Raw genomic sequence first — 115,343 nt, forward strand, 5'->3', positions numbered from 1 at the left:
AGGCGTTTTACCGAACTGTTTTTTGAATTCGCGGCTGAAATACTTACGGTCGTTATACCCCACCATATAGGCCACCTGGTAGACGGTATGCTGACGGGTACGGATCAACGCCGCCGCTTTTTTGAGGCGGAGCGACTTCACAAAATCGTTCACCGACATGTTCGTCACGGCTTTTAGTTTCTTATATAACACCGGTTGGCTCATGGCCACTTTGCGGGCCAGCATCTCCACGCCGAAGGCAGGATCGTCCATATGCTCTTCCACCAAGGCGATCACTTTCTCCAGGAAAGCGTTGTCCACGCTGTTGGGCAGCGGGTCCGGGACAGCGGTCTCTGCCTGCAGCTGCCGGCTGTAACGTTCCCGCATCTTTTCACGGGAAGCGATGAGGTTGCGTACGTTCAGCGCCAGCACCCGCGTGCTGAAAGGTTTGGTGAGATAGAGGTCGGCGCCGGTTTCGAGGCCGCTCACGTGGTCGGCTTGTGAACTTTTGGCGGTGAGCAGCACCACCGGGATATGACTGGTACGTTCATCTGTTTTAAGCGCGGTACAGAATTGCAGTCCGTCCATCTCGGGCATCATGACGTCGCTGATCACCATGTCCGGGATCTGGGAGGTGGCGATAGTCAGACCGGCAGCCCCGTTCTCACTTTCCAGCACCTGGTACTGCTGCTGGAACGTCTGGCGGATAAGGGCGCGCAGCTCGGGATTGTCTTCCACGATGAGGATGGTAAAAGGCTGCGGGTTATCGGAGGCCGCCGCTTCAGTGTCTTCGGCCGGCATCAGCATCTTCAACGGTGCGGCCGGCATGGCCGGCTCTCCGCCTACAATGTGCTGCGTGCCTTCGAAATGCCGGGCGCCCGGCGGCAGGGTGACGGTGAAGCAGGTACGGCCTTCCCGCTCCGCGGCAGCAGGTTCACTTTCCACTGTGAGCGTGCCTTTGTGCTGCTCCACAATGTTTCTGGACAGCGCCAGGCCGATGCCGTAACCGGTATTCTGCAGACCGTGGTCCTGTACCTGGAAGAAATTGGTGAACAGCTTGTCCAGGTATTCGGGGGCGATACCGCGACCGTTGTCGGTAACGGTAATGACAATGTTTTGCCTTACCTGCGATACATGCAGTTGTATATTGCCGCCGTCGGGCGTGAATTTGAAAGCGTTGGTCAGCAGGTTGAAGAACACCTTCTCCAGCTGCTCCCGGTCGAAGTATACCTGCGCATGTTCCATGTCATGCCGGAAAGCCATGCTGATTTGACGGTCCAGCGACAGCTCCCGGAAACTGTTGTAGATCTGGTCGAGGAAAGGGATCAGGTCCTGCTCCTGTACATGCAGCTTCAGGTGATTGGTTTCCGCCTTGCGGAAGTCCATCAGCTCATTCACCAGCTTCAGCAGCCGGTCGGCGTTATTGCGTAACTGCGCCAGCGTAGCCTGTAACGGGTCGTCTTTTTTCAGCGTGTCTATCATTTTCTCCACCGGCACGAGCAACAGGGTCAGGTGCGTCCGGATTTCGTGGGACACATGCGTGAAGAAATTCAGTTTCACCTGGTGCAGCTCTTCTTCCTTGTGCAGCAGCGCCCAGAGGAAAACGAAGCGGGTAACGAAAAAAATCAGCAGGCCGATACACAGGGCATAGATGGTAAACGCCCACCACGTCAGCCAGAACGGCGGGAGGATGGTGATCTCCATTTTAGCAGGCTCACTCCAGATACCATCGTTGTTGGCGCCCTTCACCCAAAAAGTATAATGACCGGAAGACAGGTTCGTATAGGTCACGGCCGGGTTGACGGTTTCTATCCAGTTGCCGTCGCCGCCCTCCAGCCGGTAAGCATAGCGGTTTTTGTTGCTCTTCACATAATTGAGCAGCGCAAATTCCAGCGTAAATACATCCTGGTTGTGGTGAAAACGCAGCGCTTTCGTGTAACTGATATCTTCTTTCAGCAACTGATCTTTTGGGCCGATGCCCACCGGGTTGTTGAACAAACGAAGCCCTGTAAAACGGATCGGCGCGGGATAGGTATTGGTGATGATTTTTTCCGGGAAGAAGCTGGTGATGCCGTTGTATCCGCCGAAAAGGAATTCCCCGCGGCTGTCCCGCAGAAAAGAATTGTAGTTGAACACGTTGCCGGCAATGCCATCGCTGACTGTGTAAGTCTGGAACCGGTGGCGGGCGGGGTCCAGCCGCGTCAGCCCGTTATGGGTGCTGATCCACAAAAAGTGCTGGTCATCTTCCAACAGCCCCAGTACGTTGTCATTCGGCAGACCGTCTTTTTCCGTGTATCGCCGTTCCCGTTGCAGGGCCGCATTGTATTTAACAAGGCCGCCGAAATACATGCTGACCCAGATATTATGCCGGGCATCTTCCTGTATGGAATTGATATACCCTTGTTGCAATACCCGTACAGAATCGCCTTCCAGCACATAGAGGCCGCTGATGGTTCCTATAAGGATACGCCGGCGGCTATCTTCCAGGATACAACGGATGGACTGCCGTTTGGCAATGCCCATCAATACGGTATCTGCCTGCTGTTCCAGTTCCACCCCCCTGCGGTGGAGCAGGTATAGCTGTACGTTGGTGCCTACCCAGAAGCGGCCCTTGCTGTCTTCCAGCATGGATGTTACTTCCCCTGAAAAGGTAGCAGGGTCTTTGGGATTATAGAAGTAACGCCGGAAGCCGCCGTTCTGCAACAGGTTCAGGCCCCCGCCGTGGGTGCCGGTCCAGATGTGGTGATCTTTATCTTCATAGACTATTTTCACCAGGTTGGAACCGAGGCTTGCGGGATTATTGACATCATGCTTATAATAGGTGAACCGGCCGGTACTGCGGTCATAATAATTAAGGCCGCCGCCTTCGGTGCCGATCCAGTAGTTGTGGCGGGCATCTTCATGGATGCTGCTGATCACATTATTGCTGATACCGTCCAGCGGGGGATGCTGCTGCCAGGCTTTAAACGAGCTGCCGTCGGGCCGCACCATGTTCACGCCGCCGAAGTAGGTACCGATCCAGCAGGTGCCATTGTTGTCTTCATAAATACTATGGATGGAATTCTGGCTAAGGCTGTTGTTGTTGTGGGTTTCCTGTTGGTAGTGGCGTCCGCTCAGTGTAGCGGGATCGATGATACTGAGGCCTTCCTGTGTGCCGATCCACATGTTGCCGGCTTTGTCCGGAACGATCCTGCGGACGATATTATTAATAATGGCCGGCTGGGCCAGCAGCGAAAAACGGCCGGTAGCAGGATCATATATATTAATACCACCGGTTTGGGTAGCGATCCACAATTTACCGGAGCGGTCTTCCGTGATGGCGGTGATGAAGTTCATGGCGAGGCCGTTCGTTTGCCCGTCTTCATGCCGGAAGGTCTCAAACTGGTCGCCGGTCATTTTGGTGAGGCCTTTGTTGGTACCGATCCAGATGTTGCCGTGACGGTCTTCGTACACGCATTTGACCACATAACCGGCGATTTTTCCTGGCGTCAGCTGCACCAGCCGTTTCCCGTCCTGCAGGAAAAGCCCGTTGTTGGCGCCCACCCAGCGCCGGTTTTTACTGTCTACATAAATACAGTTGATATTGGTACGGCGGGGAGCGGGCTCCAGTGGTACCCGTTCAAAGCGGTCATGTACCGGGTCATATTTGGCCAGTCCGCCGGTAGTGCCTATCCAGAGCGTATTGTGGCGGTCGCGGTACAACGTCATGATCTGGTTGTCTGGCAGCGAGGTGCTGTCGCCCGCATGATGACGGTATATCTTAAAACGGAAACCGTCGTACCGGTTGAGGCCATAATGGGTGCCTACCCAGAGGAAACCCTGTTGGTCCTGCGTGATCGACAGCCCTGCGTTATGAGACAACCCGTTTTCCACGGTGAGGTGTGAGAAGGTGATATCCTGACCACTGCTTTGAAAAAAAGCAGCGGAGAACAACAGGCATAAGAACAGAAAACACCTCCAAATCATGCTCTAATATAAGCATTGTATTTACCCCGGTAGGATTTTTTCTCCGGGGAGACGTTTTTAGTCTTCTGATAATCAGTGGGTTGAAAGGAGATTTATAAAATTCACCCCATTCATTTAGGATTGTCCCCCTGCAATCTGATCGCGTTACGACATATTTGTGCATCAACCAGAATTTCCGTTCAATTCCACTCTTATGAATATGAGATGCCAATCATCCTGCAAGGGAAGAACGTCCCGCTTCGCCTTCAGTTATTTGCTAACAGGGATTATGTGGGTATTGATCATACCGCTTTCCCTTTTCGCCCAACAGAAAAAGACCGTGTCCGGTATTGTAAAGGACAAAGACGGTAACCCGTTGGTGGGGGTGACGGTGATGGTCAAAAATGACAAAACGGGCACCAGCACCAATGATGCAGGTCGTTTTGTGATCAGCGCCACCCCGGGCGCCACGCTGGTATTTACTTTTATCGGGTATGAAAAAACAGCGCTGCCGGTAGACAACCGCACGGAGTATAATGTCCGGCTGCAGGACCGCGTAGGTACGCTCAACGATGTGGTGGTGGTAGGTTATGCCACCCAGCAGCGTAAAGACCTCACTGGTTCGGTGGGCAGCGTGAACATGAAGGAGTTTGAGAAAGCGCCGGTAAAATCGTTCGACGAAGCTTTGGCCGGCCGTGTGGCAGGGGTGGCCGTAGCCAGTAATGACGGGCAGCCCGGCTCTATCGCCAATATCGTGATCCGCGGCGCAGGATCTATCACACAAGATAACTCCCCGCTGTACGTGATCGATGGTTTTCCCACGGAGAGCTCCAACGCCAACGCTATCAGTCCCGGCGACATCGAATCCATCGACGTATTAAAAGACGCCTCCGCCACCGCCATCTATGGCGCCCGCGGCTCCAATGGCGTTATCCTGATCACCACCAAGAAGGGGAAGTCCGGTGCGCCGCAGGTGACTTACAACGGTTACTACGGCTGGCAGCAGATACCGAACAAGATACCTTTGATGAACGCTTACCAGTTTGTTCAGTATGTAGGCGATGTCAATCCTTCCATGTATGACTCCATCTACCTCGCCGGCGGCGTGAAACCGGACGACTACAGGAACAAGGAGTCCATCGATATGCAGGACCATATTTATCGTGTAGGGCAAAACCAGAACCACGACATTGCGGTGCGTGGCGGTAACGATAAAACCCGGTATTCCCTTTCCGGTAACTTCAACAACCAGAAAGGCATTATCATCAACGGAGGCTTTAAACGCTACCAGGGCCGCTTTTCACTGGACCAGACGGTGAACAGCAAATTAAAGGTTGGTATCAACGCCAACTATGCGTATAACGAAAGTTATGGTATCCCCGTTTCTGCTACCAACTTCTACGCTTCCGCCACCACGTTGTATTCCGTATGGGGATTCCGGCCTACCAACAGTATTTCGGGGAGAGACAGCGCGGCCAACCTGATCGATGACTTTTACGATCCGGGAAATGAGATCGCCAACAACCAGGACTACCGTGTGAATCCTTTACAGAATATCCAGAACCAGCATACGGTGACGAAGGTGAACAACCTGATCGCCAATGCCTACGCTGAATATGCCATCACTAAAGAGCTGACGCTGCGGATAGCCGGCGGTATCAACACGGTGAATACCGGTATCGATATCTTCAATAATTCCAAAACACAAGCAGGCAGTAAGTGGAACTCCAACGGGGTAAACGGCAGTGTAGAGTACCGGCCTACTTCGCTATGGCGTTCGGAGAATGCGCTGACGTACCGCAAGCGCTGGAACAAAGCGCATAACCTGACGGTGCTGGGTGTATTTGAAGCGCAGGGATATAAAATGGCGCGCCGCCGTTTTGCTGCCAACCAGATCCCGAACGAAGATCTCGGCATGGACGCCATAGACCTCGCCGCTCCGGCCAATACGTCGCTGATATCGCTCTCTTCCCGCTGGAGCATGGCCTCCGGTGCGCTACGGGTGAACTACGATTATAATTCCAAATACCTTTTCGCCGCATCCATCCGTGCCGACGGTTCTTCCAAATTCGCACCCGGCAACAGGTGGGGTTATTTCCCGGCAGTATCCGCTGCATGGCGCTTCAGCAGCGAGGAATTCATGAAAGGCCTGCACTTTGTTTCCGATGCCAAGATCAGGCTGGGCTATGGCGCATCCGGCAACAACCGGGTAGACGATTTCGCCTACCTGTCAAAGCTGTCGCTCACCAACATGCAATACTGGTATTCCTCGGGCAATGGTCCGCTGGGCATCGGCGCCATCATGACGTCTTCCGGTAATCCCACCCTGCGCTGGGAAACCAACGAACAAACCAACATCGGCCTGGACCTCGCTTTCCTGAAGAACAGGCTGTCCCTCACGGTAGACGTATATCAGCGTACCACGAAAGACCTGCTGCTGTACGCCGCACTGCCTTATGCGCACGGTATCGAAAACGCGCAGGGCTTCAAAAATGTGGGCAAGCTGCAGAACAGGGGCCTGGAGATCACGCTGGCCGGCACGGTGGTGGATAAAAAAGATTTTACCTGGAACAGTAATTTTAACATCAGCTTCAATCAAAACAAAATATTATCACTGGCGGAAGGACAGCAGTCTATCCTCTCCGGTTCCGGTACTTTCTTCAACACCACTTACTCCGGGTTGTTTCCCTACATCTCCGTGATCGGCAGGCCGCTGGGTGAAATGTACGGACTGGTGTTCGATGGGGTGTACCAGTACGGTGATTTTGATGTGATGCCCAACGGTACTTACCTGCTGAAGCCGGAAGTGCCTACCAATGGCGCTGCACGGAACACTATCCGTCCGGGTGATATCCGGTACAAAGACCTGAACGGCGACGGACAGGTGAACAACCAGGACTATACGATTATCGGCAGCGGGTTACCGAAACACACCGGCGGTTTCAGCAATGATTTCCGTTACCGCAACTTTGATCTCAACATCCTGCTGCAATGGTCATACGGCAATGATATCATCAATGCCAACCGCTATGTGTTTGAAGGAGGCATTGTAAACAATCCCAACCTGAACCAGTTCGCCAGCTACGCCGACCGATGGACGCCTACCAATCCCAGCAATACGCTGTTCCGTGCCGGCGGCATGGGCAACGCGGCTTACTCCTCCCGTGTGGTGGAAGACGGCTCCTATCTGAAACTGCGGACCATATCGCTCGGGTATAATTTCCCCGCCATATGGCTGAAGCGCGCTAAAATCAAAAATGTAAGGATCTACGGTTCCGCACAGAACGTGTATACATGGACCCAATACTCCGGCATGGACCCCGAGGTAAGCGGCAGGCCCGGCAACCTCACGCCAGGCTTCGACTACGCTGTATACCCGCACTCACTGTCTTATGTGACCGGCTTAAACGTAACCTTCTAAAATGATGAACATGAAACGTATTTGCATAGCGGCCTGTATCGCCATAGCGGGACTAACTTCCTGCAACAAGTTCCTCGATACCAAACCGACGGATTTTTATACGCCCGACAATTATTATAAAACCGAAGCGCAGCTGCAGCAGGCGCTGAACGCAGTATACAGTGACCTGATGCGCCCGGAACTGTATGCCCAGGTGATGGGCTTTAACTTCGTGTCCACCACCGACGAGGTGATGGCCAACCGTACGGCCGACGGCGACGCCCGTGGCCTGCGCTACAACTACGATGCATCGCTGGTGCATGTGGCCAATATCTGGAAGTTCTCTTACGTTGGGATTAATAACCTCAACGTATTGCTGCAGAACATCGATAAACCGGTGATGGACGAAGGAAAACGTAATATCCTCAAGGGGCAGGCTTTGTTTCTGAGGGGCTTTTTCTATTTCATTCTCACCAGCAATTACGGCGATGTGCCGCTGGTGCTGCGTCCTCTCGCCATCAACGAAGTAAACGTGGCCGCTGTCAAACAGGCGGAAGTATATGCACAGGTGGAAAAAGATATGAAAGAAGCCGAGACGCTGCTGAAAGACTACACCGTGATACAGGCGAAGTACAACGATGTGGTAACGCTGACCGCTGTGCAGGCCATGCTGGCAAGAGTATATCTCTACTGGGCCGGCTATCCGCAGAACAATACCGGCAAATATCGAGACGTGATCACGTATACCGATAAAGTGATCACCTCCGGCCTTCATGCATTGAACCCCGATTACCGGCAGATCTTCATTAACCTGGCCAGAGACCAGTACGACGTAAAAGAAAACATCTGGGAGCTGGGTTCGCTGGGCGCTGCGGCGGGTGTGGTTAACAAGTCAGGCAATGACATCGGCAATTTCGTAGGGATTCAGTCCGCCATTACGGCGCTGGACTCTTCTTCCTACAACGCCGCCGCCTGGGTGTGGGTAACCAAAAAACTGTTCGACGCCTATGAAACAGACCCCGGCAGTACCGCTACGCCGAATAAGGCTTCGCTGGACATCCGTCGTGACTGGAACTGCGCCAACTATATCTACAACGGCACCAATCCCCGCGTAAAAGCAGCGCGCCCCAACGTGTGGCAGATGTGCGCCGGGAAGTTCAGGAGGGAATATGTGCCGCAGGCTATCCGCAATACTAACGGTACCGCCGGTACGTACAATATCAACTGGCCTATGATCCGTTACGCAGATGTGTTGCTGATGCGTGCGGAGGCGGAGAACTTTGTAAGCGGTCCCGCTAACGCCTATACGTATATCAACCAGGTGCGTAAGCGAGGTTATGGTATGCAGAATGGTAATGTGGTGAAGTCTGTCATCGTTGCCAACAGCGGCGCCGGTTATACTGCTGCGCCGGCGGTGACCATCACCGGTGGCGGTGGTAACGGCGCTACGGCCACGGCTATACTCACTGCGGGCAAAGTAACGGGTATCTACCTGAGCAGCCCGGGTGCGTTGACGCCCGGATCTTATTACACCGCTGCGCCGGTAGTGGTAGTGGGCACTTTCTGGACGCCGGGTGTGAGTTATGCAGCTGGCATACAGATCACCAACGGGGCGAACCTGTACACGGTAACTGCCGCAGGTACTTCCACCAATACGGCGCCGGTGCATACCAGCGGCGCTTCCGACGCCGCCGTGACAGGCGCTGTATTTACCTATGCCGGTCCGGCTGCCACGGCTACTGCCACCATTACGAGCGGCACGGAGTCTGACCTGACACCGGGCCTCAGCAAAGAAGCATTTCAACTGGCCATCCGTGATGAACGGATGCGGGAACTGTGTTTCGAAGCTGTTCGAAAAGCAGACCTGATTCGCTGGGGGCATTTTGCAGCAGACATGCAGGAGTTTGCCGCATGGGCGACTTCCAATGGCGCCGGCGTAACGGCCACCGGCAATCCGAACGGGCTGCAGGGTGTGCGCAATGTGAGCCAGCGGCATGTGCTGCTGCCGAAACCGACGTATGAGCTTAACCTTAACCGTTTACTGGTGCAGAACGAAGGCTGGTAATTCAAAAAAAAAGACACATGAAAAAATCATTCCTCATATTCCTGGCATTTGCTGCCGCCGCCTGTTCCAAAAAAATGCAGGTGGATAAACCCGACTTCAACGTTTCGCCCGATCCGGCGCGGCAGGTGGCCGATACTTTTGTGTACCGGCTCGGTGATACCACCCGGTTTAAGTTCACCGGAACAGTCGGTAACATCGCTTTTTATTCCGGAGAAACCGGTAAACGTTATGATAGTCGTAACACTACGTACAAACTGGGAAAACTGACCTTGAGTTTTTCTTCCAAATCAGAGTGGGGCACCCAGAAAAATACCCTCCAGGTGCTGGCCACCAATAAACTGACCGGTTACGATTCTGCTTCGGTGGTGAATGCAACCTGGAAAGACATCAGTTCCCGCGGCACACTGGCCACCAATGCCACCGTTACGGCCTTTGGCGTGGCAGACCTGACCGACCTGGTGGCCGGCGCCAGTGATTCCCTGTTTATCGCCTTTAAATACAGCGGAGTAACGGGGTCGACCCAGCGTACCTGGACCATCACCGGGTGGGCCGTCAATAATGTGCTTCCTGACAGAACGGTTCCCCTCAGTTCCTTTTCCGCAGACGTCGCCTACTGGACCCGCTTCGGCAATGTCTGGAACCCTGCTAACGCACGATGGACGCCGTCTGCCACCGATCTTAAAATTAACGGCGGCAATGCCGCCGCCCCTTCCAATACCAGCTGGGTGATGTCGAAGCCGCTGTACGTAGGTCGTATAGCCCCCGACGTGAGCGTGGGCGTGAAAAGCATCAATGAGCCGGACAAGGCGGAGTATACTTATGTGTATCCGGCGCCCGGCGTATACCGGGCCACGTTTGTGGCTTACAACCATACGCTGGACGAAGACAAAAGCATTATCCGTGAATTTATCATTAAAGTGACACCATAAAAATTATGAAACCATTGCTTTGTTTCGTGGTAGCCGCCGGACTAACGGCATACACCACCTTTACGGAAAAGGATTTTGTCAGCAGCAATACCGGCTTTGCACAGCGGCAGCTGAAACATATGCTGAAGGAGACCGAAATGCGCGACAGCCTGGCTTTTCCCCGGACGACCGATGCGGCGGGGAAGATGACCACCACTTCCATGTACGACTGGACGCCCGGGTTTTTCGCAGGCTCGCTCTGGTACGGCTATGAACTGACAAAAGACCCGGCCCTGCAGCAGCAGGCGTTACGGTGGACGGAGAAGCTGCAGCCGCTGCAGTATTTTACACAGCACCATGACCTGGGCTTTATGATGTATTGCAGCTATGGCAACGCTTACCGGCTTACGGGCAACAAAGCCTACCGGGATGTGCTGGTGCAGGGCGCCCGTTCGCTGAGTACCCGTTACAACCCGGTCACCAAAAGCATCAAGTCCTGGAACGCTTTTAAGTCATGGCATGGGGAACAGCTGTATCGTTACCCTGTGATCATCGACAACCTGATGAACCTGGAGCTGTTGTTCTTCGCTTCCAGGGAGACAGGTGATACCAGCTTCCGCCACATTGCTGTCAGTCATGCAGAAGCTGCCATGCGTAACCAGATACGGCCTGACTACAGCTCTTATCACGTGGTATGTTATGATACCATCAACGGAAAGGTGCTGGCCCGCGAAACGGCACAGGGCTATGCCGATAATTCCACCTGGGCGCGTGGCCAGGCCTGGGGTATCTACGGCTTCACCATGATTTACCGCGAAACAAAAGAGGCACGTTTCCTGAAAACTGCCGCAGGTATGGCCGATTGGTATCTTAACAGTAAGAACCTGCCCAAAGACAAAGTGCCCTACTGGGATTTTAATGCGGAAGAAAAGGGCTATACGCCCGGGGTGCGGTCTAACACGCTGAAAGTAAAAACGAAATACCGGGACGTGTCCGCCGCAGCTATCGTGGCATCTGCGTTGTTTGAGCTGAGTGGTTATGTAGACGCCAATAAAGGCGCGAAATACCGCCAGGCAGCGATTGAGATGTTACATACGCTGGGTAGCCCCGCTTACCGGGCGCAGGAAGGAGCCAATGGTAATTTTATCCTGATGCACAGCGTGGGCAGCATTCCGCATAACAACGAGATCGATGTGCCGCTGGTATATGCAGATTATTATTTCATGGAAGCGTTACAGCGTTATAAACAATCTTTAGGGATTTTTTGATTCGGAGTTGATAAAAAGGAAGATCAAAGCGATTCGCTTTGATCTTCATAAAAATTTTTGCTCGCTTGATAGCTTTACACAACAACTGCTGTGACACTACACTACTCCCTTTTAGATTCGTGACACATTAAAACAAATTCCATGAAAATCAAGTTATCCGCACTATTGTTGTGTTCCACCCTCTTTCTGGCGAATGTAAATGCCACTGACAAGAAAGCTCCTGCCCGTCCTGCTGCATTTAAACCCAAAGTATTTGTTTCCTGCGCAGGAGTTCAACCGTTTTTCTATGGTTTCACGTATTATCCGGGACAGCGCGTGGTTTATGCAAACGGTCTCTATCAGGCTGCGCAAACGAATCAAGGCGTATGGCCTAACTTTGGCCCCGCCTGGTTCTGGCTCGGTCCTTGCAACTAATTGTTACCTATGGGGGCAGGCCGCAGTGCTGGCCCCTTTCTCCTTCTCCCCCGCATTTTCGTTTTCTTGCAATTTATGGACCTGCTGCGAAAAGCCCCGCACCTCCGCATGGTGAATGTACTTCCGGTCTGGCTTCGCTCACGATGCTCAGTGACCCATCGTGGGGGGTATCCAATCGCTGTACTGGTCCGCTTTGCCACACCCGATGCAGATGGTCCTACCGGGAAATACTTCAGCAATGACAGGGAAGGGGCGGAGAGCCCCTGGTAGGAACAGATTATTGTAAGGTCGTCAGCAGCTCGTCCAGTTTTCCCAGCGTCAGCTTTAATCCTTCCTCAAGACCCATCTGGATCACGGTTTCGAGATCGGCCAGTGAAGCGTAGGTGACCACTGTTTCTACCACGGCGTTTTCACCTTTTTCGTGGAAAGTAACATTCCACTCGGCGCGGGGCAGGTCCGTATTGATCTCGCCGTTATCATGACAGAAGGCGTCCAGGGCGGTGTAGTTGCTGATAGGCTGGATCTTCTGATAATCCGTGCGGCCCCAGTATTCTTTGCCCTCCGGATCTACCATGGCGTACGACCAGTAACCACCTTCCCTGAAGTCCATGTGTTTGGTTTTGGTGGTGAATGGTTTGGGCGCAAACCACTGGTCCAGCAGTTCACTTTTCGTATAGGCGTCCCATACGAGTTGGCGTTTCGCCCGGAACTCGCGCCGGATAGTCAGCGTGTTCCTTTCCTTGTTTACCAGGAAGTCAAATTGCAGGTGGGTACTCATTGTTGCTTATTTAAATTGGATAATAAATTGTCGAGTTGTTGGAAACGGTCTTCCCACATTTTGCGGAACTGTTCCAGCCAGACGTCTATCTCCTTCATCTTTTTCAGTTCTAGTTGATAGTAGATTTCCCTGCCCCTGTGTTCCTGGGTGACCAGCTCACATTCCGCCAGTATCTTCAGGTGTTTGGACACCGCCTGCCGGGTCATGTCAAAATGAGCGGCGATAGCGTTGGGCGTCAGCGCCTGCAGGGCGATGAGTACCATAATAGCCCGCCTCGTGGGATCTGCTACAGCCTGAAATATATCTCTTCTCATGTCTGTAAGTTTATAGCAACCGATTAGTTGCAAATATATGTGCAACTAATCGGTTTCGCAAATTTATTTTTTAATAGACCTGAACGCCTTCCTCCCCGCATTTTCGTTTTCTTACAATTTCAGGCCGTGGCAGTGAACCATCTTTGTGTCATCAAACAAAAACAAAAAAATACGTTTTATGACACAGGCAAACATACTGATCACCGGCGCTACAGGTAATGTAGGAACGCAACTGGTAAAAAGACTGGCGGCAGCGCACGTCCCTTTTAAAGTGATCGTACGCAGCAACGATACCAACAAATACCTGGAAAACATTCCGGAAGCGGAAATCATCACAGCGGACCTCGGAGACGAGGCCGCCATTGGCAAAGCACTGCGGGGCGTGGAGAAAGCTTTCCTGCTCACCAACTCTTCCGAACAGGCGGAAACCTTACAGCTCAACTTCGCCGCCGCTGCACAAGCCGCCGGTGTGCAACACATTGTTAAACTGTCGCAGTTTGCGGCAGCGGAACAGTCGCCTGTCCGCTTTTTACGCTACCATGCACGGGTAGAAAACAGGATCAGGGAGCTGGGCATGACCTACACCTTCCTGCGCCCTAACCTATACATGCAGGGGCTGCTGGGGTTTAAAGACTACATCAGAAACGACGGACAGTTTTACGCAGCAGTAGGAAACGCTGCCATCAGTGCGGTGGACGTGAGGGATATTGCTGCGGTAGCTGCCTATGCTTTAACAAAGCCTGGACATGAAAACAAAATCTATGATATCACCGGAGGGGAAGCGATCACCCATTACGAGATGGCAGACATCCTGTCCCGCGTGCTGGGAAAACCGGTGAAATTTATTGACGTCACACCGGAGCAGATGGAGGGCGCCGTGCGGGCTGCCGGATTCCCGGAGTGGCAGGTAGGCGGACTGATAGAAGACTATGCGCACTACGCCAGGGGAGAAGCGACGGTAGTAAGTAACGCAGTGCCGGAAGTGACAGGACAGGCGGCTATTCGTTTTGAACAGTTTGTGCAGGACCACAAAACATTGTTCGCATAAACGACAAAGGCAACAGGTCCATAAAAATACCCCCAAAAAGCGTCCGGCTTTTTGGGGGTATTACCAAACCTGCTGTCTTTGTTTCTATTATTTTCCTTCCAGCACGGGGATCAAATGTTCCCAGTTCAGTTGTCTGGCGAAGTCCAGCGCCGTTTTTCCACCGGCAGTTTGCCCGGCCCTGTTGGCGCCGTGTTGCAGTAATACTTCTACCGTGGTGAGGTTGCCGGCGATCGTTTCTTTATGCAGCAGCGTATAGCCGGCTTCGTCTTTTGCATTCAGTTCATCCGGGTTCTGTTGCAGGAAATCTACAAAACTCTGTTGCATATTCCGGCTCATGGGATGTTCGACCAGGTTTTCCGGATTTTCTTCCTGTTTGTTTACAACGAGGATATTGTTGTAGTCACCGAATTCGAGGCCCCATGCTTCGTCGTGGTCCTGTCTTTCTTCGTCGGTCATGCCGGCGCGCATGGCCTGGATAGTGAAGCCGCCGTAGGTGCGGTCGTTGATGGCAAACAGCCAGTCGCTGATCTGTGCTACGGGAATGCTGATTTCATCGCCATTGCTCACGTTGGTCAGTTCGTTGGGATCGTTGATCAGGGTACCGTAAATGGTATCGCCATCAAAATTGATATCGTTGATCCACATGTGTTCAACGGTGGGTTCGCTGTCGCCGGGAAGTTCCTGGGAGAAGGCTACTTTCACGCAGGCTACGTTCAGGCCCGGGACGATGCGACGATGTTCCCAGGAAAGCTCCCGCCAGAAGTATTTAAAAGTGGCTTGCGCTTTGGCAAAAGCGTCGATCATTTCGGGGCTGTCTCCTTTCGCGAAGAAAATTTTGTCGGACATGATTACTGTTTTTTCAGGTTAATGTGTCAGGCCAGTTCGGCGCTGTGAATGGATACAAATTCTCCCTGTTCCGTATGGGCGTCGATGGCGAATGCATCAAAGCCGTTACGCTGCAGGTGGGCCAGATCTGTTTTTTCGCCGGTGATCAGCCGGAGTTCACCGTCTTCATTGAGGAAGGTGTCGAGTTCATCTTCGTAATCGATATTGAAAAAGGCGTGTAAGACAATTTCGAAAACGCTGTTGCCGGCTGCGTCCGTATAGATTTGCGTAGCAGGCCGGTTGTTCCGCTGTTCAGGTGACCATTCGTTGCAAAAGTAATTGTCGTGTCCCTGCCGGGCGCCGTCGAACAACAGGATTTCTTCGCCGGTGTGGATGTCTGCGGCATAGATCAGTTCGGGGGCTTCATCGGTACTGGTGATGAGGCCGTTGAAATTTTTACCGTAATGTTTCTCGTGCAGTTCGATATGACGCGGTTCTTGCTTCACCTCCCACCTAAAGAGCTCCCCGTAATATTTTATATGGAACAACCGTCCGCCGGTAGATGATTGCAACTGGGCGCGCCATTCCACGGGGTGGACGTTATGGAAATAATCGGCCTTGTCGTATACCGCAAAAGGGGCATACCAATCCGGCGCCTGTTTATGTGTGCTCATCTTACTTCCGTGATTTTTTTATTTTCCCCATCCCATGCGTAACGTTTACTTTTTTTTGCCGTCACTTTCATGATACTCATCCCGTTTTTATCCACTTTGTCGGTGCCTTCCGCTTCTTCCATGTTCCAGGTGATCATATCCGGCTGACCGTTCTTCTCGTTGGGGAATACGAATTCTTCGCTGTGATAGTAGGCATCCGCGTCGCCGATATTGGTTTTGGTCAGGAACTGCAGCAGCTGGCCGTCTTTGGTCCACGCGAAATAATAATCATCTGTAGGAACGCCGCAGGCCGCGCCGGTAAAAGTGAGCACCACAATGTGCTGTACATTGGTGAGGCCCATGCCGCTCATAATTTTTCCATCGCTGAAGTTGGCGGTTTCATCGTCGCCGATGATCTGCGCTGCTTTGGTGAGCAATACGCCGTTCTGCACTACTTTCAGGCGTACCAGGTATTTGGGGAAGGTATCTCGTTTATTGCCGGATACTGCAATGCTGTCGGCTCTGCGCTCGATACCGTATACGAATTTGAGATCGCCGCGGCGCAACGGGGCGCAGCTGACAAGGCCCTGCCAGATATATCCGCTCCGGTATTCTCCGTTTTTTTGGTAGCCGATTTTCAGCCACGGGCCATGTAAGCCGCGGATGGTGAGGCTTTTGGTGGTCATACCGGTAATTGTAATGTTGTCGCCGGCCATCAGGGTGTCTATGGGCGACTGTTTGGTATCGGGAGATACCCTGATGTAGGCGGTGTCGGAAAAAATGTACCGGTCGGTAGAGTCGTTGCCGCTCAGGTAAATCGACCAGCTGCGCATGTCGGGGAAGTTGGGTTCTTCCTGCGCAAACAGTTGATGGGAGATACAAACGAATAAAAACAATAAAAGCTTTTTCATAAATAAACGGATCTTTTTCTATGGGATATGTGTGATTAAGTGTGTGCCAACGTAGGTATCATCAGCTGATGGCTGGCGAAGAGGTTCTCTTTGCTGTCCAGCACAAACAACGTGAGGTCTTCTGTCTTTAATGGCAGCATGGTGAAACCGGTAACATCGGCCGGTGTGAAGCCAAGGACCACCTGTTGGGTGTCGTGCTCCATCAGCAAAGACAAAAGGTGGAGTAATGATTGGCTGGTTTCACCGAAAATATCATGACAGGTCATCACCCCCTCTTCGTGTTCTACTACCGCGATCATATCTGTTTCTTCCAGATAATACACGCATGATTTCATGAACTGTGTGCAATAGAACATCAGCAGGCCGGTGGGGGCGGTCACCGTCAGTGCGGCGAACGGGTTGGCCTGTGCGTATTTCTGTAGCAGCAATTCCCTGTCGGCGGCGTTGTCCATGTCCAGCCGGCGTACTTTGCTTGTCTGGCGCGTCAGTTGCCGGGTGTGGAACTGGTATTCGCCGGCCGGTACAAATCCGAATTTCGGATAGAAGCCGAGCACGCTTTTGTTGGCAAACAGCAACATGGTATCATATTTACCGGCCCATTCTTCGAATATTTTTTCCATCAGCCAGCGGGAAAGGCCCTGATGGCGGTAATCGGGATGTGTCATGACAGTGCCCAGCTGCAGCCAGGTTTTTTCTTCGTCCCGCCAGCGTACCCGGAGGATATTAACGGTAGCGTTGGCGACAACGGTATCGCCGTCGAGCAGCACATGGGGAACACAGGAATAGTCCCAATAGCCAGCCTGGTACCACGGCTCGAAGCTGAGGCGGAATGTATGGACAGAGAGCTGATCAAAACTGAGTCGGATGGGGTTATTGTCTTTGATGCCAGCAATATAGGTATACGTTTTCCCCTTGATGTTGTATTTCATGTCGTTAACGCACAATTTCAGGTCATTGCCGGCGAAGATAGGGAATATAAAGCAAACGGGACGGCCGGTTGGCCATCCCGTTATTATCCGTGGATATCCATAAAGGCGCTGATTTTTTCCAGCGTGCTGATGGTTGCGGGTGATTGAATGGCTGTCAGCGGCCACACATGCGTTTGATCGTCGAAAGTGATCATATCGGCGAAGGGGGCGACGCTGCGGATATGTTCGTAAAAATGCCGGCTATCATCGTATAGTACTTCCCGTGAGCCGGCGAGGATCAGTACCGGCGGGAAGGTGGTAAAGGTGAGTTGCGCCGGATTGGCGGCGTCGGGCTGGTCCTGTGCATAGTAACCGGCGAATTGCTTCAGTTCAGCTTTGGTCATGATGGGATCGTCGGCGCTGCGTGTTTCGTATGATTCATTTTCACAGCGCAGGTCCAGCCAGGGGGAGATAAGGACCACGCCGACGGGTTGTCTGACCGGTGTACCGGACAGTTCATGCAGGGCCGACAACAGGATGCCTCCGCCGGCGCTGTCGCCCAGCAGGAAGATCTTCACGGTGGGGAATGCGGCGGCGATAAGCCGGTATATTTTTTCCGCATCGTTGCGTCCTGCCGGGAAGGGATGTTCGGGCGCCAGCGCATATTCCACCAGCAGAATTTTCCGACGCAGCGCGGTAGCAAAACGGGTGGTCATCGCTTTGTGTGACTGCAGGGACCCCAAAGCATAGGAGCCGCCGTGCAGCAGGATGATTAGCTCATTGTCCATCGCATGGGCGGGTGTAAACCAGTGGCAGGGCACTCCTGCCAGGGTGGTGCTTTGTATCTCTACGGTTTTATCTGCGGGGTAAATGTTTCCCAGCTGGTCGAATTGTTGTCTGATGTGCTGAATATTCATATCGTTGTGTGTTTGAGCGTAGACCTGCAGCCGGGATACGGCCAGTATGACAGAGAATAGTTTTTTCATGATAAACCTCTTTTAGTGATAGCGGTTGAACAATGCCCAGATCAGCAGGATGAGCGAGATAAACTGCAACACATTGCGGGAGGTGGTCCATCGTATCCATCTGCTGCTTCTGCGCAGCAGTTCCGGTGTACAGGGTGTATCCGGTGTCATTTTGGAAAAGGCTATAATTTCTTTGACGAAGTAGGTCGCCGTGGGGATGGTCACCAGCAGAAACGAAACCAGCGCCAGCAGCAGGTACGGCCTTACCTGTGGCTGTGACCAGTTGGTGACCAGCGCGGTGATGAAAGAAAGGAGGAACAGGAGTTGCAGCGGTATCCAGAAGCGCGCCGACTGTTTGGTCTGTGGTGCGATAAGGGAGAAAGAATGAGGCGGATCGGCAAACCAGTGCGGCATGCGGAAGATACGTTCCCATGAGCCGGCGAGAAAGACGATAGCGGCGGTGAGGGTGGCTGTCCATAGCGAAAGGAGGTGCATAATGTTGATTTTAGATAATTATCCGGCGGTGATGCCGCCATCTACAGCGATGGCAGCGCCGGTGATGTATGTTGACTGTTCGGCGGCGAGGAAGAGGACCATGGGGACGATGTCTTCCACGGTGGATATCCTGCCGGTGGGCATGGAGGCGGCTATTTTTTCCACGATGCCTGGTTTGGCCGCGACGTTGTTCAGCCATTGCTCTGTTTGGATGGCGCTGACCACGAGCGCATTGACGCGGATGCCGTTGCGGGCCTGTTCCAGCGCCGCTGCTTTGGTGAGTCCGACGACGCCGTGTTTGGCGGCCACATAGGCCGCGATGCCCTGACCCACTCCTTTGACACCTGCTGTGCTGGCGGTGTTGATGATGCTGCCCCCGGCTTTCATAGCAGGTATTTCATATTTGAGCGCATGGAAGACGCCGGTGAGGTTGGTCGCGATGGTATCGGTGAACTGCCGGCTGGTCATACGATGGAGCGGACCGGTGTACAGGTTGGCGCCTGCGTTGTTGAAAGCGGCGTCCGGCGGCCCGTACAGCCGGCACGTTTCCTCCACAAAATGCGCTACCTGTGCTTCGTCGGTGACATCGGCGGCGATGAAGGTAGCTTCGCCGCCCGCGGCGCGGATGCTGGCTTCCAGCTGCAGTCCTTCCCGGATGCGACGGCCGCAAAAGGTTACCCGGGCTTTCATGGCGGCAAAGGCCCGGGCGGCGGCAGCGCCTAATCCGGAGGTGCCGCCGGTGATTAATATCGTTTTTTCCTGCATGGTTATTTGTATATTAATGTAGTTTGTATTGCAAACTAAAATTGCTTAAAAAAAGCACCTTAGAGGTGCAGGTACTTTTTGATATCCTCCACATACTGTTCAAAGGCTTTGCGGCCTTTGGCGGTCAGTTTGCAGATGGTATGCGGATAGTTGCCCTTATAGGTTTTAATCACTTCTATATAAGCCGCTTCACTCAGTTTTTTGATCTGATGGCTCAGGTTTCCCTGTGTAGTGCTGGTAGCCTCCATCAGATAGGCAAAATCTGCCTGTTTTAATTTAATCAGCACAGAGACGATCGCCAGCCGCACCGGTGTATTTAAGACAGGATCTAAATCATTGAACATCCGCTTCTGTTTATATTGTTGACTTTTTAAGCAGGTACCCCGGCGCCAGATAGCCGCCGAGTACGGCTATGCCCAGCAGTAAAGGGGCATACTGGCCGGGCACAAAGATACTGGCCACCGCCAACATAAAAAACAATATACCGCCTGAGATCAATGGCCTGAAACGAAGTACCAGTCCCGTTACCAGCGTGCCGGCGCCTCCAATGAGCATATTGCCGGTGAAAGGTTGCTGGTGTTGCAGTACGTTGATCAATACGGAAACGAGGAAACAGATGCCGAGCACCAGCCACAGGTTCTTCAGATAAAAGCCGAGATAGGTCTGCACTGCCCTGGGTCCGGAATGATAATGCCGGAAGGATAGGAAAATGCCTGCGGCCACCAACACCGGGAAGGGGAGGAAAAACAGTTTAAACGAAGTAAATGTCCGTAACAGGAAAAAAAGGATACAGCTTGCCGCGATGAGCCAGCCCCACAACAGGAAAAGGTAACTGTGTTCCCGTGCGTTTTCCCGGGTTCGCGCAATAACTTCCGTGATGATTTTCAGCCCTTGCAGCGGTTCCAGGTTGTTGTCGGTTGTTTCCATACAATGTTCAACTTTGAATCAAATATAAATATAGTTTGTGTTACAAACCAAATTATATTTATGACGGGGGGTATTTCCCGGGCCCTGCTGACACAGCGTTTACAGGAACGGAATTCCGTACCTTGGCGCCATGAAATACCAGGAAGCCATTATTGAAGACTTACTGACGGCTGCTTTTCAGGATGAGGCACTGCGGGACGCCTACTACGAAGCGGCGCAGGAGAAGCGGTTTAAAAAAGGAGATCTGCTGCTGGAACAGGGGCAGATATGCCGGCATTCCTACATACTGCTCTCCGGCGCTGTCAGGGGATTTTACCTGAAAGACGGCCGGGAGGTCACCACCTCTTTTTGTTTTACCAGCGACGTGGTGCTGTCATTGGAAAGCGCCACCAGGCTGACACCCAGCCCCGAATCGTTTGAGGTGCTGGAAGACAGCCTCGTTGAAGTGGTATCGATGGAGAAAATGGCCCGGCTGCGGGAACGTTTCCCGGTATTTGAAAAAGTATGGACGCTGAGCATGGAGGCCTACGCCATCTGGCTGGAAGAAAGGCTGGCCAGCCTGCAGTTTGCCACTGCAAAAGAACGGTACGACCAGCTGGTGGAACGTTATCCGGAGATTGTACGGCAGGTGCAGTTGAGCCATATCGCCTCTTACCTGGGCATTACCCTCGAAACCCTGAGCCGCATCCGCGCGAAGGGATAATTATTTGACATATGTCAAACGGCGACTGGCTGGCATACTTCAATTTTGCTGCATCAAAATAAAAACAGGATTATTTTATGCAGCCGTTCACACCTGCCAGCAGCCGTATAGACGCGCTGGACGCTATCAGGGGCGTGGCCCTGGGAGGCATCCTTCTGGTCAACATGGGACTTTTCGCTTTCCCAGCCCTTTACATAAAACCCTCCGCCTTCTGGCCTGGCGCCTCCAGCAAACTGGTGGAACAGCTGATCAGCTTCTTCGCGGAAGGCAAGTTCGTTTCCATGTTCTCTTTCCTGTTTGGTCTCGGTTTTATCCTCTTCCTGCAAAGCGCGGAGAGAAAAGGACTCCCACCGGTGCGGTTGTTCCTTCGCCGCCTGCTGGTGCTGCTGGGCATCGGCTGGATACACGCTCACCTGATCTGGTTTGGCGACGTACTGTGTTTTTACAGCGTGCTGGGCATCCTATTGCTTTTTTTCAGGAAGATGTCCCCGCCGGCGCTGCTGAAATGGGCCGTTGGCCTGCTGGTAATACCGGTGTTCCTGTATGTGACGGCAGGTGCCCTCGTCGGGCCTGACTTCTATAAAGACAGCTTTTCGTATACCGATGCGGGTTATAAGGCGATCGAAGTATATCGTTCCGGTACCCTCCGGCAGCTGTGGCAGCAGAATGCGGCCGACCTGGTAATAACCCGCATCGGCTACCTGATGGAAACGCCGATGATGCTGGCCATGTTCCTGCTGGGCGCCTACGCAGGCAAGAGAGGTATCTTCCGCCAGCCGGCCGCACATGCGGCGCTGGTCCGTAAAGTGCAGACCTGGAGCGCTCTTGCCGGCTGGCCGCTGGTGATTGCGGTGGCGCTCTTCGGCGGCGGCGACCCCACCACGCCGGCAGGCGGCAACATGATGATGCTGGACGGCTACATAGCAAGCCCCCTTATCGGTATATTTTACATCGCCACCCTCGTCCGCCTGCTGCAACGTGCTCAATGGCAGCAGTGGCTGCGGCCCTTCCAGTCCGCCGGGCGGATGGCGGCCACTAACTATCTCCTGCAATCTGTTATCTGTGTATGCATATACTATAGTTTCGGCGGCGGACTGTATGCTTATGCCAATCCTCCCATGTACCTGCTCATCTGGGTAGCCGTGCTGGGAGTTCAACTCGCCGTCAGTTCCTGGTGGATGGACCACTTCCGCTTCGGCCCGGTGGAATGGATATGGCGGAAACTGACTTACGGTAAAGCCTACGCGATGAAAGCGGAATAAAACATCCGTGTGCAACCTCCGGCCCTCTGCTGCACGACAGGCAGAGGGCCATTTTGTATTTTCACATGTCGGCTAAAAGCCCGATATTTCGGATGATCGGCTAAAAGCCCGATTTTTTGAAAAAACGGCTAAATGCCCGACAGTACCATTACACATGAAAGGAAACCATCGCACCATATATCAGAGCCGGGTAACAACACCGCTGGACATTATGATTGCCGGCGCTACCGACGAAGGCGTATGCCTGCTGGAATTTACCGAACGGAAAATCCTGGAAGCGCAATGGACCGGTCTCCGCAGACTGCTGAAAGCAACTGTTACGGAAGGGCCGCACCCGCATTTCAGCCTGCTGCAGCAGGAACTGGACGCTTATTTCGCCGGTGAACTGCATACCTTTACGGTGCCATTGCATATGCCGGGAACGGAGTTCCAGCAGGCGGTATGGCAGTTGCTGCTGGCCGTCCCCTACGGCGATGTACGCAGCTATAAACAACAGGCCACCCTGCTGCAGCGTTCCGAGGCGGTACGCGCTGTAGGCCATGCCAACGGCATGAACCGTATCTCCATCATCGTGCCCTGCCACCGCATCGTGGCGGGCAACGGTCATCTGACCGGCTACGGCGGCGGCATATGGCGCAAAGAGTGGCTGCTGGCCCACGAAAGCCGCCATCAAAAAAAATAAATAATATTGGGTGATCTTTCAACTTTTGTGGTATCAATGGCTGAATAAACTGTTTTTATGACCACCTTCACAGACCAGGAACTGATCGTTCAACTGAAAGCAGGCGACCGCCATGCAACGGCCGTTATTTACCAGGCCTATTTTCCCATGGTGGCCGCTTATGTGCAGCAACACAACGGCCACCCGGCCGATGCGGAAGACGTTTTCCAGGAGGTGATGCTGGCACTGGTGCAGAAAATACAATCCCCGGATTTTACGCTGACAGCCTCGCTCAAGACATACCTCTATGCCATCGCCCGCAACTGCTGGAGTAAACGCATGCGTGACAACCGCCTGCTGCTGCCGGGAACAGCTGCCATCCCGGAAGAAGCTGCCATGCCCGACCTATTCCCCGAACCACCCGCCACCACACAGGTACAGGGCTGGCTGGCCCGTATAACGGACAACTGTAAACGCGTTTTAAAAGCCCTCTTTTTTTATCAGCAACCCATGGCGCTGCTGGCGCAGAAGATGGGCTGGAAAAACAAACATACCGCCGATAACCAGAAATATAAATGCCTGCAACAGCTGCGGAAAGCAGCCCTGGAGAAATAACCCGCTTCATTATCACCCCGAAAAAACAGAACTTTGGGTATGATGAATATTTTCCGTCATTCACCACTCACACAGGAAGACCTGGACCAGCTGGAGTCATTGATGAAAACCGTACAACTGGAAAAACAGGACTATTTTATCCGGGAAGGACACGTATGCCGGCAGCTGGCTTTTCTCCGCAAAGGGATCCTGCGTTCTTTTTATGTGAAAGACAACGGGGAGGAAATTACCGACTGTATTATGTTTGAAGGGCAGCTGGTAACGGCTTATGCCAGCCTTATTACCGGCCAGCCGGCGTTTGAGAATATGCAGGCTATTACGGAATGTGAACTGCAGGTGCTGGACCGCGATGACCTTTACAGGCTCTATGAACAAAATATCCGCTGGGCCAACACCGGCCGGGCATTCGGAGAACAGGAATTTGTGATGATGGAACAACGCATCCGCTCCTTTCAGCAGTATACCGCCAAAGAACGTTATGAGGAAATGGTACGCCAGCACCCCCGTATGATCCAACAGGTGCCCCTGCAATATCTCGCTTCTTACCTTGGCATCACGCCGCAGCACCTGAGCCGCCTGCGCAAAAGTTAACATTTGTTCAGTGCCGGCAGCAGTACCGCCACTAGCTTTGCAGGCATGAAAAAGATATTGATCGTTAACGGTCACCCCGACCGCGAAAGCTACAACACGCAATTACAGGAAGCCTATAAAACCGGCGCACTGCAATCCGGCGCCGACGTGACAGAGATACACCTCGGCTCGCTGCAGTTCGACCCTAACCTGCGTTATGGTTACCGTAAAAGAATGGAACTGGAGCCGGACCTGCTGGATGCCTGGGAGAAAATAAAGGCAGCGCAGCATATCGTATGGATCTTTCCCGTGTGGTGGGGTTCCCTGCCCGCGCTCACCAAAGGCTTCTTTGACCGGCTCTTTTTACCCGGACTGGCTTTCCGGTATAAGGAAAACAGCATGCTCATAGAAAAGAAACTCAAAGGCAAAACATCCCGCCTCATCTGTACCATGGATACCCCCATCTGGTTCCACAACCTGTATTACCAGGCTACCGGCGTGCGGGCTGTCCGCAGCCAGATACTGCGTTTCTGCGGAATTAAAATAACAGGGACTACTTACATAGCCCCTATTAAACATCTCAAACCGGGAGGTAAAGAAAAGGGCATACAGCAAGTGATGGCCCTCGGACAACGTTTACGCTAGTCCGTTATTTCACCGAAGTGATCCACCAGGTGTTGCCACAGGGATCTTTTACCCCGCAGGTCCTGCCATAGGGCTGGTCGCTTAATTCCATCACACTGGTAGCGCCGTGGTTGAGCGCGGCCTGGTAGCTGTTGTCGGCATCGTCCACATAGATGAATACCTGACCCGGCTGCGCTTTCCACTGGTCGCGTGCATTGCAGAACATGATGGTGCTGTCGCCGATCTGGAATTCCGCGTGGCGAACCAGTTTGTCGTCGTGGAGACTCATATGACTGAGCGTGGCTGGAAACACTGCCTCCACAAAGGCCTGGAAGTCACGTGCATTTTCGAGCATAAGATAAGGCATGGCGGCATGATGCCCTGCTGGAATCTTCATAATAGTAGCTATTAAATAGTGAAACAATACTGCGAAGCTAGTTTCAGCAGTGTTGTTAAAATTGGAAAAACGCGACATTTTAATCCATCCAGGCAGTGGCGCCGGAACGGCCGGAGAAAAAGGCTTTGGGGTGTTCGCCGGAGAACTCCCTGAAATCATGGATGAAATGGGACTGGTCGTAGTAACCACAATCCAGGGCTATTTGCGTGAGGGATGGCGCGTTGGGGCCGTATCGCCGGATAGCGGCATGGAAGCGGGCGATACGCGAAAACATTTTGGGGCTGAAGCCGGCATAATGCCGGAACTGTCTTTCAAACTGTCGGGTAGACAGGTAGTGGTCCTGCGCCAGTTGTTTCACCGGCGCCATGCCCTGGGTTTCAATAATGGTCTGAATCGCACGGAAGACAGGCGGTTGCATATTGTCCTGACGGGACAACCGCTGTTCGAAAAATGTTTCCAGTATGGAAACCCGTTGCGTATGGCTGATGGCGAGCGCCATTTTTTCTTCCAGCTGCAAGCCTGTCTGCGCCAGTAAAGTGTGCAGGTCAGGCATCTGGTTGATCATCTCGCTGGCGGGCATGTTGAATAACAGCGGGATCGCCTGTGGATAAAGATAAACGCCGAACATGCCGAAGCCGCTGTTGACATGGAACTTACGGGTGGTTTGACTCTGGCCGTGGACGCCGGCGGAAAACGAAACGTCCTTTGCACCGTCAGGCAGTAGTTCATCAAACAGGCCATGGTAGTGAAATAGTAATTCCGGGCACATGTCTGCCATAGCGTGATGGGTGTAAGGCCGGTCACTCTCCAGTGCCCAGTAGAATCTCACTATGCCGCGAAACCTGGCCGATGGCCGTATGGTCTGATAATGCATGGAACGGGCCGTTTGATGCCGGCATCCTAAAGGTAAGAAAGTCAGAGCAACTGATGTAATTGTGCATATTGCAGCAGCATGATCGTTTTGGCGTCACGGATGCGGCCGTCGGCCACCATGGCCAGGGCTTTCTCAAAAGGCATTTCCAGCACTTCAATTTCTTCCTGCTCGTCTTCCAGCCCGCCGCCATCATTTATCTTCATCGCGTTGTCATAGGCGGCCACAAAAAAATACAGGACCTCTGTCACGGAGCCGGGCGACATATAGGCTTCAAATATTTTCTGCACGTCTGTAATGCGGTAGCCGGTTTCTTCCTCAGCCTCCCGGCGAATGCAGTCTTCCGGGTTACTTTTGTCCAGCAGGCCGGCGCAGGCTTCTATCAGCATACCATCATCGTTACCGTTGATATAGGTAGGCATCCTGAACTGGCGGGTGAGGACCACCGTCTGCTGCGCTTTGTTGTACAACAGGACCACCGCCCCGTTGCCCCGGTCGTAGGCTTCGCGTGACTGCTGCTCCCAGTCGCCGTTCCGCTTCCGGTAGTCATAGGTTATTTTTTTCAGCGTGTACCAGTTGTCGGACAGCACGGATGTTTCAACGATTTTTATTCTGGGCGTCATAAAAATGATTATATTTGATCGAATTTGATTGTTTTGATCAAAAATAGATAAAAAATGGGATTTCCGGAGCGTAAACAAAAAATATTACGACTGCTTGATCAGCATGATAACAGGGAAGTGCAGGAAATAGCTGACGCATTGGGTATTTCAGCGATCACTATCCGGCGTGACCTGCAGCAGCTGGCGGAAGAAGGGCTGCTGGTGCGGACGCATGGCGGCGCCATGAAAGCGCCGGCGCTGCACCCGTTCACCGCTTTTACCGACAAAGCCGGCGTGGGGCAGGAGCGAAAACAGTATATCGGGCGGCTGGCGGCGGCGCAGGTGAAACCGGGAGACACCATTTTCCTCGATTGCGGCAGTACCGTATTCGCCATGTGCGAACACCTGCGGAAGACAGGACCGCTGCGGGTGATCACCAATTCCCTCCCGGTGCTGGCGGCTTTTATGGATTGTGAGCAGATCACGGTCAATCTCATCGGCGGAGAAGTAGATAAAGAGCGTAAAGCCATGCATGGACATCGCGCATTGCACCACATTGACAGTTACCACGGCGTAAAAGCTTTTATCGGCACCGACGGCCTGTCGGTGAAAAACGGGCTGACCGCTTTCAGCGAAAAGGAAGCTTCTGTCAGCAAAGCCATGGCTACACAGGCAGACATCGTTTACCTCTTGTGCGACTCCGGTAAAATAGGAAAAGACAGCTACCTGAAATACGCGCCGCTCACCCTGTTCGATCACCTCATCACAGACCGGCAGCTGCCGGCTTCCACAGCAGCGCAGTTCAAAGTCAAAGGCGTCTCCGTCATTAATTGAAATGCGCTATTTTTGGCGGTATGATCAACGACGCCTGGTATTTGCAACGTTACCAGTCCCAGCCCGATCCCGTGCGGCTGGTAATGGACGTGCTCTCCATATATCTTTACCCGTTGGACAAACACACCTTGTTTGATGCGGTCCGGTTACTCACTTCCCTGTCACGGCCGGAGCTGGAAGACATGCTGCTGGACCTGCGGGAGCAGGAGTTGCTGCAGATGAACGTCAACGGGCATTACAGCCTGCCGCCGGCACTGAGCTTTCAGCTGTTGCCTGCCAACATCGTACGGCCCGACTATCAACCGGTGGTGGACCGCACCGGCCGTGCCGTCCACGCATTTTATTCCGTCAACGCGCGGCTGCAGGACCTGCAGCAGTTGCTGGTAGCATGGTTTACCGGCGACCGTTACCTGTTGGCGCCGCCTATCCGGAGGATGGAAATGGAGCTGGCGGAATATCAGCCTTGGCTGTCGTACCTGTTGTTTTTCCCGGCGTATGAAGGGCTGCTGAAACTATTTTCCGAAATATCTGTGGACAGCATCTTTTCGTTTGCCGTAAAATATCACCTGTTGCAGCTGCCGCCCATGGAGGAGCTGCTGGCTTTACAGGAACGCAGCGGCAGCCGTTTCCCGGAACTGGCATTGCTGCAAGGCGATCTGCACGCAACCTTCGGAGACACTACCGCCGATGAACTGTTTGCCAAAGCGCTGGTGATGCTGTACCAGGGCCAGCCGGCAGCGGCGCTGACAGCTTTTGAAAAAGGCATCAAACGACAACGGCAGCAGGACAAGAAAAACACGCTGCCCGTTTCCCCGCTGTTTGCTTTTTATTATGCGCTGACATTGACATTACTTCCCGGAGAGAAAAGCAATCCGGTTGTACAGAAACTGCTGGCCGCCTATGAACGGAAACTTTTTCCGGCGGTCACCCCTGCAGTATGCCTGCTGTACCTCCATGCTGGCAGGAAGGAGAAAGCGGAGAATCTGTTGCTGTTGCTGCTGGAGAGAAATGAACAGCCGTTGTTGAGCTATCTCTCCGTGATAGCGCTGCAGCTGTTGCATCCGCGCAGCAAACTGCTGATCACCTTCCGCGTGCAGGCAGATGTGCTGCTGCGCCGCGGCATGGAACATCACTACCGGTTACTCACCTACGAATATTTATATCTCTTCCGCGATGCCGGTTACGCCGGATACGCGCCTGCGTTTACCGCTGCCGGCGCCGCTGTGCGTTATGAGCCGGTATTGTCACAGATAAAAATTACAGCCGACTGGGAGCGGTTGCTCAACACACTGTTGGCCCCGGATGACGTGGCCGGTAAGCCGAAACCGGCGCCGGTACACAGGCTGATCTATCTGGTAGATTTTAATTATTACAAGCTGCAACCGGTGGTGCAGGCGTCTAACGGCGACGGTACCTGGAGCAGCGGCCGGAACGTGCCACTCAAAAAGCTGAAGGAAGGCAGGGCGGAAGCCATGACAGAGCAGGACCAGCGCATCAGCACCACCATACAAAAGGACCATTACTACAACCACGACGGCGAAAATTATTCTTTCGACAACCGCGTGTGGGAAGAACTGGCGGGCCATCCATTCCTTTTCCTGGATGACGAACCTACCGTCCCCGTGGAGATCGTTAAAGGTCAGCCGGAACTGATGGTGAACTATAACGGAAAAGCATATACGTTCACTGCCAATATCGATGATTACAGCAGTGAACTGGTGTTTGTAAAAGAAACACCCACGCGGCTGAAGGTCATCCGTCTTTCGCCGCAACAGCGTAAAGTGTTACAGACGCTTTCGCAGGTGCCGGTGGTGCCGGCGGAGGGGCGGGAAAAGCTCCTGCAGGTGCTGAAAAGCATCGGTGCTCACCTGACGGTGCATTCCGAACTGGGCGATGGCTCGGTAAGTATCCGCAAGCGTGAAGGCGATGCCCGTATCGTGATACAGCTGCTGCCTTTCGGCGCCGGCATTAAAGCGGGTTTGTTTGTGAAACCGTTTACGCTGGACCCGCCATATTGTAAGCCCGGCGCCGGCGCGGCGCATATCATCGGCATCAGCAACGGAGAACGCTGGCAGGCTAACCGGAACCTGGAGCTGGAGAAAAATAATGAGACGCGGCTGCTCGAAATGATACAACAAATCGTTCCGCAGGAGCTGGTGGCCGATACGCTGGTGTTTGAAGACCCGGCCGACTGCCTCGAACTGCTGGACCTGATACATTCCTATCCTGAACTGGTGCGTGCCGAGTGGCCGGAGGGCGAACGGTACCAGGTAAGGGACCAGGTGAACTTTTCTCATGTGTCGCTGTCCCTGAAAGAGAAAGGACACTGGTTCCTCTGTGATGCTGAAATACGGGTAGACGAAAACCTGGTGATCACTTTCCGGGAACTGCTGGACACCAAACGTATCGTGAAGAAACGTTTCCTTGCACTGGATAACGGCGAGTACCTGTCGCTGACGGCCGACTTACGCAAACGGATCAACGAACTGGCGGGTATCGCCATGCAGGGGCCGCACGGAGTCGTTATCCCGCGCTTTGCCGCTTCTATGCTGGACGACTGGTTACAGCAGGCCGGTCAGGCGGAGGTAGACGAAGCCTGGAGGGCGTTTATCCATAAACGTGATACGGCGATGGACCTGCATCCGGAGATACCCGTCACCCTGCAGACGACCTTACGCCCCTACCAGGAAGAAGGTTTCCGCTGGATGGCACACCTCGCGGCATGGGGCGCCGGGGCCTGCCTGGCCGACGATATGGGCCTTGGTAAAACCGTACAGGCGATCGCGTTATTACTGTACCGTGCGTCCGAAGGGCCGGCACTGGTGATCAGCCCTGCATCCGTATTGCCCAACTGGGTCAATGAAATCGGCCGTTTTGCGCCGTCCCTGAACATTATCCAGCTGCAGCCCGGTAAACGGGCCGTCCAGCTTAAAAATGCCGGTCCTTTTGATGTGGTGGTGTCTACCTACGGCATCCTGCAACAGGATGCGCAGCTGTTTGCCGGCGTGCAATGGACTACCGCCGTATTGGACGAAGCACATACCATCAAAAACTATCAGACCAAAACATCCAGGGCTGCCATGGCATTACAGGCGGATTTTCGACTGATGCTAACAGGCACGCCTATACAAAACCATATGGGCGAGATATGGAACCTCTTTAATTTCCTCAATCCCGGTTTGCTCGGCACGCTGGACCATTTCAACGAACAGTTTGTATTCCCCAGCGTCCGTAACCCGGAAAGCACGGTAAAGCAGCACCTGAAGCGTTTGCTGGCGCCTTTCCTGTTGCGTCGTACCAAGACCGCCGTGCTGGAGGAGCTGCCGCCTAAAACGGAGATTACGCGGTTGGTGGAGATGTCTTACGAGGAGATGTCGTTTTACGAAGCGATACGCCGTAAGGCTGTGGAAAATCTGGCGGTGCCCGAAGAGAACCTGGGCCGCCGGCAGATGAAAGCGCTGGCGGAGATCAGCCGTCTGCGGATGGCGGCCTGTCACCCGCAGCTGGTGGACGGAGAGAGCAGTATTACCTCCTCCAAACTGAACGTGTTCCTGGAAATAGCGCAGGAGCTGATCGACAACAATCACCGTGCGCTGGTGTTCAGCCAGTTTGTACGCCACCTGGAGCTGGTGAGAGCGGCGCTGGGGCAGCGGGGCATTACCTGCCTGTACCTCGACGGGTCTACGCCGATACCGCAGCGGGAGCAGCTGGTGCGCGATTTCCAGGCTGGCAAGGGGCAGTTGTTCCTCATCAGCCTCAAAGCCGGCGGGGTAGGGTTGAACCTGACGGCGGCGGACTATGTGGTGCATCTGGACCCATGGTGGAACCCGGCCATCGAGGAACAGGCATCCGACAGGGCGCACCGTATCGGGCAAACCAGGCCGGTTACTATTTACCGGCTGGTGGCGCAGCATACTATCGAGGAGAAAATCATTGCGTTGCATAATAACAAACGTGACCTGGCGGACCGCCTGCTGGAGGGCAGCGACCAGTCCGGCCGCCTCTCTGCGGAGGAGCTGATGGACCTGATCGCCGTGGGATACTAAGGTTGCGGGCTGGTGCTGGTCCAGCCGCCGTCGATCACGAGGCTTTGTCCTGTGATGTGGCGGGCCTGTTCAGACACGAGAAACAGCGCGGCCTGTGCGATATCTGCCGTAGTGGCGGCGCGGCCCATGGGCGTCAGCTTTGACCAGGTGTCGGCATAGCCGGGCTCGGACTGGGTCCTCTCCGTCAGCGTAGCGCCGGGTGCGATGGCGTTGACGGTAATCTTATAGGGAGACAATTCAATCACAAGATTTTTGGCGAGCATTTCCAGGGCGGCCTTACTCATACCGTAAGCCGCCAGGTCTTTGTGCGCCTGGTGACCGGTAACCGAAGAGGTGAAGAGGATGGCGCCGCCGCGTTGTTGTTTTTTCATCTGGTGGGCCGCGGCCTGTGCGAGGAAAAAGGTGCCGGCGAGGTTTACCTGCATCACGCGCTGGAATGCTTCCGGCGTGTAGGTAAAGAAGTCGCCGAACAGGGTGATGCCGGCGTTGGCGATCACGATATCGAGGCCGCCGTATTGCGCCACGGCGGTGTGTACCATCTGCTGAATAAAGCCCGGGTCGCTCGCGTCGCCGGGGACGGCGATGCAGCGGCCGTTTTCATGGACAATGGTGTTGGCCGCGGCAGCTGCCAGCGGGGCGTCCATATCATTGAGGATGACAGCGGTACCGTTGGCCGCCAGTTGCCGGCAGATCTCAAAACCGATGCCCTGGCCTGCGCCGGTAACGATGGCCACTTTAGATGCTGTAGTCATAACGGAAGTATATTTTTAGTGCGAGTCCCGCGTTACCTGGCTGCCGGAACCGCCTTTCAGAAAATCGAGGTCAGCGCCCAGATGGGCCTGCTCCACATGTTGCTGGTACAGCTGTACATACCCTCTGCCGGCTACCGGATGCGCCGGCTGCCATGCTGCTTTGCGCGTAGCTATTTCTTCCGGCGACAGATCGGCGTGCAGGGTGCGGTTGGCGACGTCGAGGGTGATGATATCGCCGTCACGAAGGAGGGCCAGCGTGCCGCCGGCAGCCGCTTCGGGAGACACATGCAGCACCACGGTGCCAAAGCCGGTGCCGCTCATGCGGCCGTCAGAGATCCTCACCATATCGGTAATGCCTTTGGCCAGCAGTTTGGCCGGTAATCCCATATTGCCTACCTCCGGCATACCGGGGTACCCTTTCGGGCCTACGTTTTTCAGCACCAGTATACTGTTTTCGTCGACGTCCAATGCCGGATCGTCGATGCGATGTTTGTAGTCGTCGATGTCTTCGAATACGACCGCGGGGCCTGTATGGCGCATCAGCCGCGGCGTGGCGGCCGACGGTTTGATAACGGCGCCTTCCTCGCAGATATTGCCTTTGAGGACAACGATGCCGGAGCGGTTGTTAAACGGCGCTTCCAGTGTGGTGATGACTTCCGGGTTGTAAGCTGCGGCGTGACGGTAGTTGTCGCCGATCGTTTTACCGTTGGCCGTGAGGCAGTCTTTATGCAGGCGGGAGAGCAGCGCGTTCATCACGGCGGGCAGCCCGCCGGCATAATACAGGTCTTCCATGAAGTACAGACCCGACGGCTGCAGGTTGGCCAGCAGCGGTACATCTGCCGACCAGGCGTCTATGTCTGCCAGTGTTACGTCCACGCCTATACGGCCGGCGATCGCCAGCAGGTGTACTACAAAATTGGTAGACCCGCCGACGGCGGCATTGACCATAATGGCGTTCTCAAACGCCTGCCGTGTCAGGATGTGGGACAGGCGACGGTTTTCCCGTACCATTTTCACGATCTCCATGCCCGACAGATGCGCCAGCACTTTACGCGCGGCATCGGGGGCCGGGATAGCGGCGTTCTGCGGCAGGGAGAGCCCCAGGGCTTCCACCATGCAGGCCATGGTGGAGGCGGTGCCCATCACGGCGCAGTGCCCGTCGCTGCGGCACATGCCCGCTTCCGCCAGCGCCAGTTCTTCAGAGGTCATTTTGCCGGAACGCAGTTCTTCGCTGAACCGCCATATATCGCTGGTGCCGATGCTTCTGCCCATATGCCTGCCCGTTAACATGGAGCCGCCGGACACCACAATCGTTGGCAGGTCTACGCTGCAGGCGCCCATAACCAGCGCCGGCGTGGTTTTGTCACAACCGCAGAGCAGCACCACGCCGTCCAGCGGATTGGCGCGCACGGATTCTTCCACGTCCATGCTTACGAGGTTACGGTACAACATGGCCGTAGGTTTGATCAGCGTTTCCCCCAGTGACATTACAGGAAACTCCAGCGGATACCCACCTGCTTCTATCACACCACGCTTCACCGATTCGGCCAGCTCCCGGAAATGCGAGTTGCAGGGCGTCAGCTCCGACCAGGTGTTGCAAATGCCGATCACCGGTTTGCCTTCCAGTTCATGCGCCGGGATGCCCTGTTTCTTTAACCATGCCCGGTATATAAAGCCATCTTTGCCGTCACGGGCAAACCATTGGCTGCTTCTTAATGATGATGCTTCCATGCTGCTGAATATACAAATTTTTTTTTCGCTGTCATAACCCTGCAGGCGCTGCTTAAACGTTTTAGAAGCGGTGAAAAACGCCATTGTCCTGCAAGCCGTTTTTAAATGGAAGGTATTACTGTCGCACTATCGCAGTAAAAAACTGCATGTTGCAACATAATTATTGTTTCCCTACATGATAAGTAGGGTTACATTTAACAGATGTTTATCATCTCCCCAATTATTATTTTAAATTTTATTATGGAATTTGTTGGCTCAAGTATCTAGTCAACTAACCTGTAGTAGCCCACATGAAAAAACTATTGGCATTCATTTTTTGTCTGACCGTTTATAGTACCAGTCATGCCCAGCACGCAAAAATCAGTGGTCATGTTTCTGATACGCTGAACCACGTTAAACTATCCAATACCGTCGTAGCCCTGTTACATGCAAAAGATTCCGTGTTGTATAAATTTGCCCGTACCAGTGAAACAGGAGCGTTTGCCTTTGACAGCCTGCAGGCGGGTAAATACCTGCTGATGCTCACCTACCCGGCATTCGCTGATTACGTTGAGCCGGTAACGTTATCAGACACCAGTGTGGTACGATTTGATAATATTATGCTGACCCTGCGCTCCCGCCTGTTGCAGGAGGTGGTGGTCCGGCAAAAGATAGCGGCCATCAAAATGAAAGGCGACACCACGGAGTTCAATGCCGGCAGCTACCAGACACAACCCAATGCTAACGTGGAAGATCTGCTTAAAAAGCTGCCAGGCATCCAGGTGGACAACAAAGGGCAGATCACGGCGCAAGGAGTAAAAGTTAAAAAAGTGCTGGTAGACGGAGAGGAGTTTTTTGGCGACGATCCCACCCTGGTGACCAAAAACCTGAAGGCTGATATGGTAGATAAAGTACAGCTCTATGATAAAAAGAGCGAGCAGGCTGCTTTTACCGGCGTGGACGACGGACAGGCCAGCAAAACGCTCAACCTGAAGCTGAAGGAAGATAAGAAAAGAGGTTATTTCGGAAAGGTGGAACTGGGCGCCGGCACCAACGGGTACCACGATAACCAGGCTATGGTCAACCTGTTTAAAAAGAAGCTGAAAGTGGCGGCCTATGCGATTGTGTCCAATACCGGAAAAACGGGGCTTGACTGGCAGGAGGCGGATAAATACGGTCAGAGTGAAGCCGATGGTTTTGTATCTGCGGACAGTGAGATCGACATCGGGGAAGACCGCGAATTTTCCGGCTGGGACGGCCGGTATACCGGCAAAGGATATCCACTGGTGCAAAGCGGCGGACTTCATTTCAATAATAAGTGGAACCAGGATAAAGTGAGTGCCGGTGGAAATTACAAATTCATGAAGCTGTACATGGATGGTAACAGCAGCACGATTACCCAGAACCTCCTGCCCAATAATGTCACCAACTACCGCACGCAGAAGGAACATTTCAATAACAGCGTGCTGCGCAACCGCATCGACGGCCGCTATGAGATACAGATCGATTCTTCCTCCAGCATCCGGCTGGATGTGAACGGAGGACTGAACCACAAAAAAACCAACAGCAGTTTCTCCTCCGAGTTCCTGGACGGCGACAGCTCCCTGGTGAACCAGAACAACCGCCGGTTGTCCATTGTGGACGATACCCGTCAGCTGAACAGTAATGTGTTATGGCGGAAGAAACTGAAGAAAAAAGGACGGACCATCTCCATCAACCTCGCGGAAAACTATACGTTGAGTGATGGTGACGGGATGTTGCGTTCTTTTACGGAATACTTTAAAAGGAGCGGGGGCGTGGATTCATCCTATCTTACCGATCAACGCAAAACTTTCAGGACGGAGAATGTCAATGCGTCCGCGAACGCCACGTATACCGAACCGCTGTCGTCGTTGTCTTCGCTGGTGGCCAATTACGGCCTCTCGATCTCCGACGCCAGGTCTTACCGGAACTCCTTCAATGCCGGTGGCGAGGGTAAATATGATAAGATGGACAGCGCATACAGCAACAGTTATGAATTTAATATACGGACGCATAAGGCGGGCCTGAGCTATGTGTACAATGGTAAAAAGGTCCGCGTCCAGGCGGGCAACAATGTGGGGTTTACCACCTTTCTGCAGGATGATCTGTATCAACACAGAAAGCTGGACCGCAGTTTTGTGAACTGGTTCCCGGCGGCTTCTTTCCGGTATGCTTTCAGCCAACAGCGGCGGTTGTTTTTGAGTTATAATGGTGATACCCGGCAACCAGGAATGAGTCAGCTGCAGCCATTACGTTCCAATGAAGATGACCAGGATGTGAGGATTGGCAACCCCGGGCTGAAGCCTTCTTTCAGTAACCGTTTTAATCTCAGTTACAACGATTTTCAGATCATGTCTGAACGCTCTGTATGGCTGAATATGAATTATTCCAACACCAACAACGACATCGGAGAGGCCTCCGGTATTGATGATAAAGGGAAGCGTACGACCCGTTTTATCAACGTCGACGGGAATGAGAATGCAGGTGTTAACCTCAATATGGGATGGAAAGTAAAACCATTGAATATTACGCTGGGTTACTCGCTGAAGGGCAACTATAACCGTAATGTAAACCTGATCAATGATCAGCCGAATACAACTAAAAGTCTGAATGCCGGGGCGGGGATCGATATGTTCAGCATTAAGGAAAAGAAATATGAACATTATATGTCTGTGGAAGCCACTTATAATACCAGTAAGTCCTCCATTCAGCAAGCGCTCCGCACCAATTACTGGGTGTATAATGTGACGGTGTCCGAGAATGTTTTTTTGCCCCTGAAATTCCAGCTGCAGACGGATGTGGTGTGTAATTTCCGGCAGAAGACAGATGTGTTTACAGGCAACAATAATGTGATACAATGGAATGCGTCTCTCCTGAAGAAGTTAGGAAAAAAGGAAGTCCTGGAAGTAAGAGCATCGGTGAGGGATATCCTGAATCAGAATATTGGTTTTAACCGGGGGGTGAGCAGTAATTTTATTACGCAGAATACGTATTCCACTATTGGCCGTTATGGTATGCTCAGTGTGGCATGGAATTTCAATAAAGCCGGTGGCGGCGCAAAAGAATAGCTATGAAAAAGATGTTTTTATATATCCTGCTGATGTTGTTGGGCCATGGGATACATGCGCAGCACACTATTTTCCTGGACAAGGGGCGCATAGAGTTTGAGAAGAAGCAGAATGTACATGCTATGTTGGACGAGATGTGGGGGGATGGCGATGGTCAAAGCTGGAAAGAGCTGCAGAAAAAAGAGCAGCCGAAATTCAAGACTTCCTATTTCGATCTTTTTTTCAGTGGTGATATCACCTACTATAAGCCCGGACGGCAGTTGCCTGAGAATAACCAGACGCGTGAATGGCCGGCGGGCGACAACGTTGTCTATACCAACCTCGGCGCCAGGCGCAGTGTGAGCCAGAAGCAGGTGTTTGACAGGCTTTTTCTGCAGGATGATTCCACCCGCAGCATCCGGTGGAAGATCACCGACGAGACCCGTAAGATCGCCGGTTTTGATTGCAGGCGGGCGAATGCGGTCATTATGGATTCCATTTATGTCGTGGCTTTTTATACCGATGCTATTGTTACATCCGGCGGACCGGAATCTTTTACCGGTCTTCCGGGGATGATACTGGGACTGGCTTTGCCGCATGAGCATGTTACCTGGTTTGCCACCAAGGTGTTGGTAGATGAAGTGAAGCCGGAGAGCCTGACGCCTCCTGTGAAAGGGAAAAAAGTGACTACGTCCGAGTTGAGGGAAAACCTGTCAAAGGCGCTGGGAGACTGGGGAGGATGGGGTAAGGTATATATGAAAAATGCCTTGTTGTAGCGGGCTGTTGCGTTAGACGCCTTAACAAAACATTATGATAATGAAATCTTAAAAGGGTTGTTGTTGGGCTTGACAGGCGTCATTTTTGTTTTTTAGCTGTCGGACTAAAAATTTTAACCATGGCTAAACAAACCGTACAAGCAGTAAAGAGTGAAATTCAGGGACTGGCAATTGGTAATTACAAAAGTTATCCTGAGCAGTATGAATCCACCGCACCGGCAGCGCTGATCAGTATACAGGAATTAGCGAAAGGTTATTGGGATTGCAGAGACTACAAAGAGGTGGCGAGAGATGAGAAACTGGGCATTAACCTGGAAGACTACCAACTTTGGACAAAAGAGGCCCACAGTGCATTTTTAAAGGCCAACGGCCATTCACTTAACTAGATATTTCTCCGTAGGAGGGAGGCGATAAGTCCAGCAGTACCGGGCTTATCGCCTTTTTGTTGTTTCCCGGAAATAAATTTGTTTTTGTATTGTTATTCTACTTACCTTCGTAACCCTGAGATATTTTATTTGTTACTTCATAACCGACGCCTCACTACTTCATAACTGATTGCCATCCTCAAGGGCAGGTGAGCTGACAGGCCGGTCAGACCATCTTCAAAAATTCTTTAGCTAAAAATTACTACTGCTGTCGCAGCGAAAGGAGTATGCCAGCCTCATAGGCGAGGACAGGGATATTTGTCAAGATGATGTGCATTCGTTACAACAAAGGAACCTGAGAAATGAAAGTTTCGCGGCAGGCGGGCAGTGAATTGCCGATAACACTTTAAAAACCCAGGTAACATGAAAAAAACACTTTGTTTGTTGATGGTCCTGCTATCAGCGGGACTGGAAGTTTTCTCCCAAGCCACGATTACTGCCGACGCCAATTTGTACAATGAGCCGGATCTGGTTACCAAAATTTTTGGTAAAGATAAAGGGGCCTTATACGATGAGTTTCTGCAGATCTCTCCTGTAGAGCAGCGTGCTTTTACTGATGCTTTCCTGGAGTATGAAGATGAAAAACGCCCCTGGCTGGCGGAACGAATCGCTTTACTACGGATGTATAATGAAGAATTTTCCTGTCTTGATGAAAAGAAAATGAACAGTCTGACCAAACAACTCATTAACAATGATCTTGAATTTGGTCGTTTGCAGATGCGTTATTTCCGGCGCATGAACAAGCTGCTGGGCGCCACCAGGGCTGCTAAATTCTTTCAGATGGACAACTACCTGGAACAGTCTTCCAGAGCGTACCTGCAAAACGATCTGCCTTTTATCAAGGCGCTGGAGTCAGACCGGCAGGTATTTTCCAGTGCAAAGCCGGCGACCCGCTGGTAACATGGATATTTACCGCTGGATCGCAGTGCAGAAGGACTTGTGATCTGTTGTTGTTAGCTCACCGTTATTTGTTCCCCCATCCTTTCCCATTATTGTTCCCCAAAGGCATCATCTGATGGATGATCGGCTTTCATCCGTTGTTTGTTACCCTATTTATCCCTGGGGAGTCTGGGCGATGTTGTGAAATGATGTATCTTTATACCGCTACTATTGGTTGTTATTAGTTACTCTCTCTGAAGATGAACAACCACATCATTCTTTAGCCACTTTTATTTATTGTTATGATTTTACAGAACGGGTATGTATTTACCGGTGGTCCGGGTGCGGGCAAAACATCGGTGATCACTGCTTTAGCGATGAAAGGATTTGCGGTAGTGCCGGAATCCGGAAGACAGATTATACAGGAGCAGGTAGCCAGCGGAGGGGAAGCGTTGCCCTGGGCCAACAAGATATTGTTTCGCGACAGGATGCTGGCGGCGGCCGTGCATGATTTTGAACGGCAGGTCCCTGACGGGCAGCCGGTATTTTTTGACCGGGGGATTCCCGACCTGATCGGTTATTCGAAGCTGGAAAACCTACCGGTACCGGCAGTACTCGAGGAGTATGCCACCGGTATGCGGTATCATCCGCGTGTATTTATTTTTCCTCCCTGGGAAGATATTTACCGGGGCGATACCGAACGAAAGCAGGACTATGCCACGGCGGTGGCCACTTATGAGGCCATGCAGGGGGCTTACACCGACAGCGGTTACACGCTGGTGACGGTACCTCCCGCTAACGTAGCGGACAGGGTGGCTTTTATCCTGGCTAATTTATGAGGCAGTTTCCGTGAAATCTTCGCTGCGGGGAATTGCCTTGAATTTTTCCATCATTTCCGTTGAGAGGCCAACCAGCTTCCGTTGTTTGGTATCTATCCAGGCGCCGTCCACGTTGACTACGGCCGATTTGGTGCCGTCTTTACGGTAGATCTCATGACGGATGGACCAGCGGGAGCCGTCGGGGCGGCATTTGGTCATTTCGCAGGTAACCCGCAGCATATCGTTGGCATTTACTTCCCGCAGATAGATCAGCTCCTCACGGAAGAGGATAGGGCCGATATGCAGTTCCAGGAACTGGCGGGCGTCCATCCCTACTTTGTCGAGCAGGGTCAGTCGGGCCTGGGCGGCGAAATCGGCATAGGCGGAGTGCCGCATGTGCATGTTGGCGTCTATCTGGGACCACATGACAGGTCCTTCAAAGAATATGTTGTTCATCTCTAAAATTACGGAAAATGAACATGTCAGCCATCGGGAGCGAGGGCGGTTACTGCCAGGCTAATTGCTTGTCATTCAGGTTGCTATATAAGGGTAAAAATGTGTCGGTGCTGAAAGTTCCTGCCATGGCGGGTCCGGTGGTGTTTTGGCCGCTGTCCGGCAGCAGGGGCGGTTGCTTCAGGACATATTTTTTTCAAAAAAGCCGGCTGAAAATTTTTTTTAAATCATTCCCTTTTATACATTTGCGGTCTCACTGGAGAGTTGGCAGAGCGGTCGATTGCGGCAGTCTTGAAAACTGTTGACTGTAACAGGTCCCGGGGTTCGAATCCCTGACTCTCCGCACCTCCCCTGATGGTCTTCGATCATCAGGGGTTTTTCTTTATACTGACACCCTATACCGACCCACCTATTCAGCTTGTTTCAGCCAAATTCTAATTATAAACCCTCGAAAAATTAAATTATCTGCTCCATGAAACGTTTAATGCACTCCCTGCCCTTTCTGCTGTTAATAGCAACAGCCGTATTTTTTACTACCTCCTGCAGCAAGGATGGAGATCCCGGTCCTGCCGGCCAGCAAGGCCAGAAAGGCGATAAAGGCGACAAGGGAGATCCCGGCACCGGTGGCCCGCAGGGCGAACCCGGCACTGCCAATGTCATCTATTCCGACTGGCTCGATATCGTCTATAAACCCGATACCGTTCACACCGCCGGCGGTACGATAGATACGATCGGTTACTTTGCCTTTGCCGACGCCCCTAAACTGACTACCGACATCCTGAACAAGGGCGAGGTGAAGGTATATCTCAACTTTACCACCGCAGCCGATCCAACCATCACCTCCCTGCCGTATACAGAGTTGAGTGGTGTTTTCATCCGCTATGTCGCCTATAAAGAGACCCTTGAGTTCTATGCCAGTATTAATGCGGGCACTTACCAGGATAATACCGGGGCAAAAAGACTGCAATACCGGTATATCCTCATCCCCGGCGGTACCACCGCCCGGAAATCCACTACAATAGACTGGAAGGATTATCAGGCGGTGAAAACCTATCTTGGCCTGAAGGACTAGTTGCTTGCGGCTATAGAAGATAAAGGCGCCCTGAAACCATCGTTTCAGGGCGCTTTTTTTATGTCATGAGCAGAAATTTCCGTTAACTTTATAGGATTACCAGTCGACCAAAATTTTCCTACTCCTTCACAGCCATCTTTTATGAATGACCAAACGAAAAAGATCTTACTAGTAGTAACGAATGTTGACAGGTATGCAGATGGGCACACGCCCACGGGATTATGGCTCAGCGAACTTACGCATATCTATCACAGCGCCGGCGACCAGGGATATGACATCACTATCGCCAGCCCCAAAGGAGGCAGTACGCCTGTAGATCCGGAAAGCCTGAGGCCATTTGTACTGGACAGCATTACAAAAGCATATTGGGAAAACGGCGCCTTCCGGGATTTGCTGCAACACACCGAGAGCCTGCAGGAAATCGCAGACCAGCAGTTTGACTGTATCTACCTGGCCGGCGGACATGGCACTATGTATGATTTCCCGGAAGATGCGGTGCTGCAAAAAATCATCGGCGATCATTACGAGCGCGGTAAGATGATCACCGCTATCTGCCACGGCGTTGGCGGGTTGCTGAACGCCCGGTTGTCCAATGGCGAATATCTTATTAAAGGCAAAAAAATCACCGGGTTCGACTGGTTTGAAGAAAGCATCGCCAGGCGAAAAACAAAAGTGCCCTTTAACCTGGAAGCAGCCCTCAAAGCGAGAGGCGTCGATTATCAAAAAGCCTTTATTCCCATGACTTCCAAAGTAGTGGCGGATGGCCGCCTGATCACCGGGCAAAACCCGTTCAGCTCAAAAGCGATGGCCAAAGTGGTGATAGGGGAGATGGCAAATATATAACCCATGACAAAAGACAGACTTATCAAACGATTAACCTGGTACTACCCGGCGGAATTGTCCGGCGCTATTACTTTTTCGGGTTGTTTTCTGCTGGTCCTGATCGTGTTTCCTTTCCGCGATACCTTGTTTCTCTTATACGGACTGGCGGTATTCTCCTTTGTCCTATGGCAGGGGCAATACTACTGGAAACTGAAGTTACGCGGCCTGAAAGGAACAGCCATCGATCAGCAGAAAAGCCTGGCATTATTCCGCAATGCGAAGCAAATCAATCTTGTGCTGATCGCTTTTATTCCTGTGGTGCTGCTGGTGCAAATACGTCTTTCAGGTGGAGATATTCAGTTGTTGGGATACGCCATCGCGGCCAACGTCATGGGTATCCTGGAACATGTCAATTACTACATCCGGCAGCTGATGATCGATAACGAATATGATCTCAGGTACCTGTTGAGATATAAGCGGCTAAAAATTCCCAGCCTGGTAAAGGATTTACGGGACGGCAGGATATAGTGGGCCTGAAAAAATAATTTGTCCCTTAACGATTTTAATTTTAGTTTCGCATCAAGCTTTAAGCTCTGTCGTCGCAAGATGGCGGGGCTTTTTCCTTTTTGTAGACCACCGTCAATTTTAACCCGAAAATATACATGAAAAAGACCGTACCACTCCTGCTGGCCATGTTTTCCGCCGTTTTGTTCTCCTGCGGCAGAAAGAACGATCCCACGCCTTCCCGTGATGGTGATGCTACCTGGAAACTAGGAGCTAATACCTACGTAAGAGGCGCCTCTTCCCGGACATCCACCCCCGCACCCGCTGACGGTGTCATCACCGGCATCGCCGTTACCACCTCCGGCGACGGAGGCAACTACGGCGCCTTCTCCGGAAGTACCGTCACCATTACTTTCTACAACCACGGCGAAGGACAGTATACGCTCGGTACCACTGAAATGTCTGTGGCCAATCCTACCCGCAATATCATCGTGATCGATTGTACCATTGGTACCGCTGTGAGCACCGGCGCTGTACTGTATGGTTATAGCGCCGCCGGTACGGCGACAGTGACCAAAGACAAAGACGGGCAGTATCATGTAAGCCTGCCGGCAACGACGCTGACGAAGAAAGTGGAAGTAGGCGGCGGGATACCGGGAGCGAAGGCGACGTATGAGCTGACGTTGACTAATGTCTATTAGTCCATGGCACAAACAAACCAATTTTCACAAAGAGATTTATTAGAGTATAAATAAGAGTGCAGGAAATGTTTGTCAATCGCATTGTTAAATGAAATCCCTCTACACTTTTCAGTACAGAGGGATGAGGGGTACGTTGACTACCTGTTCAAAGGGAATTCAAAAGATAGCTTAGCCCGTTTGATAGAATACAAGAAGGATTAATTGTGAGGTAAGACAACTATTGTCCCGCGGATGCAGAGAGCGCCCTTTAATAGGGTTGCTGAATGTGGTCCGTTCCGGTCAGGTATGAAACTCCTGGGAAACGAAGGTTGATCGCAAATATGAGGAATGTCTGGTCTAGGGAGATAGATGACTCCTGACACTCTTGCATTGGAGGTTAGATATCCGATGACTACTGCTACACATAACGTCAATGACATTAGAATAATAATCTTCTTTTTCATAATTGTGTAATTTTTGTTATTTGAGGGTTATAGTATATTCTTTACCAATAGAGTAAAATATTAAGGGAGGGTATCGGTGAATAGGGCAGAGCATTGTATTACAATAATTCCCTGAAAATGGCATTCCTTCTATTTAGAGGTTAATTATTAGGTAGCGTCACTATCGTGCCACGAACACAGGGGCCACATTGTACAGTTGTAGCTAAGTCTGGTCCAAATGGGCTAGGGATAAAGCTCCGAGCTGATATGGGTAAACAACAAATGGTAGGCGGATCGCCATCCCTGTAGACATAAATACGATGTGCTAATCTTGCTTGAGAGGCTAGGTGTCCGGAGAGCATTGCCACGCCTAATGTCAATGACATCAAAATAATAGACTTCTTTTTCATAATTGTATAATGTTATTTGGAGGTTATAGTTTGCTCCTTACAAGTACAGACACTTTATTGGGAGTGGGAAGTAGCTATCAGCGTTCAGGAAAGGCCATTCTGTATGAGGGACAAAAATCGCTACTGTTTGAAATGTTCTAGCTATATCTTAAGGATACTGCTTCAAGTTACGTTAGTTTTTATAGCTATACAATTTTTTTAGCCAACATAAACCTCCAATTCTGTTTGTTGGTGATAGAATAGATATTTCATAACCATGTTCTATCATAAAAATGTTGCCTTAGCAGAAGCGACGGGAATACCCCGCCGCTTCATATCTTTACAACGCCTCTATCGAAAATTTCCTGGACTTCTCCTTCTTATCATATTCTGCTACGAGCACGTGTCCTTCCTTTGCGGGGAAGATCAGCGTTTCTATGCTGCCGTCTTTGCGGGGGATGGTACGTATTACTTTCTTCGCGTCCACTTGATAGAGGGTAATGTTTTTCTGTTCTGTGATGATCAGGTAAGTTGCTTTCTTTTCCGGAGAATGGAGGCTGTAGTAAGACTTGTTGTCCATCATTTCCGTAGCAATTTTAGCCGCGATACCCCGGCTGTTGGCTACGGCTATGCTGTTGTCCAGCGACAGTACGCCTTCCGGTGTTTGTTTGAGTACCATCGATTCACGTGCGATAAACTTGCGGGTACCGCCTAAGCTCAGCATATAAATCGGTGGTATGATCAGTGGAAGCGTAGCGGCTTCGGCGATCACCAGGCCGGTGTTGATGGTACGTTTGGCAGCGGTACCGGTGAAGTAGGTGTTGCCGGAGAAGTCCTTGAAAGACGGGCCTGCCATCAGGAAAGATTTGTTGTGATTAAAGCGGCCTTTTGTGTTTGTCAATGCTGTTTGATCTTTCCAGTAAGTGTAGACAGGTTTCATGCTGTCACGGCCACGTCCGTCGATGTTGAGGGTAAACAGGCCGCTGTAACGGCCTTTCGCAATAGTGCGGAGAAATACCGGCCCTTTACCTTTGCGCGGATTGATAATGGCGCCGGATACGTAAGGTTTGCCGGTAGCAGGGTTGTTGGTAAAGGAAAGTACCCGTAACTGATTTCCTTTTTTGTCTTTCAGATATTGACGGGAGATGGTGGTGCTGTCGTCGAGGCCGTAGCCCTGGATGGCGTATCCGCCTTCCACTGTGGGGTCTCTGTGATGGACCAGGAAATACACATCATGACCGGATACCAGCATGTTGTAGTCGGCGTCTTCGAGGCCTACTCTTTTATGCCAGGTTTGGTTGCCGTTTTTGTCGTAGGCATAGAGGAATTTACCACGGTCGTCGCCGAAGAAACAGGCGAAGCCTTTTCCGTTCACGTTGCTCACGCGCAGGTATTCTTTCATTCCACCGGAACCGATGGAGGTAGAGGCGTTGTTGAAGTAGCCTTTCAGGTCAGTGTTTACCCTGATGGTGTTTGTTTTCAGCATCTTGCCGGTAAGGTCGATGAACTGCGTGTATACCGCCAGGTACCCTTTTTTGATGGCATCTTTTTTCTCTCTCCGACGGTCGTACGTATAGCCGAGGAGGTTACTTTTCATATACGCCAGGCAGAGCACATCCTGTTCGAATGCTACTGACTGGAGGTCCAGTTTCATTTCACGGAAGTTTACTTTTCCGATGTCGTTCAGGTTCTCGTCCATGATGGTGAGTTTGTAGTTGAACGAATCTTTATCGGCTTTTTCCAGTTCCGTGAAAAGGAGATAGCCTACCAGGGCGCCGTCCTGGGTGATGGCGCGTATGGAAGAGGAGATTTCGTTGCCTACTTCCTTGAATACGCGGGTTTGGGCATGGGTGCTGCGGATGACGGACAGCAGCAGGGCACATGCGATGATAACATGTTTCATGATGGTAATTGTGGGATAAATAATGGAAACGGTTACTGTTTATTTTTTCGAAAAGGGTGTGGCGAATTCGCAATACGGACTGTCGGGGTAGCTGGCGGTGAACGATTTGGCCGCTGCCTTTTGTTTGTCGTTGTCGCTGGCATTGGACACGAGCGTATGGACCAGGGATCTGAATCCTTGTTCGGCGGGTGTCATGCTGCTCAAGAAAGGCGCCTGTTGGAGGGAATGATGGAAGGCTTCCAGTTTCTCCCGGGGCATCTGTTCAAACATTGTTTCGAGCTCGTAGTAGCTATTGGAGATGTATTCCTTGGGTTTTACTGCGATGGCGTTGAAGCGGTTCAGTTTCTGATCGGCGTAGTAGAGGCCGGACATCACGTTGCTGAACATAAAATCGTACCACGGGTCGTTATTGCCCTGGTCTTTCTCCAGGAAGATGCGGTAGAGGGCGGCGGTCATGTTGCCGTTGCAGTAGATACTCCAGATCATCATCTTCATGGCTTTGTTGCGCAGGGTGGCCGGGATGGGCGTCAGCGGGGTATTGGTCTGTTCGTGCCGGGTTTTGGCGTACCGGTCCTGGCAGTCGGGGTGTGTTTTCAGGGAGTCGGCGAGGCCGGCGCTGGTGTTGTTGAAGTTGTACGCTTTGGCGGAGAGCCCCCGGGTGCGTTTCACCATCCAGCTGTCTTCCACCTGCAGTTGATAGGCCGAAAAATAGTCCCGCAGGTGTTTTTTGAGCGGCTGCCGGTATTGGATATCGGCGCTGTCCAGTCGCACGAACATCGTAGGGTCGATCCCGATATGGCTGTTTTTCAGCAGGACGATGGCCAGGGAGTCGGCATCCCCTTCGTGGTACCGCTGGTGTTTGCTCCTGTCGAAAGAGTAGCCTTCGAATACTTTTTTCAGGCGGGTGAGGCGTTCGTAGCGGGAGTCCAGCACCGCATTCAGCGACTGTTTGTACTCCTCGGAGCTGAACCATTCCGCGCGCTTCTTCATCCCGTTTTCCGGGTGTTGGAGGGCATTATGGGCCATTTCATGCGCCAGTACCAGGGCCAGCTCTTCCCGGGTACGGGAGAAGGCCAGCAGGCCGATATTGACCGCGAGGAGGTTGCCGCCGGTAGCGTAGGCGTTGACGGACGTATTGCGGTCAATCAGCAGCATGGGGGGCTGGGGAATCAGCTTAGGGTTGGCGGCAGCGATTTGCCGGACGATGCCGTCAAGGTAAGTTTGTATTTCTGCCTCATACAGGTAGCCGTCGTTGTCAATGGCTTCGGTGACGAAGTCGGTGCGTTCGTTCCATATGTCCCTGTACTTTTTCTGGGTCTCTTTGTCTTTGTAGACAGCGGGACAGGTCCATGTTTTTTTCAGGGAGTCTTTCTGGCGCTCGTAGTAGGCATGGGAAAGGTCCTTGTAGTTGTAAATGGGCTTGGTTTGGGCTACAATACTTTGGCAGCACAGCATCAGGGCTGACAGCGTAAGGGATCTGCAGGTTGACATATTTTTATTTCGTAGGTATCGGGCGCAAAGATACTAAAATTTGTATATAGAGCTATTACCTTTGCGACAAATCCTATCTATGAAAGCTGTTTATCGTTCGTTGGCTGTTTTCTTTTCCTTGATACTGTTGGGCATATACGGAGGTCTTTATACTGCCAGGATCGAGCGGCCGTTTCCGGCGGAGCCGCCGCCTGCAGATACGGGGTTGACAGAGTTGGTCCTGGAGCGCCAGGGGTTTGTGACAGAACTGGTGCGAAAGCGGCATATGGTGGATTCGCCTGCGCCGAAGCGACTATTTTCGCTGGTATATTATCCTACGGCGATGGGTAACATGGTGGCTTACCTGAGCAAGGTTCCGCAGGACAGCCGGTTGCATCCGGCAGTCATATGGATCAATGATGGGTTGACAAATGGTATCGGTGATACAGAGACGGGGGCGCCGTTCAGGGAAGCCGGTATTGTGATGATGTACCCTGCCTTACGGGGAGGCAGCGGCAATCCGGGGTACGTGGAATCTGGTTTCGGAGAGGTAGATGATATCGTGGCCGCCGCGGATTTCCTGGCGCAACAACCGGGAATAGATCCGGAACGTATATACCTGGGCGGAGCAGGTGTTGGAGCTACGGAGGTGCTGTTGACGGCGGAGTGCAGCAGCAGGTTCCGCGCGGTGTTTAGCTTTAACCCGATGATCATCATGAATGACCACCAGTCGGGTGGAGATTCGCTGACGTATAGTGTCTACGATATCCGGGAGACGGAGTTGCGGACGCCGATAAAATGGCTGAGGTCTATTCGTACGCCTGTATATGTGTTGGGGGGCGCGGAGGGATACCTGTTTCCTATGAGGCGGTGGAAAGCGCAGGCAGCCGAGGCGGGGGAGAAGGACCTTCATTTTTACGTGATGCCGGGTAAGGACCATGTTTCGGCGGTGCGGCCGGTATGTGGGCTGCTGGCGGCGGCGGTGCTGCGGGACACATCGGGACCAGTCTTTGCATTTGGGCGGCAGCTGTTGCCTTTGGCGGACAAGTAATGTGTTGTTGCTGGCCCGGAAAATATTTTTTCCGGATCAAAATTAAAATAAATTTCATTTTTTGATGTAAAAGCGATCACTTTGTAAGTCTTCCTAATCGAAAAGATATTCTGAATTTCACTTTGATTTTAATCGTATCATTTTGATAAAAAATCTGTCAAAACCCTTTACTGTACTGAATTTGGTTGTTGTGTCGATTCCCGTATATTTGCATTGTTCTGAATAATTTTAACAATGAAGGTACTTCAATTTAAGATTGGCGACGTAGTGGATTGCCCGCTACAGAATGACGCCACCGTTATGTTCGTTCGTGACATCAATGCAGAGAAGGACGAACTGTTATTGTCTGACGCTCCCGAGGGAGGTCGCACCACCTGGATGCATCTGAAAGAGGTAGGAGGCGTGCCGATAACGCCCAGGATCTTACAGTTGGCCGGTTTTAAGCCCGTAATCGGCAAGAACGGGCTGTACGAAGCCGGCAACGGCCTGCGGCTGCAAAGGCTTGGTAACGGCTATTACATCGAAGATGTGTATGACGACCACTCCGATCCCCTGGTGATGGAATCATTGCACGAACTGCAACACTATTATGACCTGTTGCTGGAACAGCCACTGCGGATCAATGGCATCCACAGGCCCATGCCCATGGCAGAACTATGCCCGGACCACCGGCCGGCACAGTATTACTGGTACAGCTACCAACGCAGCGACGGCCACCTCGCAGAAGACGTGTCCACGCAACACCCGATCACCACCGTCAGCGCCCTGCGCTTACTTGAAGACAGCGGTATCGTGCTGCTCAACTGGCACGTCATCTCCCAGGACCTGTACCTGAGCTTCGACAAACCGTGGCCATCACGTTAACGTATTTATCGACTCAACAAGCTCCGGCGGGGAGTTCTCTCCCTGCCCTTTTCTTTGTAACCCTTGCTGCGAGCATAATGCAGCCGGTTTTGGTTGCTTAAAAAACTTTCAGTTTCTATTGAAAATCCGGCAAAATTGTCCTAACTTTTAATTGCGATTGCAACTTTAGAGTAAAACGTATATCGCATGATACATTGCCAATACCCTCATAACCATCAATTGATGAAACTGACAAAGTTCCAAGAGAAAGCTATTATTAAGACCAAAGCATTCATCGACGAACAGCCCCCAAAAAGAATAGATATACAGCACCTGGTCCACTTCTCCGGTCTTAGTGAAAGCAAACTAACAAAAGGTTTTAAAATGCTCTACCACGTAACTATTTATCAGTATCAGCTTGAACGCGCGATGAACTATGCCAAACAACTTCTCCAGGACGACCACCAGGTGAAGGAAGTAGCCATTACCTTAGGATATAGTACCTCAGGGAGTTTCGCGCGGGCGTTTCACCGGGTGTTCCAGGAGACGCCAGGCGAGGTGAAGTGGCAGTGATTTGATGCTTTTTTTTAGTTGATGAAATGCCGCGTAGTGATGCCAGCGTTTATTGGTGTGCCTATGAGTGATTCTTTTGCCTAAAATTTAAAATGTTATTGTATGAAGAAGTTAATTATGTTCTTTTTGTCCCTGATAGTAGTAGTTGCTGCGTCTACATCATTGGCTTTAGAAGCTCGTCAGAATCATGTTATATATACACGGAATTTGGCAAATGGTCTATGCGATATTCCTCTTGTTAGTAAAGCAATTTTGAATACCACTACGTTTGGCTTTTTGGCAACAAATATACCGGGACCTTGCGACTTAGTAATTACAACGAATGTTATTAACTAATACGTGTTTGATTATCCATAAAATGAATATCTGTATGGGAAAGTTGTTGTTTGGTGTATCTCTGTCGATTACCATTTTCGTATATGCGTTTTTAGCCTCAAAGGCTCGATTTACACGTGTTATCTATACTCCTGGCGCTTCTGATGCACCAGGAGTGTGCTGTGTTGCCAGAATTTCAAGGCATTTTGCAACAAGTCCAAGTGGGGCTGATCAAGCTATGCTCATTCCCTATAGTGTTAATCGAACAACTTTCCTATTGCCCGCAAATCGACTGGCATCTATCTTATTGTCGTTTGTTACTATACTATTTAAGAGCGGCCAACTGTTCAAGGTTTAAGCATTAATTTAGCTTGGATATAATAGGATTTAAAATTCTAAAATTGTCTACTATGTTTAAGGTTAAAATTCTGTTGGGAGCTACACTTTTGATGGTAGTTTTATCAGGAACACTTGCGTCTAGGGCTGGTTTAAATCATGTTATTTTTACTCGTGACCCGATAAGTCCTAATATATGTAATGTCCCAGTTTTTAGTAAGGATATGATTCCTACTCCAATTGGTACCTTTTGGGCCACATCTATTCAGGGATCTACTTGCGTCCTTGCTCTGACATATGATTTTGATGATTAAAGTGACTTCGTTGATTCTACGTTTTAAGTTCGGCTATAACGCTTTTTGTTGCTGGATTAGGGTTGCTTTCAACGAAATAGTATAGTATTTTGCATTAAAATAGCCATTTGATATAATCCTCAGTCTTTTAGAATGACTGTTCTTGTTATAAAACCCATTTTGTTTTATTTCCTCAAATTTTCCTCGCAATGTTTCTTTTGACCGAAGTACAAGATATTTGTGTGTTTATGCTGTTGATCGATAAGATTTAGAATTTTCACTGGTTTACGATCTATGATGTGTCAATATGGTGACTTTTGATACAGCTTGAATCATTGAATTTATCTGTGCAAGTTTTTTAAAAAAAATAGCTTGATTATGCAATTTAGCAATGATATAAAATGTGATAGCGAATTTGGCCGGGGTATTTCATTTAAGGACTTTTTGGTTAGAGATGGTTTAAATAGAAAGCTTATTATTTTTAGTTGTTTGTTGGTACTTCTGCAGTTGCTGGTATTTAAGTACTTTTATCCATACCCTGCGTTTATTAATGGAGATTCCTATCAATATCTATTGAGCGCAACTGGTAACCTAAAAATTGATTTCTATCCCATAGGATATCCAAAGTTTTTAAGATTGATTAGTGTATTTTCTTCTAGTCATACTGTGGTTGTCTCTCTTCAGTATATGCTAATGCAGTTTGGTACATTGTTTTGGGTGTTCTCGCTTTTTTACTTTTACCGGATTAATCGTATAATTAGAATTCTGCTGATAGTAGCTGTTGTACTTAGTCCGATACAATTATATATGGCCAATTATATTTCAAGCGATAGCCTGTTTTATTCAGTTAGTATTTGTTGGTTTGCCACTAATTTATGGGTCGTTAATCGGTTTTCTTGGAAAGTTGCCTTGATCCACGCTGTGTTGTTGGTTTTGGCATTCTCCATCCGTTATAATGCATTGTATTATCCTCTAGTGTCATGCATTGCGTTAGTTGTTGCCAGGGGGAAGGTCTGGTTAAAGCTAACGGCGGCAGGCTTAATTTTTATGATGTTGGGTGTATTTGTGATCTGGACGTCTGTACAGTATAAAAAACTTACGGGAGAGATGCAGTTTTCTGCTTTTTCCGGTTGGCAAATGGCAAACAACGGAATGTACGCATACCGTTTTGTAGATTCCATAGACCAAAAGCCACTGCCACCTAAATTTAAAGAACTTGATTATTACGTGAGGAGTTATTTTGATTCAACAAGATATTACGACTTAAAGTATCCTGAGGTGATGCTGGACGTCAATGCGTTTTATATGTGGAGTCCGATTTCCCCCCTTCGTATGTATATGAAAAATAAGTTTGAGAGAGATACTGTTTCGAGTGAATTTAAAAAGTGGTCAGTTGTTGCTCCATTATATAAGGAGTATGGGATGTTTCTGATGAAAAATTATCCGAAAAAATTTGCAACTGAGTACGTGTGGCCTAATTTTATCAAATACTATGCGCCGCCCGTTGAGTTTTTGGGGATGTATGGATACAAAGTTGATACTGTGATGTCGGTTGTTAATACATGGTTTGATTTTAAAGAGAAAAAACTTAATTCCAGATTTAAAGATTATAGCGTTCGTACCTTAGAAAGTTATCCGATTATTTGTGGTACAATGAATGCAGTGTTTATAATGATGACTATTTCTTTTTTTGTTCTTAATGGAAGAAATATTAATAAAAGATTGTTTGAACTGTGGAGTATATTTTTTTTATTTTGGATATTAAACCTTGGGTTTAGTGTTTTTGCATCTCCAATTGCACTAAGATTTCAGATATTTCCGCTTGTTGTCTATACCTCAGCCAGTTTTTTAATGCTAAGCTTTGTTTTAGATCAGGCTAAAAATGTAGAGCAAAATACCGGAGGTAGAGTTGTTTTATAGTTATGATATCTAAAATTTGGCACACTATGAAGTATTTTTTTGCAGTTGTAACGCTATTGATGACTTCGCAATGCAGATTTCTAGATCCCGACGCGAGGAGGTTAGGTAAACCAATGCCGTCCATCGACGTGTTGCTTTTAGATAGCGCCACTGTCGTTAATACCAAAAATCTACCAAATGCATCAGCTACCGTATTGGTGCTTTTTGATCCATATTGTGAAATATGCTCCAATGAGATTTCTGCAATTATGAAGAGCATAAATAAATTCGATAATACGCAATTCTGTTTTATGAGCATTGCATCAATTGCGGATATTAGAACTTTTTATGCTAGCTATATGGGTAAAAAGTATCCGAATGTACACATCGGAGTTGATACAGGGTGGGCATACTTAAGATATTTCAAACCCCTAGGGGTACCTCACACTAGTGTGTTTTCTAGTAAGAAGAAACTGAAAAAGGAGTTTCTTTCTCAGGTTACGGTGGAACAGCTGCTCGCTGAGGTCAAGTAGTTTTATGTTTTTTAGCTATCGAGTGTTATTTGCCAACTGATTTTGGTAGTAAGATATTATTGCGCAATAAGCCGGCTTAATGAAGAGATGGTACCCTTTACGTTAATTCCGGCAAAAAAGGGAATAGCCGAACACCCTGAAAAAAAAGTAGGCAATATTTGAATTCCTTCAAAATTCACAATCATGAACAAGGTTAAAGTTTTGTTATCATCAGTTGCTTTAGTTGCACTGGTTGCTGGCGCATTTGCATCTCAGGCTCGCCTTAGCAATGTTGTTTATACTCCTGGAGCAAACCCAGCAATCTGTGATGCTCCGCTGTTTACAAGAACATTTGTTCCTGACCCGAAAGGTCCACATTCTGCTACCCTTATTAAAGGTGCAGCTTGTCAGCCTGGTACTATCGTTGTATTGCCAAATGACTAAGTGGAAAAGGGGGACTTGCTCCCCCTTTTTTTATATCCCCGTAATTATATATTGTTAATTTTTTACCTTTTAAATAGTTGATAACTATATACATAATATTTTTCCGAAAATGAAATACCACTTTTTACTCTGATTGTTGTTTATAGTCCTTATGGTAGTCTTGTTCTAATAATACATAATCTTTTTTGTATGCTTTTTTGGGCAAAAAAAAATATTCTGGTTGTTTTTATTGTTTTTGGGGTACACATGGCTTTGGGACAAAAGAAAGTGATTGGTGTAGATGATCTTGGGACTTGGGGACTCATTTCTCAGAATGCGAAATTAAACGATAACGGATCTGCTTTGAGTTATTATATTAACGGAAAACCAACAGCCGGTAAATTTACAGCCGTATTACAATCCACTGGGAGCAGTTGGATTAAGGAATTTCCAATGGGTTACGGACATTATTTTACTAGCGATAATAGAATTTTTTTGTGCGTGTTGCCAGGGAATGAGATTGTTATACAATATTTGAATTCGGAAAGACAAAGTAGAATATATAATGTCGGAAAATACTCTGTGTGGAGGGCAGACGGCAGTGATTGGTTGGCTTATACAAAGCTGCCAAAAAGCAGTAGAGAGCTATTATTAGTTAATCTGTCTAGAAGTGAAGACACAATAGTATACCACCAAGTAGATGATTACTTTCTAAATGGCAATGGGAGTTGTTTTGTGGTGATCAATAAGGTTGATTCGAGTAACTATTCGTTAAGAATGTTGAATATAAAGATGGGAGAAGTTAGAGAGATTTATAGAGGGGTAAAGCCTACAAATATTGTTATAGATGACAGTGGGAGAAAAATTGCGTTTTTGACAACTTCCGAAAATCAAGCTAAAGTAGCCAAAAATATTTGGTATTGGGATATGGACATTATGAAGGAGCCAGTAATTGTACAGCCGGACATTTTTGCAGATCCCAACTTGCTATTGACTAGTTTGGATGGATTTAGTACGGAAAACGGGATGTTTTTTTGTACACTAAGTAATAGAGCTGGAGTCAAGAATGATTATACAATGGGGCCTTCGATATGGAGGTATAATTCTGCTAAACTAGAAAGTGACTTGTCTGACGGAAATGCTAAAAATTATACATTTAGCGCTGCTTGGTATCCAAGTGAGAATAAAATCGTTCAGCTCCAAAAGCAAGGAGAAACGGAAATTCAGAAGAAAGACGGAAGAAGGCAATTATTATTCTATAACAATGGATATCGGGGTGAATGGAATTGGAACGAAAATTCCATTCCATCTTGTGTTTTGGTTGATATGAAAAGAGGGTTAAGGCGAAGCCTGACTCAGCCAGGTGACAGAAATGCAAAGTCTTATGTGTTGTCACCCAAAGGGAATCATATCGTATACTATGATGCCGATATGTCCGCTTATTTTCATTATGATATAGAGAGCGGTATCAGACGCAATTTAACGTCTGGAATTTTGGCAAAATGGACTACTTATGATAGGGATGACGAGCCATTTGCTTCATATATAAATATAGGTGTTGCTGGTTTTAGTGCTGATGAGTCTAAGGTTTTCATATATAGCCAGTATGATATTTTTGAAATAGATCTTACAGGAAAGAAAGCTCCTCTAAATCTTACAAATGGATACGGGAAAGAGAATAGTATTGTATTTCGGTTCGCTTTTCTTCCAGAAACTTGGGATTCAAAGAGGATATTATTAACAGCTTTCAACCGTAAAACGAAGGAAAATGGTTTCTTTGAAGTAAGGGAAGGTGATCCGAAAAGTCTAAGTGTATTGACTATGGAGAATGCGCTGTTTACCGGGGTTGATGAGAGTAAGTATGTGATACGGAATATGCCGGTTAGGGCTAAGGACGCTGATGTCTTTGTTGTCACAAAAATGGATGCTAAACATGCACCTGATTTGTATGTAACTCGTGACTTCAAAGTATTTAAGAAATTGAGTGATGTGCATCCAGAGAAAGAGTTTAATTGGCTAACAACAGAATTGATTGATTTTGAGTCATTGGACGGAAAGGTTTCACAAGGTATACTATATAAGCCTGAGGATTTTGATCCGAAGAAAAAGTACCCTCTGGTGTTCTATTATTACGAAAAAATTAGCGAGTGCTTAAATTTTTTTATAAATCCTGATGTTAGTATAGGGCCCGTCAATATTCCATATCTGGTGAGTAATGGTTATTTAGTATTTGCTCCCGATGTACATTTTGAGATTGGGTATCCGGGTAGAAGCTCTTATAATACGGTTATGGGAGCTGCAAATATGCTAATAAAATTGCCATTTGTTGATTCTACGAAGATGGGAATACAGGGCCATAGTTTTGGTGGGTTCCAGACTAATTACATTATAACCCATACTAGTCGATTTGCGGCTGCTTGCTCTGCGGCGGGGTTTACAAATTTTGTTAGTGCATATGGAGCCGTGATAGGTGATGGTTACTCCCGACAGGGACAGTATGAGCTATATCGGGATAGAATCGGGGCCACATTATGGGCACGGCCTGATCTTTATCTGGAAAATTCTCCGGTACTTAGAATTGACAAAATAAACACACCCTTATTGATGATGCACAATAAAGATGATGGAGACGTTCCTGTGGAGCAGGGGTTGGAATTTTTTACGGGTTTACGTAGATTGGGGAAAACAGCTTATCTGTTGCAGTATAAAGATGCGGGACATGTTGTAATCGGAGATGATGCTAAGGATTACAGTAAAAGAATACTAGATTTTTTTAATTTCTACCTAAAAAAGGGGAAATTGCCTAGTTGGATGACTAATAAGCCGGCGAATGTTATCGAATTCAGTTATCCCTTCCATAGCCAAGTTGTACATAAGTAGTCAGATGTGGTTGAGCTTGTCCCCAATCCATTCGCAGACACTATCTCAAAAACTGTGTAAATAGTAAAAATCGGGGTTTCGCTCCGATTTTTTAATTTTAAAGCATATACAGTTTTATGAAGACAGAAGATTTTTTATCAGACGACTTTCTGAAGCAGTTTAAAACAGCTGATCAGCTAAACGATTTTCTTGCCCAGATTCAGAAGCGGGGTATTGAAAAGATGCTGGAAGGCGAGTTGGATAGCCATTTAGGCTATGACAAGCATGAACATAATGACAGTACCAATAGCCGTAATGGCTACGGTAAGAAGAAGATTAAGACCAGCTATGGTGAATCAGAGATAAAAGTCCCCAGAGATCGTGACGCCAGCTTTAATCCCATGATTCTCCCTAAACGCGAAGGGATGGCTCAAGGGCTGGAAGAGGTAATTGTGTCCTTTTATGCCAAGGGGATGAGTGTGTCAGACATAGAAGAACAAATAAGGGAAGTATATAAATTTGACGTTTCTACGGCCACGATCAGCCGTATCACCAGCCGGGTGACAGAAGATATTGTCGCCTGGCAAAACCGGCCACTGGAACCGGTTTATCTCATCGTCTGGATGGACGGTATTGTGTTCAAGGTACGGGAGAACAGCAAAGTAGTGAATAAAACCGTCTATATCGCAGTGGGCCTAAAGCGGGATGGCCTCAAAGAAGTGTTGGGAATGTGGCTGGGTAAGAATGAATCAGCTGCTTATTGGATGACTGTGCTTACAGATCTTAAGGCGCGTGGCCTGGAAGATATTTTAATAACGGCCACAGATAATCTGAATGGATTCACTCAGACCATCAGATCCGTATTCCCACTGTCTGCCACTCAGGTTTGTGTCGTACATCAGATACGCAACAGCTGTCGCTATGTTGTTTGGAAAGATAAAAAGGAGTTTACAACCGATATGAAGGATGTTTATGCAGCTCCAACCAGACAGGCTGCCCTGGCTGCTCTTGACGCCCTGGATACTAAGTGGAGCGCTAAGTATGCATACGCTATCAAAAGCTGGCGTGAAAACTGGGAAGACCTCACCGTCTTCTTTGACTTCCCCCTGGAGATCAGACAGATCATCTACACGACAAACCTCATCGAAAATCTGAACGGTAAGATTAGAAAATACACCAAAAACAAGCTGTCCTTCCCTACAGATGAAGCAGTGTTTAAATCTGTATACCTGGCTTTACGGGAAGTATCAAAAAAATGGACCATGCCCATTAGAAACTGGGGCATGATCCTAAATCAGTTTTTAACTATTTTTGATAAAAGAGTGAGAATCTAATTATTATCCTGATTCCCCGGTTTTTAAGTTTACACACTTAGTGAAATAGTCCCCCTTTTATGCCAAGGGGACTGACTATAACCGCTAGTTCCATATAGGAATGTTTGCTTCCATTTTGGATAGAGTTTTTTTAATTTCCGCTGTGGATGCGTCGTCTTTATTTTTTTCAGAAATTAGTAATGCCTTTTTTTCTACGGTGATTGCTTCTGTTTTTTCTCCAAGTTTATACAATACATTCGCATATGTATCCATTTTTGCATGGTCGTCGGGATAAGAAGCTGTTATGATTTGCATGTATTCTCTAGCTTTTTTGAGGATTCTAAAGTCGTTACTGTATTTTAATACAGTTAGAAATACAAAATTGTTGGCCTCGAAAGCTTCCCAGACGCCAAACTTGTTATTCATTTTATCCAAGCGCTCCATATGGTATCGAATTGCATTATTCCAATCCTCATGTTCACTATACCAATTTATTTGATATCGTAAGACTAAATCAGAAGCCAGGCTATTGTCCCATGATCTTGTTATTACTTTTTTGATGCTATCCCAATCAGGTGTGCTCTTTTCTAGTTCTGCTTTTTTTAAAACTGGTGAAATGAGTTCTTGGATGGCAATCTGTCTAATTAGTTGGTCTGAAAATCCTGAGTCTTTCATAATTGAGTCGACCTTCTGCCTATGTAAATAGATATACCTTGTTGCGCTATCTTTTCGAGTTAATAGACTACCAAATGTATTGAAAAAAGGTTTGTATTTGGCATGTAGATAGTCCTCTGGAGGTCTATTGTCAATAGCTTTTTCCTTAAATGAGTTTGCAACTTTTTGGGAAAGAGAATCCTCTCGGTAGCTTTTTAGAGTAATGGCATAATTAAGAAGCTCATCGGGATTCATTTTCCTGGAATTATACCGGATTAACTGCCCTGCATAATTACTATTTATGTCCCTTGCAGTGTTGCAAAATGCGATAAATGAGTCTGGTGCCATGTAGCCCGTTCCTCGATGAAGGATATTTTCGTCGGCATCAAGAAATAGATAGGTGGGGAAGCTACGTATTTTGTACTTCTTGAGGAGCCTTCTAGCAATATTATATCTCTTCTGTATTTCCTCCGTATCGTTTTTGCTACTGTCCGCTTGTAGCTTTATTGAAGTGAAGTGTTTATTCAAGTATTGGCTTATAACAGTGCTTGGATATACTTCGCTATCCATTTTTTTGCAAGGGCCACACCATGTAGCATAAAAGTCAATAAAGATAATCTTATTTTCGGAACTTGATTTCAGTTTTATTTGTTCCCAATCGAGATTTTCATTGAAGTTAGTTCGAGTTTGTCCAAAGGTTGAGTTGGTGATGATACTGCTTGCTAATAATAAAATCCATTTCATTTTTATATAGTTAAGGTTTTGTAAGGTGTATTTAATAACCGATATTTTGCGTTAGGTTTGGATTCGTTAATCTTTCAGTGTTTGGTATGGGATACCTAACTTTAAAGGATGCCCAAGTTCCGCCTTTGAATGCCATTGCATTTTGCATAACCGAATCAACGGAGTTGGTCCTTATTAAGTCAAACCATCTATGTCCCCATTCGGTAAAAAGTTCTACTCGACGTTCTCTATTAATGGCGATTCGTAACGCAGATACACTGTTGGTGGAAATGGGGGGGATACCTGCACGTTTTCTTATCGCATTGAGGTCTTCTTTAGCTCCTTCGATATTATTTTGTTCGAGTCTTGATTCTGCTCTTATCAGGTATTGTTCCGCTAGTCGAAAGACTATGCAATACTCTTTTACACTTGAACTACTGAGGTCCGCTTGATATTTAAATGCGTATGGGTAGGTTTGATTATTTGCAGATATATAGTTTATCCAACTTGTTAGTCTTTTGTCATTGTCTTCGAAACTGGACATCAGAGATGGTGAAAGGTAATAGTTTCTAAGAGACAGCGTACCTGGGGCGCTAGTTAGTATAAAGAAGGTGGCTTCATCTGTATTATATCCTTGTTTGACTGGTTGAAGTGCCCACAACGTTTCTTTGCTATTTTTCTTAAAGACTGAATCTAGCCCTACTAGATCGTATTGCGATTTATTATTTATAATTGTAGTTGCGGCTGTTTCTGCTTCGAGATATTTTTTTCTGTAAAGTTTTACCCTAGCCTGGAGCGCGACTGCTGTTGATTGGTTGGGTCGTACCCGTTCGGTTGTTGGTTTAATAATACTTGCGTCTACGTAATCGTCATTAAGATAGGTTTTAGATTGCTCAAGATCGGTTTCAATATGGTTGTATATTGCTGATGTTGAGGACCGGGTGATAGTAGAATTTATCCGGTAGTCAGTAGATGTGACAAGGGGAACATCACCAAACAGATTAACCAGATAGAAGAAGTAAAATGCTCTTAGAAAGTATGCCTCTCCAAGCAATCTTTTTTTTACAGCAGGTGTTAAGGTTTGGCTTTGGTTTAAACCTTCAATGGCTGCATTGATTGTAAAGATTCTTGGGTAGAGGTTGGAGAAGTAGTTATTGTACCCGCCATTGTTTATGTAGTCAGGACTGACCATATTTCTCCACCAAATAAGATCTGCTTGAACATTTAAGTTTCCAATACCGAGATTGTCTGAAGCTAGTTCTTCAATAAGAGAGATAGAGGTGATACCACCATCAGAGAATCCCTGCATGATTTTGGTGTAGATTCCGGTTAATACCGCCGCTGCGGTATAATCATTTTTATAGACGTTCGCTTCGTTTATACTGGTTGTGGGGGCAGGGATCTCTAAGAACTTTTTGCAGCTGATTAGAGTGAGATTATTCAGTATTAAAAATATGCATGAGGTTTTTATTAATATTTGCCTGTTCATAACTGATTTAGTTTTAGATGTTTAAATGAAGGCCGAAGGTAATTGTTCGGAGAGGAGGAAGAACTGATAGAAAAGCTGTCTCTGGGTCTGTTCCAAAGAAATTAGAGATGGTAAGAAGGTTTTGTCCCTGTATGAAAAATCTTGCCGTGTTTATTTTAATCTTCTTTGCCCAACTATGCGGACATGTATAGGATAGTCTTAGGTTTCTCAGTTTAATAAAAGATGCGTCTTCGTAGTTTGCACTGCTTGATCCCAATGCATAATAGGCCATAACAGCATCAAAGTTTTCCGACGACACCATCTGATATGTAGCTACATCACCTGGTCTTCGCCATCTGTCTTGTATGGCTGTTGGCATTTGTGTGATTACTCCAGGGAAACCTGTTAGAGTCATCCTGTTAGTAGCCCCCATTTTTTTTACGAACTGGAATAGGAAATCCAGGGTTAGACCTTTAAAGCTGATAGTATTACTAATGCTTCCATAGTATTTTGGAGATGTGTTGATAATTTCTGTTCTGTCGGTGATAGAATTAGGAATAGAGGTGGCTTTTCCGTCAGCTGCCCGGTATTGATATAAACCTGTATTGGGGTTTACTCCAAGAAATGGAAATACCTTAGCAATGTTGACTGGTTGCCCGACTTCATATGTCAATCTGAAGGTGGTTTTATCTAGGTCTTTGAACTCAATAAGTTTGTTAGTAGGAATTGTCAAGTTTGCTGAGATATTCCATATTACTTTTTTGCTTTTTAGTGGAGATACATCTAGCTGAAACTCAAATCCAGTATTTTGGATTGTGGCATCAATATTTTGATTTACTCCAATGAAACCTGTTACCAATCCAAGTGGATAAGTTATCAGCTGATTGGATGATCTATTTATATTGTAATTTGCCGAAAATAGAATTTGGTTATTTAGAACTCCTACATCGATTCCGAGATTTAGTTTTTTGGTTAGTTCCCATTGCAGGTAAGGATTTGATAATCCTGTTGGCTGGATGCCTACAGTTTGTTGGTATAAAATGGGGGTGGTAATGTTGTTGTATAAGCTTAGGTAAAGATAGTCTGGGATTTGATCATTCCCCGTGGTGCCATATGAAATTTTTAGTTTTCCGAGACTTAGCCATGGTAGACTGTTTTTCGAGAATCTTTCGTCACTGAAAATCCAAGCACCTGCTACTGAGTAGAAATTTGCGAACCTGTTTGCACTTCCAAATCGGGTAGTGCCATCTCGTCTTCCAGCAAGTGTTATTAGGTATTTGTCGCGGTGATTATAGTTGATACGACTATAGAAGCCATTGTAACGGTACGTTACTATGTAAGGCTGTGCTGTAATGTTAGGTGCGTTCGCTATATTTTCGAGTTGCGCGTCGTCGATAAATCCCCCTCCGGCAGTGAGAAGTGCGTTGTCCTTCTTTTGTTGGAAAGAACTTCCTATTAGTATGTCTAGTTTTCCATTGTTGAAGTCCTTTTTGTATTTAATTTTAGGTTCGATAATCCATGAAGCTGTTGATTTATTAGAAAGGTTAACCTTTCTAAGGTTAATGGGAAGTGCCGGACTAAAGGAGGATTGGGGCGTAATGGCGCTTTCTGCGATTTGTAGGTTGTTGTAACCTGCTGAGCTACTAATTTCTAAGCCAGGAAGTGCCATGTATCCTAGTTCGATGTTTCCAATAGTGTTATTGGTAGCGCCTTTGTACCTTCTCGTAATATAAGCTATCGGATTGTCTAGCGTATATCTGCTAGTTCCAGGAATCAGTCCCCAACTTAAGGTTCCGTCTTCTTTATATAATTGGGGCGCATTAGGCGGTAGTGTAACTACTTTACTCATTAAATCAATATTCATCATTGAATTATCGTCATTCACATATGTTCCAGAGAAACTCATACGGAATTTTTGATTGTTTGATTTGTGATTAAAACTCATGTGTACATTCTCTCTGGTGTCAGCAAAGTCTCCAGGAGTAACAGTTGTTTGTTTAAGGTAGCCACCGCCTACGTAGAATTGTGTATGTTCAGTTCCTCCTGATATTGCAGCTTGTGCATTGGTAAATTGGGCCGATCCACCGACAAGCATCTTTTGCCAGTTGGTAGTTTTAGTGGAATCCCATGCGCCACTGATATCATAATCGTTGGTGTATGATATTGTGGAGTTGTCATTTTTTTTTGCTTCTTTTCTAAGTCTAATGTAGTCAGTCGTATTTAAAAGTTTAGGTTGACGAGATACTTTGCTGAAACCTGTTTGAAAGTCAACGTCCACCCTTGTATTACCTGGTTTTCCTTTTTTTGTGGTGATAAGTATTGCTCCGTTTGCAGCTCGTGAGCCGTAGATAGCGGTGGCATCTGCATCTTTAAGCACCGTTATACTCTCGATGTCGCCTGGATTTACGTAATTTAAGGTGCTTCCTCCAGATCCGCCAATTGCTGCAGTCATAATTGAGGGATTGGGATTTACAGGGGGGTAAGGAACGCCGTCAATAACAAAGAAAGGTGAGGTGCCTTGTGCTAAACTGTTTACGCCTTGGATGTTGACATTAATATTGCCGGCTGCTACCCCTGTGGTTTGTTGAATAAATACTCCCGGAACACGACCTTGAAGTGTGAGCAACGGATTCGACACCGGCTGCCTTTCTATCACCTCCGCACTTACCGTCCCAATATTCCCCGTACTCGTCCTCTTCGTCGTTGTCCCATACGCGATCACCTGCACCTGGTCCAGTGCCGTGTTCAGCTGTTTCAGCACTACGTCTATCTCTCCCTGTTGGGCTTTTATTTCCCGGGAGAGGTAGCCGATGTAGCTAAAGATCAGCGTGGCGGCGGCATTTGTTTTCAGGGTGTAAGTACCATCGGGCTTTGTGACGGTGCCGGTGCCGCCGCCTTTTACGCGGACGCTCACGCCTACGAGCGGCTGACCTTTATCATCCCGGACGCTGCCCTGGACGTAGACAACTTTGGTGGAGTCCGGAGCGCCTGAATCGAACGTGAGAAAGTCAGCTCCTGACAGATTGCTACGTTCTTTACGCGTAACAACAATGACGTTATTCTGGATAGTATAGGTGAAGGGCTGATTCTCGAAGATCTTGTCGAGGGCTTCGGGTACGGAGTTGTCCATGAGGTTAAGGTTGACCGGCTTGGAATCGCGGAGGTTGTCGGACTCCACGAAGAAGGAGTAGCCACTTTGTTTCCGGACGGACTGGAGTACGTCGCGCAGCGGTGTGTTACTGGCGGTAAGGGATATCCGTTGTGAATAAACGCTGGCAGTTACCTGCAGGTTGAATAAAAATAACAATGCGATTAATTTCATGGCCACAATGATTATGAGCGTGTGACGGCCCTGCGGGGAGGGGATTTTCCGCAAAGAAAATTCCGTTCCCACCTTGGTGGGTACATTATATTCCATATCTTTGTCTGGTTGAAAATTGTGAAAAATTGTAAGAGCAGTTTTTTAACGAAATTCAATCCTGCCGGGAGTGTTGGTCGCACTTCCGGTTTCGTTTTAGTAAGTGTTTTTTTTGTTTTTGTGATGTTTGACTGATGCTAATGAACGTTGACTTTCCTTCCGTCTAGTTTGAATGTTAGTTTTGTTCCCATTTCGATAATGTTAATGACTTGCTGAAGATTCAGGTTCCTGGAAATTTCTGCGTCAAATCGTTTGTTCAGAGGAAGGGTGCTGTTGTAGGTGAACTCAACATCGTACCATCTGCCAATTTGTTGTAGAACTTCTTTTAAAGGGGTGTCATTAAATACAAACAATCCGTCTTTCCATGCTATGACGTCTTCGGCTTTGACTGACTTTACTTCAAAGTCGTTACCAATCAGGGTAGCTTGCTGACCAGGCTTAAGAGAGTGGGTCGTGGATGAAGCGAGGGGCGTGATATCCACGCTGCCTTCTGCGAGCGTGGTGATATCAGGCTGGTGGAGATAACAGCATACATTGAAATGTGTGCCGGTCACCTTGATGCTTTGTTGCAGGCTAGAGACTATAAAAGGTTGCTGTTGATGTTTTGCTACTTCAAAATAGGCTTCCCCCACCAGGTGCACACGGCGCTCTTTGCCGGTGAAAGGTACGGGGTAAGTGATGCTGGACTCGGCATTCAGCACCACCTTGCTGCCATCAGGAAGCACGACCTGGTACTGACCGGCTCGGGGGGTAGTGATCGTATTGTACACAGGCCGCTCTCCCGATAGTTTTAATGGTTGCCTGGAGGTGGAATAGTAATTTAATATACCCGAACCCTGTTGTGCGAGCACTCCCGGGGCAGCAGCAATGCTGTCCGGCGTATCGCCGAGAGGGACCTGCCGGCCGTCGGACAAGGTGAGCATGGCCTTATTGCCACCCGGGCGGATCGCCGCCATCATCTTGTCCTGCACCGGACCGGTTTTGTTGTTCGTCTTAATATATAAGGTATAGGATAATACAGATACAAATGCTACTGCAGCGGCCATCAGATACCATGCGCCGGACGATCCATGCCTCCCGATCCTCAACCTGGCCCAGATCTCCCGTTTGATCCTGGCGTAGTCCACATTATACGCCACCGGTTCCTGCTGCCGGCAGAGATCAAGGTACCAGTCTTCTACCAGCGCCTTCTCTTCCGGTGTGCAATCACCTCGCTCCACACGGTCCAATAAATCTTTGGTTTCCTGGTCGCTCATACTAAATTTAAGTTAGATGGTATACATTCACAATGATGGTTCATGGGGTCAGGGATCGGACAATCGTTCACCGCTCTCACTGATATAATAACGCACTGAAAAAAGAACGGTAGAAGGAAGGTTATTAAATTTTTAACTTTTTGTAAATAATGCATTTCGTTTTTACAAATAGTTTAGAAATGAAAGGGGCTAAAAATAGCTCAACTTCGTCCGCAAAATCCGGATAGCATTGTGGATCTGCTTACGCACCGTCTCGGTAGACGTACTGGTACGCTCCGCAATCGTCTTGTAATCGCAATGCTGCTTGCGGCTCAGTTCAAACGTCAGCCGCATCCGCTCCGGCAACCGGGAAATCTCCATCTCTATCTGCCGCTGCAGCTCCCGCTCCCGCACCTGTATCTCTGTACACTCCGATGCACTCACATAATGTCTTAAAGTGGCCAGGTACTTTTCCCGTACCTTCTCCCGCCGGTAATCATTGATGATCCGGTTACGCACCGTCGTATACAACAATAATCTTAAGGGAATGGCATCCTGTATGCTGCCATGACGGATCAGGGAATGGAAAGTCTCCTGTACCACATCCTGCGACGCACACTCGTCACGAAGCATCCGCAACGCATGCCGGTACAGAATAGCCCAATAACGGTTGTAAATTTCTGTGAAACATTCAACGATGCCCTCATTATAACCGGCAACCAGCTCACTATCACTTAATGCATGGTAGGTCATATTATAAATAACAGGTTTCAGTGGCAGCGGAATAAATTAAAAGTTGCCACCTATACCCAAGGAACGATGTCAAAAAAGACACGGTTGTAAGTCATTTGTTAATACAAAAATGTATGGAGAGTAATTTAATGGGGTAAACAAGGAGGTGTAAAACAACAAAACCAGCCATGGCGGCTGGTTTTGTGCAATAGTTGTTTTTAGTCTAATATGACGTCGTAGCCGTTCTTGTTAACAATATACCTGAACCAGACAACCCCCGACCTGAACGTATGCATCTGCTGCATAAACATCTGCACCTTGTCCGCCCCGCCGGGAAACAACGGCATACCCCTCCCCAACACCACCGGATGCACCCACAGATGAAACTCGTCCACCAGCCCCAGGTGGGTCAACGCTCCCACCAGCTGCCCGCTGCCATACACCATAATGTTTTTCTCCGGACCAGGACGCGGCTGCTTCAAAGCCGCCACCACCCGCCGCAAATCACCCTTCGCCTGCCGGCTGTTGCTCCAGGGCAACGTACGGATGGTCTGCGAATACACCACCTTCTGCGTCGTATTCATCATCACGGCATACGCAATGTCATCCCGCGGGAAAAACGAATCAATCTCTACCCGCTGCCAGTAAGCGGCCATCGCTTCATAGGTATTACGGCCCAGCAACAACGTGTCTGCCTGGTTCAAATCCCGGGTCAGCCGCTCACTCATGTCATTGCCCCAGCTGGCGAAATGCCAGTCCAGCTCCCGCTGCTGACCAGACATAAACCCGTCCAGCGATATGTTCATGGATACAATCACTTTTCTCATACAATAGTCAGAGGGTTACTTTGCCTGCGATGACGGGCATAATAAATCTGCCGGCCCAACAACGCACCGGGAATAGATAACGCCGCCCCCAACAGGGAGTACCACGCTGGTCCGGCATCTTTCATGGTAATCAAACCCACCAGCCACATCACCACCATACCGGTAATAATGGCTAAAATAAGGCGTAACATATAAGCTGTATTTAACTTGAAGAAAAAGACTACTTGCCGTCAAAGGCGTCCTGCAAGCCCTGCATGTCCAGCTTATTCATGCCCATCATGGCCTGCATGGCGCGGCCCGCTTTCTGCCGGTCCGCCGCCCCCAGCAATTGTCCCAAAAGGGTAGGTACCACCTGCCAGGATACCCCAAACGGGTCTTTCAGCCAGCCGCACCGCCCTTCCTTGCCGCCATTGGCGGTAAGGCCGTTCCAGTAATGGTCCACTTCTTCCTGCGTCTCACAGGAAATCACAAAAGAAACCGCTTCGTTAAAGGTAAAATGAGGACCTCCGTTCAACGCAATAAAGGTCAGGTCCTTCAGCCGGAAAGTTGCTGTCATCAGTGTACCTTCGGGCAGCGGCGCGCCGGCGCCATACCGGCTGATACCACAGACTTCCACCTTTGGGAAAACATCCTGGTAAAACTGGATCGCTGTTTCTGCATTGTCATTAAACCACAGAAAAGGGGTAATTTGTTGTTCGTTTTTCATAATTGTTGCATTTTGTGAAACTTTCTGATCCAAAGGTACCCCGCTGTCCGCTAGAAGAAGGGGTGGTGTAGAGACATTCAAAGGGTTGTTTGCGACTTTTTACATCCTTAACTTTATATAAATTCCTTCCGGTTATTATGAAACACGTATCCATCCTTGTCCTCAATGACGCCGTGATGGCCAGTATTGTAGATCCCCACATGATGCTCTCCGGCGTGAATGGCTTTCTCGAAGATGCCGGTAAACCGCCGGCCTTTAAACTACAACTGTTAGGACTTACCCCCATGGTAAAACAGTACAACGGCCTGTTCAGTGTACATACGGATAAAATGCTGAAAGAGGTGAAACGTACAGACCTGGTGATCATCCCGGCTATCGCCGGCGATTTTGAAGCTACCTTGTACAAAAACAGGGAATTCATCCCCTGGATTATCCGCCAATATAAAGAAAATGGCGCAGATGTAGCCAGCCTCTGCTCCGGTGCTTTTGTGCTGGCCGCCACCGGCCTGCTCGACGGCCTCGAATGCTCCAGCCACTGGGCATCGGCCAACCTGTTCCGGCAACTGTTCCCCGACGTGGTGCTGGTCAACGGCCGCATCGTCACGGAACAACAAGGCCTCTACTCCAGCGGCGGCGCCAATTCCTACTGGAACCTGCTGCTGCACCTGGTAGAGAAATATACCGACCGGGAAACAGCCATCATGGCCTCTAAAGTATATGCGCTGGACATCGACCGCACCAGCCAGTCACCTTTCGCCATGTTCAGCGGACAGAAGAAACATGAAGACGCTCCCATCCGCCTGGCACAGGAATACATCGAAGCCAATATACACCAGCGTATCTCCGTAGAGGAACTGTCGGACCGCTTCGCCATCGGCCGCCGCCACTTCGTACGGCGCTTTAAAAAAGCCACAGACAACACCCCGTTGGAATACATCCAGCGCGTACGCATGGAAGCAGCCAAAAAGAAACTGGAAAGCAGCAGGATGAACGTCAACGAAGTCATGTACGAAGTAGGCTATTCGGACAGTAAAGCTTTTCGTGCTATCTTTAAAAAAATGACAGGCATGCTGCCGGTAGACTACCGTTTAAAATATAATAAAGAAGCGGCAGTGGAAACCAGCAGCCGCTAATCCTGCAACATGATCATGGAACAACTGGGCAGCGGCACCTTTCTGGGTAAAAACAAAGTCAATTACCATCTTTCCGGTATCATCCTGTCGGAAACGGTATACCACGCGGCAGTGTCGGAAGACTGGCACCACCACGCCAACCCTCATTGCTCACTGGTGTTGGAAGGCGGTAACTTCGAACACCGCCGTTACTATCAACAGGAAGTACTGCCCGGAAAACTGGTCCGCTACGCCTCTTTCGAAGAACACCGTAACCTGCAAACGCTGCATCCCTCGCGTAACCTGAACCTGGAAGTGGAACCGGCTTTTTTCGAAACCTACGGCCTGTCGGAAATCACCTGGGAAAGCCTTCCCGAACATGCGCTGCAACTGGCGGTCCTGCAGCTCTATAAAGAGCGCGACCTGCTGCCGGAACAGGATACGCTGGCCCATTCCATCCTGCTGCAGCATTGGGGCCCTGCCGTGAAGACCGGCAAAGGCACGCCCGTATGGGTACACCGGCTGCGCCAACTGTTGCACGACCGCTGGGATACGCCGCTGTCGCTCGACACCCTGGCAGCCGAAATGGACATGCACCCGGTATCGCTCTCCAAATATTTTCCGCTCTATTTTCAGGGTACCATCGGGGAGTATCTCCGTAAAATAAAAGTAGGCAGATCGCTGGCGCTGGTGCGCGATAAAAAACAATCCCTCACCGGCATCGCCCTGCAATGCGGCTTCTTTGACCAGAGCCATTTTATCCGTAATTTCAAACAATACACCGGCTACCTGCCGGGCGCCTTCCGTAAACTGTAATTTTTTCCCGGATACTAATTCTGTACAATTCTGGCACCCCGCCGAAAGGTAGCTTTGTGCCATTAATCCATGTCAACATGAAAAAATGGTATAGCCTCATGGTTACCTGCCTGTGCCTGTCAACGGTCTACGGGCAAACGGTAACTTCCGCCGAAAAACAGGCGGTCATCCGCCAGTCCGCACAGCTGCTGGAACAACACTATGTGTATCCCGACAAAGGCAAGCTGCTGGCGGCCGCGCTGCTGCAAAAAGAAAGAGACCTGACGAAGGGAACGGACAGCGTAAAGGTTTTCGCAAAGGCGGTCACGAAATTGTTACGGCAAACCGTACAAGACGGACATATCTTCCTCAAATTTGACCCGGAACTGGTAAGAGAGCTGAATGCGCCGCGGGCCAAAGGCGATAGCGCCAAAGACCCGTTTCACTATAGTGAAAGGGCCGCTAATATCAACTATGGTTTCCTGGAGGTGAAAGTGCTGGAGGGGAACATCGGTTATATCCGGCTGGCAGAAATCAATCTGTCACCGCAAAGCGTGGATGTGCTGAAAGCAGCGATGACGATGGTACAGCATACACAGGCGCTGATCCTGGACCTGCGCGATAATGGTGGCGGCGGCAGCGCCATCGGCCTGGTGCTGGAAGGATATTTTGTGAAAGCAGGCACTCCGCTGCTGGAGGTGAAAAACCGGAACGGAAAAAATGAAGTAATGAAAGCGGAAGCGCTCAGCGGTACACGACCATACGAGCGGCCACTGTATATATTGGTGAACGATGACACGGCATCTGCAGCAGAAGCCATCGCGTTCGAATTGCAATATATGAAACGCGCCACGATCGTGGGACAACGTACAGCGGGCGGTGCGCACATGAACGAACTTTACCCGGCCAATAACCGGTTCCTGTTGTCGGTATCCATTGCGGCGCCGGTATTTCCGGGCACGAGCCAAAGCTGGGAGCTGACCGGCATACAACCGGATATTGTTACCACCAGCAGGGAAGAAGATTTACCGGTGGTACTGGGGCTTATAAAAAAGGACCACGATACCGCACGGAAATGAAGTGGCACTGATCAGTTTCAGGGACAGCCGCTGTTCCAGCTGATGGAAGATAGGCAGCCCTTTACCGATGGCCACCGGATTCACGAACAGGTAAAATTCATCGATGAGCGCTTCCTGTATCAGGCTGGCCGCCAGTTTACTGCCCCCGTAGGTGATGATATCCCCTCCGGGGGATTTTTTTAGACGGGCTACTTCTTCGGGCAACGCTTCATTAACGAGTACCGTGTTCTGCCAGCCATGTTCGGTCTGCGTGCGGGAGAAGACCATTTTAGGGAGATCATTCATGCGATGCGTGTATGCGTCGGCGATATCGGGATCGCCGGCGCGGGCTGTCCATGCAGGGATGAATGTGTCTGCCAGTTTGCGTCCTATCAGGATGAGGTCTACGGGTTTGGTCAGGGCCAGTGCGTGATCTTTCAGCTGCTGGTCCCATTCAGGGGTAAGCCAGTCTGTATCGCCCTGTGCGTCGGCTACAAAGCCGTCTACACTTACCTGCATCTGAAGTATCAGCTTTCTCATGAGGATATTTTTGAGGGTGCTGATACAAACTTACAGGTTAATAACATTTTTGACAGGGTGTGAATCCGTCAAACCTTTAGAAGAGAATATATTTTGCGTGGTAGTTATTGAACGGCACCAGCGTGTCCATCACCGGCAACGGCCGGATGGGGATCACGGTGTCGGTATGAAAAGTCTCCCGTTCTTCTCCGTCGTAAGGCTCGCCCGAACGGATATAGCGGCCGGTAGAGAGGTTGTACTCTTCGCTGATGATCATCCCTTGTCCATCGGATTCGGTACGGCTGTAACCTATCAGTTCAAAATGCTGGTGCTGGTAGCGGTAGAGGTATTCCGCGGTTCCGCGCAGCAATGATATCCTGACGGTGAGCACACCCTTGCTGACAAGCACGGAATCGAGGTTGATGGCGTCATGGGCCCCTTCGCCGCCATCCGGCAGTATGGCTGTTTCAGACGTCGCCGCCAGCTGATATTGGCCATCGGGCCGGCCAAAAAGCACCTGGAGGCGATAAGGCTTTTCGGCGGAGGTGGTGTCGTGCATCACCACCACGGAATCGCTGACATTGTCTTTGTTAAGATCGCCGGTGGCGGCACAGATAAAGACATTGTAAGGTGACGGCGGGGCGGTAGGAGGTGGTGCTGTTGGCGCAGCGGCTACCGGCGCGGTCGTCGTCGTTTGTGCGGTATCGTTAGTAGCGGTATGTTGGGGCCGGTTGTTGCAACCGGTGGTTATCAGCAGGTACATGGCGGGTAACCAAACAACCAGGGTAATGTATCGTTTCATCTTATCAGGTTAATGATTGATTCCCGCCAAACTACTGAAAATAATGGGGATGGCAAAGTTACTGGTACACCTTCACCCAGTCCACGATCATCTGCACCGGCAGGTCTTCCGGGTTTACCTTGCCTACCCAGTTGCCGCCAAGCTGCTGATCTATCAGGAGATAGAAAGGTTGGTCGTACGGCCATTGTGAAGGGTCTGCGCCTTCTACGCGCGGATAGGTGAATGTTTCTTTCCCGTTGAGCAGGAACACGATCTTGTCCGGGTACCAGGAGATACCGAAAACATTGAACTCGCCGTTGCGCAGGGCGGCTGTCCCGGAATGCGGCGGCTTCGTTGTTTGTTTCAGGTCCAGCGTATAGTAGGAGTGGGTAGTCTGGTAAATGATGCTGTCATAGTTCAGGTGTTCCATAATGTCGATCTCTCCGTTGCGGGGGTAGGCGCCGTATTTATTGTTTTCTGCCAGCATCCAGATAGCGGGCCAGGCGCCTTGTGCGCATTCCAGTTTGGCGCGGATTTCTATCTTCCCGTACTGAAAAGCGAATTTTCCTTTGCTGTAGATACCGCCGGTAAGGAAAGGCCTGGGGTCTTTAGCAGTATCGGGGGTGTTGATACCGCGGAGATACAGTTTCCCGTCTTTCAGGTCGTAGCAGCGGTCGTCGCTGGTCATGTGTTTGCCCCAGTCGGCGTTATTGCGGGGGATACGTGTCCATTTGCTGGTGTCCAGCGTAGAGCCGTTGAAGTTATCCTCCCATATCAGCTTCCAGGACTGTTGGGAACGGCCGTCCGGCTGGATGTAAAGATGTTGTTGCACACCTGTGGCGGGCCGGGTGGTGGTGCACGCCGACAACCCAGCCAGCAGTGCGGGAAACAAAAGCAGATATTTCATGGTTCACATTTGACGGGGCATTAAATTTTTGTTACGCGTCCCCGGTTTTTGTAAAAGTATAGTTTTTGTTAACCAAATAATCAGTAAATTATCCTCATTACCCTATTACCATAAAACCCAAATCCTCGTAACAATGAAAAAAAATCTGCCAGGCATTTCCCTGTCCTTACTGGCCATGGTATTGGCCTCCGCGTGTACCAAAAACATGCGGGACGATCTGCAAAGCACTGCCAACGGTAAACTGTCCAACGGCGTTGTGGCTGCCGCACTGGCCACAGACACCGCCAACATCACCCTGAACTGGGGCACTACCTACCAGCGCATAGAAGGCTTCGGCGCTTTTGCCGGCCGCGCCACTCCCTTTTTTGAATCGCCCAAACGGGACAGCATCATGAAACAACTCTGGGGCGCCGATGGGCTGCAGCTCAACATCGTCCGCGGTGAAGTGATGTATCATTATCCTTTCGACAAAACTACCGGCACGGTAACGATCCAGCCTGCCGGTACCAGCATCGACATGGATGTGACCAGCGCTGCTTACCAGGCGCTCAACAGTAACCAGAAAGCGCAGCTGGCGCAACTATGGATACTAAAGAAACTGAAAGAACGTCACCAGGTGCCCATCATGGTGGCCAGCACCTGGACACCGCCGCTGTACATGAAGACCAACACCTCCCAGGAGAGCGCCAAAAACTTCAACGGTCTTAATTACAACTGCTGCTCTACAGACTTCGCCAACTACGTTGCCGGTTTCACCAAAGCCTATCAAAACGAAGGTATTAACTTCTACGCGGTATCGCCGAGCAATGAGCCGGAAAACGTGTTCTCCGACTGGGCCGCTTCTTACTGGACAGCTTCCCACCTGGGACAATTTATCTCCAACAATCTCCGTCCGGCATTAAACGCCAAAGGACTTAATTCCGTGAAAATCATTTCTTCTGAAAACGCTGCCTGGGGTACGGCCAACAGCTTCCTGTCCGGCATGGACAAAAGCAATGTCGACATCCTCGCGGGCCACGGCTACGTGGAAATCGGTGACCTGATCCTCGGCAAACGGGGGCTGAACCAGGACCCTAAAACCTGGAACTATGCCACCGGCAACCGCCCTACCTGGATGACAGAAGCTTCCGACGACAGCGGCGTGTATGATAACACCATGACCGGTGGTTTAAAACTTGCTGTCAACATGCACAAGTTCCTCGCGGAATGTAACGTGAACGCCTATGTGTACTGGCTAGGTATGCTGGCCATCCGTAACAATGAATCGCTGATCTGCACCAACGGCGACGGCTCTCTCGACTATCCCAAAACGTACGATGTAATGGGACAATACTCCCGGTTTGTGCATGCGGGCTATTACCGTTTTAATTCCGCACTGGCCAACAACACTACCCTGAAAGTATCTGCCTGGAAGGATCCTGCCACTGGCAAATTCAGCGTGGTGATCGTTAATCCTGGCGGCGCTGAAACCCGCACCCGGTTGAAGCTCTCCGGCTTCGCCAGCAGCCAGGTCACGTCCTATCTGACCGCTGATAATACCACTGCGCACTGGCAGCAAAGCGCTCCACTGGCGCCGCAGGCAGATGGCAGCTTCGTAGTGGTAGTACCGCCCACCAGCGTAATTACCTTTACAGGAATAGCACAATAAAAGGTGAACAAAATCCCGGGATATAACGTCCCGGGATTATGTTAATATCTGCCCATAAGTCATCAATTTCAGGGCACCCTGTTATCCCATACTCTATTAAATTCGTGAAGTTGTAGTATGTTAGAGCACAAATCTATGAACCTGTGATATCAACCAAGTAAGAATCAAAATTGCTCTTGTTTTGCCTATGCCCGGCTCTCACCGGTATTGCCGGGTTGCGCTATCCTGATTGGCCATTATGAACCCATAAAAAACCACTGTATGAAATAGAATTCTTCCCTCTTCAGCGACACTTTGTGTCTGCCCTTATCCTGCTGCCTTGCGCGGCTATTACTACTATTACACATGCTGCCGTAGCACGCTGCTACGGATAGTATTCCTGTGTCCACCTCTTTAAACCAATTATATGTCACCTTTATCACGAAAGATAATAACGCTATTGTTATGTCTGTCGGCGAGCCATTGGACCATTGCACAGCAGAAGTCCCCGTTGCCGCCGCTTCCCGATCATTGTTCCTCTTCCAAAGCGATGGAGGACCTGTATAAAAAAAATCCCGCTTCCCGGCAGGCCGCTATCCGCCAGGAAGCGCAGATCAAAAAGATCATTGCCAGTATGCGTCAGCAAAGAGCTGCACTGGCAGGCCCTGTACAGTATACCATTCCGGTAGTATTTCACGTCAACGACCCGGTGAATCCCTATAAGGTAACGTTGGAACAGGTCCGCTCTGCGATCGACATCCTCAACCAGGATTATAACCTGCTGAATGCAGATTATTCCACGATCGATCCGCGTTTTATCGGTAATGCCGCCAACCTGCACATCACTTTCCGCTTAGCGGATATTGACCCGCAGGGAAATCCCACCAACGGCGTCACCTACCATTACAATGATCTGGACGGCCGCGCGCCGGACGGCACCGGTTCAGCCGTGAAAAGCGTCTCCTACTGGCCGGGCAACAAGTACCTCAACATCTGGATTGTGAGCGAAGTAGAGCAGAAAGGCGTGTACAACAATTCCGGATGGTCTTACCTGCCGGACGACTGGGTGGCCAACAACCACCTGGACGGTATCGTTTACAACTGGCGTTACCTGGGCGCTCCCGGCGTGGGCAGCTCAGAAAATGGCCAGGTCCACATGAAAAGAGTGCTGACCCACGAAGTAGGGCACTTCCTTAATCTGCAGCATACCTTTCAAAACGGATGTACGGCCCCCGGCGATGAGGTGGACGATACCCCGCCTACACAGTCCAACTTCGGTGGCTGCAACGTCAACGCCAACTGGTGCGGTGCGGTGGCCAACGTAGAGAACTATATGGACTACTCTAACTGCGCCAAAATGTTTACCACCGGACAGCGTGACCGTATGCTGGCAGCGCTCAACAGTAATGTGGCGCAGCGCAGTAACCTGTGGAGCGCTACTAACCTGGCCGCTACCTTGTTGCCCGACAGCGTTAAACGGCTGGTGCCCAACTTCACCCTCTTCAATGAAAGTGACGTTAATAATGGCGTAGTTACGGGAACGGATACACTGAAACTTGTGGGAGGTGCACAGTTTGCCGTGAGCAGCGGTACACTCACTGCCGGCACGCATTTTACCGTCCAGAATGTTCCTGCCGGCCTGACGGCGCAGCTACAGGTGGTGAACAATAAAACAGCCGTCCTGACCTTCACCGGTACAGCAAGCCAGCATACAGCGGCCAATAATGCTGACAGCGTAAAAGTTACTTTCCTGAACGCGGCTGTGCAGGGCGGAACAGGCTCCCTGTACCGCAACTATCTCGTGTTTGCTATCCACTTCATCGATCCGTATAAAATCATTTATACAGATATCAGCGATGTGGTGATCAACAGCGGTAATCCCTGGCTGTTCATCCGCTTCGGCGCCGGCGACGCGGAATACGGCGGCTGGTTTGATAATAACAAGCTCCGTTTCGAAACCTATGAAAAAGCGGCGGTCAGTGAAGGCGCTACCCGCAACATCACGCCGCTGGCGGCCAATACCAATATCAGCGATACGTCCAACTTCGTGGCAGGTGGTGCATATCCCAACGAACACGATATTTACAGTACCGCCTATACGAAGTGGGCCGGTAAAACGGCATACATCGGCCTGAAGTTCACGCTGAACGGCAAACCGCGTTACGGCTGGATGCGTATCAGCGTATCTGCTGACGGTACTAACTTCACCATCAGGGACTACGCCTGGAACCAGCAACCCAACGGCAGCATCCGGACCGGCGATGCCGGCAAAGCCACCCTGTCGTGGTCCAGAACAACTTTCCGGGAACCGCTGGTCAACGACGGCGCCATGCCCGATACCGCTGAAGTTGGCGTGCTGGGTAATACATTTGCCATCAGCTCGGGCAACTTCACCGCCAATACCCATTATACCGTCAGCAACCTGCCGGCCGGCCTGACCGCAAAACTCACTGCGGTGAATAATACAACCGCACGTTTGACCTTCACCGGCAAAGCCACCAGCCATACTGCTGCCAACAGCACCGCTGCCACGCTTACCTTCCTGCCGGCGGCGTTCAGCAATGCGCAGACGCCGGACAGCAGCCAGAAACAGCTGAACTTCAATTTCCGCGATCCATACCAGATCAAATACGTGGACGTGGATGACGCCACCTATACCATCAACGCTACCAACAACTGGTTCTATTTCCTCGTGGATAACAACGAAGATGCGGCCTACGGCCTGTGGTCCGACAGCGGTAAACTGCGGCTGGAGACCTATAAGAAACCGATGGTGTCTGAGGGTACTACCAGGAACATCTCTATGCTGGCTGCCAATACCGTGATCAGCGGTAGCTCCAACTTTGTGGCAGGCGGAGATTATCCGAATGAACACGATGTCACGACGGCCTCGTACACCGTATGGAAAGGCCAGACAGCCTATGCCGGGTTTACTTTCTCCTCCGGCGGCGAAAACTTCTATGGCTGGTTCCGTTTCAAAGTCAATGCTAACGGTAGCAGCTATACGCTGATGGACTATGCTTACAACACGATGCCGAATGGCAGTATCAAGGCCGGGCAAAGTTCCTCCACTCCGCCGCAGGATACCGGTTTCAAGGTGACGGACTATTGCACCGCCAGCACCGCGTTGAATTACAACTCCATCACCCGCGTACGCTTCGCCAATGTGGACAACAGTTCACAGTGGGACGGCTACAAAGACTTCACCGCACTCACGGCCAACGTGACCGCCGGTCAGTCTTATCAGCTGCAGGTCAATCTCGGCGTGGAATACTGGCCGGATATCTCCGTGGCGGTATGGATAGACTGGAACGGTGACAAACAGCTGAACGATACAACGGAAAAAGTATACGTGAAACGTGGCAGCGGTCCGTTTAGTCAAACCATTACGGTGCCCGCCAATGCGAAAAACGGGGAGACGCTGATGCGGGTGCGCATGGGCTATGGCAGCAATGTGAAACCTTGTGGTGTGGATAACTACCAGGGAGAAGTAGAGGACTACCGGATCAAAGTAACCGGAGGTTCCGCCCTGATGACGAAAGCAATGGTGGAGAAACCGGTGCTTACCGCCACCAGTCCGTTTAACGACCGTATACAGCTGTATTTCCAATCCAGCTATCACGGGCCGGTGATCGTGCGGTTATATGGCCTGGATGGTCATATCGTGAAAGAGCAGCGTGAGCAGGTGATCAAAGGCATGAACAGAATACAGGTAAACAGTCTGTCCACCTTGCCATCTGGTATCTACGTGGTAGATATCTCTCATGGCTTTGAACGCATCAGCGTAAAAGTGGTGAAGTAGTTCCTGACTGGCCAACCAATACCGGGCGTCTCATCTCTGGATGAGGCGCCTTTTTTATGAGGCGGATTCGAGGTGTTCCACGCAGTTGAACAGCGGGCATTCCCATTTGCCTTCTGTCAGTTCCAGGTGGGTAATGGAAGTATTTTTCATGGGTGGCGGCGGTGGCAGGTGGGGCAGGAGGTGCGCCAGCATCTGGCGGATAAAGCTGCCATGGGTAACGATCAGGATCTGTTTGCCTTTTTCGGCGGCTACAAGTTCATCGAGGAAAGACATGCCTCTTGCGAGTACAGACGCATTAGGTTCCATACCGAGGTCCTGCAGTTTCCAGTCAGGCCCCCATTTCTCGAGGCGTTCCGTTTCGGTGGTGCCTTCTATCAGCCCGCCGCCGGCTTCCCCGATGCGCTGGTCCTGCCAGATGGTGTCGATGCCCAGTTGTTCGGCGATAATAGCCGCTGTCTGCCGGGCGCGGATCAGGTGGCTGGAGCAGACGATGTCCCATGGCTGGCCGGCGAGGCGTAATCCCAGTTTACGGGCCTGTTCCAGACCTTCCTCATCGAGGGGAATATCGGAATAGCCCTGCAGGCGGCCTGCTTTGTTCCAGGAAGTACTACCATGACGAATAATTGCAATACGGGTCACCATAAATGTCTGCTCTTTTTTTCGGGTAGCAAAGATAAATAACCGCAGCCGTAAATTCAGGTTAATTAGACGAAAAGCGCAGGGATATTCCATATTTTTGCCATATGGAATCAATGATCATACCCGCAGAGAACAGCCCAAGGCCCGAGCAGACAGAAACACAGCCGATAGAGCCGGTAATTATTCACGATGGCTCCGGTGGTGCTTTTGAGGGCACGGAAACCGTATCAGAAGAGCGGGAGGAAGGACCGGAGCGGGAGAAGCCCCGGCCTTATTAATACATCAGTACCGATCGTTTTTGATGATCGTAGACAAGAGGTTGTTGTGTACCGGTAGCCAGCCCAGGTTATGCGCGGCCACTGAAGAAACGATGCTGTTGGACCCCAGTCCGAAATGCGCACCTTCCATGCCCCAGCGGTGTATAGCCTCTTCTATGGTGATGGAAGCGGTTTTTCCGCCGAACCCCAGCGATTTGCTGATCGCCACGGCGATCTCTTTCAACGAAAGGATACCATTCTCTGCGTAGTAGAAACTGCCGGAGGGCGCCTGTTCCAGCACCAGCAGGTACAGGTTGGCCAGGTCTTCGATGTGCACGTTGGACCAGCGGTTTTCGCCCGCGCCGATATATAGGCCGTGACCAGCTTCCCGGGCGGCTTCCGTCAGCATCGGTACTTGTACGGAGTCCTTCTTGATGCCGGTGCCTGTTCCGTATATCATAGTAGGACATATCACGCTGTAATGACCTTCGGCTGCCAGCACGGCCCTGTCTATCGCTACGCGCGCCGCTTTTTCCAGCCGCGGATTTTTCGGAATAAACGTATACGGCTCGATGGCCGCGTAGGCGCCCCGCCCCTTATCACCGGCGATGCTGGAGCCGGAAGTATGGATGAACTTTTTATCGCTGCCTGCCAGCGCCTCGAGGATAGTAGCCACCACATAAGGGTTGTCTGCCGACGCGGTGTTGATCACGGCATCAGCGGCAGCGGCCTCTCTGGCAATGACCGCTTCATCTTCCAGCGAGCCGGCAACAGGCTGGATACCCACAGCTGTCAACGCAGAAAAATCTTTTTCATTTCTTACCAATCCATTTACCTGGTAACCAGCTTTTAGCAGTCGTGCCGCCACGGACCCGCCGATATAACCGGTTACGCCCGTCATAAATACTGTTTTCATCGGTTGTTTGCTTTAAAAGATAGATGATCAAATATGGTAGAAGCGAGCGTCCGGCAGAATTTTCCTGGCGATATTTTTGTGCGGGATTAAATCCTTACTTTTAGTCTAACCAAAAAAAGATTCTGTTATGTTATCCTTGGAAAAAATCAGTGAGTTGCTGGGTAAAGATAGCGATATACTTTTACAACACGAAAGCAAGACCATCTCCAAAGACCTGCTGCATCTGCCCGGGCCGGACACGATAGACCGCATCTATCAGCCTACCAGCCGTAACCCGCAGGTACTGCGGAGCCTGGGGCAGTTGTTTAATACCGGCCGGCTGGCACGCACCGGTTATATGTCCGTCCTCCCGGTGGACCAGGGCGTGGAACACAGCGCCGGCGCCTCTTTTGCTAAGAATCCCGCTTATTTCGATCCGGAAAATATTGTGAAGCTGGCCATTGAAGGCGGTTGTAACGCCGTGGCCTCCACCTTCGGCGTACTGGCGTCGGTATCGCGCCGTTACGCACACCGCATTCCCTTCATCGTAAAGATCAATCATAACGAACTGCTTACCTATCCCAACAAGGCAGACCAGGTGATGTACGGTACCGTGCAGGAAGCCTGGAACCTCGGCGCCGCGGCGGTAGGGGCCACTATCTACTTCGGTTCCGACAACGCCGACCGGCAGCTGGTAGAGGTAGCGCAGGCCTTTGAACTGGCGCATGAGCTGGGCATGGCCACCATCCTGTGGTGTTATCTCCGCAACGACGCTTTCAAAAAAGATGTAGACTACCACCTGGCGGCTGACCTCACCGGTCAGGCCAACCACCTCGGTGTAACCATCCAGGCCGATATCATCAAACAGAAACTGCCGGAGGTGAATGGCGGTTACAAAGCCCTTAACACCGGCGCTTCTTCCTATGGTAAGCTGGACGAACGTATCTATACTGAACTGACTTCCGCCAACCCGATCGATCTTTGCCGCTACCAGGTAGCCAACTGCTACATGGGGCGTATGGGACTGATCAACTCCGGCGGCGCCTCACAGGGCGATGCCGATATGGCTGATGCCGTAAGAACAGCGGTGATCAACAAAAGAGCCGGCGGGGTAGGACTGATCTCAGGCCGTAAAGCTTTCCAGCGGCCGATGAAAGACGGCGCCGCATTGCTGAATGCTATTCAGGACGTATACCTGAACCAGGAAGTGACGATTGCATAACGTAGCGCCGGCTGACCGGGATTACGGCATGCGTGATTTTGCGGTTAAAGATGCCGATGGTAATATACTGGCGTTTGCGACAGAAAGTTGCGGTTAAATGAAGTTCCGGAAACATACACGAAAAGGGCGCCTCCTGTGCCAGGGGCGCCCTTTTCATTCCGGTCATGGAAAATTGTTTCCTGCTATTTTTTAGCCAGCTGTGAAGAATTGCCCATGATAGTAAGCATGGACACTACACCTACTTCCGTTCCAAAGGGAAGCGCGCTCATGTCAATTTTAAAATTACCGTTGTGGGCATTGAATGGAAGTTCCCGCTTTTGCCATGCCGTTTCAAAATCTTTCCTGTTGGCAACGCCTACCTGCACATAACAATATTCAGGAGCGGGGGTGATTGGCCTTACCAGGTGATGGAAATCTTCAGAACCCATGACAGAGGGAAGGATCGTTTCATCCAGCAGCATCATGGAGTCTGATGTTATCAGGTGCTGTTTGAAAGATTCCTGTAAGGTTTGGGTGAGCAGAGTGGAATTAACCAACGGCTCTGCCCATCCTTTAAAAGTATGGGTAGGCGTATCTTTTTCTGGCATACCATATGCGCGGGAGATACTTCTGTTTATACGGATAATGGATTGTAACATGGTATCTCTGTCAGCATGATTAAACCAGCGAAGATTGATTTTCAATACAGCTGTAGCGGGGATAACATTATTGTCCAGCCCCGCCTGAACGGAGCCAACGGTCAATACTGCTGCATTTTTGGGATTTATGCCACGACTGATAATTGTCTGATATTGCATGATGGCAGTTGCGGCCATCACTACCGGGTCTTTGCAGAAATTGGGCGTGCTGCCATGCCCGCCAACACCATGAAAGGTAACGTCCAGTTGGTCTGTTCCGGCCATCCTGGCGCCGGTGGCAGCGGCTACCATGCCCACAGCTACCGGCGCTGTGTGGATGCCAAACAGGTATTTCGGTTGGGGGATCTTATACTTCGTATACATGCTGTCCTGGGTGACCATCGCTTCCGCTCCCAGGATAATTTCTTCTGCCGGTTGGCCGATGAAAACAATTTTACCTTTCCATAGATTTCTATGGTCATGCATGAACTTGGCCACCGCCAGCATCCAGGTAGTATGGGCGTCATGTCCGCAGGCATGCATGACCGGTGTCTTGGAGCCGTCCGCCAGTTGGGCAGAGTCCCTGCTGGCGTAAGGTACGTCTGCCGTCTCGTATACGGCGTTGCAATCCATGTCTGCCCGGTACATGACAACAGGGCCCGGGTCGTTTTCCATTATTCCGGCCACTCCCGTTCCGCCAATTTGTGTGATAACCGTATCACAGCCATAGGCTTTTAGCTCGGCTGCAACGATTTTGGCCGTGTTGACTTCGTGGAACCCCAGCTCCGGATGCTCGTGGATATGCTTGAAAAGGGAATCAAAATGTTGCTGGTCCCGGGCAATATCTTGTCTAATCACAGACATGTTCAGTCCATTTTTGCGTTGCGCATTTGTGTGGTGAATGCCCATAAATAGCGCGCAGATAATAACAGTAAAGAATAATCTTGTTTGCATAATAGTTATTAAAGAGGGTGATTGAAATAAACGGGGTGTTTGGCAGATGTAAACAAAGATTATTCTCAAAAGGTTGAGTTTGCCGGAATAAATGTGTCCGGAAGAATTGCCCGGGGGACAAAAAAATCTGGGCTGGCCTGGAAATGCAGGTCAGCCCGGGAGGCAAATTTTATAGCAGCTTGTTATCAGTGCAGGTGAAGGTTATGGACGTACCTGTCCGCTCCCGTACACAAACCATTTCTCTGTCACCAGTTTTTCCAGCGCAAAAGGTCCGCGTGCGTGTAACTTCTGCGTGGAGATGCCTATCTCTGCGCCGAGGCCGAACACACCACCGTCGGTAAAACGGGTGGAGGCATTGACATATACCGCTGCCGCGTCTACCGTATTCAGGAACTGCTCGCTCACGATAGGATCTCGGGAGATGATGGCTTCCGAGTGGCGGGAAGAGAACGCCTGGATATGCGCCAGCGCAGCCTTTGTATCGGGCACTATTTTGATGGAGCATTTGAGCGACAGGAATTCGCGTCCGAAGTCTTCCGGGGCTGCGGGGTGCAGTTGAGGATATTGTTGTGCTTCGAGCAGGGCGTAGGCTGCAGGGTCGGCGTAGATATCTACGTTATGTGCAGCCAGTTGCGGCGCCAGCAGGGCGATGAAGTCGGAGGCGACAGGTTCTTCCACCAGTACGGTGTCGAGTGCATTACAGACGGAGGGGCGGGACACTTTAGCGTTGGTAACGATAGCGGCGGCCTGTTCCAGGTTGGCAGAGCGTTCCACATAGGTGTGGCATACGCCGGCGCCGGTCTCTATCACTGGTACGCGGGAGTGTTGCCGCACGAAGTCGATCAGCTGTTGGGAACCACGCGGGATGATAATATCGATGTATTGGGACGCGGTGAGCATTTCCGTGACCAGTGCGCGGTCGACAGGCAGCAGCTGTACCGCGTTTTCGTCGGTATGGAAAGCGCGCAGCGTGTCCTGTATCAGGGATACTAGGAGGGTGTTGGTGTGGATGGCATCGGAGCCGCCACGCAGTACGCATACGTTGCCGGAGCGGATGCAGAGGGCCGCCACGTCTACCGTTACATTGGGGCGTGACTCGTAAATAACGCCCACTACGCCGAGGGGGACTGTTTTTTTCTGTATCAGCAATCCGTTGTCGAGTTGGTTTTCCAGCAGCAGCTGATTGGCGGGGTCCGGGAGCCGTGCGATGTCCAGCAGGCTGGCGGCGAGGCTGCGGATACGCGGGGTGTTAAGCAGCAGCCGGTCTTTCTTGGGATCGTCGTCGGGCATCGCGTCCAGGTCTTTCTGGTTCTCCGCCATGATAGCGGCGATGTTGTCAGTAAGGGTGAGGGATAGTGCCTGCAGGAGCGCCTGTTTCTGTGCATCGGGCAGCGTACGGATAGATGCCGTAGCCTGCCGGGCCTTCTCTAAAAGGGGTTGAATCGTCATGATACAATTACATTTATAACAGCACAATATCATCGGCGTGTGCCACTTCCGTGTTTTGTGCTTTTTGATTTGTTTCCAGTATATCGGAGGATATCTTGGCCCTGCCTACGGCGATGGCTATATTTTCTTCGTTGACAATTTCTATCACCTCGCCGCATTCAAACTTCTCCAGCACTTCCTTCACGCCTACGGCGAGCAGGCTGTGACGCTTCTCCAGCGCCTGTTGCGCGCCGGCATCTATCTGTATCCTGCCGGTTACCAGGCTGCCGCTGGCCAGCCATTTTCTGCGGGCTGGCATACTGCAGGACTGTGGCAGGCAAAGGGTACCTGTTTTGCCTGCAATGGCATTGAGGATACCGTCATGCGTGCGGATACCGAAGATCACCACGCGGATGCCCATGCGGGTGGCCAGCCGGGCGAAGGTTAGTTTGGACACCATGCCGCCCAGGCCCAGCGCAGACTTCTCCTTGTCGGCCAGGGAGAGGGCTGTTTTGTCGATCACGTCGATCTGTGGTACCACCTTGCCTTCACGGTCCAGCACACCGGCAACGCTGGTGCTGAAAAGCAGGAGGGAGGCGCCGAAACCGACAGCGATCAGCGTGGCCAGTTCATCGTTGTCCGAGAACTTCAGCTCCAGGCTGCTCACCACGTCGTTTTCGTTGGCGATAGGAATGATATTGCTGGCCCACAGCTCTTCATACGTCCGTTTCAGCTGCAGGAACTGGTCCCTGTTGGAGAAATGCTGCCGCTCGCACAGGCTCTGCGCCACAGCGATATTGTAGGGCGCAAAATAGCGGCTGTATTTACTCAGCAGCAGCGGATTACCGATGGCGGCAGCGGCCTTGCGCTGGCTGATAGTGCCCTCATAGGCTTTCAGGTGTTGTTTGCCGGCGGCCACCGCACCGGAAGAGACCAGCACGATATGGTACTGCTCATGCAGCTCCGCCACCTGCCGGGCCACACCGGCGATCACCGTCTCGTCCAGGTCGCCGTTGGCATGCGTGATAGATGCCGTACCGAATTTTATGACTAGTATTGGTTTGCTCAAAAGCTTTCGTTTTAAAGGCTAAAATTAATATCTGATCACGGAAATTCTAAATGCAAAATGAAAACAGGCGCCGGAAAATAGGACCAGCACGATAAATAACAACAAAATCAGGGTAATACGACAGCAGTATTTCTATATATTTGTCACTCCTGATCATTTTAATATCGTTTTATGTTCATACGCCCCTTTTACAGCCTGGCCATAGTGCTGCTATGTCCTTTTATAACGGTTGCTCAACAAAAAGGCAACCTTTCCCAACAATTTGAAACCATCGCCCAAGCCGCTAAAGGCACGGTGGGCGTGTCTGTCCTCGTACTGGAAACAGGCGAAACGGCGGGGCTCAACAGTAAGATCCGTTTTCCCATGCAGAGTGTTTATAAGTTTCCCATCGCCATGGCGGTACTGCACCAGGTGGACAAAGGGAAGCTGAAGCTGGAGCAGCCTGTTCGCGTACTACCGTCTGACTATATCCCCAAACAGGGCCACAGCCCCCTGCGGGACAAGTATCCTGCCGGCAACGTGGACATAACGGTGGCAGAACTGCTGCGCTACAACGTAGCGGAAAGTGACGGCTCGGCCTGCGATGTGCTGCTGCGCATCATCGGCGGCACCGCTGTGGCCGACAGATACATCCACGATCTCGGTATCAAAAACATACGTATCGCATTGACAGAACAGGTACAGGTGCCCAATGAACCGATGCAGTATCAGAACTGGTCTACTCCCGAAGCCATGACGGCGCTGTTCAGGAAATTTTATACCGGTCATGTCCTGTCCGGCAGCAGTTACGATTTTCTGCTGGACCTGCTGGTGAATTCCGGCCCGGGTGCGCGCCGCCTGAAAGCGCAGCTGCCAAAAGGTACGGTGGTAGCGCATAAGACCGGTACTTCCGGAACCCAGGACGGTCTTACCCGTGCTACCAACGATGCCGGTATCATCACACTGCCGGATGGCCATCACCTCATCATCACGGTGTTCGTTAAAGACGCCTATGCTGATCAGGAAACCCGCGAAAAGACCATCGCCAATACCGCCAAAGCGGCATGGGACCATTTTGTGCAGGAAGAAAGAAAAAATGGATAGCTTTGATTTTTCTGCATCATGAAAATTTTAGTCGTAGAAGATGAAGAACGCGTGGGAGCATTGATCCGGCGCGGACTGGAAGAACAGGGCTACACCGTTACACTGGCATGGGACGGGGAGGCAGGACTGAAGCTGGCGCTGGGCGGCGGTTTTGATCTTGTGATTACCGATATCGTATTGCCGCGTATCAACGGCCTTGAACTGAGCCGCGCCATACGGACAGCCCTGCCGTCCGTCCCCATCCTCATGCTGACAGCACTCGGTACCACCGATGATAAAGTGGAAGGTTTTGATGCCGGCGCCGACGATTATCTCGTGAAACCCTTCGACCTGCGGGAATTGCTGGTAAGGATCCGCGCCCTGCTGAAACGCCGGCACGCGCCGGTGCCGCCACAACCTGTGCTGCTGCGGTACGCAGACCTGGAAATGGACCTGCAGACCAAAAATGTTACCCGCAGCGGCCAGGAGATCCACCTTACACCCAAAGAATTCCGTCTCCTGGAGTTTATGCTGCAAAACAAAGAAAGGGTGCTTTCCCGCACGGAAATCGCCGAAAAGGTATGGGAAACCCACTTCGATACCGGCACCAATTTTATCGATGTGTATATCAACTACCTGCGCAAAAAGGTAGATAAAGCGTTCGAGGTGAAACTGATCCACACCAAACCCGGTATGGGATTCATTTTTAAAGCAGGCTGACCATGAAGCTCCGTAACAGGCTCACCTTATTGTTCACCGGTATGATCGCGGCACTGCTGCTGTTGTTTGCCGGGGTGGTATACCTCTCTTACTCGCATGACAGGGAAGAGGAATACTATAAAACGCTGCAACAACAAGCCGTTACAAAAGCCAATCTCCTGCTGGACGCTAAAGTAAGCCCCGAAGTACTCCAACTCATCTATAAAAATGCCGCCGGCTCCCGCTCGCAGGAGGAGGTAGCGGTGTATGACACCGCTTTTAACCTCTTGTACCACGATGCGGTAAATATCGATAAGGTAAAGGAAACCCGGCAGATGATCCGGGAGATCGTCCTGCACAAAGAGATCACTTTTCACGAAGACAATCTGCAGGTGGTAGGGTTTCTTTACCCGCATAACGGTACCGCCTATATTGTCACTGCCGCCGCGGAAGATGAATATGGGCTAAGACAGTTGCAGCTGCTTTTCCGCACGCTGCTCATTACTTTCCTGGTGGCGGCGGTGCTGGTGTTCCTCGTTGCCCGGTTTTTCTCACAACAGGCGCTGAAACCAGTGTCTGATATGGTGGACAAGGTAGAGGAAATTACCGCCACTAACCTGGACCTGCGGCTTGCAGGCGCAGCGGGAAAAGATGAGATGGCTGAGCTGGCGCAGACATTTAACCGGATGCTGGACCGGCTGGAGCAGTCTTTTGACGCGCAGAAACAGTTTGTTTCCAATATCTCCCATGAGCTGCGTACGCCGCTCACCGCTATGATGGCGGAACTGGAGATCACCGCCTCGCGTGACCGGCCCGCGGAAGAATACCGGCAGTCCATGCGCCATGCCATCGCAGATGCGCAGCGGCTGGTGAAACTGTCCAACAGTCTGCTGGACCTGGCCAAAGCCAGCTACGACCCTTCGGAGATCAATTTCCGGGAAATCAGGCTGGACGAAGTGCTGATGGATGCCCGCAGCGCTGTCCTGCAGGCGCATCCTGAATATAAAATCAACGTGGTGTTTGAAGAAGCGGACGATGACGACATGGTGTCTGTCAACGGTAACGAATACCTGCTGAAAGTCGCTTTTATGAATCTGCTGGAAAACGGCTGTAAATTCTCAGCACCGCCAGCAACCACGGTGACGGTCACCTGGTTCAAAGCTCATACCATCCTGCGTTTTGCTGATGACGGGATTGGCATGTCAAAAGAAGACCTGCCCCATATTTTTACCCCTTTCTATCGGGGAGATAACCGGCCCTATGCTGATGGTAACGGCATCGGGCTTTCACTGGCCCTGAAGATTGTGCGCCTGCACAAAGGTAATATCAGCGTAGTGTCCAAACCAGGGCACGGTACTACGTTTACGGTGGAGCTGCCACATATTTAAATCCCGTTCTAATCATTTTCTAATAACATTCTAAACCATCTCTAACGGCTGCCTCCGTAGGCGGGCTGTACTTTTGCGGCGCATACTGTAACAGATACACGAAAAACAGATCGTCATGAAAAGGTTTACTGCAGCTTGCGGCGCGGTGTTGATCGCCGCGTCCTGTCATCATCCGGAGAAAGAAAAAGAAATGGTTACCTGGGAAAGCAGGGGGGATACGGTAATAGTGCCGGCCAATGCGCCCGTATCGGCCCGGCTCCACCTGTTGGCGGTGGCCGAAAAGCCTTACCAGCTGCAGCTGTTGTCCGCCGGCATTGTCAAAGTTATCCCTAACAATTATGCAGAAATAGCCGCGCCTTTTGCCGGCCGGGTGCTGAAATCGTATGTGCGTCTGGGTGAGAAGGTGATGGCAGGCGCACCATTGTTCGCTATTTCTTCGCCCGATTTTTATGCTGCGCAGAAAGCCTGGTTCCAGGCCAACCAGTTGTGCCAGCAGGCCGTGGTGGCGCAGCGCCGGCAGCAGGACCTGCACCTGCACGGCGTAGGGGCGGCGCGCGATCTGGAGGAGGCGAACACCAACCTGGCTGTACAGCGGCAGGAGCTGGAGAATGCGGCCGCGGCGCTGAAGGTGTTTAATGTCAACCCCCAACAACAGGTATTGGGTGAACCGCTGATCGTCCGGGCGCCGATCGCCGGAGAGGTGATCAGCAACAAACTGGTGAACGGCCAGTTCCTGAAGGGAGAAGACGGGCCGGTGGCCGTGGTGGCGCAATTGTCGCAGGTGTGGATCGCCGGGCAGGTGAAGGAAAAAGACCTGCGGTTCATACACGAAGGAGATGTCGTACAGATGCAGGTAGCGGCGTTGCCGGACACCCTCTTTGCCGGGAATGTTTTTCACGTGGGGCGTACGATCGATGAAAACACCCGGGCGGCAGATGTGCTGATATTATGCCCTAACCCGGCACTCCGGTTAAAACCCGGTATGTATGCGAGCGTCAGTTTTAAAGACGCACTGGAAAAGGTGATCACCGTTCCCGCCCGGGCCGTACTGCAGGATAACGACTACAGTTACGTACTGTTGGAAGTGCATGCCGGCACTTATGTACGGCGCAAAGTTATCACCGGCGAAACGGCCGGCCAGCAGATAGTAGTCCGCAGCGGCCTTCAGCCCGGCGATAAAATTATAGGCGATGGCGCCTTCTATCTCTCAGCAGTAAAATAAGCGACGATGAAACAACTGATCGATACAGCCATACAAAAACGTTGGCTGATGGCGACACTATTTGCCTTACTGGCCGCCGGCGGCTGGTACAGCTGGCGGCAACTGGCGGTGGAGGCCTACCCTGACATTGCGGATGTTACTTCGCAGGTGGTGACGCAGGTACCCGGACTGGCGGCGGAAGAAGTGGAACAACAGATTACCATCCCGCTGGAACGGGCGCTGAATGGTATGCCCGGTATGCACGTGATGCGTTCGCGCTCCACCTTCGGCCTTTCTATGATCACCATCGTTTTTGAAGACGGCGTGGATGACTACTGGGCGCGGCAGCGCATCAAAGAAAGGCTGGGGGACGTGACATTGCCTTATGGCGCACAGCCGGGACTGGACCCGCTGACATCGCCCATCGGCGAAATTTACCGCTACATCATAGAAAGTGACCAGGTGGACCTGCGTACGCTGACAGATCTGCAAAACTGGGTCATCATTCCCCGTATCAAACAGGTGACGGGCGTGGCAGACGTGACCAACTTCGGCGGCATCACCACGCAATACCAGGTGGAGCTGGACCCGCAGAAACTGGAACAGTACCATCTGCCGCTGCATACCATTACCGATGCTATCAATAACAATAACTGCAACAGCGGCGGCAGTGTGCTGGAGCGCGGTGACCTGGGCTATGTGGTGCGGGGCATCGGCCTGATGAAATCGCTGGATGATATCGGGAAAACGGTGATCCGGTCGCCGCAGGGCGTACCGCTGTTTTTGCAGGATATCGGCAAACTGCGCTACGGCAACCTGGAACGCAAAGGCGTGCTGGGGTTTACAGATCATCAGCGGCACTACAGCGAAAGCATTGAAGGCATTGTGTTACTGCTGAAAGGACAGAATCCTTCCACAGTGCTGGATGGTGTACATAAGGCCGTGGAGGAGCTGAACAACGGCGGGCTGCCGCCGGGCGTGAAGATCCATCCTTTCCTCGACAGGACAGCGCTGGTAGACACCACGCTGCATACGGTATCTCATACGTTGTTGGAAGGGATGGCGCTGGTAGTGCTGGTGCTCATCATTTTCCTCGGTAGCTGGCGGGCGGCGCTGCTGGTGGCGGTGACCATCCCCCTGAGTTTACTGTTCGCTTTTATCGGGATGTATTTCACGCACATACCGGCCAACCTGTTGTCATTGGGCGCGGTGGATTTTGGCATTATCGTGGACGGCGCCATTGTGATGACAGAAACCATGCTACGGCAGCGGGAAGACCATCCCTCGGAGATGCTGGAGGAGGGCAGCTTTGCCAGGAAAGCTCGCTCTGTGGCGCGACCGGTGTTTTTTGCTACGCTGATCATCATCACCGCTTACCTGCCTTTGTTTGCCTTTGAACGGGTAGAAAAGAAACTTTTTACGCCGATGGCCTTCACAGTTGGATATGCGCTGCTTGGCGCACTGGCGGTGGCTTTGCTGCTGATTCCGGGTATGGCATATATGCTTTACCGTAAACCGCAGCGGGTGTATCACAACCGCTGGCTGGAAAAGCTGACAAGCGGTTATCAGCGACGAATGGAGCGGATCATGGAACGTCCGCGGCGGGTATGGGCGCCGTTGGCCCTGATACTGGGCGCCGCCGTGGTGCTGAGCATTACGGTAGGTAAAGATTTCCTGCCACCGCTGGACGAGGGCTCCCTTTGGCTGCAGGTACAGCTGCCGCCCGGCGTATCGCTGGCCAAAGCCCGTGAAATGGCCGATACGCTGCGGCAAAGGACCCTGCGGCATCCGGAGGTGACGTACATGATGACGCAGACCGGCCGCAACGACGACGGTACTGACCCTTTTACACCTTCTCACTATGAATGTTCCATTGGCCTGCTGCCATACAAAGACTGGCCTTCCGGTAAAACAAAGCAGGACCTGGTCCGCGAGCTGGCAGCGGATTACGCAGGTATGCCAGGTTATTCAGTGGGCTTCAGTCAGCCGATGATCGACGGTGTGATGGACAAGATCGCCGGAGCGCACAGTGAGCTGGTAGTGAAAGTATATGGCAAAGATTTCCGTGAAACACGGCGTACAGCCGAAGCCGTGATAGCTGCACTGGCCTCGGTGCCCGGCGCTGCTGACCTGGCGATTGACCAGGAGCCGCCGCTGCCGCAGTTGCAGATACAGGCCGACAGGGCCGCTATTGCGCGGTATGGCCTTAATATGAACGACGTGGCGGAACTGATAGAAGTCGCCATTGGCGGCAAGGCCGTGGCACAGGTATTTGCCGGCGACCGGGTATACGACATCAGCTGCCGCTACCAGGAAGACGCCCGCAATACCCCCGAAAAAATCGGTAACCTGATGCTCACCAATGGCGAGGGGATCAGGATTCCTTTGTCACAGGTAGCGAAAGTTCAGCTGTCAACTGGCGAAAGCACCATCACACGGGAGATGGGACGCCGCCATCTGACGGTACGGCTGAATCTCCGTGGCACGGACCTGACCACTTTCCTGCGCGCGGCGCAGCAGCAGATAGCACAGCAGGTGAAATACAATAAAGATCATATCGCAATAGCCTGGGGCGGACAATTTGAGAACAGAAACCGTGCCTACAGCCGGCTGGCGATGATTGTACCGGTCGCGCTGGGGCTAATGTTCATCTGGCTGTACGCCGCCTTTGGCGTGGCCCGGCAGGCGGCGCTCATTCTCTCCGTAGTGCCGTTGGCGTTGTTTGGCGGTATGCTGGCGCTGAATATACGCGGCATGACGCTCAACGTGTCCTCCGCCGTGGGGTTTATCGCCTTGTTTGGTGTGGCGGTCCAGAATGGCGTGCTGATGGTGTCGCAGATGAACCAGTTGCGCGGAACATTGCCTTCCCTGAAAGCCGCCGTCATACAGGCCGCCAGGGACCGTTTCCGGCCGGTGCTGATGACTGCTACCGTGGCCATGTTGGGGCTGTTGCCCGCATCGCTGGCCACCGGCATCGGCTCCGATGTGCAAAGACCACTGGCCACCGTGATCGTATACGGACTGTTATGTTCTACGGTGATCACGCTGTTTGCCCTGCCGGCACTGTATTACCTGACCGAACGAAAAGGTGTTAACGAAACAAATTGATTTTATGAGGACAAGATGGCTGTTGCCTTTAGGGCTTTTATATAGCGGCATCGCGGCCGCACAGGAAAAGCAGCTGGACTTTAGCGCTTACCTGTCCGGCGTGAGACAGCACAACCTGGGCTATGCCGCGGAAAAATTTAATATGGACGTGGCAGCTGCCAATGTGCTGATGGCAAAAGTTTTTCCGGACCCGGAAATCAGCGCCGGCGTATTTGACAATGGTCAGCGCCGGATGCAGCAGGGGTACGGCTTCAGCAGTAGTATCAGTTATACGCTGGAACTGGGTGGTAAAAGACACGCCCGTATGGGGCTGGCCGTTAGTGAAAAGGAGGTGACGCGTTATCTGCTGGAAGACTATTTCCGTAACCTGCGGGCAGATGCTACGCTGGCATTTCTGACGGCTATGCAACTGCAACGGTTATACGATATGAAGATGGAAGCGTACCGTTATATGTGGCAATTGTCGCAGGCCGACAGTATCCGTTGCCGTGCCGGCCTGGTCCCGGAAGCGGACGCACGGCAGTCACGTGTGGAAGCGGGCATGTTGCTCAACGAAGCTATTGGCGCCGGGGCGGAACTGAAAGCGGCGCAGGTACAGCTGCAGCGGTTGATGGGCACTTACCGCGGCGATACGCTGATACAGCCGGTGGGCAACATGGACCGTTTTGAACGCAGTTTCCCGTTACAGGAACTGGTGGGCCATGCACAGCAGGAGCGGGCAGACCTGCTGGCCGCCCTGCGGCAAAAAGACGTGTCTGTAAAAACGCTGCAACTGGCAAAGGCGGCCAGGATGATAGACCTGGGGCTTACCCTCGGCGTCAACAATGCGACGGTAGTTACCAACGTGGTAGCCCCTACGCCGTCCATGAACACGGTGTCGGCCGGTATCAGCCTGCCGCTGAAGTTCTCCAACCGCAACAAGGGCGATCTGCTGGCGGCCAATGCCGGTATACAGCAGCAGGAGGCGGTGTACAGGCAAACGTTGCTGCAGGTGCAAACGGAAGTCACCACGGCCTGGTTTACCTACCTCGGCGCCGGCCGCCAACGGGAGCAGTTCGATAACGGACTGCTGCAGGAAGCCAAAAGGGTGCTGGAAGGCCGCCGCTACAGTTACCAGCGCGGAGAAACTTCCTTACTGGAAGTACTCAACGCACAACGGACTTACAACGACGTGCAGCAACAATATTATGAAACCATTTATCGTCACGCAGCAGCGCTGGTGGAGCTGGAAAGGGCCGCTGCCATGTGGGATATTCAATTCTGATTGTATGAAAATAACAGTTTGTGTTTTTTTACTGCTGATGATCGTGCCGGGCGCGGCAGCACAAGCGCTACCGGGTTTTTCCATGCAGGTTAAAGCGGGTGTGCAACTGCCACGGGTATACGGCGCGGAAAGCGACCGTGTAACGGACCTGGCAAAAACCGGATGGGTAGCGGGCGTGGGCGCTTTGTCCCCGCTGGGTAAGGCGGTAGCGTTGAAACATGAGGCGTTCATAGCGGTGCAGCAAAACGAATCGCGGCTGGACCTGTTCCCCGTGAGCGTTGCGTACCGGAAATACGGCCTGGAAGTGTTTGGCGGCCCGTACATGGGGATATTGCTGCGCTCCGGCAACTATGGCGACGGCACGGCGCAGCGCAGTTATGCGGCCAAAAACGATATCGGTGTTACTATCGGTGCCGGTTATACGTTTAAACGACGGATAAACGCGGAGGTGCGGTATGTGCGGGGATGGGTGCCGCTGGAGGAGAACGCCGGCGTTAAAGATCAGCTGAAGGTATACCGGCAGTATGTATCGTTTACGTTGGGGTATGTGCTTTTTTAGCGGCGGAAGCAGTTAAAATCTGCCGGACTTTCTAAATTCCAGCGGTGAAAGCTGCATCTTCGTTTTGAATAATTTGGAAAACGACTGCGGGTATTCAAAACCCAGCTCAAAAGCAATCTCGTTGACAGACAAATCGGTCATCATCAGTTTCTCTTTTGCTTTCTCTATGATCTTCTCCTGGATGTGTTGCTGGGTGCTGTTGCCCGTCAGTGTTTTGAGCAGCGTGCTCAGGTAATTGGGAGAGATATTTAGCCTGGCGGAGATGTCTTTTACCGTAGGGACGCCGTGCTCTTTCAGTGCTTTCGGAGAAAAAGCTTCTTCCAGCAGCGTTTCCAGCTGGCTGACGATACCGTGGTGCGTGATTTCCCGGGTAATGAACTGGCGCTGGTAAAAACGTTCTGAATATCCGAGCATTGATTCGATGAGGGAGATGATGATCCCCTGGCTGAATTTATCGATGTTATTGTTGTATTCCTGTTCTATATGCTGAAACAGGCCGTTAATGATCTTCTCTTCGCCGTCAGAAAGGAAGAGCGCTTCATTGACGGCATAGTCAAAGAATTCGTATTGTTTTATTTTCTGCGCAAGGGGATGGTTCCAGAGGAAATCCGGATGGAGCAGCAGCAGCCATCCGGACAATGTTATTTCTTCCGCCTGATCGGCATTGAAACTAAATACGCGGCCTGGCGCGATGAATTTCATCATCCCTTTGTCAAAGTCATACGCCTGCTGGCCGTATTTCATTTTCAGGCAGGCCTGCGTGGATGGGCTGATGCCGATGAAATACAGGTCGGTGGTCACCGAAAGGTCCAGCGGCTTTGGTAGGTGCGGTAGCGCTGATATATTGACGAGGCTGACCAGCGGATGTTTGGTGTCCGGCAGGCCTCTCAGCTGCAGCAGTTCCTGTACGCTTCGTATTTTCAGGGGAGGGTTTCCTGCCATGGTATTAGTTTTGATGATACCAGACTGCATATTCGCTGGCGAAGTCCCGCAGTTTTCGTTTTCCCGCAACCGGTTGGTGGAGGGCGTAATCCCGTTGTGCTTTTCCGTTGTGCATATTTTCCTGCATTTCTACCATTAATTCCGCTACCGCCGGAGATACCCCGTGGGCTTGCAGTCCTTGTTTTACCTGTTCACCGGAAGTGGTGGTCCACTGGAGGCCGGGGACGCCGATAGCTTCTCCTATGATCTGTGCCGCCTGTGTGCAGGTCAGTTCATCGCTGACCACGTACAGGGCTTTATGTCCCGTCATCGCCGGTTTACCGATTTCTTCCGCGATAGCGGCGGCGATATCTTCGGGGGCGACAAAAGCCACCAGGTCATCTCCGCCATAATTGGAGGTGATCACGCCCTGGTGGCGGATCATCCCTGCGAGGTGGTAAAAGTTGGTGTAAAACGGTCCTGGTCTTACAAAAGTAACAGATACATCATTCAGCGCCTCAAATTTTTTCTCCGGATGGAGGTCCTGCAACAGATGGGCTACCCAGCCGCTGAGTACGATGGCACGTTTTACGCCGGCGGCTTTGATGGCCTGGCTGTAGTGGTCCATATTTTCGTCCCACGCGTGGACGTCCTGTGTGGTAAAATCCAGCGGGTTCATGCAGTAAACCACATCGGCGCCGGTAAATGTTTCAATGAGGAAGGGCAGGTCGCGGATGCTGCCGATGGCTGGTTGTGCGCCCAGCGCCTGTATCTTATCTTTTTTGTCCGGGTCTGTGCTGATAACGGTGACCTGGTGACCTTCTTTTACCAGTATTTCCGTGAGTGGTCTGCTGATATTCCCGAGGGAACCTGTAAGTACAATTTTCATGTTTAATCATTTGATAGATACAAAATTCCCCCGGAATGCCGGGGGAAAAGTGTTCATATCTCAGAAGATTGTATGAAAATGTATACATCAGAGTATTACTTTTTCATATTCGCTCTCGATGTCGGTGATGTCGATGTTGGTCACTTTATTACCGTCGAACAGGAATACTTCCCAGGTATATTGCGGGTCGTCGAGGTTGATGACGGTGGTGCCGCCGTTCTGATGGCGGAACGTGATCTTGCCGCCGTCGGCGGTGATGGTTTTAAACGCTTTATTCTGCAGGAAGTCCTGGCAGTCGCTGATACAGTTTTCGTTATCGCTGGCGAGCGCGTAGAAACTTTCCTCTCCGTTTTCTTCTTTCAGTTTTTCCAGTTTATACGCGTCGGGTGCGTACACAACGGCACAGGGCTCTGTGACAACGTTTACCGCCGCGTGTGCGGGAGGTGCGGTATCAGTACTTTCGGGTGTGTCTGGCGTTTGGTGGCAGGCCATCAGCGCGAGCAAAGCAACGGGCAACAGGCAACGATTTTTCAAGCGATACATGGGCGGTTATTTGTTTGGCATACAGGCTTGCGCTGACCGTTACCGGGAAACGCAAGCCTTAAAGATAAACAAAAAATGCCGGTTTAGCTGGTTGCGCAGGTGGACAGGCAGGGATAATCGATGAGACCGGTGGCGCCGCCTTCGTAGAAAGTGGTTTTGTCTGCCGGCGGTACCGGCGTGTCAGCCCCGCGGCATACCGGCGTAACAAGCTGGCTGAAAAAGCGGACACATCCGCATAATCATCTCCCGAAAAAAAAATTCATTGAAAAATTTCAATGTTTCAAAAAAAGTATTACTTTTGTATCATGGATGTGGGAATTATAGAAAAAGCAGCAAATGCCATAGCCGATAAACACAGATTATCAATTATTATGGAAATAGCCCAAAAGGGGAGCATAGTATGCGGTGATGTTTGTTGTCTTTGTTCTTTGTCCCAGCCTACTGTTTCGCATCACGTGAAAATTTTAGTAGACAGTGGAGTGTTGAACTCCGTCAAGAACGGACGTATTGTGGAGTTGACGATCAATAAGGAGATGATGAAACAGTTGTCATTGTTCTTTTTACAGTTAAGCTGATCCATCAGCTTTTTTTATCGGTTAAAACATTGATAATTTTAAATAAATAAATATCCGGTGGGATGATATAGAGACGGGCATCTCTATTTTTTTGCCGACAAACATTGATACTTTTAAATAAATCAAAACAATTACAAGAATCATCAGCATGGACCAGCTTAGGAACAAAACCGCTATTATCACGGGAGGTAACAGTGGTATCGGATATGCAACGGCGACTGAATTTTTGGCGAAAGGAGCAAGGGTATTGATAACTGGTCGGAATCCGGGTGCGGTGCAACGGGCCGTACACGCACTCGGTTTTCCGGCGGAGGGATTAACAGCAGACCAATCTAAGCTGGAGGACACAAAGAAACTGGCAGAGTATGTGCGTAGTCGTTATGGCAAGATAGACATCCTGTTTATCAACGCCGGCATCGCGAAGTTCGCTCCTTTCGAGGGAGTAACGACGGAGATGTTTGACGAAATCATCGACATTAATTTCAAAGGGGCTTTTTTTACTGCGCAACAGTTACTCCCCTTATTGAACGATGGTGGCAGTATCGTCTTTTTATCCGCCATTAACGCCTACGCAGGCATGCCGGGCACCACGGTGCTGGCAGCGAGCAAAGCGGCGCTCAACGCTACGGCCAGAACGTTGGCCAGGGAACTGGCGCCGCGCAAAATAAGAGTCAATGTAATTAATGCGGGGCCGATTGATACGCCCCTGATTGAAAAGATTGGTGTCAGCCATGAAGAGGCGGGCGCTATCAGAAGTAAAATGACGGCCAGTATTCCGCTGGGAAGATTGGGAGAGGCAACAGAAGTGGCCAGTCTGGTGTCCTTCCTCGTATCTGACGAAGCAAGGTTTATAACCGGCGGAGAATATACCATAGACGGCGGACTAATGGTCCACCCGGGAGTTATTTAGTTATTTAGCTATTTAGATATTTGGTTATTTAGGATAACTGTTTATACATAGGAGTCCTTAAATAACCAAATATCCAAATAACTAAATGTCAAAATGTTTTGGTTGCCATTGAATGTATAATTCCCAAATATTTTGCTTGCCGGATGCTGGTTGTGTTTAGTGTTTCACACCAGTGTCCGGCGGCATTTTTTGTAGCCTACTGCATTTTATGGATCAGTTTACCGATCGTCTTCAAGCCATCGTCCACCTGTTTGCTCCACGGATTACCATAGCTGATACGCAGGCAGTTGTTGTACCGGTTCTGCAACGAAAAAAGGCGGCCGGGGCAGAAAGCTATTTTGTGTTTCAGCGTTTGCTGGAACAATTCAAACGTATTGATATGGTCTTCCAGTTCCACCCATAACACGCAGCCGCCCTGCGGGCGCGTTACGCGGGCGCTCTCCGGGAAATATTCGCAGATGGCCTGTGCATAACGAAGGCTCTGGGTATGCAGCATCTTGCGCAGGTTGCGCAGATGGAAATCATAGCGGCCTATTTCCAGGAAATGACCGGCGGCCGCATGGGTGAGCGATGTGCAGGAAATAGCGTGGTGATGTTTGAGCCGCAGCACTTTCTCCTTGTATTTGCCAGGCATGGTCCAGCCTACGCGATAGCCCGGCGCCACGGACTTTGACAGGGAGTTGCACAGCAGCACGTTGCCCTGCGTGTCGAACGTTTTGCAGGTGAGGGGCCGTTGTTTACCAAAATAAAGATCGCCGTAGATATCATCTTCAATCAGCGCGATATCGTATTTCTCCACAATTTTTACCAGTTCCTGTTTGTGTTTGTCGGGCATGCAGCAGCCGAGGGGGTTGTTGAAATTGGTCACAAACAGGCAGGCTTTTATTTTATGCCGCGGAATGGCTTTGTCGAGGTAGTCGAGGTCAACCCCGGTGATAGGATTGGTGGGCACTTCCAGCACTTTGAGGCCCAGCCCTTCCGCCAGCTGCAATGCGCCGTAGTAAGAAGGACTTTCCAGTGCGATGGTATCGCCGGGCTGTGTGGTGGCGGTGAGGCAGAGGGTAAGTGCGTCCATGCAGCCGTGGGTGGTCACCACATCGTCGGCAGTATATACTTCGCCCCATCCGAGCGACAGCCGGGCGATCTGGTTGCGGAGCAGTTCGTTGCCCTGCAATGGTTCATAGCCAATGCCGCCGGGCCCCTGGTCGCGCATGGTGTGGATGACTGCCTTGGCCATTTTGGCTGCGGGCAGCACGCTGACCGGCAGCGTGGCTACGGAGAATTTCAGGATGTTATCGTTGGTGATGTGGCTGAACACTTCCATCACCATATCGCTTACGGTCACATCGCTGACCGGTTTCCGCACCGGTGCGCAGGTACCGGGCATGGGCGCCATGCGACGGATATTGCGGCAGATATAGTAGCCTGATTTGGGACGGGACTCTATCAATCCTTTCCCTTCCAGGTGATAATAGGCCTGGAAGGCGGTCGTGAGGCTGATGCCCTGTTGTTTGCTGAGCATACGTACGGAGGGTAGTTTTTCCCCCATTTTCATGACGTCTTTTTCTATCATCTGCTCTATTTTATCTGCTACCTGCAGATACAGATGGTCGGCTGTCTTGATCATAATCCTGAAATCTGATATGGTTCAAATGTACAAAATATGATCTGATATTTATCTGCGGCTGTCCAGTTGCTGCCGGACCAGTTTACCGATAGTTTGGATGGCCCACTGCTGGTCGTCGTCAAATGGGTTGGCGTTGCTCAGGCGCAGGCAGTTATTGTACTGTTGCTGGCTGGTGAACAGGCTGCCGGGAGTAAACGCAATTTGCTGCTGCAGCGCTTTGCGGTGCAGTTCCCATGCATCCGCTTTCGGCGGCAGCACCACCCACAGGCTAAGGCCGCCTTCGGGTCGTGTAAGCCTTGTGTCGGCGGGGAAATACTGTTGTATGGCACGGCTGATCTGTGCCTGCTGGGTGCGGAGCGCCTGCCGCAGCGGTTTCAGGTGCAGGTCCATCCGCTGATGATCTAAAAAGCGGGTGAGCACCAGTTGCGGTAAGTGCCCGGTACTGGCGGAAGACATGAACTTCAGCCGGGTGAGCGGCTCATGGTAGCGCCGGCTGATGAGCCAGCCTATGCGCATGCCGGCGGCGATGCTTTTGGAGAAAGAGGAACAGTAAAGCACGAGGTCGGAGCGGTCATAACTTTTGATGGTACGGGGCCGTTCCGGGTTGAAATGCAGATCGCCGTAGGCATCATCTTCGATGAGCGGTACCTGGTATTTATCTATCAGCTGCGCCAGCTGTTGTTTGTGACTGTCGGGCATGCAGCTGCCCAGGGGATTGTTGTAATTGCTGACGATGAGGCAGGCCGCTACTTTCTTTTTACGAAAAGCGGTCTCCAGTTCATCGAGGCAGATGCCTGTTACCGGGTCTGTCGGTATTTCGAGGGCTTTCATGCCCAGGTTCTCGATGGCCTGCAGCAGTCCCGCGAACGTAGGCGATTCGATGGCGATGGTGTCTCCCGCTTTGGCGACGGCCCGCAGGCACAGCGTCGCTGCTTCGATGGCGCCGTTGGTGACGAGGATATCTTCTGCCGCCACGCTGCCGCCCCATGCCAGCGACAGCCGCGCTATATGCCGGCGTAGCGGCAGGTGACCGTCAATATCACCGTAAGGGATATACGCATTTTTTTCTTCGCGTGCCACCTGTCGTAACGCTTTGTTCAGTTTCTCCACCGGCAGCAGGCTGATGTGTGGCTGGGCGCCTATCAGCGACACGACGCCTTTGCGGCTGATGGTATGGCGAACCAGCGACACGCGTTCGCTGACTTTTACCAGCGCTGCCGTGCGGGAGGGTGCAGAGATGTCCGGTAGCTGCGGTAGCTGCTGCCGGGAATAGCTGACGTAGTACCCCGATTTTTCGCGCGCTTCCACCCAGCCTTTTCTTTCGAGGTGCAGGTATACCTGCAGGGCGGTACTGATGCTGATGCCATGCCTGGCATGCAGGCTGCGTAAAGACGGCAGCTTATCGCCGATACGATAGCTGCCGTTGATGATCATGGTCTCGATCTTGTCAGCCAGCTGCTGGTATAAAAAATCTTTCCTGTTATTCATCTCCCGAAAATAAAATCTGTTATGGTTAAAAGTAATTAATTCTGTGTCTGTTCTGGCGTCTGTTTTTGTGATTATTTTGTAGTAATCAATGTATATGAATACTACTATCCACGCATTAGCACAGCAGCTGGTAGCGCTTTGCCGGGAATGGAAATTCCTGGAGGCGCAGTCTACCCTGTTGCATGAAGACTGTCTCAATATAGAGGCCGATGGCCGGGTGGTCCGTGGCCGCAACGCCATCATGGCCAAAGAGCAGGCTTTTCTTGATAACATAGAAACCATCCACCTGCTGGAGATATCCGATCCGGTGGTGGCAGACGGATATTTTGCGGTACAGTTTCATTCGGAGCTGACGATAAAAGGGATCGGCCGCCGTACGCGCAATGAAATTATCGTGTATGAAGTACGGCATGGCCGGATCATCCGCGAACAATTTTTTTATCATGCATAAAAACTGACGGACATGGAACCGAGAATGGACATTTCAAAGCTTTTCCCTGCGGGCTTTCAGGCTATGTTGGGCATGGAAGAGGCGCTGAAGAAAAGCGATATCGATAAGACATTGTATGCACTCATCAAAATAAGAGCATCGCAGATCAACAGTTGTGCGTATTGTATCAATATGCACACGCGGGATGCGCGGGCTGCCGGGGAAACAGAGCAGCGTATTTACAGCCTCAATGCATGGCGGGAAGCGCCTTTCTTCACGGAAACAGAGCGGGCGGCGCTGGCGCTCACGGAGTCTGTGACCCTGCTGGCCGACACCCATGTGCCGGATGAGGTGTACGCGGCAGCCACCGCTGTTTTCACCAAAGAGGAGGTGGCGGTGATCACTTTGGCCATTGTAGTGATCAACGCCTGGAACCGCATTGTGGTTACCTCCCGCACCCGCATCATGTAGGGATTTTTTGATTAATCCCAAAATGACAAGAATCGGGTGGTGACTTTTACCGGTTTCAGTAATTTTGTATATGATCAGGCAAAAGATAAAGATACCAGTGAATGATCCTGCCAATTTTTCTTTTCAGGAATGCCTGCATTTCCTGGGCAGGTCGGACAAAGAGTGTTTACATTATATTGTTGACGGAAAGCTGCGCAGGATGTTGCTGGCGGGAGGGGAACCGGTAGTGGTGGAGATAGCGCAGGGCGGTGATGCTGCTTATCTCGAAGCAACCGTGCTGGCGCCTGCCGGCGTGATGTTTCCCGAAAAAGACATACAGGATTTTGTGACCCGTTGGCTTCATCTGGATGCCGACCTGGGTGATTTTTATGCTTACACGCAGACCGACCCTTTGCTGCGCGGTCTTGCTGCCGAATACCGCGGCCTGCGGCTGGTGGGCATGCCCGACTTGTTTGAAGCGGTTACCTGGCCTATCATCGGGCAGCAGATCAATCTCTCTTTCGCCTATACGCTGCGGCAACGTTTTATCCGGCATTTCGGTTATCACCAGCAGGTAGACGGGACGGATTATTACCTGTACCCGCATCCTGCCGTCATCGCGTCACTAACGCCCGAAGTGCTGACACCGATGCAGTTTTCCCGCAGCAAGGCGCAGTACCTGGTGGAAACGGCTACAGTGATGGCCAGCGGGCAACTGTCGGAGCAGGTGCTGGCGCCGCTGGATTACGCTGCTGCGCGCGATCGCCTGGTAGCCCTGAAAGGCATTGGCAACTGGTCGGCCAATTACACGCTGATGAAATACAGCCGTTTCCCGCAGGCCGTGCTGCTGGAGGATGCAGGGCTGCAGAATGCTGTCCGGCAACGCTTGCAGCTGCCGGCGAAGCCGTCTATGGCGGCGCTGCAGGAATATACCCGTCCGTGGCAACAACATGCGGCCTACGCCGTTTTCTATCTGTGGCGCTCTTTATTACCCCCGTTAAATGTTTGATATGGAACTTGCTCATCTGCGTATAGATACTCCCGTTGGCCCGCTGCTGATCAGCGGCACCGATGAATATATACAGGCTGTTAACTTTACGGAGGAACCGGAAACTGTTTTCCCTCAACCGCCGCATCTGTTGCTCGAATGCGCGCAGCAGCTGCATGAATATTTTGCCGGCGAACGCAAAATATTTGAGCTGCCCATCCGGCAACCCGGTACCGATTTCCAGCAAACGGTGTGGGAACAACTGACACATATTCCTTTTGGCCAGACCATCTCCTATCTGCAGCTGGCCCATCGTATCGGCAACCCGAAAAGTATCCGGGCGGTAGGTACCACCAATGGTAAAAACCAGCTGGCCATTATTGTTCCCTGTCACCGCGTTATCGGCGCCAACGGTATGCTGGTAGGCTATGCCGGCGGGTTATGGCGCAAAAGATGGCTGCTGGAACATGAGCGGCTGGATTTGTTTTCAGCAACCCGGGGCTTAAGCCCCGGGTGACAATAGTTATTTGTCTAAATGAAAGAACTGTTATTTCCCGGATCAGCCGCATGAATTTAACATGGACGTCGTAGTGGATTTGAAGCATCAGGAATAATATCGTATTTGTTCAGCATGTTTTGGTATGCTGCTAAAAATGATTGATGCCGATGGTGTTGTTCCTGGTTCTTGATGTATTGTACTACTCCGGGAATTTGAGATTTAGAATAGGAGAAGGCTCCATAGCCTTCCTGCCATCTAAATGGTTGTGGCGACGGATAATAATGATTGATCCATTTAGACGAAGAACCTTTGATGATCTGCACCAAAGAAGAAAGAGATTCAGCAGGATGCATCCGCACGAAAATGTGAACATGATCCGGCATTCCATTAATAATAAGGCATAGATGTGACCTTCGGTTGATGGCTGCCGCCATATATTTATACAGGTCGGATTTAAAACTGCTGCTGATTAATGCAGCGCGATATTTCACTGAACTTTAGTCCTGGCAATCTGATATGCTCAAAAAACACAAAACTGGATCTGTTTTAAGATTTATTTTATGTGCAATTTTGAGGCTTGAAAACAATGAACCTATCCACTCCCGATTAAACCGCCACATGATGAAGCTCCAGGAAGATTTAAAACATACGGACCGCCTGCTACAGTTGACCAAAGAATTCAGCAGTAAATTTTTATCCTCTCTTGACAGGCTGGCGGCGGACAAAATAATTGACATGCCTGTCCGGCAAACGTTGCCGGCAGAGGGAGTGGGCGGGGTGGCTGCGCTGGAGCTGTTCCGGCAGCAGTATGGCAATGCCATCACGGCGGGGACAGGTCCGCGCTACTGGGGTTTTGTGACGGGAGGTGTAACGCCGGCCGCGCTGATGGGCGACTGGCTCGCGGCCACCATGGATTTGAACGCATCTGATAAAGGTTCTGCTGCTTTTGCCATAGAAACGGAAACCATTGCTTTATTGAAGCAGCTGTTCGGGTTGCCGGAAGCATTCCTGGGCTGTTTCGTTACCGGCGCCACCATGGCCAATCTCACTGGTCTGGCGCTGGGCCGGCAATGGCTGGGGCAGCAGCGGGGTATTGATATCGGCAAACAGGGCATGGCCGGATTGCAGGACCTGCAGGTGGTTTCCTGTGTGCCGCATTCCAGTATCACCAAGTCTATGGCCATGCTGGGGCTGGGCCGCGATAATGTGGTAAAGATACCGGCGCTGCCGGGAAGGGAGAGCGTTGACATCGACGCACTGCGTGCTTACCTGGAATCGCGGAAGGGACAGCCGGTGATTTATGTGGCCAGCGCCGGTACGGTGAACACGGTGGATTTCGATGATATCGCCGCCATCGTGGAACTGAAAAAACAATATGCTTTCTGGTTACATATAGATGCCGCTTTCGGCGGATTTGCCGCCTGCAGTGAGCATTACCGGCACTTACTGAATGGCTGGGAACAGGCAGACTCCATCACCATCGATGCGCACAAATGGCTGAACGTGCCTTATGATGCGGCGATGATTTTCTCCCGTCATCCGGGACTGCAGGTGGAGGTGTTCCAGAATGCGGGCGCCGCTTACCTGGGCGATCCCGCAGAAAATTTCAACTACATCAATTACGTACCGGAGAACTCCCGCCGTATGCGCGCCTTGCCGGCCTGGTTTACGCTGATGGCCTATGGTAAGGATGGCTACCGGCATATCGTGGAGGAGAATGTGGCGCTGGCGCAACGACTGGGCGATCTGCTGGAGAAAGATCCTGCTTTTCGTTTATTGGCGCCCGTGAGGATGTGTGTGACGTGTTTCACCCTGAATGTGCCGGAAGAAGAACAGGAGGTTGCGGTGAACCGGTTCCTGCAGGCGCTGAACGCCTCCGGCGCGGTGTGCATGACACGCACGGTGTATGCCGGTCAGCCAGCTATCCGCGCGGCGCTGGTCAACTGGCGCACCACGGCCAACGATATACAGCTGGCCTATCAGACCATGAAAGAAGTTGCTGCTACCGTTCTGAATCAACATACATATGCGTAAACCAAGCACCAATGCGTACATCGCGTTGGCTATCGTAAGTATCTTTTGGGGAACCACGTATCTGGCTTCACGAATCGGCGTCCGTCATATTCACGGGATTATGCTGGCCGGTCTCAGGCAGGGTACTGCCGGGTTACTGCTCACCGGTTTCTTCCTCCTGAGAGGGTATAAGCTGCCGGAAAAAATCGTATTGTCCAAACTTTTTGTAATGGGCCTGCTGATGCTGGTGGGCAGCAACGGCCTCATGACATGGGCCATGCAATATATTCCCAGCGGGTTGGGGGCGGTGATCAGTGCCACCGTACCTATCTGGATCACCATCTTCAGTTATTTCCTGGTGAAGAAAACGCGTATCAGCATACAGCTGCTGGTGGGCATGCTACTGGGATTTGCCGGCGTGGCAGGCATCTTCTATAACTATTTGTCGAGCCTCATGAACCCGGATTTCCGCTTCGGCATTATGTTGTCCATCTTCGCCTGTATCTGTTGGGCGCTGGGCTCCGTATTGACCGCCAAGTGGGCGCTGGGGGTGAATTATCTCTTCGGCGCAGGTTTCCAGATGCTGTTCAGCGGTATCGTGATGTTGCTGATCGCTACGCTTTTCATGAGGCAGCAGCTGGATGCCGGCAGTTTCACCGCGGAATTGTGGGAAAGCTTGTTATATCTCATCCTGGTAGGTTCTATCCTCAGTTATTCCGCGTACGTGTTTACGCTGAATAACCTGCCGCCATCGCTGGCGTCGGTGTATGCCTACATCAACCCCATTGTGGCGGTATTGCTGGGCTGGGTGCTGCTGAAAGAGAACCTCACATGGCTCATGGGGTTGTGCAGCCTGGTGACCGTTGGCGGCGTGTACCTGGTAAATGATGCCGTGAATAAAAACAAACAGAAACAGTTGCAATAAATATTTAAGGTAGAAGTTAAGAGTCCGATGCTCGCCCCGGTTTTCACCGGATGAGCATCTTTTTTTTGTAAGATTGAAATGTGCTAAATTTAAGGACAGGTTATCCCGCAAACATAAATCAGATCTTATGGAAGTCGTCCAGGCAACAGCCATGCACACCAACGAAGTAGCCGTATTATTCGATGCATACCGCAGTTATTTTGATCAGGCGCCGAACTTCAAAGGGGCGCTGGCATTTATCAGTGAAAGGATCAAACAACAGGACAGCGTGATTTACATTGTTTTTGACAAAGATGAGATCGTGGGTTTTGCCCAGTTGTATCCTTTGTTTACCTCGCTGGGCATGAAGCGGGGATGGTTGCTCAACGATGTATATGTGCTGGACGAACACCGGGGCAAAGGCGCCGGCAGCGCGCTGGTAGATGCCGCCGTGGAACATGGCCGGAAAACAGATGCCGCCTGGGTGATGTTACAGACCTATGTAGCCAATACCGGCGCCCAGAAGCTGTATCAGTCCAAAGGCTTCCGCAAAGACACCAACTCCTTCTATTTTTACCTGACGCTCTAAAGGTATTTTCCTTTTCTTTGCAGGATGGACACAACAAAGAATCCCTGGACGATCCATTCCAGCGAGGTCAGATACGATAATAAATGGATACAGGTGATCCATCATGAGGGATTAAATCCTGCCGGCGGCCCTGGTATCTACGGCGTAGTGCATTTCAAGAACCTGGCTATCGGCGTCATTGCACTGGATGATCAACAGAACACTTATCTCGTAGGGCAGTACCGTTTTCCGCTGAAGAAGTTCAGCTGGGAGATACCGGAAGGCGGTGGTCCGCTGGGAGAAGTGCCGCTGGAAACCGCCAAAAGGGAATTGCTGGAAGAGACCGGGCTGGTGGCCAACCGCTGGGACGTGATCTGCGAGCTGGCAGTGTCCAATTCCGTGACAGATGAAACCGGCGTGGTGTTCCTTGCCAGGGAGCTGGAACAGCGGACGGCAGAACCGGAAGACACGGAAGAGCTGGTCGTGAAAAAACTACCGTTTGAGGAAGTCTATCAGATGGTTAAAAACTATGATATCACAGATTCTATCTCTGTTGTCGCTATCCAGAAAATAAAGCTGATGATGCTGGAAGGGGAGCTGGATTGACAGAAAAAGCGTTTCTTTGCAGCAAATGGAAAGAAAATTTAACGCTTTCAAAGGTGAAAGAAGATCAGGCGGTCCCAAAAAGTTCGCCAGCCCGCGTCCGAAGCAGTCATCCCTGATTATCGGCCGGCAACCGGTGATGGAAGCCCTCAGCAGCGGCAAACCGATAGAACGTATCTACATGCTGCGCTCCGCCACCGGCGATATTATCCCTCAGATCAAAGAAAAAGCGGCGCTCGGTAATATTCCCATCAATGTAGTGCCGGTAGAAAAGCTCAATGGTCTCACCCAGGCCAACCACCAGGGTGTTATCGCTCTCACCGGCCAGGTTTCCTATCTCGATTTACAGGATGTGATCTCCCATGTGATTGATCAGGGAGAAACACCACTCTTTCTTATACTCGACGGTATTACGGATGTCCGCAATATCGGCGCCATTGCCCGCAGCGCGGTGTGTTGTGGCGCCCAGGCGATTATTATCCCCGACAAAGGTATCGCGGCCCTCAACGAGGAAGCCATGAAGTCTTCCGCAGGTGCGCTCGAAAAAATAGCGATCTGCCGGGTCAACAGCCTCCTGAAGGCGATTGATACCCTGCATCTCAACGGTATCAAAGTCCTCTCCAGTGAAATGGAAACTGAAATAAAGCTTTACGACTGCGACCTCCGGGAACCGGTGGCCGTGATCATGGGCTCTGAAGATAAAGGCGTATATCCCGCGCTGATAAAAGCATCTGATGTATTGTTCCGCATTCCTATGGCGGGCAACTTCGAATCGTTCAACGTATCTGTGGCCGCAGGGATCATCCTCTACGAGGCGATGAAACAACGCAGTTAATTACGAATTACGGATTACGAATTACGAATTCTTTGTAAGTTTGGGTATTCTACATACTGAACAGACCACAATTCGTAATTCGTAATCCGTAATTCGTAATTGATGAAGTTAATCGAATGTCCGCGTGATGCCATGCAGGGATGGCACAGGATGATCAGCACGGAAGAAAAGGTAAACTACCTGCAAGCTTTGCTCAAAGTAGGTTTCGACACCCTCGACTTTGGCAGTTTTGTGTCCCCCAAAGCTATTCCGCAGATGGCAGACACCCGCGAGGTGCTGTCCCGGCTGGACCTCTCCGGCAGCAGCAGTAAAATGCTGGCCATTGTGGCGAATGTAAGGGGCGCAGAAGAGGCTGTTATTCATGAGGAAATCAACTATCTCGGTTTCCCGTTCTCCGTGTCTGAAACCTTTCAGCTCAGAAATACCAATAAAACCATTGCCGAATCGCTGGAACAGGTGCAGACCATGCAGGAGCTCTGCCTCAAAAACGGCAAGGAGCTGGTGGTGTACATCTCCATGGGCTTTGGTAATCCTTACGAGGACCCTTACAGTCCTGAGATCGTATTGCGCTGGGTAGATGAACTGGCAAAAATGGAGATCAACATCATCTCGCTGGCCGATACCGTAGGTGTGGCTACGCCGGACGTGATCACCAGCCTGTTCCGCCACCTGATACCGGCTTATCCGCGGGTGGAGTTTGGCGCCCATTTCCATTCTGCCCCGCACAACTGGGAAGAGAAAGTGCAGGCCGCCTGGGAGCAGGGATGCCGGCGTTTCGACAGTGCTATCAAAGGTATTGGCGGATGTCCTATGGCAAAAGATGAACTGGTGGGCAACCTGGCCACTGAAAACCTGATCTGGTTCTGCCAGCAGCGCCAGGCGCCGCTAAACCTCGATATGACCGCCCTGCAGGCCGCCCAGCAGCTGGCAGACGTGGTGTTTAAAGATTAATACATGCAATTTCACCTGAGTTTCCCGGTAGATACCATCGAGCCGGGTATTCAATATACCGACAAGGTCATGCTCATGGGCTCCTGTTTCGCGGAAGAAATAGGGGCTAAACTGCAGGAGCACCGTTTTAATACCTTACTCAACCCTCATGGCATCCTCTTTAATCCGTTGAGCCTTACCCGGGCGCTGACCACCTACCTGGACGGCAAAATGTATACCCGGGAAGACCTCTTTCAGCACCAGGATACCTGGCACAGCTGGGACCACCACAGCCGCTTCTCCGGTACTTCGCCGGAAGCGGTACTGGAGCAGATCAACGCCTCACAGCAGGCTGCTATACAGACGCTGGAGCAGGCCGACTGGCTGGTGCTGACGCTGGGTTCTGCCCACGCTTATTTTCTCAAGGAAGGAAGCCACCTCGTGGGCAACTGTCACAAGGTGCCGGCAGCCGGTTTCTACAAAAGACTGCTGACGGTAGAAGAGATAGTGACCGCGTTGGACAACATGATGCACCGGCTGTTTTTCCGTAACCGGAAAGTGAATATCCTTTTTACCGTCAGCCCGGTGCGGTATGTGCGTGATGGTGTGGTGGAAAATAACCTCAGCAAAGCGGTGCTGCTGCAGGCAGTGCATCATATGGTCAACAAATTTTCCCGCCTCTGGTATTTTCCTGCTTATGAGCTGGTGATAGATGACCTGCGCGATTACCGTTTTTATAAGGAAGACATGGTACATCCTAACGAAACGGCTGTCAATTATGTGTGGGACCATGTTGTGAAATCAGCCATCCACAGCGGCAGTCAGCCGCTATTGCATACCATTGCCGATATCAACAGGGCGGCGCAGCACCGGCCGTTTAACCCGGAGAGCGGCCAGCATCAGCAGTTCCGCCGCACTTATGCCGCGAAAGTGAAACAGCTGATGCAGGCGCACCCATACCTGCAGCTCAACGACCTTCACGATTTTTTTATGTAGAAATTTTTTGATTTACGGATTTTGGGGATCATAATGCGAAGATTATTATCAAATCAGATGTCTGATATGTCGGTCTTCGCATTATGATCCCCAAAATCCCAAAATCCCAAAATCCGTAAATCAAAAAATCCGTAAATCTTTTATTTAGATTTCCATATTCTTATTGTCTTTGATGTATACCAGGCCTATCAGGAAGCAGATAACGGCCACGGCTATAGGATAAATCAGTCCCGCCAGGTGGTTCCCCGTTTTGGTAACGAGGATGGTGGAAATGGTGGGTAATAAACCGCCGAAAACGCCGTTGCCGATATGGTACGGTAACGACATGGAGGTATACCGTATCCTGGTAGGGAACATCTCCACGAGGAAAGCCGCGATGGGCGCATATACCATGGTCACGAACACTACCTGTACAAAAATCAGGAGTACCAGCATGATCATCCGTGTATTGTCTACCGTTAGTTCCGGTTTGCCGTCGCTGATGCGCAGTATGCTGCCGTCGCTATAGGTATGAACTTTGGTGGTTTGCTGCACCAACTGCCCCTCGTCATTTTTCGATTGGTTGCTTTCAATCTTATACAGTTCTGTCAGTTCTGTTTTCTGTTTCACATCGCCGATAGTGTCCATGGCTTTATAGATGGGATAATAAGCCAGGGCGGCTATCAGCATGCCTGCCAGCATAATTTTCTTGCGGCCGATGCGATCGGACAGGGAGCCGAAGTAGATAAACAGCGGCGTGCCCAGCAGCAGTGCCAGCGCGATGATGACATTGGACTGCACAAATTCGATGTTCATCGTTTTCTGCAGGAAAGACAGGGCATAGAACTGCCCGGTATACCACACCACGCCCTGGCCCATGGCTGCGCCGAAGAGAGCTATCAGCACCAGTTTCAGGTTTTCTTTGTTGCCAAAGCTTTCCTTGATGGGGTTTGCCGATGTTTTGCCCTCCTTTTTCATCTGGATGAACAGCGGGGATTCCTGCAGGCGGATGCGGATATAGTAAGACATGATCACCAGCAATACCGAGAGCAGGAAGGGGATACGCCAGCCGTAGTTGTTAAAATCGGCCGGCGACATTACCGAGCGGGTGATCAGGATCACCGCCAGGGAGACGAACAGCCCGAGGGTGGCCGTAGTTTGAATGAAGCTGGTATAATAGCCGCGGCGGTTGTTGGGCGAGTGTTCCGCCACATAGGTGGCCGCGCCGCCGTATTCGCCGCCGAGTGCCAGTCCCTGTAACAAGCGTAATATCAACACCAGCATGGGCGCCAATACCCCGATGGTATGGTAGCTGGGTATGAGGCCGATGGCGAAGGTAGAGCCGCCCATGATCAGCAGGGTGAGGAGGAAGGTGTATTTGCGGCCTACCAGGTCGCCCAGCCGTCCGAAAACGATGGCGCCAAAAGGCCTTACAATGAAGCCCACTGCAAAAGTGGCCAGTGTGGCGATATACGCCAGTTCAGGATTGCTGGGCGGAAAGAATTTTTCAGAAATGATGGCCGACAGGCTGCCGAAGATGTAGAAGTCATACCATTCTATCAGCGTACCGGCAGAAGAGGCCATGATCACCTGCCAGATGGTTTTAGTCCCGGTTTGTTGCATTTGCTAATTTTTAAGCGATGGGTTTTGGTTGTGCGTTGAAGCAAAAAAGATAGTAAATAAATATTATGGGTGCAAGTTTGGGGACAGGAATCTTGAATGGAATAAAGCCTTATCTTTAATAACAGCTGCAATAAACTATGATGAACCAGGGACAGTTACTACATTTCGGCAGACTAATTTTCGTATTGTTATTCAGTCAGTTGTTTTTCTGTATGGGCGTACAGGCGCAGCAGCCTGCCCCTGACAGACCTAAGATCGGGCTCACCCTCAGTGGTGGCGGCGCCCGTGGGCTTGCGCACATCGGCATCCTCGAAGCCATTGACAGTGCGGGGCTCAAAATCGATTATCTCACGGGAACGAGCATGGGTAGTATCGTGGGGGCGCTCTACGCCATGGGCTACTCCGGCGATTCTATAGAAGCGGTGGCCCGGCGGCTGGACTGGAACAGTCTTTTCACCAATCAGCCGGTGCTGACCGATATTTCCTACGAAGAGAAGGCGGAGTATAACAAATATATTATCGAGATACCGTTTGAATACGGCCGGCCGAAGCTGGCTTCCGGCGTTATTTCCGGGGAGGCTTTGTGGCTGGAGCTGGCCAAACTCAGCTGGCCGGTGAAGGATAAAAAGAATTTTACCCATTTTGATATCCCGTTCAAATGTATCGCCACAGATGTGGCTACGGGCCAGATCGTGACGCTGGATTCGGGCGAGATCGTGACGAGTATGCGTGCCAGTATGGCCATCCCTTCCATCTTCACTGCCGTGAAAATAGGGAACCGCAAACTGGTGGATGGCGGCGTGGTCCGAAATTTCCCCGTTATCACTGCGAAGGAGATGGGTGCGGATATCGTGATCGGCTCCAATGTGAGCGGTGGCCTTCGTAAGGCCGATCAACTGGTTACTCCCTTTGATATCCTGTACCAGCTGGGATTTTATAAAGATGCCGCCGATTTTGAAAAAGCCCGTAAACAGTGTGATATCTATATCCCGATCAATGACGAGCTGGAAAGCTATTCTGCTGCGGCTTTTGGCAGTGTGGACTCTATCATCGAGGTCGGTAAGCGAAAGGGGAGGGCTATGTACCCGGTGTTTAAGCGGCTGGCAGACTCGCTGAACGCCCACCTGGAGAATGTTAACCGGATGCCTTTTGCTGCGGATGTGGAACTGAGCAGCGTGCATGTGTCGGGGTTGATACATTCCGACGAAAAGTTTTTCCTGCAGCGGTTGCACCTGAAGCCCGGCGGCTGTTACACTAATGTGCAACTGCGCGAGGGTATCCAGCGGGTGTATGGTACGCGTTTCTACAAGCTGATCACCTACAACCTGCATCCCGAGGGGTATGGTAAATACAGGATGGAGATCGCGGCGGAAGAGAACCCGCTGACGTATGTGAAGTTTGCGCTCAACTATAACACGCTTACCGGAGCCAGTGCTATTCTTAATCTTACGCAGCGGAACTTCATCGTTCCTAACTCCCGTTCGTTTGTGAGTGTGGCTATCAGCGAGAACCCGCGGCTGGAGGCGCAGTATTTCAAATACCTGGGGCGCAGCCGTAATTTTGGTTTTGGCCTGGGGGCGTATTATGAAAACACGGGTCTTACGTTTTATGATGAAGACCTGACGAAGATGCAGCCATACCGTAATAAATATGCGAACGTAGACATCAACCTACAGTATTCTCCCGGTGGTAACGTTGCTTTTGGCGCCGGTACCCGGTGGGAGTATATCAAATACAAACCGCAGTTTTCCCCGTTTGTGGAAGTGAGGGGCAGCACCAATCAGCTGAACTCTTATGCTTTCCTGGGGGTGAATTCGCTTAACCGTAAGATGTATCCTACCAGTGGGGTGTTGCTGAATATAGAGGGAGGGTACATTTACAACCAGCATTCCGGTATCACCGTCAACAATGGGGGGGCGCCGCTGAACCTGGACAGTGCCGGGATCCGGTTTAATAATTATCAGCGACTGGTCGTTAATGCCAAATACTATGTGCCGCTGGGGGTGAAATCGGCGTTGGCGTTTGATGGTAATGTGGGTTGGAATTTTAACTACAATGAGTCGGTGGTGAGTGGTTATGTTGTGGGTGGTATGAACAAGATGATCCGTAACCAGGTACCCTTTGTGGGAGTGTTTGAAGGAGAAGTGATTTCCTCGAAGGTGGCGGCGGTACAGGCGGCGTGGCAGTGGGAGGTGGTGCGTAATATTTATGCGATACCACGGGTAGGGGCGGCGTTGTACAACGGTAGCCTGCTGGGTGCAGAAAATAAATACAGCGGATTAACCGGATACGGGCTGGGAGGCGGTTACAGCAGCCGGTTGGGCCCCATAGAGGCTACTATGATGTACAGTGACCAGTCCGGCAAACTGAAGTTTTATGTGAATTTAGGGTTCAATTTTTAGAATCTTCGATTTTTTGATTTACGGATTTTGGGATTGTTGGGAGGGCTTGGTTGTGTTGGCTATTATCCGCTAAATCATAAAATCCGTAAATCAAAAAAATTCAAAATATC

At 50.8% G+C, this 115,343-nt stretch carries 105 protein-coding genes and 1 tRNA gene (2 of these 106 cut by a window edge); 62 read left to right on the forward strand and 44 right to left on the reverse strand.

Annotated elements, in window-relative coordinates; genetic code table 11:
- Nucleotides 1–3,945 carry the 5' portion of a hybrid sensor histidine kinase/response regulator transcription factor gene (locus B5D63_RS06865; protein WP_235021473.1) on the reverse strand. The gene continues 30 nt to the left of window position 1, outside the view, so 3,945 of the gene's 3,975 nt are visible here — the first part of the coding sequence; its start codon is at nucleotides 3,943–3,945; its stop codon lies off the left edge, out of view.
- Nucleotides 3,946–4,138: 193 nt separating this feature from the next.
- On the opposite strand from B5D63_RS06865, the gene B5D63_RS06870 reads away from it, so the two are divergent.
- The 6 genes from B5D63_RS06870 to B5D63_RS06895 all read left to right on the forward strand — a co-directional run bounded on the left by B5D63_RS06870 (nucleotide 4,139) and on the right by B5D63_RS06895 (nucleotide 12,249).
- Entirely contained in the window at nucleotides 4,139–7,345 is a 3,207-nt protein-coding gene (locus tag B5D63_RS06870; protein WP_235021474.1) for a SusC/RagA family TonB-linked outer membrane protein, read from the forward strand.
- Nucleotides 7,346–7,355: 10 nt separating this feature from the next.
- The gene (locus tag B5D63_RS06875; protein WP_159455917.1) at nucleotides 7,356–9,389 is read left to right on the forward strand and encodes a RagB/SusD family nutrient uptake outer membrane protein; all 2,034 of its coding nucleotides are present in this window, start codon (nucleotides 7,356–7,358) and stop codon (nucleotides 9,387–9,389) included.
- 17 nt (nucleotides 9,390–9,406) lie between these two features.
- Nucleotides 9,407–10,318: a DUF5017 domain-containing protein gene (locus B5D63_RS06880; protein WP_078667979.1), complete on the forward strand. Its 912-nt coding sequence runs from the start codon at nucleotides 9,407–9,409 to the stop codon at nucleotides 10,316–10,318.
- A gap of 5 nt (nucleotides 10,319–10,323) precedes the next feature.
- The gene (locus tag B5D63_RS06885; RefSeq protein ID WP_078667980.1) at nucleotides 10,324–11,565 is read left to right on the forward strand and encodes a glycoside hydrolase family 88 protein; all 1,242 of its coding nucleotides are present in this window, start codon (nucleotides 10,324–10,326) and stop codon (nucleotides 11,563–11,565) included.
- Between the two features lie 141 nt (nucleotides 11,566–11,706).
- Nucleotides 11,707–11,979: a hypothetical protein gene (locus B5D63_RS06890; protein ID WP_078667981.1), complete on the forward strand. Its 273-nt coding sequence runs from the start codon at nucleotides 11,707–11,709 to the stop codon at nucleotides 11,977–11,979.
- Nucleotides 11,980–12,054: 75 nt separating this feature from the next.
- Entirely contained in the window at nucleotides 12,055–12,249 is a 195-nt protein-coding gene (locus tag B5D63_RS06895) for a hypothetical protein (protein WP_143312791.1), read from the forward strand.
- 7 nt (nucleotides 12,250–12,256) lie between these two features.
- Here the strand turns inward: B5D63_RS06895 and B5D63_RS06900 are convergent, their stop codons facing one another.
- On the reverse strand, nucleotides 12,257–12,757 hold the full coding sequence (locus B5D63_RS06900) for an SRPBCC family protein (protein ID WP_078667983.1): 501 nt from the start codon (nucleotides 12,755–12,757) through the stop codon (nucleotides 12,257–12,259).
- Nucleotides 12,754–13,071, reverse strand: coding sequence for an ArsR/SmtB family transcription factor (locus tag B5D63_RS06905; RefSeq protein ID WP_078667984.1), 318 nt, complete (start codon nucleotides 13,069–13,071; stop codon nucleotides 12,754–12,756). Before B5D63_RS06905 ends, B5D63_RS06900 begins: the two co-directional genes overlap by 4 nt.
- Nucleotides 13,072–13,249: 178 nt before the next feature.
- On the opposite strand from B5D63_RS06905, the gene B5D63_RS06910 reads away from it, so the two are divergent.
- Entirely contained in the window at nucleotides 13,250–14,119 is an 870-nt protein-coding gene (locus tag B5D63_RS06910) for an SDR family oxidoreductase (protein ID WP_078667985.1), read from the forward strand.
- 87 nt (nucleotides 14,120–14,206) lie between these two features.
- Here B5D63_RS06910 and B5D63_RS06915 read toward each other — a convergent pair whose 3' ends face one another.
- From B5D63_RS06915 to B5D63_RS06955, 9 genes are all read right to left on the reverse strand, one after another.
- Nucleotides 14,207–14,965, reverse strand: a complete 759-nt coding sequence (locus B5D63_RS06915; protein WP_078667986.1) for a DUF2314 domain-containing protein — start codon at nucleotides 14,963–14,965, stop codon at nucleotides 14,207–14,209.
- A 26-nt stretch (nucleotides 14,966–14,991) separates the two neighbouring features.
- Nucleotides 14,992–15,618: a hypothetical protein gene (locus tag B5D63_RS06920; protein ID WP_078667987.1), complete on the reverse strand. Its 627-nt coding sequence runs from the start codon at nucleotides 15,616–15,618 to the stop codon at nucleotides 14,992–14,994.
- Nucleotides 15,615–16,508: an SH3 domain-containing protein gene (locus B5D63_RS06925; protein ID WP_078667988.1), complete on the reverse strand. Its 894-nt coding sequence runs from the start codon at nucleotides 16,506–16,508 to the stop codon at nucleotides 15,615–15,617. The genes B5D63_RS06920 and B5D63_RS06925 overlap by 4 nt, the downstream gene beginning before the upstream one ends.
- Nucleotides 16,509–16,543: 35 nt before the next feature.
- Nucleotides 16,544–17,437, reverse strand: a complete 894-nt coding sequence (locus tag B5D63_RS06930) for a GNAT family N-acetyltransferase (RefSeq protein WP_078667989.1) — start codon at nucleotides 17,435–17,437, stop codon at nucleotides 16,544–16,546.
- Nucleotides 17,438–17,520: 83 nt separating this feature from the next.
- Nucleotides 17,521–18,402: an alpha/beta hydrolase fold domain-containing protein gene (locus B5D63_RS06935; RefSeq protein ID WP_078667990.1), complete on the reverse strand. Its 882-nt coding sequence runs from the start codon at nucleotides 18,400–18,402 to the stop codon at nucleotides 17,521–17,523.
- A 12-nt stretch (nucleotides 18,403–18,414) separates the two neighbouring features.
- Complete coding sequence (locus B5D63_RS06940) at nucleotides 18,415–18,876, reverse strand: hypothetical protein (protein WP_078667991.1); 462 nt, start codon at nucleotides 18,874–18,876, stop codon at nucleotides 18,415–18,417.
- An 18-nt stretch (nucleotides 18,877–18,894) separates the two neighbouring features.
- Complete coding sequence (locus B5D63_RS06945) at nucleotides 18,895–19,641, reverse strand: SDR family NAD(P)-dependent oxidoreductase (RefSeq protein WP_078667992.1); 747 nt, start codon at nucleotides 19,639–19,641, stop codon at nucleotides 18,895–18,897.
- A gap of 59 nt (nucleotides 19,642–19,700) precedes the next feature.
- Nucleotides 19,701–19,985, reverse strand: a complete 285-nt coding sequence (locus B5D63_RS06950) for a winged helix-turn-helix domain-containing protein (protein WP_078667993.1) — start codon at nucleotides 19,983–19,985, stop codon at nucleotides 19,701–19,703.
- 10 nt (nucleotides 19,986–19,995) lie between these two features.
- Entirely contained in the window at nucleotides 19,996–20,568 is a 573-nt protein-coding gene (locus tag B5D63_RS06955; RefSeq protein WP_078667994.1) for a hypothetical protein, read from the reverse strand.
- A gap of 130 nt (nucleotides 20,569–20,698) precedes the next feature.
- Here B5D63_RS06955 and B5D63_RS06960 point away from each other — a divergent pair, with 130 nt between their 5' ends.
- From B5D63_RS06960 to B5D63_RS06985, 6 genes are all read left to right on the forward strand, one after another.
- Nucleotides 20,699–21,271, forward strand: coding sequence for a Crp/Fnr family transcriptional regulator (locus B5D63_RS06960; RefSeq protein WP_078667995.1), 573 nt, complete (start codon nucleotides 20,699–20,701; stop codon nucleotides 21,269–21,271).
- A 77-nt stretch (nucleotides 21,272–21,348) separates the two neighbouring features.
- On the forward strand, nucleotides 21,349–22,533 hold the full coding sequence (locus tag B5D63_RS06965; protein ID WP_078667996.1) for a DUF418 domain-containing protein: 1,185 nt from the start codon (nucleotides 21,349–21,351) through the stop codon (nucleotides 22,531–22,533).
- Nucleotides 22,534–22,687: 154 nt separating this feature from the next.
- Nucleotides 22,688–23,215, forward strand: a complete 528-nt coding sequence (locus B5D63_RS06970) for a methylated-DNA--[protein]-cysteine S-methyltransferase (protein WP_078667997.1) — start codon at nucleotides 22,688–22,690, stop codon at nucleotides 23,213–23,215.
- 57 nt (nucleotides 23,216–23,272) lie between these two features.
- Nucleotides 23,273–23,809, forward strand: a complete 537-nt coding sequence (locus B5D63_RS06975; protein ID WP_078667998.1) for an RNA polymerase sigma factor — start codon at nucleotides 23,273–23,275, stop codon at nucleotides 23,807–23,809.
- Nucleotides 23,810–23,848: 39 nt separating this feature from the next.
- Nucleotides 23,849–24,400: a Crp/Fnr family transcriptional regulator gene (locus B5D63_RS06980; RefSeq protein WP_078667999.1), complete on the forward strand. Its 552-nt coding sequence runs from the start codon at nucleotides 23,849–23,851 to the stop codon at nucleotides 24,398–24,400.
- Between the two features lie 45 nt (nucleotides 24,401–24,445).
- Nucleotides 24,446–25,024, forward strand: coding sequence for an NAD(P)H-dependent oxidoreductase (locus B5D63_RS06985; RefSeq protein WP_078668568.1), 579 nt, complete (start codon nucleotides 24,446–24,448; stop codon nucleotides 25,022–25,024).
- Between the two features lie 4 nt (nucleotides 25,025–25,028).
- On the opposite strand, the gene B5D63_RS06990 is transcribed toward B5D63_RS06985, so the two are convergent.
- The 3 genes from B5D63_RS06990 to nudK all read right to left on the reverse strand — a co-directional run bounded on the left by B5D63_RS06990 (nucleotide 25,029) and on the right by nudK (nucleotide 26,894).
- Nucleotides 25,029–25,400: a VOC family protein gene (locus B5D63_RS06990; RefSeq protein ID WP_078668000.1), complete on the reverse strand. Its 372-nt coding sequence runs from the start codon at nucleotides 25,398–25,400 to the stop codon at nucleotides 25,029–25,031.
- A gap of 79 nt (nucleotides 25,401–25,479) precedes the next feature.
- Nucleotides 25,480–26,274 carry a helix-turn-helix domain-containing protein gene (locus B5D63_RS06995; protein WP_078668001.1) on the reverse strand — a complete coding sequence of 265 codons (795 nt, stop codon included), beginning with the start codon at nucleotides 26,272–26,274 and terminating at the stop codon, nucleotides 25,480–25,482.
- 41 nt (nucleotides 26,275–26,315) lie between these two features.
- Nucleotides 26,316–26,894 carry a GDP-mannose pyrophosphatase NudK gene (nudK, locus tag B5D63_RS07000; protein WP_078668002.1) on the reverse strand — a complete coding sequence of 193 codons (579 nt, stop codon included), beginning with the start codon at nucleotides 26,892–26,894 and terminating at the stop codon, nucleotides 26,316–26,318.
- A gap of 54 nt (nucleotides 26,895–26,948) precedes the next feature.
- Here nudK and B5D63_RS07005 point away from each other — a divergent pair, with 54 nt between their 5' ends.
- Both B5D63_RS07005 and B5D63_RS07010 read left to right on the forward strand, forming a co-directional pair.
- Nucleotides 26,949–27,707 carry a DeoR/GlpR family DNA-binding transcription regulator gene (locus tag B5D63_RS07005; protein ID WP_078668003.1) on the forward strand — a complete coding sequence of 253 codons (759 nt, stop codon included), beginning with the start codon at nucleotides 26,949–26,951 and terminating at the stop codon, nucleotides 27,705–27,707.
- Nucleotides 27,708–27,727: 20 nt separating this feature from the next.
- Entirely contained in the window at nucleotides 27,728–31,753 is a 4,026-nt protein-coding gene (locus B5D63_RS07010; protein WP_143312793.1) for a DEAD/DEAH box helicase, read from the forward strand.
- Here B5D63_RS07010 and B5D63_RS07015 read toward each other — a convergent pair.
- Together B5D63_RS07015 and B5D63_RS07020 are read right to left on the reverse strand one after the other, a co-directional pair.
- A complete protein-coding gene (locus tag B5D63_RS07015) occupies nucleotides 31,750–32,505 on the reverse strand; it encodes an SDR family NAD(P)-dependent oxidoreductase (protein ID WP_078668005.1) in 756 nt (251 codons plus the stop codon). The genes B5D63_RS07010 and B5D63_RS07015 overlap by 4 nt on opposite strands.
- A 15-nt stretch (nucleotides 32,506–32,520) precedes the next feature.
- Nucleotides 32,521–34,236: an IlvD/Edd family dehydratase gene (locus tag B5D63_RS07020; RefSeq protein ID WP_078668569.1), complete on the reverse strand. Its 1,716-nt coding sequence runs from the start codon at nucleotides 34,234–34,236 to the stop codon at nucleotides 32,521–32,523.
- A gap of 290 nt (nucleotides 34,237–34,526) precedes the next feature.
- Between B5D63_RS07020 and B5D63_RS07025 the strand changes: the two genes are divergently transcribed.
- From B5D63_RS07025 to B5D63_RS07045, 5 genes are all read left to right on the forward strand, one after another.
- Entirely contained in the window at nucleotides 34,527–37,304 is a 2,778-nt protein-coding gene (locus B5D63_RS07025; RefSeq protein ID WP_078668006.1) for a TonB-dependent receptor, read from the forward strand.
- Nucleotides 37,305–37,306: 2 nt separating this feature from the next.
- On the forward strand, nucleotides 37,307–38,059 hold the full coding sequence (locus B5D63_RS07030; protein ID WP_078668007.1) for a GLPGLI family protein: 753 nt from the start codon (nucleotides 37,307–37,309) through the stop codon (nucleotides 38,057–38,059).
- A 119-nt stretch (nucleotides 38,060–38,178) separates the two neighbouring features.
- Nucleotides 38,179–38,445, forward strand: coding sequence for a hypothetical protein (locus B5D63_RS07035; RefSeq protein WP_078668008.1), 267 nt, complete (start codon nucleotides 38,179–38,181; stop codon nucleotides 38,443–38,445).
- 402 nt (nucleotides 38,446–38,847) lie between these two features.
- Nucleotides 38,848–39,384 carry a hypothetical protein gene (locus B5D63_RS07040; protein ID WP_078668009.1) on the forward strand — a complete coding sequence of 179 codons (537 nt, stop codon included), beginning with the start codon at nucleotides 38,848–38,850 and terminating at the stop codon, nucleotides 39,382–39,384.
- Nucleotides 39,385–39,665: 281 nt separating this feature from the next.
- On the forward strand, nucleotides 39,666–40,202 hold the full coding sequence (locus tag B5D63_RS07045) for an AAA family ATPase (protein WP_078668010.1): 537 nt from the start codon (nucleotides 39,666–39,668) through the stop codon (nucleotides 40,200–40,202).
- Here the strand turns inward: B5D63_RS07045 and B5D63_RS07050 are convergent.
- A complete protein-coding gene (locus tag B5D63_RS07050) occupies nucleotides 40,197–40,637 on the reverse strand; it encodes an acyl-CoA thioesterase (RefSeq protein WP_200816925.1) in 441 nt (146 codons plus the stop codon). The genes B5D63_RS07045 and B5D63_RS07050 overlap by 6 nt on opposite strands.
- A gap of 255 nt (nucleotides 40,638–40,892) precedes the next feature.
- Here B5D63_RS07050 and B5D63_RS07055 point away from each other — a divergent pair.
- The 5 genes from B5D63_RS07055 to B5D63_RS07075 all read left to right on the forward strand — a co-directional run bounded on the left by B5D63_RS07055 (nucleotide 40,893) and on the right by B5D63_RS07075 (nucleotide 43,733).
- Nucleotides 40,893–40,977 (forward strand) — tRNA-Ser (locus B5D63_RS07055).
- Between the two features lie 129 nt (nucleotides 40,978–41,106).
- Nucleotides 41,107–41,706 carry a collagen-like triple helix repeat-containing protein gene (locus tag B5D63_RS34940; protein WP_159455918.1) on the forward strand — a complete coding sequence of 200 codons (600 nt, stop codon included), beginning with the start codon at nucleotides 41,107–41,109 and terminating at the stop codon, nucleotides 41,704–41,706.
- A 141-nt stretch (nucleotides 41,707–41,847) separates the two neighbouring features.
- Entirely contained in the window at nucleotides 41,848–42,549 is a 702-nt protein-coding gene (locus B5D63_RS07065) for a type 1 glutamine amidotransferase domain-containing protein (RefSeq protein ID WP_078668012.1), read from the forward strand.
- A 3-nt stretch (nucleotides 42,550–42,552) separates the two neighbouring features.
- Entirely contained in the window at nucleotides 42,553–43,056 is a 504-nt protein-coding gene (locus tag B5D63_RS07070; protein WP_078668013.1) for a hypothetical protein, read from the forward strand.
- A gap of 134 nt (nucleotides 43,057–43,190) precedes the next feature.
- Nucleotides 43,191–43,733 (forward strand): hypothetical protein, encoded by a 543-nt coding sequence (locus B5D63_RS07075; RefSeq protein WP_078668014.1) that lies wholly within the window; start codon nucleotides 43,191–43,193, stop codon nucleotides 43,731–43,733.
- 1,151 nt (nucleotides 43,734–44,884) lie between these two features.
- On the opposite strand, the gene B5D63_RS07080 is transcribed toward B5D63_RS07075, so the two are convergent.
- Both B5D63_RS07080 and B5D63_RS07085 read right to left on the reverse strand, forming a co-directional pair.
- Nucleotides 44,885–46,447, reverse strand: coding sequence for a DUF6770 family protein (locus B5D63_RS07080; RefSeq protein ID WP_078668015.1), 1,563 nt, complete (start codon nucleotides 46,445–46,447; stop codon nucleotides 44,885–44,887).
- A gap of 39 nt (nucleotides 46,448–46,486) precedes the next feature.
- Nucleotides 46,487–47,938 (reverse strand): M48 family metalloprotease, encoded by a 1,452-nt coding sequence (locus B5D63_RS07085; RefSeq protein ID WP_078668016.1) that lies wholly within the window; start codon nucleotides 47,936–47,938, stop codon nucleotides 46,487–46,489.
- Between the two features lie 79 nt (nucleotides 47,939–48,017).
- Between B5D63_RS07085 and B5D63_RS07090 the strand changes: the two genes are divergently transcribed.
- The 9 genes from B5D63_RS07090 (at nucleotide 48,018) to B5D63_RS07125 (ending at nucleotide 58,355) form a co-directional block, all read left to right on the forward strand.
- A complete protein-coding gene (locus B5D63_RS07090) occupies nucleotides 48,018–48,968 on the forward strand; it encodes an alpha/beta hydrolase family protein (protein ID WP_078668017.1) in 951 nt (316 codons plus the stop codon).
- A 234-nt stretch (nucleotides 48,969–49,202) separates the two neighbouring features.
- Nucleotides 49,203–49,832 (forward strand): hypothetical protein, encoded by a 630-nt coding sequence (locus B5D63_RS07095; protein WP_078668018.1) that lies wholly within the window; start codon nucleotides 49,203–49,205, stop codon nucleotides 49,830–49,832.
- Nucleotides 49,833–50,054: 222 nt separating this feature from the next.
- Nucleotides 50,055–50,384, forward strand: coding sequence for a helix-turn-helix transcriptional regulator (locus B5D63_RS07100; protein ID WP_159455919.1), 330 nt, complete (start codon nucleotides 50,055–50,057; stop codon nucleotides 50,382–50,384).
- A gap of 102 nt (nucleotides 50,385–50,486) precedes the next feature.
- Nucleotides 50,487–50,720 carry a hypothetical protein gene (locus B5D63_RS07105; protein WP_078668020.1) on the forward strand — a complete coding sequence of 78 codons (234 nt, stop codon included), beginning with the start codon at nucleotides 50,487–50,489 and terminating at the stop codon, nucleotides 50,718–50,720.
- A gap of 986 nt (nucleotides 50,721–51,706) precedes the next feature.
- Nucleotides 51,707–53,248 (forward strand): DUF2142 domain-containing protein, encoded by a 1,542-nt coding sequence (locus B5D63_RS07110; protein WP_078668021.1) that lies wholly within the window; start codon nucleotides 51,707–51,709, stop codon nucleotides 53,246–53,248.
- A 26-nt stretch (nucleotides 53,249–53,274) separates the two neighbouring features.
- Nucleotides 53,275–53,760, forward strand: coding sequence for a hypothetical protein (locus B5D63_RS07115; protein WP_143312796.1), 486 nt, complete (start codon nucleotides 53,275–53,277; stop codon nucleotides 53,758–53,760).
- Nucleotides 53,761–53,943: 183 nt separating this feature from the next.
- A complete protein-coding gene (locus B5D63_RS34580) occupies nucleotides 53,944–54,183 on the forward strand; it encodes a hypothetical protein (RefSeq protein WP_143312797.1) in 240 nt (79 codons plus the stop codon).
- 189 nt (nucleotides 54,184–54,372) lie between these two features.
- The gene (locus B5D63_RS07120) at nucleotides 54,373–57,042 is read left to right on the forward strand and encodes an alpha/beta hydrolase family protein (RefSeq protein WP_078668023.1); all 2,670 of its coding nucleotides are present in this window, start codon (nucleotides 54,373–54,375) and stop codon (nucleotides 57,040–57,042) included.
- 116 nt (nucleotides 57,043–57,158) lie between these two features.
- Entirely contained in the window at nucleotides 57,159–58,355 is a 1,197-nt protein-coding gene (locus tag B5D63_RS07125; protein ID WP_078668024.1) for an IS256 family transposase, read from the forward strand.
- 84 nt (nucleotides 58,356–58,439) lie between these two features.
- Here B5D63_RS07125 and B5D63_RS07130 read toward each other — a convergent pair whose 3' ends face one another.
- From B5D63_RS07130 to B5D63_RS07165, 8 genes are all read right to left on the reverse strand, one after another.
- A complete protein-coding gene (locus B5D63_RS07130) occupies nucleotides 58,440–59,732 on the reverse strand; it encodes a thioredoxin family protein (RefSeq protein ID WP_078668025.1) in 1,293 nt (430 codons plus the stop codon).
- Nucleotides 59,733–59,763: 31 nt separating this feature from the next.
- A complete protein-coding gene (locus tag B5D63_RS07135) occupies nucleotides 59,764–61,200 on the reverse strand; it encodes a RagB/SusD family nutrient uptake outer membrane protein (protein ID WP_078668026.1) in 1,437 nt (478 codons plus the stop codon).
- Between the two features lie 13 nt (nucleotides 61,201–61,213).
- Nucleotides 61,214–64,597: a SusC/RagA family TonB-linked outer membrane protein gene (locus B5D63_RS07140; protein ID WP_078668027.1), complete on the reverse strand. Its 3,384-nt coding sequence runs from the start codon at nucleotides 64,595–64,597 to the stop codon at nucleotides 61,214–61,216.
- Between the two features lie 137 nt (nucleotides 64,598–64,734).
- Nucleotides 64,735–65,853 carry a FecR family protein gene (locus B5D63_RS07145; protein ID WP_078668028.1) on the reverse strand — a complete coding sequence of 373 codons (1,119 nt, stop codon included), beginning with the start codon at nucleotides 65,851–65,853 and terminating at the stop codon, nucleotides 64,735–64,737.
- 189 nt (nucleotides 65,854–66,042) lie between these two features.
- On the reverse strand, nucleotides 66,043–66,585 hold the full coding sequence (locus B5D63_RS07150; protein ID WP_078668029.1) for an RNA polymerase sigma factor: 543 nt from the start codon (nucleotides 66,583–66,585) through the stop codon (nucleotides 66,043–66,045).
- A gap of 197 nt (nucleotides 66,586–66,782) precedes the next feature.
- Nucleotides 66,783–67,391, reverse strand: a complete 609-nt coding sequence (locus tag B5D63_RS07155) for a dihydrofolate reductase family protein (protein ID WP_078668030.1) — start codon at nucleotides 67,389–67,391, stop codon at nucleotides 66,783–66,785.
- Complete coding sequence (locus B5D63_RS07160) at nucleotides 67,388–67,582, reverse strand: hypothetical protein (RefSeq protein WP_078668031.1); 195 nt, start codon at nucleotides 67,580–67,582, stop codon at nucleotides 67,388–67,390. Before B5D63_RS07160 ends, B5D63_RS07155 begins: the two co-directional genes overlap by 4 nt.
- 29 nt (nucleotides 67,583–67,611) lie before the next feature.
- Nucleotides 67,612–68,097 (reverse strand): VOC family protein, encoded by a 486-nt coding sequence (locus tag B5D63_RS07165; RefSeq protein WP_078668032.1) that lies wholly within the window; start codon nucleotides 68,095–68,097, stop codon nucleotides 67,612–67,614.
- A gap of 137 nt (nucleotides 68,098–68,234) precedes the next feature.
- On the opposite strand from B5D63_RS07165, the gene B5D63_RS07170 reads away from it, so the two are divergent.
- The 3 genes from B5D63_RS07170 to B5D63_RS07180 all read left to right on the forward strand — a co-directional run bounded on the left by B5D63_RS07170 (nucleotide 68,235) and on the right by B5D63_RS07180 (nucleotide 71,083).
- The gene (locus B5D63_RS07170; RefSeq protein WP_078668033.1) at nucleotides 68,235–69,230 is read left to right on the forward strand and encodes a GlxA family transcriptional regulator; all 996 of its coding nucleotides are present in this window, start codon (nucleotides 68,235–68,237) and stop codon (nucleotides 69,228–69,230) included.
- Nucleotides 69,231–69,239: 9 nt separating this feature from the next.
- Nucleotides 69,240–70,025, forward strand: coding sequence for a helix-turn-helix transcriptional regulator (locus B5D63_RS07175; RefSeq protein ID WP_078668034.1), 786 nt, complete (start codon nucleotides 69,240–69,242; stop codon nucleotides 70,023–70,025).
- Nucleotides 70,026–70,102: 77 nt separating this feature from the next.
- Nucleotides 70,103–71,083 (forward strand): S41 family peptidase, encoded by a 981-nt coding sequence (locus B5D63_RS07180; RefSeq protein WP_078668035.1) that lies wholly within the window; start codon nucleotides 70,103–70,105, stop codon nucleotides 71,081–71,083.
- On the opposite strand, the gene B5D63_RS07185 is transcribed toward B5D63_RS07180, so the two are convergent.
- The 3 genes from B5D63_RS07185 to B5D63_RS07195 form a co-directional block, all read right to left on the reverse strand.
- Nucleotides 71,030–71,602 (reverse strand): dihydrofolate reductase family protein, encoded by a 573-nt coding sequence (locus tag B5D63_RS07185; RefSeq protein ID WP_078668036.1) that lies wholly within the window; start codon nucleotides 71,600–71,602, stop codon nucleotides 71,030–71,032. The two genes, B5D63_RS07180 and B5D63_RS07185, sit on opposite strands and share 54 nt — an antisense overlap.
- A 76-nt stretch (nucleotides 71,603–71,678) precedes the next feature.
- Entirely contained in the window at nucleotides 71,679–72,383 is a 705-nt protein-coding gene (locus B5D63_RS07190; RefSeq protein ID WP_143312798.1) for a hypothetical protein, read from the reverse strand.
- A gap of 58 nt (nucleotides 72,384–72,441) precedes the next feature.
- Nucleotides 72,442–73,269 carry a glycoside hydrolase family 16 protein gene (locus B5D63_RS07195; RefSeq protein ID WP_078668038.1) on the reverse strand — a complete coding sequence of 276 codons (828 nt, stop codon included), beginning with the start codon at nucleotides 73,267–73,269 and terminating at the stop codon, nucleotides 72,442–72,444.
- 133 nt (nucleotides 73,270–73,402) lie between these two features.
- Here B5D63_RS07195 and B5D63_RS07200 point away from each other — a divergent pair, with 133 nt between their 5' ends.
- Nucleotides 73,403–74,917 (forward strand): glycoside hydrolase, encoded by a 1,515-nt coding sequence (locus tag B5D63_RS07200; protein WP_200816926.1) that lies wholly within the window; start codon nucleotides 73,403–73,405, stop codon nucleotides 74,915–74,917.
- Nucleotides 74,918–75,323: 406 nt separating this feature from the next.
- Complete coding sequence (locus tag B5D63_RS07205) at nucleotides 75,324–78,698, forward strand: M43 family zinc metalloprotease (RefSeq protein ID WP_078668039.1); 3,375 nt, start codon at nucleotides 75,324–75,326, stop codon at nucleotides 78,696–78,698.
- Nucleotides 78,699–78,752: 54 nt separating this feature from the next.
- Here the strand turns inward: B5D63_RS07205 and B5D63_RS07210 are convergent, their stop codons facing one another.
- Nucleotides 78,753–79,340 (reverse strand): histidine phosphatase family protein, encoded by a 588-nt coding sequence (locus B5D63_RS07210; protein WP_235021475.1) that lies wholly within the window; start codon nucleotides 79,338–79,340, stop codon nucleotides 78,753–78,755.
- A gap of 101 nt (nucleotides 79,341–79,441) precedes the next feature.
- On the opposite strand from B5D63_RS07210, the gene B5D63_RS34945 reads away from it, so the two are divergent.
- The gene (locus B5D63_RS34945) at nucleotides 79,442–79,615 is read left to right on the forward strand and encodes a hypothetical protein (protein ID WP_159455920.1); all 174 of its coding nucleotides are present in this window, start codon (nucleotides 79,442–79,444) and stop codon (nucleotides 79,613–79,615) included.
- 4 nt (nucleotides 79,616–79,619) lie between these two features.
- Here the strand turns inward: B5D63_RS34945 and B5D63_RS07215 are convergent, their stop codons facing one another.
- Nucleotides 79,620–80,510 carry an NAD-dependent epimerase/dehydratase family protein gene (locus B5D63_RS07215; protein WP_078668040.1) on the reverse strand — a complete coding sequence of 297 codons (891 nt, stop codon included), beginning with the start codon at nucleotides 80,508–80,510 and terminating at the stop codon, nucleotides 79,620–79,622.
- Between the two features lie 127 nt (nucleotides 80,511–80,637).
- Here B5D63_RS07215 and B5D63_RS07220 point away from each other — a divergent pair, with 127 nt between their 5' ends.
- Nucleotides 80,638–81,711, forward strand: coding sequence for a class I fructose-bisphosphate aldolase (locus tag B5D63_RS07220; RefSeq protein WP_078668041.1), 1,074 nt, complete (start codon nucleotides 80,638–80,640; stop codon nucleotides 81,709–81,711).
- Between the two features lie 182 nt (nucleotides 81,712–81,893).
- Here the strand turns inward: B5D63_RS07220 and B5D63_RS07225 are convergent, their stop codons facing one another.
- The 3 genes from B5D63_RS07225 to proB all read right to left on the reverse strand — a co-directional run bounded on the left by B5D63_RS07225 (nucleotide 81,894) and on the right by proB (nucleotide 85,779).
- Entirely contained in the window at nucleotides 81,894–83,192 is a 1,299-nt protein-coding gene (locus tag B5D63_RS07225) for an amidohydrolase (RefSeq protein ID WP_078668042.1), read from the reverse strand.
- A gap of 291 nt (nucleotides 83,193–83,483) precedes the next feature.
- Complete coding sequence (locus B5D63_RS07230) at nucleotides 83,484–84,731, reverse strand: glutamate-5-semialdehyde dehydrogenase (RefSeq protein WP_235021476.1); 1,248 nt, start codon at nucleotides 84,729–84,731, stop codon at nucleotides 83,484–83,486.
- Between the two features lie 13 nt (nucleotides 84,732–84,744).
- Nucleotides 84,745–85,779 carry a glutamate 5-kinase gene (gene proB, locus B5D63_RS07235; protein ID WP_078668043.1) on the reverse strand — a complete coding sequence of 345 codons (1,035 nt, stop codon included), beginning with the start codon at nucleotides 85,777–85,779 and terminating at the stop codon, nucleotides 84,745–84,747.
- A gap of 171 nt (nucleotides 85,780–85,950) precedes the next feature.
- On the opposite strand from proB, the gene bla reads away from it, so the two are divergent.
- From bla to B5D63_RS07270, 7 genes are all read left to right on the forward strand, one after another.
- On the forward strand, nucleotides 85,951–86,862 hold the full coding sequence (gene bla, locus B5D63_RS07240; protein WP_078668044.1) for a class A beta-lactamase, subclass A2: 912 nt from the start codon (nucleotides 85,951–85,953) through the stop codon (nucleotides 86,860–86,862).
- Nucleotides 86,863–86,880: 18 nt separating this feature from the next.
- Nucleotides 86,881–87,561 (forward strand): response regulator transcription factor, encoded by a 681-nt coding sequence (locus B5D63_RS07245; protein ID WP_078668045.1) that lies wholly within the window; start codon nucleotides 86,881–86,883, stop codon nucleotides 87,559–87,561.
- Nucleotides 87,562–87,563: 2 nt separating this feature from the next.
- Nucleotides 87,564–88,928, forward strand: a complete 1,365-nt coding sequence (locus B5D63_RS07250) for a sensor histidine kinase (RefSeq protein WP_078668046.1) — start codon at nucleotides 87,564–87,566, stop codon at nucleotides 88,926–88,928.
- Nucleotides 88,929–89,043: 115 nt separating this feature from the next.
- Complete coding sequence (locus B5D63_RS07255) at nucleotides 89,044–90,150, forward strand: efflux RND transporter periplasmic adaptor subunit (RefSeq protein WP_078668047.1); 1,107 nt, start codon at nucleotides 89,044–89,046, stop codon at nucleotides 90,148–90,150.
- 6 nt (nucleotides 90,151–90,156) lie between these two features.
- The gene (locus tag B5D63_RS07260; protein ID WP_078668048.1) at nucleotides 90,157–93,237 is read left to right on the forward strand and encodes an efflux RND transporter permease subunit; all 3,081 of its coding nucleotides are present in this window, start codon (nucleotides 90,157–90,159) and stop codon (nucleotides 93,235–93,237) included.
- A gap of 4 nt (nucleotides 93,238–93,241) precedes the next feature.
- Nucleotides 93,242–94,501, forward strand: a complete 1,260-nt coding sequence (locus B5D63_RS07265) for a TolC family protein (protein ID WP_078668049.1) — start codon at nucleotides 93,242–93,244, stop codon at nucleotides 94,499–94,501.
- A 4-nt stretch (nucleotides 94,502–94,505) separates the two neighbouring features.
- Complete coding sequence (locus B5D63_RS07270) at nucleotides 94,506–95,060, forward strand: porin family protein (protein WP_143312799.1); 555 nt, start codon at nucleotides 94,506–94,508, stop codon at nucleotides 95,058–95,060.
- 12 nt (nucleotides 95,061–95,072) lie between these two features.
- Here B5D63_RS07270 and B5D63_RS07275 read toward each other — a convergent pair whose 3' ends face one another.
- From B5D63_RS07275 to B5D63_RS07285, 3 genes are all read right to left on the reverse strand, one after another.
- The gene (locus B5D63_RS07275) at nucleotides 95,073–96,002 is read right to left on the reverse strand and encodes a helix-turn-helix domain-containing protein (protein ID WP_078668573.1); all 930 of its coding nucleotides are present in this window, start codon (nucleotides 96,000–96,002) and stop codon (nucleotides 95,073–95,075) included.
- Nucleotides 96,003–96,006: 4 nt separating this feature from the next.
- Nucleotides 96,007–96,870: an NmrA family NAD(P)-binding protein gene (locus B5D63_RS07280; RefSeq protein ID WP_078668051.1), complete on the reverse strand. Its 864-nt coding sequence runs from the start codon at nucleotides 96,868–96,870 to the stop codon at nucleotides 96,007–96,009.
- A gap of 87 nt (nucleotides 96,871–96,957) precedes the next feature.
- On the reverse strand, nucleotides 96,958–97,413 hold the full coding sequence (locus tag B5D63_RS07285; protein ID WP_143312800.1) for a hypothetical protein: 456 nt from the start codon (nucleotides 97,411–97,413) through the stop codon (nucleotides 96,958–96,960).
- A gap of 305 nt (nucleotides 97,414–97,718) precedes the next feature.
- Here B5D63_RS07285 and B5D63_RS07290 point away from each other — a divergent pair, with 305 nt between their 5' ends.
- Both B5D63_RS07290 and B5D63_RS07295 read left to right on the forward strand, forming a co-directional pair.
- Nucleotides 97,719–97,988 (forward strand): ArsR/SmtB family transcription factor, encoded by a 270-nt coding sequence (locus B5D63_RS07290; protein WP_078668053.1) that lies wholly within the window; start codon nucleotides 97,719–97,721, stop codon nucleotides 97,986–97,988.
- A gap of 148 nt (nucleotides 97,989–98,136) precedes the next feature.
- Entirely contained in the window at nucleotides 98,137–98,898 is a 762-nt protein-coding gene (locus B5D63_RS07295) for a glucose 1-dehydrogenase (RefSeq protein WP_078668054.1), read from the forward strand.
- A 196-nt stretch (nucleotides 98,899–99,094) separates the two neighbouring features.
- On the opposite strand, the gene B5D63_RS07300 is transcribed toward B5D63_RS07295, so the two are convergent.
- Together B5D63_RS07300 and B5D63_RS07305 are read right to left on the reverse strand one after the other, a co-directional pair.
- Nucleotides 99,095–100,525 (reverse strand): aminotransferase-like domain-containing protein, encoded by a 1,431-nt coding sequence (locus B5D63_RS07300; protein WP_078668055.1) that lies wholly within the window; start codon nucleotides 100,523–100,525, stop codon nucleotides 99,095–99,097.
- A gap of 48 nt (nucleotides 100,526–100,573) precedes the next feature.
- Nucleotides 100,574–102,013, reverse strand: a complete 1,440-nt coding sequence (locus tag B5D63_RS07305) for an aminotransferase-like domain-containing protein (RefSeq protein WP_159455921.1) — start codon at nucleotides 102,011–102,013, stop codon at nucleotides 100,574–100,576.
- 94 nt (nucleotides 102,014–102,107) lie between these two features.
- On the opposite strand from B5D63_RS07305, the gene B5D63_RS34585 reads away from it, so the two are divergent.
- The 4 genes from B5D63_RS34585 to B5D63_RS07325 all read left to right on the forward strand — a co-directional run bounded on the left by B5D63_RS34585 (nucleotide 102,108) and on the right by B5D63_RS07325 (nucleotide 104,398).
- Nucleotides 102,108–102,464, forward strand: coding sequence for a nuclear transport factor 2 family protein (locus B5D63_RS34585; protein ID WP_159455922.1), 357 nt, complete (start codon nucleotides 102,108–102,110; stop codon nucleotides 102,462–102,464).
- A 12-nt stretch (nucleotides 102,465–102,476) separates the two neighbouring features.
- A complete protein-coding gene (locus B5D63_RS07315) occupies nucleotides 102,477–102,914 on the forward strand; it encodes a carboxymuconolactone decarboxylase family protein (protein ID WP_078668058.1) in 438 nt (145 codons plus the stop codon).
- Between the two features lie 70 nt (nucleotides 102,915–102,984).
- Entirely contained in the window at nucleotides 102,985–103,902 is a 918-nt protein-coding gene (locus B5D63_RS07320) for a DNA-3-methyladenine glycosylase family protein (protein WP_078668059.1), read from the forward strand.
- Nucleotide 103,903: 1 nt separating this feature from the next.
- Entirely contained in the window at nucleotides 103,904–104,398 is a 495-nt protein-coding gene (locus B5D63_RS07325) for a methylated-DNA--[protein]-cysteine S-methyltransferase (protein ID WP_200816927.1), read from the forward strand.
- A gap of 56 nt (nucleotides 104,399–104,454) precedes the next feature.
- Here the strand turns inward: B5D63_RS07325 and tnpA are convergent, their stop codons facing one another.
- Nucleotides 104,455–104,871, reverse strand: coding sequence for an IS200/IS605 family transposase (gene tnpA, locus B5D63_RS07330; protein WP_078668061.1), 417 nt, complete (start codon nucleotides 104,869–104,871; stop codon nucleotides 104,455–104,457).
- A 127-nt stretch (nucleotides 104,872–104,998) separates the two neighbouring features.
- Between tnpA and B5D63_RS07335 the strand changes: the two genes are divergently transcribed.
- From B5D63_RS07335 to B5D63_RS07365, 7 genes are all read left to right on the forward strand, one after another.
- Complete coding sequence (locus B5D63_RS07335) at nucleotides 104,999–106,414, forward strand: pyridoxal phosphate-dependent decarboxylase family protein (protein ID WP_078668062.1); 1,416 nt, start codon at nucleotides 104,999–105,001, stop codon at nucleotides 106,412–106,414.
- Complete coding sequence (locus B5D63_RS07340) at nucleotides 106,407–107,318, forward strand: EamA family transporter (protein ID WP_078668063.1); 912 nt, start codon at nucleotides 106,407–106,409, stop codon at nucleotides 107,316–107,318. Before B5D63_RS07335 ends, B5D63_RS07340 begins: the two co-directional genes overlap by 8 nt.
- Before the next feature lie 127 nt (nucleotides 107,319–107,445).
- Nucleotides 107,446–107,886, forward strand: a complete 441-nt coding sequence (locus tag B5D63_RS07345; RefSeq protein ID WP_078668064.1) for a GNAT family N-acetyltransferase — start codon at nucleotides 107,446–107,448, stop codon at nucleotides 107,884–107,886.
- A gap of 24 nt (nucleotides 107,887–107,910) precedes the next feature.
- Nucleotides 107,911–108,471: an NUDIX domain-containing protein gene (locus tag B5D63_RS07350; RefSeq protein WP_078668065.1), complete on the forward strand. Its 561-nt coding sequence runs from the start codon at nucleotides 107,911–107,913 to the stop codon at nucleotides 108,469–108,471.
- A 25-nt stretch (nucleotides 108,472–108,496) separates the two neighbouring features.
- The gene (rlmB, locus tag B5D63_RS07355; RefSeq protein WP_078668066.1) at nucleotides 108,497–109,303 is read left to right on the forward strand and encodes a 23S rRNA (guanosine(2251)-2'-O)-methyltransferase RlmB; all 807 of its coding nucleotides are present in this window, start codon (nucleotides 108,497–108,499) and stop codon (nucleotides 109,301–109,303) included.
- Between the two features lie 102 nt (nucleotides 109,304–109,405).
- The gene (locus tag B5D63_RS07360) at nucleotides 109,406–110,254 is read left to right on the forward strand and encodes a hydroxymethylglutaryl-CoA lyase (protein ID WP_078668067.1); all 849 of its coding nucleotides are present in this window, start codon (nucleotides 109,406–109,408) and stop codon (nucleotides 110,252–110,254) included.
- A gap of 3 nt (nucleotides 110,255–110,257) precedes the next feature.
- On the forward strand, nucleotides 110,258–111,229 hold the full coding sequence (locus B5D63_RS07365; RefSeq protein WP_078668068.1) for a GSCFA domain-containing protein: 972 nt from the start codon (nucleotides 110,258–110,260) through the stop codon (nucleotides 111,227–111,229).
- Between the two features lie 144 nt (nucleotides 111,230–111,373).
- On the opposite strand, the gene B5D63_RS07370 is transcribed toward B5D63_RS07365, so the two are convergent.
- Nucleotides 111,374–112,831: an MFS transporter gene (locus B5D63_RS07370; RefSeq protein WP_078668069.1), complete on the reverse strand. Its 1,458-nt coding sequence runs from the start codon at nucleotides 112,829–112,831 to the stop codon at nucleotides 111,374–111,376.
- Between the two features lie 137 nt (nucleotides 112,832–112,968).
- On the opposite strand from B5D63_RS07370, the gene B5D63_RS07375 reads away from it, so the two are divergent.
- Nucleotides 112,969–115,233 carry a patatin-like phospholipase family protein gene (locus B5D63_RS07375; RefSeq protein ID WP_078668070.1) on the forward strand — a complete coding sequence of 755 codons (2,265 nt, stop codon included), beginning with the start codon at nucleotides 112,969–112,971 and terminating at the stop codon, nucleotides 115,231–115,233.
- A 108-nt stretch (nucleotides 115,234–115,341) separates the two neighbouring features.
- On the opposite strand, the gene miaE is transcribed toward B5D63_RS07375, so the two are convergent.
- Nucleotides 115,342–115,343: a 2-nt sliver of a MiaE family protein gene (gene miaE / locus B5D63_RS07380; protein ID WP_078668071.1), read on the reverse strand. Its footprint extends 595 nt past the window's final position; only 2 of the gene's 597 nt are visible here; its start codon lies beyond the right edge, outside the window — the gene reads right to left on this strand; its stop codon straddles the right edge of the window (only 2 of its three bases are visible, at nucleotides 115,342–115,343).

The organism is Chitinophaga eiseniae (assembly GCF_900167135.1).
GTDB classification, from domain to species: domain Bacteria; phylum Bacteroidota; class Bacteroidia; order Chitinophagales; family Chitinophagaceae; genus Chitinophaga; species Chitinophaga eiseniae.

Excerpts from the sequence above, each read along its gene's own strand:
- B5D63_RS06870 (WP_235021474.1), top strand. The coding sequence starts at position 4,139 with ATGAATATGAGATGCCAATCATCCTGCAAGGGAAGAACGTCCCGCTTC.
- B5D63_RS06890 (WP_078667981.1), top strand. The coding sequence starts at position 11,707 with ATGAAAATCAAGTTATCCGCACTATTGTTGTGTTCCACCCTCTTTCTG.
- B5D63_RS07075 (WP_078668014.1), top strand. The coding sequence starts at position 43,191 with ATGAAAAAGACCGTACCACTCCTGCTGGCCATGTTTTCCGCCGTTTTG.
- B5D63_RS07105 (WP_078668020.1), top strand. The coding sequence starts at position 50,487 with ATGAAGAAGTTAATTATGTTCTTTTTGTCCCTGATAGTAGTAGTTGCT.
- B5D63_RS07145 (WP_078668028.1), bottom strand. The coding sequence starts at position 65,853 with ATGAGCGACCAGGAAACCAAAGATTTATTGGACCGTGTGGAGCGAGGT.
- B5D63_RS07300 (WP_078668055.1), bottom strand. The coding sequence starts at position 100,525 with ATGATCAAGACAGCCGACCATCTGTATCTGCAGGTAGCAGATAAAATA.
- B5D63_RS07305 (WP_159455921.1), bottom strand. The coding sequence starts at position 102,013 with ATGAATAACAGGAAAGATTTTTTATACCAGCAGCTGGCTGACAAGATC.
- B5D63_RS06980 (WP_078667999.1), top strand. The coding sequence starts at position 23,849 with ATGATGAATATTTTCCGTCATTCACCACTCACACAGGAAGACCTGGAC.
- B5D63_RS07155 (WP_078668030.1), bottom strand. The coding sequence starts at position 67,391 with ATGAGAAAAGTGATTGTATCCATGAACATATCGCTGGACGGGTTTATG.
- B5D63_RS07010 (WP_143312793.1), top strand. The coding sequence starts at position 27,728 with ATGATCAACGACGCCTGGTATTTGCAACGTTACCAGTCCCAGCCCGAT.
- B5D63_RS06965 (WP_078667996.1), top strand. The coding sequence starts at position 21,349 with ATGCAGCCGTTCACACCTGCCAGCAGCCGTATAGACGCGCTGGACGCT.
- B5D63_RS07180 (WP_078668035.1), top strand. The coding sequence starts at position 70,103 with ATGAAAAAATGGTATAGCCTCATGGTTACCTGCCTGTGCCTGTCAACG.
- B5D63_RS07025 (WP_078668006.1), top strand. The coding sequence starts at position 34,527 with ATGAAAAAACTATTGGCATTCATTTTTTGTCTGACCGTTTATAGTACC.
- B5D63_RS06895 (WP_143312791.1), top strand. The coding sequence starts at position 12,055 with ATGGACCTGCTGCGAAAAGCCCCGCACCTCCGCATGGTGAATGTACTT.
- B5D63_RS07100 (WP_159455919.1), top strand. The coding sequence starts at position 50,055 with ATGAAACTGACAAAGTTCCAAGAGAAAGCTATTATTAAGACCAAAGCA.
- B5D63_RS07295 (WP_078668054.1), top strand. The coding sequence starts at position 98,137 with ATGGACCAGCTTAGGAACAAAACCGCTATTATCACGGGAGGTAACAGT.
- B5D63_RS07245 (WP_078668045.1), top strand. The coding sequence starts at position 86,881 with ATGAAAATTTTAGTCGTAGAAGATGAAGAACGCGTGGGAGCATTGATC.
- B5D63_RS06925 (WP_078667988.1), bottom strand. The coding sequence starts at position 16,508 with ATGAAAAAGCTTTTATTGTTTTTATTCGTTTGTATCTCCCATCAACTG.
- B5D63_RS07165 (WP_078668032.1), bottom strand. The coding sequence starts at position 68,097 with ATGAAAAACGAACAACAAATTACCCCTTTTCTGTGGTTTAATGACAAT.
- B5D63_RS34580 (WP_143312797.1), top strand. The coding sequence starts at position 53,944 with ATGAACAAGGTTAAAGTTTTGTTATCATCAGTTGCTTTAGTTGCACTG.
- B5D63_RS07325 (WP_200816927.1), top strand. The coding sequence starts at position 103,904 with ATGGAACTTGCTCATCTGCGTATAGATACTCCCGTTGGCCCGCTGCTG.
- B5D63_RS07270 (WP_143312799.1), top strand. The coding sequence starts at position 94,506 with ATGAAAATAACAGTTTGTGTTTTTTTACTGCTGATGATCGTGCCGGGC.
- B5D63_RS07050 (WP_200816925.1), bottom strand. The coding sequence starts at position 40,637 with ATGAACAACATATTCTTTGAAGGACCTGTCATGTGGTCCCAGATAGAC.
- B5D63_RS06940 (WP_078667991.1), bottom strand. The coding sequence starts at position 18,876 with ATGCACCTCCTTTCGCTATGGACAGCCACCCTCACCGCCGCTATCGTC.
- B5D63_RS07365 (WP_078668068.1), top strand. The coding sequence starts at position 110,258 with ATGCAATTTCACCTGAGTTTCCCGGTAGATACCATCGAGCCGGGTATT.
- B5D63_RS06880 (WP_078667979.1), top strand. The coding sequence starts at position 9,407 with ATGAAAAAATCATTCCTCATATTCCTGGCATTTGCTGCCGCCGCCTGT.
- B5D63_RS07345 (WP_078668064.1), top strand. The coding sequence starts at position 107,446 with ATGGAAGTCGTCCAGGCAACAGCCATGCACACCAACGAAGTAGCCGTA.
- B5D63_RS07130 (WP_078668025.1), bottom strand. The coding sequence starts at position 59,732 with ATGAAATGGATTTTATTATTAGCAAGCAGTATCATCACCAACTCAACC.
- B5D63_RS07255 (WP_078668047.1), top strand. The coding sequence starts at position 89,044 with ATGAAAAGGTTTACTGCAGCTTGCGGCGCGGTGTTGATCGCCGCGTCC.
- B5D63_RS07275 (WP_078668573.1), bottom strand. The coding sequence starts at position 96,002 with ATGGCAGGAAACCCTCCCCTGAAAATACGAAGCGTACAGGAACTGCTG.
- B5D63_RS06900 (WP_078667983.1), bottom strand. The coding sequence starts at position 12,757 with ATGAGTACCCACCTGCAATTTGACTTCCTGGTAAACAAGGAAAGGAAC.
- B5D63_RS06885 (WP_078667980.1), top strand. The coding sequence starts at position 10,324 with ATGAAACCATTGCTTTGTTTCGTGGTAGCCGCCGGACTAACGGCATAC.
- B5D63_RS07335 (WP_078668062.1), top strand. The coding sequence starts at position 104,999 with ATGATGAAGCTCCAGGAAGATTTAAAACATACGGACCGCCTGCTACAG.
- B5D63_RS07225 (WP_078668042.1), bottom strand. The coding sequence starts at position 83,192 with ATGTCTGTGATTAGACAAGATATTGCCCGGGACCAGCAACATTTTGAT.
- B5D63_RS07190 (WP_143312798.1), bottom strand. The coding sequence starts at position 72,383 with ATGAAACGATACATTACCCTGGTTGTTTGGTTACCCGCCATGTACCTG.
- B5D63_RS07140 (WP_078668027.1), bottom strand. The coding sequence starts at position 64,597 with ATGGAATATAATGTACCCACCAAGGTGGGAACGGAATTTTCTTTGCGG.
- B5D63_RS07040 (WP_078668009.1), top strand. The coding sequence starts at position 38,848 with ATGAAAAAAACACTTTGTTTGTTGATGGTCCTGCTATCAGCGGGACTG.
- B5D63_RS34940 (WP_159455918.1), top strand. The coding sequence starts at position 41,107 with ATGAAACGTTTAATGCACTCCCTGCCCTTTCTGCTGTTAATAGCAACA.
- B5D63_RS06960 (WP_078667995.1), top strand. The coding sequence starts at position 20,699 with ATGAAATACCAGGAAGCCATTATTGAAGACTTACTGACGGCTGCTTTT.
- B5D63_RS34945 (WP_159455920.1), top strand. The coding sequence starts at position 79,442 with ATGGAATCAATGATCATACCCGCAGAGAACAGCCCAAGGCCCGAGCAG.
- B5D63_RS07035 (WP_078668008.1), top strand. The coding sequence starts at position 38,179 with ATGGCTAAACAAACCGTACAAGCAGTAAAGAGTGAAATTCAGGGACTG.
- B5D63_RS07090 (WP_078668017.1), top strand. The coding sequence starts at position 48,018 with ATGAAAGCTGTTTATCGTTCGTTGGCTGTTTTCTTTTCCTTGATACTG.
- B5D63_RS07280 (WP_078668051.1), bottom strand. The coding sequence starts at position 96,870 with ATGAAAATTGTACTTACAGGTTCCCTCGGGAATATCAGCAGACCACTC.
- B5D63_RS07230 (WP_235021476.1), bottom strand. The coding sequence starts at position 84,731 with ATGACGATTCAACCCCTTTTAGAGAAGGCCCGGCAGGCTACGGCATCT.
- B5D63_RS07005 (WP_078668003.1), top strand. The coding sequence starts at position 26,949 with ATGGGATTTCCGGAGCGTAAACAAAAAATATTACGACTGCTTGATCAG.
- nudK (WP_078668002.1), bottom strand. The coding sequence starts at position 26,894 with ATGACGCCCAGAATAAAAATCGTTGAAACATCCGTGCTGTCCGACAAC.
- B5D63_RS07315 (WP_078668058.1), top strand. The coding sequence starts at position 102,477 with ATGGAACCGAGAATGGACATTTCAAAGCTTTTCCCTGCGGGCTTTCAG.
- B5D63_RS07360 (WP_078668067.1), top strand. The coding sequence starts at position 109,406 with ATGAAGTTAATCGAATGTCCGCGTGATGCCATGCAGGGATGGCACAGG.
- B5D63_RS07150 (WP_078668029.1), bottom strand. The coding sequence starts at position 66,585 with ATGACCTACCATGCATTAAGTGATAGTGAGCTGGTTGCCGGTTATAAT.
- B5D63_RS07185 (WP_078668036.1), bottom strand. The coding sequence starts at position 71,602 with ATGAGAAAGCTGATACTTCAGATGCAGGTAAGTGTAGACGGCTTTGTA.
- B5D63_RS07260 (WP_078668048.1), top strand. The coding sequence starts at position 90,157 with ATGAAACAACTGATCGATACAGCCATACAAAAACGTTGGCTGATGGCG.
- B5D63_RS06995 (WP_078668001.1), bottom strand. The coding sequence starts at position 26,274 with ATGCATTATCAGACCATACGGCCATCGGCCAGGTTTCGCGGCATAGTG.
- B5D63_RS34585 (WP_159455922.1), top strand. The coding sequence starts at position 102,108 with ATGAATACTACTATCCACGCATTAGCACAGCAGCTGGTAGCGCTTTGC.
- B5D63_RS07020 (WP_078668569.1), bottom strand. The coding sequence starts at position 34,236 with ATGGAAGCATCATCATTAAGAAGCAGCCAATGGTTTGCCCGTGACGGC.
- B5D63_RS07375 (WP_078668070.1), top strand. The coding sequence starts at position 112,969 with ATGATGAACCAGGGACAGTTACTACATTTCGGCAGACTAATTTTCGTA.
- B5D63_RS07285 (WP_143312800.1), bottom strand. The coding sequence starts at position 97,413 with ATGTATCGCTTGAAAAATCGTTGCCTGTTGCCCGTTGCTTTGCTCGCG.
- B5D63_RS06930 (WP_078667989.1), bottom strand. The coding sequence starts at position 17,437 with ATGAAATACAACATCAAGGGGAAAACGTATACCTATATTGCTGGCATC.
- B5D63_RS07160 (WP_078668031.1), bottom strand. The coding sequence starts at position 67,582 with ATGTTACGCCTTATTTTAGCCATTATTACCGGTATGGTGGTGATGTGG.
- B5D63_RS07340 (WP_078668063.1), top strand. The coding sequence starts at position 106,407 with ATGCGTAAACCAAGCACCAATGCGTACATCGCGTTGGCTATCGTAAGT.
- B5D63_RS07320 (WP_078668059.1), top strand. The coding sequence starts at position 102,985 with ATGATCAGGCAAAAGATAAAGATACCAGTGAATGATCCTGCCAATTTT.
- B5D63_RS06950 (WP_078667993.1), bottom strand. The coding sequence starts at position 19,985 with ATGTTCAATGATTTAGATCCTGTCTTAAATACACCGGTGCGGCTGGCG.
- bla (WP_078668044.1), top strand. The coding sequence starts at position 85,951 with ATGTTCATACGCCCCTTTTACAGCCTGGCCATAGTGCTGCTATGTCCT.
- B5D63_RS07205 (WP_078668039.1), top strand. The coding sequence starts at position 75,324 with ATGTCACCTTTATCACGAAAGATAATAACGCTATTGTTATGTCTGTCG.
- B5D63_RS07210 (WP_235021475.1), bottom strand. The coding sequence starts at position 79,340 with ATGGTGACCCGTATTGCAATTATTCGTCATGGTAGTACTTCCTGGAAC.
- B5D63_RS07045 (WP_078668010.1), top strand. The coding sequence starts at position 39,666 with ATGATTTTACAGAACGGGTATGTATTTACCGGTGGTCCGGGTGCGGGC.
- B5D63_RS06945 (WP_078667992.1), bottom strand. The coding sequence starts at position 19,641 with ATGCAGGAAAAAACGATATTAATCACCGGCGGCACCTCCGGATTAGGC.
- B5D63_RS07125 (WP_078668024.1), top strand. The coding sequence starts at position 57,159 with ATGAAGACAGAAGATTTTTTATCAGACGACTTTCTGAAGCAGTTTAAA.
- B5D63_RS06920 (WP_078667987.1), bottom strand. The coding sequence starts at position 15,618 with ATGAGCACACATAAACAGGCGCCGGATTGGTATGCCCCTTTTGCGGTA.
- B5D63_RS07220 (WP_078668041.1), top strand. The coding sequence starts at position 80,638 with ATGTTATCCTTGGAAAAAATCAGTGAGTTGCTGGGTAAAGATAGCGAT.
- B5D63_RS07265 (WP_078668049.1), top strand. The coding sequence starts at position 93,242 with ATGAGGACAAGATGGCTGTTGCCTTTAGGGCTTTTATATAGCGGCATC.
- B5D63_RS07030 (WP_078668007.1), top strand. The coding sequence starts at position 37,307 with ATGAAAAAGATGTTTTTATATATCCTGCTGATGTTGTTGGGCCATGGG.
- B5D63_RS07195 (WP_078668038.1), bottom strand. The coding sequence starts at position 73,269 with ATGAAATATCTGCTTTTGTTTCCCGCACTGCTGGCTGGGTTGTCGGCG.
- B5D63_RS07080 (WP_078668015.1), bottom strand. The coding sequence starts at position 46,447 with ATGAAACATGTTATCATCGCATGTGCCCTGCTGCTGTCCGTCATCCGC.
- B5D63_RS06955 (WP_078667994.1), bottom strand. The coding sequence starts at position 20,568 with ATGGAAACAACCGACAACAACCTGGAACCGCTGCAAGGGCTGAAAATC.
- B5D63_RS06915 (WP_078667986.1), bottom strand. The coding sequence starts at position 14,965 with ATGTCCGACAAAATTTTCTTCGCGAAAGGAGACAGCCCCGAAATGATC.
- B5D63_RS07070 (WP_078668013.1), top strand. The coding sequence starts at position 42,553 with ATGACAAAAGACAGACTTATCAAACGATTAACCTGGTACTACCCGGCG.
- B5D63_RS07170 (WP_078668033.1), top strand. The coding sequence starts at position 68,235 with ATGAAACACGTATCCATCCTTGTCCTCAATGACGCCGTGATGGCCAGT.
- B5D63_RS07175 (WP_078668034.1), top strand. The coding sequence starts at position 69,240 with ATGATCATGGAACAACTGGGCAGCGGCACCTTTCTGGGTAAAAACAAA.
- B5D63_RS07015 (WP_078668005.1), bottom strand. The coding sequence starts at position 32,505 with ATGACTACAGCATCTAAAGTGGCCATCGTTACCGGCGCAGGCCAGGGC.
- B5D63_RS07370 (WP_078668069.1), bottom strand. The coding sequence starts at position 112,831 with ATGCAACAAACCGGGACTAAAACCATCTGGCAGGTGATCATGGCCTCT.
- B5D63_RS07115 (WP_143312796.1), top strand. The coding sequence starts at position 53,275 with ATGAAGTATTTTTTTGCAGTTGTAACGCTATTGATGACTTCGCAATGC.
- B5D63_RS07290 (WP_078668053.1), top strand. The coding sequence starts at position 97,719 with ATGGATGTGGGAATTATAGAAAAAGCAGCAAATGCCATAGCCGATAAA.
- B5D63_RS07065 (WP_078668012.1), top strand. The coding sequence starts at position 41,848 with ATGAATGACCAAACGAAAAAGATCTTACTAGTAGTAACGAATGTTGAC.
- B5D63_RS07250 (WP_078668046.1), top strand. The coding sequence starts at position 87,564 with ATGAAGCTCCGTAACAGGCTCACCTTATTGTTCACCGGTATGATCGCG.
- B5D63_RS07095 (WP_078668018.1), top strand. The coding sequence starts at position 49,203 with ATGAAGGTACTTCAATTTAAGATTGGCGACGTAGTGGATTGCCCGCTA.
- B5D63_RS06910 (WP_078667985.1), top strand. The coding sequence starts at position 13,250 with ATGACACAGGCAAACATACTGATCACCGGCGCTACAGGTAATGTAGGA.
- B5D63_RS07085 (WP_078668016.1), bottom strand. The coding sequence starts at position 47,938 with ATGTCAACCTGCAGATCCCTTACGCTGTCAGCCCTGATGCTGTGCTGC.
- B5D63_RS07110 (WP_078668021.1), top strand. The coding sequence starts at position 51,707 with ATGCAATTTAGCAATGATATAAAATGTGATAGCGAATTTGGCCGGGGT.
- B5D63_RS06935 (WP_078667990.1), bottom strand. The coding sequence starts at position 18,402 with ATGAAAAAACTATTCTCTGTCATACTGGCCGTATCCCGGCTGCAGGTC.
- B5D63_RS07350 (WP_078668065.1), top strand. The coding sequence starts at position 107,911 with ATGGACACAACAAAGAATCCCTGGACGATCCATTCCAGCGAGGTCAGA.
- B5D63_RS06985 (WP_078668568.1), top strand. The coding sequence starts at position 24,446 with ATGAAAAAGATATTGATCGTTAACGGTCACCCCGACCGCGAAAGCTAC.
- B5D63_RS07135 (WP_078668026.1), bottom strand. The coding sequence starts at position 61,200 with ATGAACAGGCAAATATTAATAAAAACCTCATGCATATTTTTAATACTG.
- B5D63_RS06975 (WP_078667998.1), top strand. The coding sequence starts at position 23,273 with ATGACCACCTTCACAGACCAGGAACTGATCGTTCAACTGAAAGCAGGC.
- B5D63_RS07120 (WP_078668023.1), top strand. The coding sequence starts at position 54,373 with ATGCTTTTTTGGGCAAAAAAAAATATTCTGGTTGTTTTTATTGTTTTT.
- B5D63_RS06875 (WP_159455917.1), top strand. The coding sequence starts at position 7,356 with ATGAAACGTATTTGCATAGCGGCCTGTATCGCCATAGCGGGACTAACT.
- rlmB (WP_078668066.1), top strand. The coding sequence starts at position 108,497 with ATGGAAAGAAAATTTAACGCTTTCAAAGGTGAAAGAAGATCAGGCGGT.
- B5D63_RS06990 (WP_078668000.1), bottom strand. The coding sequence starts at position 25,400 with ATGAAGATTCCAGCAGGGCATCATGCCGCCATGCCTTATCTTATGCTC.
- B5D63_RS06970 (WP_078667997.1), top strand. The coding sequence starts at position 22,688 with ATGAAAGGAAACCATCGCACCATATATCAGAGCCGGGTAACAACACCG.
- B5D63_RS06905 (WP_078667984.1), bottom strand. The coding sequence starts at position 13,071 with ATGAGAAGAGATATATTTCAGGCTGTAGCAGATCCCACGAGGCGGGCT.
- B5D63_RS07215 (WP_078668040.1), bottom strand. The coding sequence starts at position 80,510 with ATGAAAACAGTATTTATGACGGGCGTAACCGGTTATATCGGCGGGTCC.
- B5D63_RS07200 (WP_200816926.1), top strand. The coding sequence starts at position 73,403 with ATGAAAAAAAATCTGCCAGGCATTTCCCTGTCCTTACTGGCCATGGTA.